The sequence below is a fragment of the Dyella sp. KRB-257 genome (assembly GCF_049445995.1).
Lineage (GTDB): Bacteria > Pseudomonadota > Gammaproteobacteria > Xanthomonadales > Rhodanobacteraceae > Dyella_A.
The window spans coordinates 114213-219681 of sequence record NZ_JBMSDZ010000007.1; the positions used below are offsets into that span (position 1 = coordinate 114213).

Consider the following 105469-nt stretch of genomic DNA (forward strand, 5'->3'; position numbering starts at 1 on the left):
GCGGCTGGGAACAACGGGCCCGGGCGCTGGGCCTGCGCGGCGCCGAGATCGAGCAGATGCGGCAGGTCATCGATGCGCAGCGTTGAGAGGGCGGTGCCCATGCGGCCGAGCCATGTCACGAGGCGCACTCACCGCAGCCCCGATTTCCGGCTCGTTGTCACCGCCCCGGTTTTGCGGGCAGATACACACCAGCTCGGGCGGATACGCACCAGCCCTTGTGCAATACACAGCAGTCCCATCAGGTAATCGTCTTGCACGAGTTGATTCACCTGATCGAGCGCCAGCACAACGATCGTTTCATGGCGCTGCTCGACAGCCGGATGCCACGGTGGCGCGAGCACAGGGATCTGCTGAACGCGACGCCGTCGGGTGACGAGCTATGGAAGTAACGCTCCCGGTGGCGGCTGCCTGCGTTGTCCCGCACAATTGAAGCGCTGACTTCTTCTATTTGGGTCGCCCCATGCTCCTGATGATCGACAACTACGACAGCTTCACCTTCAACCTCGTGCAGTATCTCGGCGAGCTGGGGCAGGAGGTGCGCGTGGTGCGCAACGACGCGCTGGACGTGGCCGGCATCCGCGCGCTCAGGCCCTCGCACATCATGATCTCGCCCGGACCGGGCACGCCGGACGATGCCGGAGTCTCGCTGGAGTTGCTGCGCGGGCTGGCCGGCGAGATTCCGGTGTTCGGTGTGTGCCTCGGTCACCAGGCGATCGGCCAGGCGTTCGGCGGCAGGGTGATCCGCGCCAAGCAGATCATGCACGGCAAGACCTCGCCGGTGCGCCACCGCGGGCAGGGCGTGTTTGCCGGGCTGCCCGACCCGTTCGAGGCGACCCGCTACCACTCGCTGGTGGTCGAGCAGGGTTCGTTGCCCGATTGCCTGGAAGTGACCGCGTGGACCGAGCATGCGGATGGCTCGATCGACGAGATCATGGGCCTGCGCCACAGGACGCTGCCGGTCGAGGGCGTGCAGTTCCATCCGGAGTCGATCCTCACCCAGCACGGCCACGACATGCTGGCGAACTTCCTCGGCCTGCCGGCGCGGAAGCTCGCCGCATGACGCCGCGCGAGCTCCACATCACGCCGCAGGAGGCGCTGCAGCGCACGATCGAGCACCGCGAGATCTTCCACGACGAGATGATCGCGCTGATGCGCCAGATCATGCGCGGCGAGGTGAGCCCGCTGATGACCGCGGCGATCATCACCGGCCTGCGCGTGAAGAAGGAGACCATCGGCGAGATCACCGGCGCGGCGCGCGTGATGCGCGAGCTGTCGGCCCGGGTGGAGGCGCCGCCGCACGAGCACTTCGTGGACATCGTCGGCACCGGCGGCGACGGCGCGTCCAGCTTCAACATCTCCACCGCCTCGATGTTCGTCGCCGCGGCGGCCGGAGCGCGTGTGGCCAAGCACGGCGGGCGCAGCGTGTCGTCCAAGTCCGGCAGCGCCGATGTGCTGGAGGCGCTGGGCGCCTCGATCGACCTGAAGCCCGACCAGGTGGCCCAGTGCATGGCGCAGACCGAGATCGGCTTCATGTTCGCGCCCAACCATCATCCGGCGATGAAGGTGGTGGCGCCGGTGCGCAAGGAGATGGGCGTGCGCACCCTGTTCAACATCCTCGGGCCGCTGACCAACCCGGCCGATGCGCCGAACATCCTGATGGGCGTGTTCCACCCCGACCTGGTCGGCATCCAGATTCGCGTGCTGCAGCAGTTGGGCGCACGCCACGCGATGGTGGTGTGGGGCCGCGACGGCATGGACGAGATTTCGCTGGGCGCGGCCACCCTGGTGGGCGAGCTGCGCCACGGCCAGGTGCGCGAGTACGAGATCGAGCCGGAGGATTTCGGCCTCGCCATGGCCTCCAGCCGCAACCTGCGGGTGGAGAGCGTGGCCGAGTCGCGCGCCATGCTGGAAGAGGCACTCCATGGCAAGCGCGGTGTGGCGCATGACATCGTCTGCCTGAACGCGGGCGCGGCGCTGTATGTCGCCGACGTGGTGGACAGCATCGACGACGGCATCACGCTGGCGCGCGCCAGCATTGCCAGCGGCGCCGCCCATGCGAAACTGCAGCAGTTCGTTTCCACTACCCGACGCCTCGCCGATACCGCCTGACGCCTGCTGCGCGGCGGTACCCGTCTGCACTGTCGCGCTTGCGCGGCGCCATCGACGACATCACGACCATGCCCGACATCCTCAGCCGCATCCTCGTCCGCAAGACGGAAGAAATCGCCGAGCGCAGCACCAAGGTCCCGCTTGACGAGCTGGCCGCGCGCGTGGCCGACATGCCGCCCACGCGCGGTTTCGCCGCGGCGCTGGAGGCGAAGATCGACGCCAGCCTGCCCGCGGTGATCGCCGAGGTGAAGAAGGCCAGCCCGAGCAAGGGCGTGATCCGCGCCGATTTCGACCCGGGCGCGATCGCCCGCAGTTACGAGGCCGCCGGCGCGGCCTGCCTCTCGGTGCTGACCGACAAGGACTTCTTCCAGGGCAGCGAAGAGTTCCTGCGCCAGGCGCGCGAGGCCTGTTCGCTGCCGATCCTGCGCAAGGACTTCGTGATCGACCCGTACCAGGTGTACGAGGCGCGCGCGATCGGCGCCGATTGCATCCTGCTGATCGTCGCCGCGCTGGGCGATGCCGAGCTGATGAACCTCGCCCTGCTCGCCGCCGAGCTGGACCTGGACGTGCTGTGCGAGGTGCACGACGCCGAGGAGCTCGAACGCGCCCTGGCGCTGCCGGTACCGATGATCGGCGTGAACAACCGCAACCTGCGCACCTTCGAGACCACCTTGGAAACCACGCTGGAGCTGCAGCCGCTGGTGGAGTACGACCGCATCCTGGTGGCCGAGTCGGGCATCCACACGCCCGAGCACGTGCGCGAGCTGCGCGAGGCGGGCGTGCACGCGTTCCTGGTCGGCGAGGCGTTCATGCGCGCGGTCGATCCGGGCACCGAGCTCAAGCGCCTGTTCGACGCGGACTGAGCCATGCGCGAGGTGACCATGCCGGTGCCTGATCAGGCGGTGCCGCAACCGGTCGCATCGGCACCGGTGGCCGGGCCGCGCACGGTGCTGTTCGATCTGGACGGCGTGATCACCGTGGACGACACCTTCGCCCGCTTCATGCGCGAGCGCTACGCGGGCGTGGTCCGCAAGCTGCTGTTGCTGCCGGCGCTGCCTTGGCTGGCACTGGTGTGGCCGTTTTCCTGGCGACTGGGCGTACGCACGCTGGTGCACGTGGGGCTGCTCGGCATCGGCGAGCGACGCTACGGTGAGCTGGCCCAGAATTTCGCATCGCGGCTGGTGCGCCGCCCGCGCCAATTCCAGCGCGATGCGCTGCTCGCGCTGCGACGCCATCAGGCCCAGGGCGATCGGGTGATCGTGGTGACCGGCTGTGAGCACACGCTGGCGCAGAGCCTGCTGGTGCAGCTCGGGCTGGTCGGGGTGGAACTGGTCGCTTCCCGGCTCAGGCCCGGTTGGCTCGGCATGCGCCTGGTCCATCACAACGTCGGTGCCGGCAAGACCGTGGCCCTGGCCGCCTACGGCGTGCCCGCCTGGCAGCGGGCCTATGGCGACTCACTGCACGATCTGCCCATGCTCAAGGCCGCCGCCGAACCCGTGCTGGTCAACGGCACGCCGAAGCTGTGCAAGCGGGTCGAGCAGGCCCTGGGGCGGCCGGTGGAGCGCGTGGCCTGGTACTGAGGGGCGCGGTCCCGCGCTTCCCGTCGTCTGATCTGCGGGGGGCGCCTGAACGCCACGAGGCACTTGAGTCGCGGCGATTTCCCGAGATACGTTAGCGCTACCGCGTCGTGCTGAGCGACCCCGAGCGCCACATCCTCGCGCCCGGCGGCGCGATCTTCTTTGCCCGCCTGGGCGAGCAGGTGATCGGTACCTGCGCCCTGCTGCAGGAATCGCCCGGGGTGTTCGAGCTGACCAAGATGGGCGTGGACGAGACCTTCCGCGGGCTCGGCGCCGGCCGGCGCCTGCTCGATGCGTGCATCGCGGAGTTCCACCGCCGCAAGGGGCATACGCTGTTCCTGGAGTCCAACAGCCGCCTCACGACCGCGCTGCGGATGTACGAGAAGGCGGGCTTCGTGATGCAGCCGGGCGTGCGCCCGGGCTCGCACTACGAGCGGGCGGACGTCTACATGGTCTATCAGCGGGGCGCGTGAACGCCGCTCGTGCTTGCGGCGGCTGGCCGGTGCGCCTCCCGTCCTGCGGGAGGCGGCGGAGCATCAGCGCGTGCCGAACACCACGATGGTCTTGCCGGACACCTGGATCATGCCCTGCTCCTCCAGCTGCTTGAGCACGCGGCCGACCATCTCGCGCGAGCAGCCGACGATGCGGCTCACTTCCTGGCGCGAGATGCGGATCTGGGTACCGTCCGGGTGGGTCATCGCGTCCGGTTCCTGGCACAGATCGAGCAGGGTGCGCGAGATGCGGTTGGTGACGTCCATGAACGCCATGCGGCTGACCTGGCGCGAGGTGCGCAGCAGGCGGTTGGTCAGCTGGGCGCCGATCGCGAACAGGATCTTCGGGCACTCCTCGCGCAGCTGGCCTTCCATCAGCTGGAACAGCCGCTCGTAGCTGATCTCGGCCATCTCGCACGGGGTGCGCGTACGCACCAGCGACTCGCGCTGGGACTGCTCGACGAACAGGCCCATCTCGCCGATGAACTGGCCGCGGCTGATGTAGGCGAGGATCAGCTCGCGTCCCTGCTCGTCCTCGGTGCAGACGGCCAGCGAGCCGTCGACCACGTAGTAGAGCGTGTTGGCTGGATCGCCCGGACGGATGATCGCGGTCTTGCCGGGGTAGCGGCGGCGATGGCACAGCGCCAGGAAGCGCTCCATCGAGGCCGGATCGGGGGCGAATCCCAGCGGAGCCTGGGACCGTTCGAAAGCTTGCTGCAGCTGGTATTTGAGTTGCGCCACGATGGTTTTCCGAATGAAGGTGACCCGGTTGGCCGGTCAGGCTCGGCCTTGCGTGAGCGTAAGCGTTTTTCCCCTGTGGCGCCGCATTATGGCAAACCCGCCGCCCTGGGCGCAGTTTCAGTTTTGGTCCTTTTTACCCCATACTTGGCGGTCTTCCAGCACCGATGACGTGTCGCGCGTCGGTCACAAGGGTCGCGGAAGCTCGTCTTTTCGTGCCGTACCATCCCGCGGGGACCCTTGTCGCTAACCCGCCTCTGCTGCTGGCCGCCACACGGCCATGGAGAGTTGCCGTGGTGAAACCACTTCCCCGCCTGCGCCTGCAGGGCTTCAACAACCTGACCAAGGCCCTGAGCTTCAACATCTACGACATCTGCTACGCGGTATCCGAAGAGCAGCGCCAGCGCTACATCGAATACATCGACGAGCAGTACGACGCCGACCGCCTGACCCAGATCCTCACCGACGTGGCCGAGATCATCGGCGCGAACATCCTCAACATCGCGCGCCAGGACTACGATCCGCAGGGCGCCTCGGTCACCATCCTCATCTCCGAGGAGCCGGTGGTGGAGAAGCTCGGCCGCGACACCATTTCCGGTGCCGTGGTGGCGCACATGGACAAGAGCCACATCACCGTCCACACCTACCCGGAAACGCATCCGCATAACGGCATCGCCACCTTCCGCGCGGACATCGACGTGGCCACCTGCGGCGTAATCTCGCCGCTGAAGGCGCTGAACTACCTGATCGACAGCTTCGAGTCGGACATCGTGATCGCCGACTACCGCGTGCGCGGCTTCACCCGCGACGTGAAGGGCAAGAAGCACTTCATCGACCACAAGATCAACTCGGTGCAGGACTACCTGGCGCGCCACATCCGGCAGAAGTACGAGATGTTCGACGTCAACGTGTACCAGGAGAACATGTTCCACACGAAGATGCACATCAAGGACTTCGACCTGGACACCTACCTGTTTGAGGCGCATGCCGACGACCTCTCGTTCAAGGAGCGCCAGCGCATCGAGTCGCTGCTGCGACGCGAGATCGAGGAGCTGTTCCACGGCCGCAACCTGATGTGACGAAAAACCCGCCGAAAGGCGGGTTCCGGGCCTTCCTGTAGGAGCGCACCCTGTGCGCGATGCTCTTGCTCCTGATCGACATCAAAGCCAAGAGCCATCGCGCACAGGGTGCGCTCCTACACGCGATAGGCGACCTTCTTCATCACCAGCGAGCTCAGCTGCATCAGCGGTGGGATGGGGAAGGGCAGCTTGATGCCGCCGCGGGCCGCCGCCTCGTCCGCGTGGCGGACCTCGTCAATCTGCATCTGTGCCAGCACCGCGCGCGAGCGCCGGTCCTGCTCGGGCAGGGTTTCCAGGTGCTCGGCTAGGTGTGCCTCCACCTGCCGTTCGGTTTCGACCACGAAGCCCAGGCTGACCGGATCACCGGCCAGCGCGGCCGCCGCGCCGATCGCGTAGCTGCCGACATACCACAGCGGATTGAGCAGGCTGGGCCGGCTGTCGAGTTCGCGCAGGCGCTCGGCGCACCAGGCCAGGTGGTCGGTCTCCTCGGCGGCGGCGTGCTGCAGGTGGCGACGGGTGTCTTCGTTGCGGGCCAGCGCGGCCTGGCCGTCGTACAGCGCCTGCGCGCAGACCTCGCCGGTGTGGTTGATGCGCATCAGTCCCGCGGCGTGGCGACGTTCGCGTGCATCCATGTCGGCCTCGTCCAGGCCGCTGGCCGGCGAGGGGCGGGCGGCTTCGGGATCGCCCGCCACGGTCTCCAGCGCGCGTTCGAAGCCCGCGATCAGGCGGTCGAGTGGGCTGAGCTGGCGGACGGTCATGGCGGTCTCCGGGGGGAAGGCGTGCTGCGGTCGCTATTGGAAGGCATGCGCGCGCCCACGCCAAGCCGGCAGCACGCCGCAGGCCCGGATTTCCCGGTTTTCAGGGCTGCACCCGGTTGCAGGGCTTTTCAGGCGCCGCGTTGTCCGTGCTAACATTGCCGGCTCACAGCTCGCCCACCCGTGGGCTTGTGCGATGGATGAAAGCTCCGCTATCATCTCGCACCTTTGTTTGACCCGATTTCCGTCACCGCCCTCACGGCGGCCAACAGGTATTCCGAAATGAAAACGTTCAGCGCCAAGCCGGAAAGCGTCAAGCGCGACTGGTTCGTGATCGACGCCACGGACAAGACGCTCGGTCGTCTGTCCACCGAGATTGCGCGCCGCCTGCGCGGCAAGCACAAGCCGGAATTCACCCCGCACGTCGACACCGGCGACTACATCGTCGTGGTCAATGCGCAGAAGGTGGCCGTCACCGGTGCCAAGCTGGACGACAAGAAGTATCACCGTTTCACGGGTTACGTCGGCAACCTCAAGACCACCAACCTGCGCGATCTGCTGGCCACCCACCCCGAGCGCGTGATCGAGATCGCCGTGAAGGGCATGTTGCCGAAGAACCCGCTGGGCCGCGCGATGTATCGCAAGCTCAAGGTCTACGGCGGTGCCGAACATCCGCACACCGCCCAGCAGCCGCAGGCGCTGGAGCTGTAACGCGATTCCCTCGCAAGAGCCCGCACATCCCCGTGCGGACTTTTAAACAAGAGCAAACATCATGGCGATTCAGCAGAATTACGGCACCGGCCGCCGCAAGACCTCCGCCGCCCGCGTGTTCCTGCGCAAGGGTAGCGGTGCGATCGAAGTGAACGGCAAGACCCTCGAGCAGTTCTTCGGCCGCGAGACCTCGCGCATGATCGTGCGCCAGCCGCTCGAACTGACCCAGAGTACCGACAAGTTCGACATCAAGGTCACCGTCGCCGGTGGCGGCATCACCGGCCAGGCCGGCGCGATCCGTCTGGGCATTGCCCGCGCGCTGATCGAGTACGACGAAACGCTGAAGCAGCCGCTGCGCAAGGCCGGCTTCGTGACCCGCGACGCCCGCGAGGTCGAGCGCAAGAAGATCGGTCTGCACAAGGCCCGTCGTGCCACCCAGTTCTCCAAGCGCTAAACTCACGTCTCATAGCCCCGTCGCCAAGTGGTAAGGCACCTGACTCTGACTCAGGCATTCGGTGGTTCGAATCCATCCGGGGCTGCCAAACAAGACGCCGGTCGGCGGTAGCGATCGGCACAGAAAACCCGCCTCTCGGCGGGTTTTTTTGTTGGTTGCAGCAGGACCGCGGTGGCACTCAGATCTGACGATCGCCCACCAGCACGATGTCGGCCGGACGGCGGGCGAACAGGCCCACGCTGACGATGCCGGGCAGCTGGTTGAGATCGGTCTCCAGCGCGACCGGGTCGGTGATCTGCCAGCCGTGCACGTCGATGATCCAGTTGCCGTTGTCGGTGACCACGCCGTCGCGCCACACCGGATGGCCGCCGCGGCGGGCGATCTCGCGGCCGATCAGGCTGCGCGCCATCGGGATCACCTCGATCGGCAGCGGGAACTTGCCGAGCACGTCGACCTGCTTGCTCGAATCGATGATGCAGACGAACTTCGCGCTGGCCTCGGCGATGATCTTCTCGCGCGTCAGCGCGGCGCCGCCGCCCTTGATCAGGCGCTTGTGCGGATCGCATTCGTCGGCGCCGTCCACGTACAGCGCCAGCGGGCCGCTGCTGTTGAGGTCGAGCACCTCGATGCCGTGCTTCTTCAGCTGCGCGGTCGACTGCTCCGAGCTCGACACGGCACCGCGGATGCGCTCGCGCAGATCGGCCAGCGCGTCGATGAAGTAGGCCACCGTCGAGCCGGTGCCGACGCCCACGATGGCGCCGTCCTCGACAAAGCGGATGGCGGCTTCGCCGGCGAGTTTCTTTTCGTTGCTCATGGGAAGGAATTCCGGAACGGGAGAGGAAAGTCGTGCCGCCGGGCCGGCCGGCGTCATTCGAGGTCGAGGATGGTCTTCCACTCGGCCGCGGTCACCGGCATCACCGACAGACGATTGCCCTTGCGCACCAGCGGCATGTCGGCGAGCGCGGGCAGCGCCTGCAGTTCCTTCAGCGTGATGGTGCGCTTGAGCTTGCGCACGAAGGCCACGTCGACCAGCATCCAGCGCGGGTTGCCGCGGCTGGCGCCCGGGTCGAAGTAGTCGCTCTTCGGGTCGAACTGGCTCGGATCGGGATAGGCCTCCGAGGCCACCTTGGCCAGGCCGACGATGCCCGGTTCGGCGCAGTTGGAGTGGTAGAAGAACACGCCGTCGCCCACGCGCATGCCGTCGCGCATGAAGTTGCGCGCCTGGTAGTTGCGCACGCCGTCCCACGGCTCGATGCCGCGCGTGCGCAGGTCGTCGATGGAGAACGTGTCCGGTTCGGACTTCATCAGCCAATGCTTGACAGGGGCGGACCTGATGCGGGCGGGCTTGCTGCGGGCGGCGCTCATGCGGGCGTCTCGTGGCTGCGTTCGGCGTGGCAATCGATCAGTTCGCGGTCGGTGGCGACGAAATCCAGCGGCACGTCCCAGCGCGCGGGCTCGATCGCGTCCACTTCCTGGAAATCGTAGGCGATGCCCACCAGCAATGGTTCGGTGGGGCGCGCCTGTTCGTTGAGGAAGGCGAAGCTGCGGTCGTAGTAGCCGCCGCCGTGCCCCAGCCGCTGGCCGCGACGGTCGAACGCCAGCAGCGGCACCAGCACCAGGTCGAGCTGGAACGGCGCCAGCGGCGCGGTCACATGCACCGGTTCGGGGATGCCGTGGCGATTGGGCTCCACCGCATCGCCGGCGCTCCACGGGGCGAAGCGCAGCTGGCGCTCGGCGCCGAGCAGCGGCAGCAGGAACTGCTGGCCGCGCGCGAGCAGGGGCGGAATCACCAGGTTCAGCGCCAACTCGCCGTTCACCGCCCAGTAGCCGGCCACGCGTGCATCGGTGTGGTATTCGGGCAACTGCTCAAGGCTGCGGCGCAGGCCCTGGGCGGCGGCGATGCGCTGCTGCGGAGTGAGCGCCTTGCGCCGCTCGCTGAGGCGCTGGCGAAGCTCGCGTCGCTGGGCGATGGCATCCACGGTCGCGTGTCTCCCGGTGGGCGCGCCGACGGGCGCTGCCGACAACACACCGGCCGGCGCCTGGGCGTCGGCCGGTGTGGAAAAAGGTGGCGTCAACCGCGATGCCGCTGCCCACCGAACGACCTTGATCCACGAGGATCAGGTGGGAGGGTTGTCCAGGCTTCGAGGCTTTCCGCACGCGGCGGACATGCACAACAGCCTGAATGCAACCGACCCGGGGCCGTATGTAGGAACAAGGCAAATGTAAGAGTGTGCTGGCGCACACCGCAGAAAACGCCGTCCCGGATTTTATCAGCAACGCTATCGTCGTGCCCGCGCCGTGGCACCTTGCGGCAGACGCAGTTCAGGCCCGCGGCGGCGTCGGCTCCAGCGCCGCTTCGAGCTTGCGGCGCAGCGCGGCCAGGCCGTCGGTCAGGCTCTGGTCGGCGCCGGAATGCTGCTTGCGCAGGGCGAGGAACTCGTGGGTGACGCTGATCGCCGCCAGTACCGCGAGGCGGTCGAAGCCGGGCGTCTTGGCGTTGGCGCGCAGCTCGCGCATCTTGCGGTCCAGGTAGCTGGCCGCTTCCAGCAGGCCCTCGCGCTCTTCCGGCGCGCAGGCGATCAGGAACTCGCGGTCGATCAGCCGCAGCGCGACCGGTTCGCTGGCAGGGGTGCTCATATCAGCTGTTGCTCTCGAGGGCCTTGAGGCGCTGGATCATCGCTTCCACCCGGCCGCGCGCCTGTTCGTTGCGCGCCATCAGGCCGGCGCGCTCGTTGGCGAGCTGCTCCTGGCTATGGCGCAGGCTGCGGTTTTCCTCGGACAGGCGGCGCACGGTCTCGATCAGCTGATCGACCTGGCGGTTCAGCGCGGCGAGTTCCTGTTGGAGATCGGGCGGCGTGCTCATGGGCCGAAACTATATCAGCAGGCCGGCGCAAAACTGCGCTCCGGGACGCTCTTCGGGGGGCGAGGCGGTAGACTGCCGCCCTGCCTTTGAAGGAGCCCGCCATGACGGCCGCCGCCCGTGTCGAATACGACGATCTGGACGACCTCACGCACCGCCTGAAACTGGGTGCCACGCCCAGCGAACTGCACGGCTCGCTGAGCGGCTTCCTGGCCGGCGGCGGGCGCATGGGCCGCCATCCGCTGCTGGCGGTGCTGCACCTCGATGGCGAGGCGCCGAATCCCACGGCCGCCGACACCGCCCTGCTGGAACGCCTGTCGCGCCAGGCCGCCGACCAGCTTGCCGACCCGGAACTGGGCTTCGAGCCGATGCTGCCGGAGGACGACCGTCCGCTGGTCGAGCGCGCCGAAGCCACGGTGGAATGGTGCCGTGGTTTTCTCGGCGGCTTCGGGCTGGCCGGCTCGGCATCGCACGCGCGCCTGTCCGAGGAGGCGCAGGAAGTGCTGCGCGACCTGGGCACCATCGCCTCCTCCCGCCTCGACTTCGGCAGCGAGGACGAGGACGAGGACGCGCTGATCGAGGTGCACGAGTTCGTGCGGGTGGGCGCAATGCTGCTGCACGCCGAGTGCGCGCGCGATCCGGCCGCCGGCAACGATACCCTGCATTGACGTGCGTCGCCCTTGATCACGCCGGCCGAATTCGCCCGCCGCCGCCGCCAGCTGATGCATCTGGCAGGCGAGGATGCCGTGGTGCTGGTCGCCGCCGCGCCCGAGCGCATGCGCAACGCCGACGCGGCGTGGCCGTACCGGCAGGATTCGGACTTCCACTATCTGTGCGGCTTCCCGGAGCCCGACGCGGTGCTGGCGCTGCTGCCGGGGCGCCGGCACGGCGAGGCGGTGCTGTTCTGCCGCGAGCACGACGACGAGCGCGCGCGCTGGCACGGCGCGTCCGTCGGCACCGGGCAGGCGGTGACCGCGTTCGGCATGGACGACGCGTTTCCGATCGACGACATCGACGACATCCTGCCCGGCATGATCGAGGGCCGCGCCCGCGTGTACTGCCATTTTGGCAGCGAGCCGCAGTTCGACGCGCAGCTGCTGGGCTGGATGCGGCGCTTGCGCCAGCTGCGCGGCGGTGGCGTGGTGCCGAAGGAATTCGTGGCGCTGGGGCATCTGCTGCACGACCTGCGCCTGTTCAAGTCGCCGGCCGAGCTCAGGCTCATGCGTGCCGCCGCCGCCATCGCGGCCGACGCCCATCTCGCGGCCATGCAGGTGGCGCAGCCGGGACGGCACGAGTACGAGGTGGAGGCCGAGCTGCTGCGCGCGATGCGGCGGCGCGGCGCGGTGGCGGCTTTCCCGCCCATCGTGGCCGGCGGCGCCAATGCCTGCACCATGCACTACACCGCCAACCGCGCACGGCTCAACGAGGGCGAGCTGCTGCTGATCGACGCCGGCGCCGAGGTCGACTGCTACGCCTCGGACATCAGCCGCAGCTTTCCGGTGGGCGGCCGTTATTCGCGCGAGCAGCGCGCGCTGTACGACATCGTGCTCACCGCCCAGCTGGCGGCGATCGACGAGGTGCGCCCGGGGAACCCGTTCAGCGCCGCGCACGCGGCGGCGGTGCGGGTGATCGCCGAGGGCCTGTGCGCGCTCGGCCTGCTCGAGGGCGATGCCGACGCGGCGGTCGCCACCGGCAGCTACCGGCGCTTCTTTCCGGCCAAGACCGGCCACTGGCTCGGTCTGGACGTGCACGACGTGGGCGACTACCGCATCGATGGCGAGCCGCGCGTGCTGGAGCCGGGCATGGTGGTGACGGTGGAGCCGGGCATCTACGTGCCACCGGGCGATCGCAGCGTGCCCGAGCGCTGGCGCGGCATCGGCATCCGCATCGAGGACGACGTGGCGGTGACCCGTCGCGGCCACGAGGTGCTCACCGCGGCGGTGCCGAAGGATCCGGAGGCGATCGAGGCGCTGCTGGCCGCGCGCTGACGCACCACGCGCTGCCGCGCGCTCATCGCGGCTTCTCGTCCACCCAATGCAGGTTTGTACGCGTGGTTGCGCTCGCTTCGCACTCATGTGCCCTGCACGCGCAGGGGTGAAGACTTCCGGCCACGAGGTGGCCTGGTGTGCCGCGGCCGATGGCCGCACGGCGTATCGCCGCGCGTTACCGTGCGGCCAAGGGTTCGCGCTTATTGTCCGCCGGATATGTCTGCGAGGAGGCGATGATGCTGACGGCCGAGTTCCTGTCACGACTGCAGTTTGCCTTCGTGGTGTCCTTCCACATCCTCTTTCCGGCGTTCTCGATCGGCCTGGCTTCGTGGCTGGCGTTCCTGGAAGGCGTGTGGCTGGTCAAGCGCACCGATCTGTGGCGCGACCTGTACTTCTTCTGGCTGAAGATCTTCGCCGTCGCCTTCGGCATGGGCGTGGTCTCGGGCATCGTCATGAGCTTCCAGTTCGGCACCAACTGGTCGGGCTTCTCGGTGGTGGCCGGCAACGTGGTCGGGCCGCTGCTCAACTATGAAGTGCTCACGGCGTTCTTCCTGGAGGCGACGTTCCTCGGCGTGATGCTGTTCGGCTGGCGCAAGGTCGGCGACCGCACGCATTTTCTGGCCACCTGCATGGTGGCGATCGGCACGCTGATCTCCACGTTCTGGATCATGGCGGCCAACAGCTGGATGCAGACGCCGGCCGGCTACGTGATCAAGGACGGCGTGTTCTATCCGGACGACTGGATGAAGGTGATTTTCAACCCCTCCTTCCCGGTGCGTCTGCCGCACATGGTGATGGGCGCCTTCATTTCCACCGCGATGGTGATCGGCGGTGTGTCCGCGTGGTATCTGCTGAAGGGGCGCTTTGCCGAGAAGTCGCGCGCCACGCTCAAGCTGGCGCTGGCGTTTCTTGCCATCGTGATCCCGCTGCAGATCGCGATTGGTGATTTGTCCGGTCTGGAAGTCCACAAGAACCAGCCGGCCAAGCTGGCGGCCATCGAGGCGCGCTGGGAGACTCGCAGCGACGTGCCGCTGACCCTGTTCGCCTGGCCCGACGAGCAGGCGGAGACGAATCACTACGCCGTGGACGTGCCGCGGCTGGGCAGCATCATCCTCACCCACAGCCTGCATGGCGAAGTGAAGGGCCTGAAGGACTTTCCCGCCGACCAGCGCCCGCCGGTAAAGCTGCCGTTCTTCTCCTTCCGCATCATGGTGGGCCTGGGTTTTGCGATGCTCGGCCTGGCGCTGGTCGGCTTGTGGCGCTGGCGTCGCGGTACGCTGGAGAAGCCGTGGTACCTGCGTGCATGGGTGGCGATGATTCCCTCCGGCTTCATCGCGGTGCTCACCGGCTGGTGGGTCGCCGAGGTGGGGCGACAACCGTGGGTGGTGTACGGCATCACGCGCACCTCCGAGGCGGTCAGCGCGCTGCCGGTGGGAAGCGTGCTGGCCTCGCTGATCACCTTCGTGGTGGTCTACCTGGGGATCTTCGGCGCGGGGCTGTACTACCTGGTGAAGCTGTTCCGCACAGGGCCGGAGACGGCCCCGCAGCATGTGCTGGCAACGCCGGTACACGGCAGCGACCGCCGCACGCCGGCGCGCCCGCTGTCCGCCCCCAGCGATTCGGTGGAGGGCTGACCAATGGACATGGCCACCGTATTGCCCGTGGTGTGGTACTTCATCATCGGCTTTGGCGTGATGATGTATGTGCTGCTGGATGGCTTTGTGCTGGGCCTGGGTATCCTCACGCCGTTCGCCGACGACGAGCACCAGCGCGACCACATGATGAACACCGCCGCACCGATCTGGGACGGCAACGAGACTTGGCTGGTGCTGGGCGGTGCGGGTCTCTTGGCCGCGTTTCCCAAAGCCTATGCGCTGGTGCTGTCGACGCTGTACCTGCCGATCCTGCTGATGCTGATCGCATTGATCTTCCGCGGCGTGGCGTTCGAGTTCCGCTTCAAGGCGCATACCTCGCGCTGGCTGTGGGGTGCGGCCTTCCATGTCGGCTCGCTGCTGACCGCTTTCGCGCAGGGTGTGATCCTCGGAGCGCTCGTCGATGGCATCGTGCCGCTGGCACCGGGGCAGACGCACGACGCGTTCGCCTGGTTCAGCCCGTTCGCGATCATGACCGGCGTGGCGGTGGTGTGCGGCTACGCGCTGCTCGGCGCCACCTGGCTGATCCTCAAGACCGAAGGGCAGCTGCAGCGCATCGCCTTCGATCTCACCCGGCCGCTGATGGTGGCGGTGATCGTGTTCATGCTGATCGTCAGCGCTTCATTGCCGACGCTGCATTCGGCGCTGATGCAGCGCTGGTTCACCGGCAACAACTTCCTCTACCTGTCGCCGATCCCGTTGTTGACCGCGTTCGTCGCGGTGATGCTGTGGCGCTCGGTGATCCGGCGGCGTGAGGTACAGCCCTTCGTGTTCGCGCTGTGTTTCTTCCTGCTGGGCTTCATCGGCCTGGTGGTGGGTATCTGGCCGAACATCGTGCCGCCGGCGCTGAGTATCTGGGAGGCCGCCTCACCGCCGAGCTCGCAGGGCTTCGTGCTGGTCGGCGCGGCGTTCCTGATTCCCGCCGTGCTGGCCTACACGGTGTATTCGTACCGGGTATTCCGCGGCAAGGTGGCGGGCGATGCCGGCTACCACTGACCGGCGCCGGCCCTGTCGGGGCCGGCGTGGAAAGGGGCGCCGCGCGATGCCCGCCCGGCCTCAGCCGAGTTGGGCGAACGCGTCGCGGGTGAGGTTTTCCGGCTCGCCGTCGGTGCACACCACGTCGTCCTCGATGCGGATGCCTCCATAAGACCTGAGCGCGTCCACCCTGGCCCAGTCCACGTCCTTCGCGGCGGGCGTCTGGCGCACTTCGTCCAGCAGCATGTCGATGAAGTACAGGCCCGGCTCGATCGTCACCACCATGCCCGGCTCAAGCCGGCGGGTCATGCGCAGGAACGGATGGCCATCGGGGCGGGCGATGGTCTCGCCGCGGTCGTTCTTCGCGAAGCCGGCCACGTCGTGCACCTGCAGGCCGATCGAATGGCCCAGGCCGTGCGGGAAGAACGCGCGCGTCACGCCACTCTCCACCGCGCTCTCCGCGCTCATCCGGATCAGCCCGTGGGCGTGCAGCACCTCGGCCAGCTGGTGATGCGCCTGCACGTGCAGCTGCGCGTAGTCGACGCCGGCCCTCACGCTGGCGGCCTGGCGGCGCTGCACGGCGTCCATCGCGTCGATCAGCGCCTGGAACTGCGCATGGCCGCCGGCGGCGTAGGTACGGGTGATATCGCTGGCGTAACCGCTGGCGCTGGCGCCGGCGTCGATCAGCAGCGAGCGCGGCGGCTGCGGCGGCGTGCGGGTGAAGTCCATGTAGTGCAGCACGGCACCGTGCTCGTTGAGCGCCACGATGCTGGCGTAGGGCAGCTCGGCGTCGGTCTGGCCGGCCGCGGCGAGGTAGGCCTGGTGGATGCCCAGTTCGCTCTCGCCGGCGCGGAACGCGCGCTCGGCGGCGCGGTGCGCGCGCGCGCCGATGCGGCTGGCCTCGCGCATCAGCTCCAGCTCGTACGGCGTCTTGTACGCGCGGTAGTAGTGCAGGTAGTCGAGCACCGTCCTGGGGTTGTTCGCCTGCAGGCCCTCGATCGGCGGACAGACTTCGGCGATCACCGCGGCGTTGGTCCTGGGCAACTGGGCGATCGCCTCTTCGGCGGTGCGCACGGTGACGATCTCGAAGTGCTCCACCCAATAGCCGGCCGGCGCCTCGGGCACCACGTGCCAGTAGTCGCGCGGCTGCAGGAACACCAGCTTCGGTTTCGCAGCCGGCGTGTAGGCGATCCAGCTGCCCGGTGCGCCCGTCAGCGGCAGCCAGTGCTTGAACGGCGGATTGACCGCGTACGGGTAGTGGTTGTCGTCGAGGAACCTGGTGCCGGGCTGGCCGGCGGCGAGCAGCAGGTGATCGAAGCCGCCGCGCGCCAGCGCCCGGTCGGCGCGTTCGCGCAGCGTGGCCAGGTGCTGGGCGTAGAGCGGGGCGAGGCGGTCGTTCATGCGGGGATCCTTTCGGCAGGGGCGCCCGCGTGTGTCGCATGGCGGGCAGTGCGCATCGAGTGCACGGCGGCGTGGCGCCGTGCGGGGAACCGGGATGATCGCAAACCCCCGGCGGAGGATGCCACCCGGGGGCTCAGAGGCTGAGAAAAATTCGACCGCCGTAGCGAGAGCGCCGCCGGCACGGGCGTTTGGCGACGGTCGCAGTAGGCGGGCGATTTTTTCTCAGCCTCTCAGGTCGGCAGGGCCAGCCAGCGGTTGATCACCACGGAGTCGTCCTTGCCGATGGCGATGATGCGAAAGCCCGCCCAGACCTGTCCCGGCGAGGCGGCCCGCTCGTGCCACTGCGCCTGCACGCCGACCTCGATGTGCTGCGGCTGCGGACCCAGGCCATGCAGCGGCAACTGCAGCTGGTAAATGGCTTCCTCGCGCGGGGGCTGCTGGCAGATCAGCAGCATGCCGCTGGCGGAGAGGTTGCCGAGGAAGCCAATCGGCTTGCCGCTGATCACATCGGTGACCACGGCGGTGAAGTTGACGCGCTTGCGCTGGGCGCGGCGCTGCTCGCTGGCGGCGGGATGGATGGTCATGGCGTCCTCAGATACCGGCCTTGCCCGGCGTGGCGCGCGCGGGGCCCGGCCGCAGCAGGGTGCCGGTCAGGCTGCGCCAGGCGCGATCGAGCAGCGACTCCTTCACTTCGCTCAGCTCGCGCACCCGGCCCTTGAGGATTTCGTGCGCCAGCTGCGGCAGGGTCATCTCCTCGGCGCGCACGCCGCGGCGGTTGACGAACAGGGTCTGGCCGGACACCGGCGAGAACCATGCCAGCTTGCGCTGACTGAGCTTGCCGGTCTTCGGGTCGGTGAACTCGAACCAGCGCCCGAACGGCAGCAGGCGCAGCTGCTCCTGCAGTTCCACTTCGCGCGGATCGGGCACCGGCTGGCTGCGCGGTGGCGGCTTGATCGACGGATGTGCCTGCCCGGGCCGGGCCGGCGCGCCTGCCTTGCCCGGTGCGGCCGGAGCCGCGGCCGCAGCGGGAGGCTCGGCTGCGGCCTGCTGGTGCTCGCCCAGACGCTGGTGCTGCTTCAGGCGCATCGCCAGGTCGGTGGTGCTCAGCGCTTCGCCGCCAGCAGTGAGCGGCACGCTCTCACCCGGGTTGGTCAGGCGCTGGGCGACCTGCGCGGCCTCCTCGTGATGCATGCCGATCTGCTGCAGGCCGGTTTCCACGTCAGTCTGCAGTTGCGCGCGATCGGTGACCGGCTTGCGGCCGAGCAACTGGTCGGTGATCAGTAACTGGCTGGCGAAGGCGTCGCTGTCTTCGCCATGGCGCAGCAGGGTGAGTGCCAGCACGTCCGACCAGGCGCGGTCGAGCAGCGCGCGCAGCAGCCCGCGCGGCGGGTTCTGCGCGAAGCGCTCGCCGATCAGCGCGCTGGCGCGCTGGCGCGCCTGGTCGAGCCGTTCGCGGCCCTGCATCGCCTCGATATGCCGGCGCTCGGCGGTCTGCGCCTTGCGCGTGAGCAGGGTCAGGTGCTGCTGGATGTCGGCCAGCAGCGCGGTGTACAGGCCGGCGCTGGGCGGCTCGCGGCTGGCGCGCTCCACCAGCTGTTCGAGCTTGGCGCGCAGGCTGCGGTCGGCCTCGCTGCCGGAATCGTCCAGCCACTCGTGCGCCACTTCGGTGACGGTGCCGAGCAACTGGCGCGCGGGGTGCTCCTTCTGCTCGAAGAAGTTGCGGTCGGTGACCGCCATGCGCAGCACCGGCAGTTGCAGGCCGCCGAGCAGGGCGTGGGTTTCCTCGTCCTGCCGCAGCTGGTGCGAAAGCTGGTCGAACAGCATCGCCACCAGTTCCACGGTGTCGCCCTGCTCGGCGCTCAGGCCGGTGCGCGGGGCGCCGGCCGGCTTGCCGTGGTTGAGCTGGGCGAGCAGTTCCTCGCGCAGCAGTTGCGCGCTGCGCAGTTCGCGGGTGGCCTTGTCGGTGACCTGGGTGAGGTGTTGCTGCAGGGCGGCGAGCGCGGTCTGCAGTTCCTCGGGGGTGGCGACCTCGGCCGCCTCGCCGCCGATGGTGGTCTGCCCGCTGCGCCGGCGCGCGAGCAGTTCACGCAGGCTGTCGAGCACGGCGATCGGTTCGTTCGCCTGCGCACCGCCCCCCGCGGCTTCGGCGCTGGCCGGGGCCGCGGGCATGCCGCCCGGCGCACCACCGCGCACCACCTGCGCGGCCTGGCGCAGCAGCGGGTACGGGCGCAACTGCGGCAGGATGCCCTCGTGCCGCAGGGCGTCGTTGAGGGCGCCGAAGAACTTCGGCAGGTCCGGCAGCAGCGCCTGTTCGAGGCATCTGACCAGCATCAGGTCGTGCTCCGCCGGCAGCTCCACGGCGCCGGCGGCGTGGCGCAGCGCCTTGGCGACGGCCAGCGGCCCCATCGGCAGCTCCGCGCCCTCCAGCGGCGGCGATGCCACCAGCACGGCCAGCCGGTAGCCGAGCTCTAAGACCGCCGCACCGCCGCGCGCTTCGCCGCGCGCGGCGAGCTTGTCCAGCGCCACGGTCATCGCGTGCTCGTCGGTGTCGACCAGACTCAGTGGCTGGTCCAGCGGCTCGGCGGCCATGCTGGCGGGCGGCTCGCCCAACTGGTCGAAGTTCAGCGCGAGCTGCTCGAAGAAGCGCTGCTCCAGCGTCGCACGTTCGCGCATCAGGCGCTGGCGCACGTTGAAGTGCCGCTGCTGGTTGAACAGATCGTGCGCGGTTTCCGACAACGCGAACAGCTCGCGCTCCAGTTCGTCCAGGCAAAGCCGCAGCGGCCGCGACAGCCAGTCGGTGCTCAACGCCTGGCAATGTTCGATGAGCCGGCGCGCCCGCCCGGACCAGCGCTCGCGGCCACTGCCGGTGCCGTCGTTGCGCGCGGACGGGCGGCCTCGCCCCTGCGGTTCTGCTTCCATGGTCGACCTTGGCTTGAGCTCCCCGAAGCGCCGAGTCTATGCCGGATGCCGGAGGCTCGCCATGGTCGTTTGGTCGAGTCGGTCGCGGTTGCATCGGCGCCGCTGGCTACACTGGCGGCACCGCGCGCGGAACGAACCGGCGCACCGACGATGGGAGGATGTCACGGGATGGAACAGGGGATCGACATGGCGCGGGGCGACACGATGGGCCGGTCGTGGCTGGGCGCCGGCCGCGCGCGCGGCGGCCGGCCCAGCCAGCAGGACGATCTGGTCTGTCTCGTCGACGAGGCCACGCAGTCGCGCCTGCTGGTGCTGGCCGACGGCATGGGCGGCGACGGTGCCGGCGAACTGGCCTCGGCGGGCGTGATCGCGGTGGCGCGGCGGCTGTGGCACGAGGGCCGCTGGCGCGAGCTGCCCGGCGCGCTGTTTCTCGAGCAGTTGTGCCAGGACGCCCATCTCGAACTGCGCCGGCGCGGCGAGGGGCTGGTGGACGCCGCGCCGCACGCCACCGTGGTGGCGCTGCTGCTCAAGGGCCGCACGGCGTACTGGGCGCACGTGGGCGACAGCCGGCTGTATCGCTTCGCCCGAGGCCGGCTGCTCGATTGCACCGAAGACCACAGCGCGGTGCAACTGCGCGTGCGGCGCGGCGAACTGACGGCCGACCAGGCCGCCCGCGCCGACGACCAGCATCAACTGCTGCGCGGCCTCGGCGGCCTGGTGCCGCCGCGCGTCGACCACGGCTGCGCGCCACGGCGCGCCGGCCAGTCGTTCGCGCTGTGCAGCGACGGCGTATGGGAGCAGTTGTCCGCGCAGGAGCTGGCTGCCTTCGCCGCGTGCAGCGACCTGCCTGCCGCGGTGGCCGAGGCGCTGGCGCTGGTGCTGACCCGGGCAGGCGAAGCCGGCGACAATGCCGCCCTGATCCTGGTTCGCGCCGCGCGCGTGCGGGCTGCCTGGCTGCTGCGCCTGCTGCGCTGGTGGTCCGCACGGCGCGGCACCGGCCGGCGCAGGCATGCCGTCTGATTTTTCCCGGTTGGACCCTCCAAGGTCGCTGTCATGAACACGATGTCCCGCCCCAAGTCGCCTCTCCCGATGTCCCGCGCCACCGGCCTTCCGACGGTGCTGATGACGCTGCTGCTGCTCGGCGGATGCGCCCAGTTCGACCGCCTGCGCCATCGCGGCGAGCCTGCTCCGAAGGCACCCGCCGCTGCACCGGCGGCAGCCTCCGCCTCGATCGGCGCCGCACCGGCGCCGCCGGTGCGGTCGCTCGGCTCGATCATCAACGACGATCTGCAGCGCGGCCATTACGCCGAAGGCGAGGCCGCGTTGCGGGCCTATCTCGGCGAGCATCCGGGCGATCGTCTCGCGCAGTCGCTGCTGCGCCAGCTCACCGCCGATCCGCAGCGCATGCTGGGGCCGGCGGTATCCAGCCACGTGGTCCAGCCGGGTGAGTCGTACAGCACGCTGGCCCGGCGCTATCTGGGCGATGCGCGGCTGTTCCTGATCCTGGCCCGCTACAACGGATCGACCCAGCCAGCCCTGCTGCGGGTGGGCGAGAAGCTGCGGCTGCCGGCTCCCGGCGGCATGGCCGGCGACCGCACGGCGAGCGACGAGGCGCCCGTGGATGCGCCGCCCACGGCTCGTCCGGTGGCCGAGACACCCGCGGCGCGATCGCAGCGCCTGCAGCGCGAGAGCCTCGCACTGCTCGACGCCGGCCGCGACGCCGAGGCGCTGGCGCGCCTGGACGCCGCGCTGGCCGTGGACCCGGGCCTGGCCTCGGATCGTGGCAGCGCCTCGGCGCTGCGTCAGCGCGTGGTGTCGCGCTGCCACCAGCGCGCCATCGTGCTCTACCGGGACCAGAAACTGGAACCGGCGATCGCGCTGTGGGATCGCGTGCTGGCGGTGGAGCCCAGGTACGAGCCGGCGCTGGCCTATCGGGCGCGGGCGCAGGAGCTGCAGCGCCGGCTCAAGCAGCTCTGACGCGCCTGGGTCCCGGCGGTCCGGTCACTCCCCGGAGGTGGGCTGATCCGAGGCGCGCCGCAGCGGCACCGCCACCAGCCGGGTGGGGTGGCCCGCGGCGCCAGGCTGGCTGGGCCGCGGCGGCGGTGCGGTCGGCCGGCGCTGGCGCGACTGCAGCGCCCCGGCCATCAGGTTGAAGGCCGCGAACAGGCGGCCGAGCTCGTCGCGGCGGGTCAGCCGGATGCGGTAACGCAGATCGCCTCGCGCCACGCGCAGCATGGCGTCGCCGACCATGCCCAGCGACGCCAGCAGCCGGCGGAACAGCGCATAGGCGGCGCCGAGCACCGCCAGCAGGGTCACCAGCAGCACCGCGGAAATCACGCCGAGCGTGGTCTTCTGCGCCGCGCGCAGCGGGGCGCGGCTGATGCCCAGGCGCAGCGTGCCGACGGTGGCGGTCTGGTAGTGGATGGGCGTGTTGAACAGCAGCAGGCCGTCGCTGCCGCCGTCGTCGCCGCGGTAGCTGTCGATCTCGCCGCGCCGCGCCAGCCGGTGCGCCGGCAGCGCCGGCAGCGCGGCGCCTACCTCCTGCGGGCGCGTACTGGCCACCACGTCGCCGCCGCGATCGGCCACCGCCAGGTAGCGGATCTGCTGGTTGCGGGCGATGTCTTCCACCAGCGCACGGGTGGCGGCGCGGTCGCCCAGCAGCAGATCCTCGGCCGATTCGCTGGCCACCATGCGCCCCAGCGAGCTGCCGAAATCCAGCGCCAGGCCGTTGACCGCACGGCCTTGCATGGCGTAAATCGCCGCCATGCCGGCGATCAGCGTCAGGCCCAGCACGCCGGCGAGCACCGCCGACCAGCGCCAGCGCAGCGACACGATGCGGCTGACCAGCGGCTGCTCGTGCAGGCGCTCGTACTCGCGCCGCGCCATGGCCAGGTCCTCGGCCAGTTCGGCGCCGCGCTGGTAACGCGCCGAGGCCTCCGGCGCGAGCAGGGTGTGCACGATGTCGGTGAGGATGGCCGGCGTGGCGGCATCCAGCGGTTCCAGCGGCGGCAGCGGATGCTGCTGGCGTTCTTCCAGCAGGCGCGGCACGTCGGCCGTTTCGTTCCACGGCAGCTTGCCGGCCAGCAGCCAGTACAGCACCACACCCAGCGAGAACAGGTCGCTGCGCGCGTCGGTCGGTTCGCCGCGCAGGTGTTCGGGCGCCATGTAGGCGGGTGTGCCGCCCACTTCGCTGCGCGGGGCGCCATCGGCATGCCGGGCGTCGCGGCGTTCGGCGATGCCGAAGTCGGCGATCTTCGCCTGCCGCCAGCCGTCAGCCAGCATGATGTTTTCCGGCTTGATGTCGTGGTGGACCACGCCGTTGGCGTGCGCGTAGTCGAGCGCGCCGGCCATCTGCAGTGCCAGTTCCAGCACCACCGGCAGCGGCGGCAGCCCCTCGCGCGCGACGCGGCTGGCGAGGGTGTCGCCGGGCAGGCGCTCCATCGCGAGGAACGGCTGACCGTCCGACGTTTCACCCACGTCGTACAGGGTGACGATGTGCGGGTGGGTCAGGCGGCCGGCCGCGCGTGCCTCCACCTGGAAGCGCCGGCGATAGCCGGCATCGGCCGCCACGCCGACGTGCAGGCACTTGATCGCCACCTCGCGCTCGATCTGCGGGTCGTAGCCGGCGTAGACCACCGCCATCGCGCCACGGCCGAGCACGCCCTCGATGCGGTAGCGGTCGATCGCGCGGGGAAGGTTGGGGTCGCGCACGGGCCGGCGGTCAGGGAAGCAGCCACCACACGAGCGCGCCCAGCGCGCCGAGCGCCACCGCGCCGGCGGCGGTCCACGCGGCCCACAGCCACCACGAGGCGCGGATGTCGCGGGTGAGGAAGACGAACTCGGCCTGGCCCAGCCGCACGCGATCGCCGTGGCGCAGGATCGCCTCGTGCACGCGCCGGCCGTTGACGAAGGTGCCGTTGGTCGAGAGCGTGTTCATGATCATCGTGTGGCCGTGCTGGTTGATGATCCAGGCGTGCGAGGCGGACACGCTCAGGTCGTCGACCACGATGTCGTTGTCGGCGCGGCGGCCCACCGTCTGTTTGCCGCTGCGCAGCGCGAAGCGGCGTTTCTCCAGGCCGTGGCTGCGTCCTTCGAGCACGGGTTGGGCGACGCTCGCGCGCTCCTCGATCTGCGGCATCGAATCGGCCGCGTAGCGGTGCAGCTCATCGGCACTGAACAGCCGCGTGCCCTGCGGCCCGGACGAGCGCATGCCGTGGACGACGTGGGGCGATGGAGCGGGGCCGTTCATGCGGTGGTTCGGTCTCGGGTGAAGGCGTGGGCAGGCAAGCGTAACCGGTGCAGAGGCGCAGGGCGCATCTGCGGATACCGTGACCTGTGACGGAATTGTGCCGTGAAACTTGAACAAGTTGGGCGTCGATCCGGCGTGACGGTGCGCACAGTCCCACGGGCGTTTGGCGACGATCGCAGTAGGCGGGCGATTTTTTCTCAGCCTCTCAGTCGAGGAACAGTCCGATCACGTCGTTGAGGAAGCGCTGGCCCTGCGCGGTGGCCTGCAACCGGCGTGTGTCGTCGACCAGCCAGCCACGGCGCCGCGCGTCTGCCAGGGGTGCGGCGAGGCGCGCCGGGGCGAGTCCGGTGCGTGCGGCGAAGTCGTCCATCGGCACGCCGTCGATCAGCCGCAGCGCGTTGAGCATGTACTCGAACGGCAGTTCGGCGGCGTCGACCGCACCGTCGCCGCCGATCCGCCCCGGCCCGCCGGCCGCTTCCAGATAGGCGCGCGGCAACCGCGCCTTCCAGCGCCGGTGCACCTTGCCGGAGGCCGGGTTACTGACTTTGCCGTGCGCGCCGGCACCGATGCCGAGGTAGTCGCCGAACTGCCAGTAGTTGAGGTTGTGCCTGCAGCGCCGGTCCGGCCGGGCGTAGGCGGAAATCTCGTACTGGTCGTAGCCGGCGTCGGCGAGCGCGGCCTCGCAGGCCTCCTGCATCGCCCAGGCGTGGTCGTCGTCGGGCAGCGGCGGCGGGTTGGCGGCGAAGGCGGTGTTCGGCTCCAGCGTGAGCTGGTAGTGCGAGAGGTGGGTGGGTGCCAGCGCCACGGCGCGTGCCACGTCGGCCAGCGCGCCGTCCAGCGTCTGCCGCGGCAGCGCGTACATCAGGTCGAGGTTGATGTTGGCGCAGCCGGCGTCCTGCGCCGACTTCACCGCGGCCTCGGCCTCGGCGGCCGAGTGGATGCGGCCGAGCCGGCGCAGCTTGTCGTCGTCGAAGCTCTGGATGCCGAACGAGAGCCGGTTCACGCCCGCGGCGAGGTAGCCGTCGAAGCGGCCGTGCTCGACCGTGCCCGGATTGGTCTCCAGCGTGATCTCGGCGTCGTCGGCGAACGGCAGCCGCGCGCGGGCGCCGTCGAGGAAGCGGGCGATCAGCTCGGGCGCGAACAGGCTGGGCGTGCCGCCGCCGAAGAACACGCTGACGATAGTGCGACCGCGCAGCGCGGCGGCGAAGTCGGCCCGGTCGGCGTCGAGGTCGGCCAGCAGCGCGTCGATGTAGTCGGCATACGGCGGCGGCGCGTCGCGCAGGCCGTGCGAGTTGAAGTCGCAGTACGGGCACTTCTTCACGCACCACGGCATGTGCACGTAGAGCGACAGCGGCGGGGCGGTGAGCGCCATGTCAGGCCTTCAGGTCGACAAGACGCGCGTGCAGCTGCGCCAGTGCCTGGCCGCGGTGGCTGATGCGGTTCTTCAGCGTCTTGTCCAACTCGGCGGCAGCCAGCGTGTGGCCGTCGGGCAGGAACAGCGGGTCGTAGCCGAAGCCGCCCTCGCCGCGTGGCGCGTGCAGCACGCGGCCGTGCCAGCGCCCCTCGGCGACCAGCGGAGCCGGATCGTCGGCGTGGCGCAGCAGCACCAGCACGCAGATGAAGAACGCGCGGCGCTGCTCGGCCGGCACGCCGTCGAGATCGCGCAGCAGCCTGGCGTTGTTGGCCGCGTTGTCGCCATGCGTGCCGGCGTAGCGCGCCGAATACAGGCCGGGTGCGCCGCGCAGCGCGTCCACGCACAGGCCCGAATCGTCGGCCAGCGCGGGTAGGCCGGTGACGCGCGCCGCGTGGCGCGCCTTGAGCAGGGCGTTCTCGACGAAGGTGAGGCCGGTCTCCTCGATGTCGTTCACGCCCAGCTCGCCCTGCGCGACCACGTCCAGCCCGCTGTCGGCCAGCAGGTGGTTGAACTCGGCGAGCTTGCCGCGGTTGCCGCTGGCCAGGATGATGCGGCCCATCGCTCAGCCTTCCGCCAGCGCGGCGCGCTGCGCGGCGACCAGTTCGGCCACCCCCTTCTCGGCCAACGCCAGCAGCGCGTCCATCTCGTCGCGGCGGAACGCATGGCCCTCGGCGGTGCCCTGCACCTCGATGAAGCCGCCGCCGTCGTTCATCACCACGTTCATGTCGGTGTCGCAGTTGGAATCCTCGGCGTAGTCGAGGTCGAGCACCGGCACGCCCTGATAGATGCCCACCGACACCGCCGCCACCGCACCGATGATCGGATGGCGCTTGAGATGCTCGCGCACCATCAGGTGGTTCACCGCATCGACCAGCGCCACGTAGGCGCCGGTGATCGCCGCGGTGCGGGTGCCGCCGTCGGCCTGGATCACGTCGCAGTCGAGCGTGATCACGCGCTCGCCCAGCGCCTGGCGGTTGACGCAGGCGCGCAGGCTGCGGCCGATCAGCCGCTGGATCTCCATGGTGCGCCCGCCCTGCCCGCCCTTGGCCGCCTCGCGTTGCATGCGCGTGTGGGTGGCGCGCGGCAGCATGCCGTATTCGGCGGTGACCCAGCCCTCGCCCTTGCCGCGCAGCCACGGTGGCACGCGGTCCTCGATGCTGGCGGTGCACAGCACGCGGGTGTCGCCGAAACTCACCAGCACCGAGCCTTCGGCATGGCGGGTGAAGCGGCGTTCGATGGTGATCGGGCGCAGCTGGTCGCTGGCGCGGCCGCTCGGGCGGCTGACGGTTTGCATGGGTCGGGGAGCCTGGTTGGGCAGGGCAGGGCCGGAAAGTTTACCATTGCGCTCTTTTCCGCATGTCCGCAAAGGCTTCCATGATCCGCAGCATGACTGCCTACGCCTCGGCCGAGCTGGCCGGACCCACCGGCACGCTCAGCTGCGAGCTGCGCACGGTCAATCATCGTTATCTGGAAATCAGCCCGCGGCTGCCGGAGGAACTGCGCGGTTTCGAATCGCTGCTGCGCGAGCGTGTGGCGGCGCGGCTGTCGCGCGGCAAACTCGACCTCACGGTGCGCCTGCGCGGCGAGGATCACGGCGAGTCGCTGCAGGTCAATGCCGCCGCGCTGGCGCGACTCGGTGGGCTGGCGCGCGAGCTGCTGCCGCGCTTCCCGACGATGCAGGTGGAGTTCACCGAGCTGCTGCGCTTTCCCGGTGTGCTCGATCGCGCCGAGGTGGACAGCGACACCCTGCAGGCGGCGCTGTTCGACGTGCTCGACCGCGCGCTGGACGCGCTCACCGCCACCCGCGAACGCGAAGGCGAGAAGACCGCGCAGATGCTGCGCGAGCGACTCGACGCGATCGAGCGCGTGGTCGCCGACGTGCGCGGCTGGATGCCGGAGATCCGCGCCGCGCTGCGCACCCGGCTGGAAACCCGCCTCGCCGACATCAGGCAGTCCGCCGACCCGGGCCGGCTGGAGCAGGAGCTGGTGCTGCAGATCACCCGCACCGACGTCGACGAGGAACTGGACCGCCTCACCACCCACATCGCCGAGGCCCGCCGCGTGCTCGGCCTGGCCGAACCGGTGGGCCGGCGGCTGGATTTCCTGATGCAGGAGTTCAACCGCGAGGCCAACACGCTGGGCTCCAAGTCGGTCGATGCGCGCAGCACCAACGCGGCGGTGGAGCTGAAGGTGCTGATCGAGCAGATGCGCGAACAGGTGCAGAACATCGAATGAGCGCGCCGGCGGCAGGGACCCTGTTCGTGGTGGCCGCGCCGTCCGGTGCGGGCAAGTCGACCCTGGTCAACGCGCTGCTAGAGATCGAGCCGTCGATCTCGCTGTCGGTGTCGCACACCACGCGGCCGCCGCGCACGGGCGAACAGTACGGCCGGCATTACTACTTCGTGGAGCGCGCCGAGTTCGAGCGTGAGATCGCCGAAGGCATCTTCCTCGAATACGCCGAGGTGCATGGCAACCTCTACGGCACCTCGCGCACCACCGTCGAGGGCCTGCTGGCGCAGTCGCGCGACGTGCTGCTGGAGATCGACTGGCAGGGCGCGCGGCAGATCCGCGCCAGCAAGCCGGACTGCGTGAGCGTGTTCATCCTGCCGCCCTCGCGGCCGGAGCTGGAGCGGCGCCTGCGCGGGCGCGGTTCGGACGCGCCGGAGGTGATCGAGCGGCGGCTGCACAATTCGCGCGAGGAAATCGCGCACGCGCACGAGTTCGACTACATCGTGGTGAACGATCGCTTCGAGGATGCGCTGGCCGACTTGCGCGCGATCGTGCGCGCGGTGCGCCTGCGCAGCACGCTGCAGTGGGCGCGCCACGAGGCGCTGATCGCCGACCTGCTGGCGCCGTGACGCACCGCGAAAACTTGCGTCGATCGCCGCGAACCTGCGCCAGTGCCGGCGGTCTGCGACACGCCGCCGCGCGATGGCGCCATCCGCGGCGTTGCATTACCTTGTCCATCTTTGGCCGACCCCGCCTCCCATGACCGAACCCGTCCGCATGCCGACCGACGCCGAACCGCTGGTGCGCGTCCGTGGCCTGACCACGGTGCTCAACGGCAAGACCATCTTCGATGCGCTGGACTTGGACATCCCCCGCGGCAGGATCACCGCGATCATGGGGCCCAGCGGCACCGGCAAGACCACCCTGCTCAAGCACATCACCGGCCAGATGCACGGCGACCGCGGCGAGGTGTGGGTGGACGGGCGGAACGTGGCGGGCCTGTCGCGCGAAAAGCTGTTCAAGCTGCGCGAGCAGATCGGCTACCTGTTCCAGAACTCCGCCCTGCTGACCGATTTCGACGTGTTCGAGAACGTCGCCTTCCCGCTGCGCCAGCACACCGACCTGCCGGAAGAACTGATCCGCAACGTGGTGCTGCTGAAGCTGCAGGCAGTGGGGCTACGCGGCGCGGCGGCGCTGATGCCCAGCGAGCTGTCCGGCGGCATGGCGCGGCGCGTGGCGCTGGCGCGGGCGATCGTGTTCGACCCGATGCTGATCCTCTATGACGAGCCGTTCGTCGGGCTCGATCCGATCGCGCTGAACCAGGTGCTGAAACTGATCCGCACGCTCAACGCCACGCTCGGCATCACCAGCGTGCTGGTGGCGCACGAGCTGGACGCGATCAAGCAGGTGGCCGACCACATCTACCTGATCGCCAACGGCAAGGTGGTGGCGCAGGGCGACCCGAAGACCATCGCCGACGACGGCTCGCCGTGGACGCGGCAGTTTTTCGGCGGCGAGGCGGATGGCCCGGTGCCGTTCCAGTATCCGGCGGGCGACTACGCCCGGTCGCTCGGTTTTCCGCGGAGCCAGGCATGAGCGCACAGCCCCAACGCAACGCGGTGACCGAGGCGCTGGCACAGATCGGCGCCTGCGGCCTGTTTCTGCTGACCATCCTGGCCGCCGTGCCACGCAGTTTCCGCCACGGTCGCGAGACTGTGCGCCAACTGTGGTTCACCGGCGCGATGAGCCTCACCATCATCATGACCTGCGGCCTGTTCGTGGGCATGGTGCTGGGCCTGCAGCTGTACTACGTGCTGTCGATCTTCGGCGGCACCGCCGCCAGCGGCACGGTGGTGGCGATCGCGATCTACCGCGAGCTGGGGCCGGTGGTCACCGCGCTGCTGTTCGCCGGCCGCGCCGGCACCTCGATCACCGCCGAGATCGGCCTGATGCGCGCCACCGACCAGATCGCCGCGATGGAGATGATGGCGGTGGACCCGATCGCCTACGTCGTCGCCCCGCGCTTTCTCGCCGGTCTGATCGCGATGCCACTGCTGTGCTGCGTGTTCTGCGCGCTCGGCATCTTCGGCGGTCATCTGGTCGGGGTGACCTGGCTGGGCATCGACAACGGCACGTTCTGGTCGAACATGACTTCCACCGTCGACGTGTGGAAGGACGTGGTCAACGGCGTGATCTACAAGAGCCTGGTGTTCGGCGCGGTGGTCTCGCTGATCGCCGTGTACCAGGGCTACACCACGCCGCCGACCAGCGAAGGCGTGGCCTATGCCACCACCCGTACCGTGGTGGCCTCGTCCATCGCCATCCTGGCGCTGGACTTCGTGCTCACCGCCTTCCTGATGTGACTCCCTTCGTGACCCTTTCCGTTTCTTCCGCCTCGAGGATCGTGCCGTGACCCAGCGAAAATCCTATGCCGTCGGCACCGGCCTGTTCATCGTGCTCGGCTTTGCCGCGCTGGCCTACCTGGCCACGCAGACCACCTCGGTCGCCAACGTGCACCAGGGGGCCAGTTACACGGTGACCACCCATTTCGCCAACGTCGGCCAGCTCAAGGAGCGCGCCCCGGTGAAGATCGCCGGCGTGCGCGTGGGGCAGGTGCAGTCCATCGTCCTGGAGCCCGGCAAGGAGGTGGCCGACGTCACCCTCTCGATCGACAGGAAGTACGACCGGATCCCGCTCGACTCGGTGGCCACCGTGTTCACCAGCGGACTGCTCGGCGACCAGTACGTGGGACTGCAGTTCGGCAGCTCGAAGAAGTTCGTCGCCGACGGCGGTACGCTGGCGTTGAGCAAGTCTGCCGAGCCGCTGGAGACGATGCTGAGCAAGTTCTTTGGTGCCGGCGCGGTGGCCGACAATCTCGGCGGCACCTATGCGGTGAAGGCGCGTTTCAGCAACGTCGGCACGCTGTCGCCGGGCGCCCCGGTGAAGATGGCCGGCGTGGCGATCGGCAGCGTGCAGTCAGTGCAGGCCGATCCGGTCAAGCTCGATGCGCTGGTGACCCTGGCGATCGACAGGAAGTACGACCAGATCCCCGACGACTCCTCGGCGGCGGTGTTCACCAGCGGTTTGATCGGCAGCCAGTACGTTGCGATCCAGCCCGGCGGCTCCCCCGACATGCTCAAGGACGGTGACGAGATGATCCTCACCCAGTCCGCAATGCAGCTGGAGGACCTGATCGGCAAGTTCCTGGTCAACGGCTCGCCCGGCGACAAGGGCGGCAACAAGCCCGCCGCCGGCGCGAAGTGATCGCGCGATTTATGATTCTCTCCCCTAGGAGTTTCCCCATGCTGCGTCCCCTGGCACTCGCTCTCGCCCTGACCTTCGTTACCTCGCTGGCCGCCCCGGCACTCGCGCAGGACACCGCCGCGGCGGCGGCCCCCGCCCGGCAGAAGACCCCCGAGCAGGTGGTGCAGACCATCGCGCACGACCTGGACACCGCCATCGCCGGTCACCGCGACGAGCTGAAGAACAACAAGCAGAAGCTCATCGGCGTCATCGACGACATCTTCCTGCCGCACTTCGACATCGACTACGCCTCGATTTTGGTGCTCGGGCAGCATGCCCGCGAGGCCACGCCGGAACAGCGCGAGCGCTTTGCCAAGGCGTTCTACAACTCCATCACCAACCGCTATGCCGAGGGGCTGCTCAACTACACCAAGGGTGCCGTGGTGGTGCTGCCGTTCAATGGCGACCTCAACGATAAGCGCACCGTGGTGCGCACCCGGGTGGTGCTGGAGGACGGCAAGAAGGTCGCCGTCGACTATGCCTTCCGCAAGACCCGCGGCGGCGACTGGAAGGCCTACGACGTGATCATCGAGGGCATCTCCTACGTCACCAACTATCGCAATCAGGTGGATGCCGAGATTCGCAAGGTCGGCATCGACAAGCTGATCGCCAACCTCGAGTCCCGCGGCGAAGACGCGCTCAAGTCGATGGAAAAGGGCGGCAAGGCATCGTGAGCCCGCCCGCCTCCTTCCAGCTGGAGTCGCGCAGCGACGGCACGCTGGCGGTGAGCGGCGTGCTGACGTTCGACACCGCCCACGCCGCGCTGCGGGCACTGCGCGACAAGCTCGCCGCGGGCGTGTTCACGGCGCTGGATCTGGCCGGTGTGGAGCGCGGCGACAGTGCCGGCCTGGCGTGCGTGCTGGCCGTGCTGGCCGATGTCCGCGCGCATGGCCGGGCGCTGACCGTCCGCCATCTGCCCGACGGACTGCGTGCATTGGCCCAGGTGTGCGAGGTCGAGGATCTGCTCACTGCCTGAGGATGGCCGTCCGACGCCACGAGAAAGGGCCCCGCGGGGCCCTTTTCGCTGTCCGCTGTCCGCGCCCGTCGGCGCGCGCAGTCAGCCCTTGCCGCCGGACGGGTTGGTCTGGTCCGGATGCTTGTTTTCCCACTGGTGCTGCTCTTCGAGCAACTGGTCGGGATCGAAGTTGTCCTGATCCAGGCCCTGCATCCGGTCGATCACGCTCGTCGGCGGGTTGCCGTCGTAGATCTTGTAGAGCCGGCGCTGGCGGTAGGCATCGCGCACAAATACATACGGATCGTAGGCCGATTTGAGAAAGCTCTCGGCATCGAATGCGCGCGAGCGCAGGTTCACCAGGTAGACCAGTTGCGGGATGTACTGTTGGCCGTAATGGTAACTGTGGTTGCGGGCATAGATCGTCAGCGGGTCGAAGAAATACCCGTCCACCGGCACATGCCAGACGTCGCGCACCGTCGATGGCCCCAGGAAGGGCAGCACGATGTAGTCGCCTTCCGGCACGCCCCAGCGGGCCAGGGTGATGCCAAAATCGGTCTGCTGCAGCGGCAACCCCAGCGAACTGGCCGGGTCGAACAGGCCGCCGATACCCAGGGTCAGGTTGACCAGGAAGCGTCCGGTGCTCTGCAGTGCCTGCCTTGGCCGGGCCTGCAGCAGGTCGTTGGCGACCGTGACGGGTTGGCGAAGATTGGTGAAGAAATCGCCGATCGAGCGGCGCACCGGCGGGTTGGTGACCTTGCGATAGCCTACTGCGACCGGGCGGATCACCGCCTGGTCGACTGCGTCGTTGAACGCATAGACCTTGCGGTTGTATTTCTCCAGCGGGTCGTCGGTACGCGGCTTGGCGACGGCGCAGCCGGCGAGCAGCGCGACCGCGCCGAGAACGGCCGCGCGGCGCAGCCAGGGAAGGAGTCTTGGGTGGGGCATCGGTCTCGAATCCGTTGCAGAGCCGGGGGAATGGGTGAAAGTGTACTGCCTGGTTTTATATTATGCACTTATGCACGGTTTCGCCACGCTTTCGCCCATGGCAGGCGAAGCAACCGGGCATCATACGTGCTGGCCGATTGCCAGCAAAGCGTGCGCTCCGATACACTGAACGACCTTCCAAGTTGCTTTACCGCCTGAGGATTTCGCATGGCACGCATTACCGTGGAAGACTGCCTTGAGGTGGTCGACAACCGTTTCGAACTGGTGCTGATGGCGACCAAGCGCGCTCGCCAGTTGTCCAAGGGCGCCGATCCGGCGGTCAATCCCGATCATGACAAGCCGACCGTGCTGGCGCTGCGCGAAATCGCCGATCGCCGTATCGATCAGGCCACCATCGACGAGATCGACCGGGCCGAGCGCGAGCGCGCCGAGCGCGAGGCGCTGGAGTGGGCGGCGGCCGAAGTGGATGACGATCTGTCCAAGGGCGGGGACGACTGAGCATGCTCGACGGTTGCCCGATGCATGGTCGCGCCTCGCGGGCTGCCGCCCGCCGACACGGTCTTGCCGTTCGGACGGCTGGCGCGATGGCTCCCGGGCACGGGGTGCCTGTCTGAGCGGGCAGCGCATTCCCGCGCCCATTGCCGCGGCGGATCCTTCGGAAGCCGCGGTGTTGCCGGACTACGTGCTGGCACTCAAGGATCGACTGACCTACCTTCCCCCCGACCAGGTCGAGCGCGTGACCCGCGCCTTCCGCGTCGGTGCCGTGGCGCATGCCGGACAGGCGCGCAAGAGCGGCGAGCCGTACATCACCCATCCGATCGCCGTCGCCGCCATCCTGGCCGAACTGTGGCTGGACGCCGAGACCATCATCGCGGCGATCCTGCACGACACGCTGGAGGACACCCAGCTCAGCCGCGCCGAACTGGCCGGTGAATTCGGCGAGACCGTGGCCGAGCTGGTCGACGGCGTCACCAAGCTCGACAAGATGCGCTTCAGCAATCGGCAGGAGGCGGATGCGGAGAGTTTCCGCAAGATGCTGCTGGCGATGGCGCGCGACATCCGGGTGATCCTGATCAAGCTGGCCGACCGCCTGCACAACATGCGCACGCTGGGTTCCAAGGATGGGTCGTCGCGTCGGCGCATCGCCCGCGAGACGCTGGAGATCTACGCGCCGATCGCCCAGCGGCTGGGCATGAACAAGTTCAAGGCCGAGCTGCAGGATCTGGGTTTCCGCGGCCTGTATCCGGACCGCTACCGCGTGATCAGCGAGCGCATCCGCGCCGCGCTGGGCAACCGGCGTGAGGCGATGGGCAAGATCGAGACGGCGCTGACCCAGCGGCTGGCGTCCGAGCACGTCGCGGCGCGCGTGGTGGGGCGGATCAAGTCGCCGTGGAGCATCTATTCGAAGATGCGCAACGAGCACAAGACCTTTGCCCAGCTGATGGACGTGTACGGTTTCCGCGTGGTGGTCGACAGCGCGATGCAGTGCTACATGGCGCTGGGCGCGGTGCACACGCTGTACAAGCCGGTGGACCGCCGCTTCAAGGATTTCATCGCGATTCCCAAGGCGAACGGCTACCAGTCGCTGCACACCGTGCTGCTGGGGCCATTCGGCGCGCCGATCGAGGTGCAGATCCGCACCGCCGAGATGGATTCGGTGGCCGAGCGCGGCGTGGCCGCGCACTGGGCCTACAAGACCGACTCCGGTCCGGCCAACAGCGCGCAGGCGCGCGCGCGCGAATGGCTCTCCTCGCTGGCCGACAGCCAGGCCAACACGGCGTCGTCCAGCGAGTTCATCGAGAACGTCAAGATCGACCTGTTTCCGGACGAGGTCTATCTGTTCACCCCGCGCGGCGACATTCTTTCGATGCCGCGCAATGCCACCGCGCTGGACTTCGCCTACGCCGTGCATACCGATGTCGGCCACCACGCGGTGGCCGCGCGCGTGGACAAGAAGCTGGTGCCGCTGCGTACGCGGCTGGAGTCCGGCCAACTGGTGGAGATCATCACCGCGCCGTCGGCGGTGCCCAATCCGGCGTGGCTGGAGTCGGTGGTCACCGGCAAGGCGCGCACGGCGATCCGCCAGTTCCTCAAGCACCTGCAGCACGAGGATGCGGTCGATTTCGGTCATCGCATGCTCGACCGCGCGCTCGACGCGCTGGGCAGCAGCCTGGACGCCATCACGCCGACGCTGCTGGACCGTTTCCTGGCCGAGGCCAAGCTGCATCGGCTGGAGGAGCTGCTGGCCGATATCGCGCTGGGCAACCGCATGCCCGACGTGGTCGCCGCGCAGCTGGTGGCCGCCCGCGGCAAGCGCTCGCGCGCGCTGGTTCCGCCGGCCAGCACCGAGAAGATCCGCATCACCGGCGCCGAGCGCGGCGTGCTCAGCTTCGCCAACTGCTGCCATCCGCTGCCGGGCGACGAGATCGTCGGCTACCTCTCCTCCGGCAAGGGCATCGTGGTGCATCGCGAGGAGTGCCCGAACGTCGCTGAGTTGCGCAAGCAGCCCGAGCGCAAGGTGTCGATCGAATGGGATCGCGACGTGCAGGGCGACTACCGCGCCGAGCTGCGCATCGAGGTCATCAACCGTCCCGGCGTGCTGGCCACCGTCGCCGCGGCGATCGCCGATGCCGACTCCAACATCGAGAACGTGGAATACGTCGAGCGCGATGCCGCCGCCGCCACGCTGCTGTTCACGATGGAAGTGAAGAGCCGCCGCCACCTGGCCGAAGTGATCCGCCGCGTGCGCCGCACCGGCGTGGTCAGCGGGGCGCACCGCTACCCTCTGTAGGAGCGCACCCTGTGCGCGAATGCTTTTGGCTTTGATGGCGCGAATGCTCTTGCTTCGATGGGAGACCAGAGCCAAAAGCCTTCGCGCACAGGGTGCGCTCCTACCATAATCGTGTTTTCTCCACTCGAGGTTGCCCATGTCCTGCAGCATCATCGCCACCGAGCGCGCGCCCGCCGCCATCGGCCCGTATTCGCAGGCCGTCCGCGCTGGCAACACGGTGTATTTTTCCGGCCAGATCCCGCTCGATCCGGCCACCGGCGCGCTGGTCGAGGGCGACATCCGCGTGCAGACGCGGCGCGTGTTCGACAACCTCACCGCGGTGGCCGAGGCGGCCGGCGGTTCGCTGGCGCAGATCGTGCGCGTGGGCATCTACGTCACCGACCTGGGCCACTTCGCCGAGGTCAACGCGGTGATGGCCGAGTACTTCCGGACGCCGTATCCGGCGCGCTCCACCATCGAGGTCTCGGCCCTGCCGAAGGCGGCGCAGGTCGAGGTCGATGCGGTGATGGTGCTCGACTGAGCCCGTCGCGCGGCCGATACCCACGCACGCCGCGGCCGTCACCGCTGCAGCAGGCGCGCCACCTCCGTTAGGCTTGCGCGATGCCTGCCCGAAACGCCGCCGCCCTGTCATCCACGGACACCCCCGGCCTGCGGCCGGTCGCCAGCCTGCCCGGCGTCGGCCCCGCGCTGGTCGAGGCGCTGGCGCGGCTGGGGCTGGAGCGCGTGCAGGACCTGTGGTTCCACCTGCCGCTGCGCTATGAAGACCGCACCCGCCTGACGCCGATCGCCGACCTGCGTCCGGGCGACCGCGCCCAGGTCGAGGGCGTGGTGGATGCGGTGGAGCGTGGATTCCGCTTCCGCCCGCAGCTGAAGGTGGCGATCAGCGACGATTCGCGCGAGACGCTGCAACTGCGGTTCTTCCACTTCCATCGTGCGCAGGCCGAGCTGCTCAAGCCCGGCACGCGCCTGCTCTGCTACGGCGAGGTGCGGCTGGGCAACCAGGGGCTGGAAATGGTCCATCCGCAGTACGAACGGCTGGCCGGCAGCGCGCCGGCGGCGATGAACGAGCTGCTGACGCCGGTCTATCCCACCACCGAGGGACTGGGGATCAAGCGGCTGGCGGGAGTGATCGCCAAAGCCTTGGCGCTGCTGCCGCCCGAGGCGGCGCTGGAGCTGATTCCGCCGCCGTTGTGCGCGGAACACGGGCTCACTTCGCTGCGCGAGGCGCTGCTCTACGTGCACCGGCCACCGGCCGATGCGGATCTTGGCCAGCTCACGCTCGGTGTCCACCCGGCCCAGCAGCGGCTGGCCTTCGAGGAACTGCTGACCCAGCACCTCAGCCTGCGCCGCATGCGTGCGGCCGTGCGCATGCGGCGCGCGCCCGCGTTGGATGGCACGGGTCGGCTGCGTGCACAGCTGATGGCGTCACTGCCGTTCACCCTGACTGCGGCCCAGCGGCGGGTGACGGACGAGGTGGTGCACGACATCGCCCGCAACAAGCCGATGCTGCGCCTGGTGCAGGGCGACGTCGGCTCGGGCAAGACCGTGGTCGCCGCGCTGGCCGCGCTGGCCGCAGTGGAATCCGGCTACCAGGTGGCGCTGATGGCGCCGACCGAACTGCTGGCCGAGCAGCATCTGCGCAACTTTCGCCACTGGCTCGAACCGCTGGGCATCGCCGTCGAATGGCTGGCCGGCAAGGTGCAGGGCAGGGCGCGCCAGCAGGCGCTCAAGCGCATGGCGGAGGGCGCGCCGGTGATGGTCGGCACCCACGCGCTGATGCAGGAGGGCGTCGCGTTCGGCCGACTCGGGCTGGTGATCGTCGACGAGCAGCACCGTTTCGGCGTGCACCAGCGCCTGGCCCTGCGCGACAAGGGGCTGGAAGGCGATCAGGTGCCGCACCAGCTGGTGCTCACCGCCACGCCGATTCCGCGCACGCTGGCGATGAGCGCGTACGCCGATCTCGACGTGTCCTCCATCGACGAGCTGCCGCCCGGCCGCACGCCGGTACAGACCGTGGCGGTGTCCAACGCGCGCCGTGCGGAAGTGATCGAACGCATTGCCGGCGCGTGCGGCGAGGGCCGGCAGGTGTACTGGGTGTGCACGCTGATCGAGGAGTCCGAGCAGTTGCGCGCGCAGGCGGCCGAGGTGGCGCACGCGGAGCTTTCCGCCGCGCTGCCCGACCACGGCGTCGGCCTCATCCATGGCCGCATGAAGCCGAAGGACAAGCAGGCCGTGATGGACGCCTTCAAGGCCGGCAAACTGGCCGTGCTGGTGGCCACCACGGTGATCGAGGTGGGCGTGGACGTGCCCAACGCGAGCCTGATGGTGATCGAGAACAGCGAACGCCTCGGCCTGGCCCAGCTGCACCAGCTGCGGGGACGCGTCGGCCGCGGCGCGATCGCCTCCAACTGCGTGCTGCTGTACCAGCCGCCGATCGGCCAGCTGGCGCGCGAGCGTCTGCAGGTGATGCGCGAAACCAACGACGGCTTCCGCATCGCCGAGAAGGACCTCGAGCTGCGCGGCCCCGGCGAAGTGCTGGGCACACGGCAGACCGGCCAGCTCAGCTTCCGCATCGCCGACCTGGCGCGCGACGCGCACCTGCTGGACGCCGTGCATGAAGTCGGCGAGACGATGCTGCGCGAGCATCCGCGTGCCGCCGAACAGCTCATCGAGCGCTGGATCGGCGGTGCGGCACGCTACGCGCACGCGTGAAGCGCACGTTGTCCCGCCGCCCGCCTTGCGCTTAAGCTGACCGGCTCTGCCGATACGGGACGGTCCATGAGCCAGCCGAAATTCCTGATTGATACCGACCCGGGCGTCGACGACGCGCTGGCCATCCTGATGGCGTACGCCCATGCCGACGTCGTCGGCCTGAGCGTCGCCGCCGGCAACGTCGGCCTCGCCCATACGGTGCGCAACGCACGCACCCTGGTCGACCTGATGGGCGCCGCCACGCCGGTGTTCGCCGGCTGCCCGGGGCCGCTGGTGCGCATGCCCGAGGAGGATGCCTCCTTCGTGCACGGCAGCGACGGCTTCGGCGATGTCGGCTTTCCCGAGCCGACGGCGGCGGCCGCAGACGAGGCCGCCGCGCTGGCGATCCTGCGCCTGACCCGCGAGCACCCCGGTCAGCTCACCCTGGTGGCGCTGGCGCCGCTGACCAACCTGGCGCTGGCGCTGCGGCTGGACCCGGCGCTGCCGCAACGCGTCGCGCGGCTGGTGGTGATGGGCGGCGCGGTGACCGGCCTGGGCAATACCGGCAAGGTGCCGGCCGAGTTCAACGTCGGCTTCGACCCGGAGGCGGCGCACGTGGTGTTCGAGGCGTTCCCGCAATTCGACCTGATCGACTGGGAGGCGACCCTGCGCTACGCCTTCGGCGAGGACACCTTCGATCGCTGGCTCGCCGCCGGCGACGCGCGCGCCGGGTTTTTCGGCAAGGTGTTCGGCACGGCGCGGGCATTCAACCGCAGCCGCGGGCGCCGCGGGGTGATCGCCGCCGATGCGCTGGCGATGGCCGTGGCGATCGATCCGTCGATCGTCACCCGCAGCGAGGCCCGCCACGTGGCCGTGGAACTGGACGGCCGGCTGACCCGCGGCGCCACCGTGGTCGACTGGGCCGGGCGGCTGCAGCGTCCGGCCAACGCCAATATCGTCATGGAGCTCGACGCGGAGCGCTTCGCCGCCATGGTGCGCCGGGCGCTCGGCGCGCCGTAGCGCTTCGGGTTGACCCGTGCTGGGCCGGGTTTGTACAATACCGCTCTTTTCACCCACCGCTTTGAGCCCGTCATGAAGCCCGATATCCATCCGAACTACCGCCAAGTGGTGTTCCAGGACCTCTCGTCCGACTTCGCGTTCCTGACGCGTTCGACGATTGCCGCCAGGGAAACCGTCAAGTGGGAGGACGGCAACGAGTACCCGCTGGTCAAGGTGGATATCTCCAGCCATTCGCACCCGTTCTACACCGGCAAGCAGAAGACCCTGGACGTCGGCGGTCGCGTGGACAAGTTCCGCCGCCGCTACGCGCAGAAGTAAGACTTGCAGTGATTCCGACCGGCGCCGCGGCGCCGGTCGAGCAGGCATCGAGCACGGGGCAGACCGACGTCTGCCCCGTGCTTTTTTGTGCCTGCCACTCGACCATCCGCCAACGCATGTCGGCGATGGCGTTATGCGATAATTCGGGGCCCAGGCGCCACGGCGCCTGCCGCAGCGCCGGCCCCGTTGCCGCTGCCCCGATTCCCTCGCCAGCCGGAGCCGCCCTGCGGCCCCGGCGGCGGTGACATACGTGAAGGAGGTTTCCGTGCCCGATGCAAAGATCGTCAAGCTGACCGACGAGTCGAACAACCGCAGCAGCGAGCTGCCCCTGGTGACCGGCACGCTGGGTCCGTCGTGCATCGATCTGGGCACGCTGTACAGGGACACCGGCCACTTCACCTACGATCCCGGCTACGGCAGCACCGCCAGCACCCGGAGCGCGATCACCTACATCGATGGCGACGAGGGCGTGTTGCTCTACCGCGGCTACCCGATCGAGCAGTTGGCCGAGCACTCGAACTTCCTGGAAGTGTCTTACCTGCTGCTCAACGGCGAGCTGCCGAAGCAGGCCGAGTTCGCCGCCTTCGAGCACCAGATCACGCATCACACGATGATGCACGAGTCGCTGAAGAACTTCTTCCAGGGCTTCCACCACAACGCCCATCCGATGGCCATGCTGGCCGCCTCGGTGGCGTCGCTATCGGCGTTCTACCATGACGATCTCGACGTCGATAACCCGGACGACCGCAGGCTGGCGGCGATCCGCCTGATCGCCAAGATGCCGACCATCGCCGCGGCCGCCTACCGCTATTCGATCGGCTGGCCGATGCGCTATCCGCGCAACAACCTCGAGTACGTCACCCGTTTCCTGCACATGATGTTCGAGGTGCCCAGCGAACCGCTGATGCTCAATCCGGTGGCGGCCAAGGCGCTGGACCTGCTGTTCATCCTGCACGCCGACCACGAGCAGAACGCCTCTACCTCCACCGTGCGTCTGGTCGGTTCGACCGGTGCCAATCCGTACGCATCGATCGCGGCGGGCATCACCGCGCTGTGGGGCCCCGCACATGGCGGCGCCAACGAGGCGGTGCTGAAGATGCTCGAGGAGATCGGCACGCCGGACAAGGTCGAGACGGCGGTCAGGCGCGCGAAGGACAAGAACGACAACTTCCGCCTGATGGGCTTCGGTCACCGCGTCTACAAGAACTTCGACCCGCGCGCCAGGATCATCCGCGAGATGTGCCACAAGGTGCTGGCCGAGCTCGGCGTCAACGATCCGCTGCTGGACGTGGCGATGAAGCTGGAAGAGGCCGCGCTGAAGGACGACTACTTCGTCGAGCGCAAGCTCTACCCGAACGTCGATTTCTACTCGGGCATCATCTACAAGGCGCTGGGCATTCCCACCGAGATGTTCACCGTGATGTTCGCCATCGCCCGCACCGCCGGCTGGATCGCGCACTGGATCGAGCAGCACGAAACCCCGGGCGCGCGTATCGGCCGACCACGGCAGGTCTATACCGGCGCCGTGCCGCGCGATTTCATTCCCGCCGCCAAGCGCTGAGCGCGACGTCCCGGAGCGGCGCACGCCGCCCCCCGGGCGCCTGGGAAAACGCCCCGGCATGCCGGGGCGTTGTTTATTCGGCGGGATGCGCTGTCAGCGCAGTGCGGCAAGCTTGCGTTCCAGCCCGTCGTCGCATCCCTCGCGCAGCATCTGCTCGACGGCGGTCACGCTGGCGCGGCGCATCGGCTTTTCGTCGATGCGGTCCAGCGGCGGCTGGCGCAGGGAATCGGTCGGCAGCACGGTGAGGTCGAACGGCAGGCCGTCGGCGGAAAACAGCAGCACCGGGTATTCGCCCGTCTCCTCGCGGCGCAGGCGCAGGCGCCGGGTCTGGCTTTCGAACGGGACGCCGTGCTCGTCCAGGAAGCGCAGCACGTCGTCCGGATCGTCGGTGAACAGATGCAGGCACACGGCCGAGTGTGCGTCTGCCGTGCCCTCCAGCACTGCGCCGACCAGGCGCGGCTGGTAGGCGACGAGGAAGCGCATCGCCTCGATCGCGGCCTCGCGGCAGCGGCGCACCCGCTGCGGCTGAGTGTCGGCATGGAAGATCCTCTGGTGTTCGCGCAGAGCCTGCGCGATCTCGTCGTTGCGCGGCAGGCTCTGCGTGTCGAGGATGCCCAGTCGCTCGGACGCCTTGAGCTTGGCGTGATGGAAGTCGCGGATGCCGTGCTCGCTCATCAGGCGAGCGGCTTCCTGGGCGACGCGCAGCCGGTTGCGCTGCAGGCGGTCATGGGCGTGGATGCGGTGGTGCTCGCCTCGGGCCATGTCACGCTCCTCCTCATCGGGTAGGTCGCCGCCCGTCGGGGGCGGCGGGCGCGGCACGATCCTACCCGGTACGTCAGAAAATGTCGTAGGCGTGCTGCTTGTCCTGCTCCTGCTGCTGGGCCGCCTGCTTGCGCAGCTTGTCCAGGTCTTCCACCTTGAACATTTCCGGCATGGTGTTGGTGTCGCCCGCCGGCGCGGGCAGGCCGGTGCTGCGGTCGATGATGAGCGTGCTGATGCCCGGCGGCATGGAGAGCATGTTCTCCGGCAATCCCTTCAGCGCGCTGCCCATGTACTCCATCCAGATCGGCAGCGCGGCCTGCGCGCCGAACTCGCCGACGCCGTTGGAGCGGCCGAGCGAGCTGAAATCGTCGAAGCCGACCCACACTGCCGTGGACAGGTCGCCATTGAAGCCGACGAACCATGCATCGCGATGGTCGTTGGTCGAGCCGGTCTTGCCGGCCAGGTCCTCGCGCCCCAGTGCGCGTGCCGCCGCGCCCGTGCCGCGCAGGATCACGTCCTTCATCAGCGAGGTCACCAGGTAGTCATTGCGGATGCCGATCACATGCGGAGCGAGCACCGGCGGCGCCTGGGCGTTGTCGTGGGTGTCGCTGGGCAGTATCGCATCGCCCACGACGGCCGCGCTGCCGCTGGCGGCCGGATCGGCGGCGGTGCTGGCGGCGGTTGCGCTTTCGGCCGGCGGCGGGCCGGGCGGACTGGTCTCGAGCAGGCGCTCCTGGCACGAGCGGCACGCCCGTGCCGGATTCGCCAGGTAAACCGGCTTGCCGTCGCGGTCGTCGATTTCGCGGATGAAATAGGGCTTCACCAGGTAGCCGCCGTTGGCGAACACCGCGTAGCCCCGTGCCATGCCCATGGGCGATACCGAGGCGGTGCCCAATGCCATCGACAGGTTGGGCGGCAGCGCATCGAGCGAGAAGCCGAAGCGGGTGGCGTACTCCCGCGCATAGCGCACGCCGATCGCGTCCAGCAGGCGCACGGACACCAGGTTCTTGGACTGCACCAGCGCCTCGCGCAGGCGGATCGGCCCGTCGAACTTGCCGTCGTCGTTGGACGGCGTCCACAGCCCGCCGGGCTTGGACGGGTCGGGCAGCGCCAGCGGCGCGTCGTTGACGATGGAGGCGGGCGTGAAGCCGCGATCGAACGCCGCCGAATAGATGTAGGGCTTGAAGCTCGATCCGGGCTGGCGGGCGGCCATCACGGCGCGATTGAACTTGCTCTGCGCAAAGCTGAAGCCGCCGACCAGCGCCTGGATGGCGCCGTCCTCGGGGTCCACCGAGGTGAGTGCCCCCTGCACCTTGGGTATCTGCGCCAGTTCCCATGCCCCCTTGTCGTTGCGCGACACGCGGATGATGTCGCCGCGCCTGAGCACGCTGTCCACGCGCCTGGGCGGTGCGCCCACGCGCGAATCGCTGATGAAGGGGCGTGCCCAGCCCACGGCGGCCAGGTCGAGCGTGGCGCTGTCATGGCTGGACAGGTACACCGTGGCCGCGGTCGGCGAGACGGCGGTGACCACGCCCGGCTGCAGGCCGGAGACGCTGCTGTAGCCGGCCAGCAGGTTGTCGAGGGCGGCGGTATCTGCGCCGCCGGGCAGGTCGGAGTGCGCCTCGGGGCCGCGCCAGCCGTGGCGGCGGTCGTAGGCCACCAGGCCATCGCGCAGCGCGTCGACGGCGGCAGTCTGCCGCGCACTCTGCAGCGTGGTCTTCACCACGTAGCCGTCGGTGAGTGCGTTGTTGCCCAGGCGGTCGAGCACCTGCCGGCGCACCATCTCGGCCAGATAGGGCGCATCGACCTCGATCGGCTGCTCGTGCGCGAAGGCGCCGTTGGGTTCCTTGATCGCCTGCGCGTACTCGGCCTTGCTGATGTAGCGGTGCTCGAGCATCTGCCCGAGCACCCAGTTGCGGCGGGCCAGCATGCGGGCCGGGTGATTGATCGGGTTGACCGCGGACGGCAGCTGGAAGGTCGATGCGATCGCGGCGCACTCGGCGATCGTCAGCTGGTCCAGCGTCTTGCCGTAGTAATACTCGGCGGCGGCGGCCACGCCGTAGGAACGGTGGCCCAGGAACATCTTGTTGAGGTAGAGGCCCAGAATCTGGTCCTTGGTCAGCTCGTTCTCCATGCGCACGGCAATGAAGATTTCGGTGAGCTTGCGCGAGTAGAGCTTCTCGGGGCTCAGGAAAAAGTTGCGCGCGACCTGCTGGGTGATGGTGGAACCGCCGGAGCCCTTGTCGCCGCCGGAGATGATCACGTGCCATGCCGCACGCGCGATGCCGTGCCAGTCGAAGCCCGGATGCGAGTAGAAATCGGCGTCCTCGGCCGACAACACCGCGTGCTTGAGGCGGTCGGGCACCTTGCCGATGTCGACCGGGATGCGCCGGGTTTCGCCGAACGTGGCAATCAGCTTGCCGTCCGCGCTCTCCACCCGCAGCGGCACCTGCATGCGGTAGTCCTTCAGCTCGTCGACATTGGGCAGGCGGGGGGCGATCAGCCAGTAGGCGACGCCGATCGCGGCTACGCCGAGCAGCAGTCCCGAGAAGGCCAGGATCAGTGCCCAGCGGAGCAGACGCTTGAAAATTCGCATGATGTGGAGGTAGCGAGACCTGAGTCAAAACGTGCCAGAGTATAGATGTAGCACCATCGCCTGCAGGGTCCGGGGGGGCAGGGCGCAAAAAACAGGCCAGCGAGCCGAATGACCCAAATGTGTGTCCCATCACGCCACCGAGTCGAGAAAGTGGCCGTATACCGTTGCTATTACGTTAATTTTTGGATTTAATGCCAGCGCACATCTGCCGGGAACCGGCTGGAGCGCCAGGGGAAGGGGGACAAACCGTGGGTCTTTTTACACCCAAGAAGCCGCCGCTTATTGGTGTCGACATCAGTTCGACCGCCGTCAAGCTGCTGCAGCTCAGCCAGGTCGGCGGCCGCTACCGCGTCGAGCATTACGCGGTCGAGCCACTGCCCCCCAATGCGGTTGTCGAGAAGAACATCGTCGAGGTCGAGGCGGTCGGTGAAGCGATCCGGCGCGCGCTGGCCCGCTCCGGCTCCAAGCTCAAGCACGCCTGCGCGGCGGTGGCCGGCTCCGCCGTGATCACCCGCGTGGTGCCGATGTCCAGCGAACTGTCCGAGGACGATCTCGAAGGGCAGATCCAGGTCGAGGCCAACCAGTACATTCCCTACCCGATCGACGAGGTCAGCCTCGACTTCGAGGTGATGGGCCCGGTGCGCGACAACCCGGACATGAACAACATCCTGCTCGCCGCCTCGCGCACCGAGAACGTGGACATGCGTGTGGCGGCCCTCGATCTGGGCGGCCTTGCCGCCAGGGTGATCGATGTGGAGGCGTTTGCACTGGAGAACGCCTTCGCCATGCTGGCCGACCAGCTCAACGTCGGCCGCGATGCGCTGGTCGCCGTGGTCGACATCGGCGCGACCATGACCACCCTCTCGGTGCTGCGCAACCAGCGCACCATCTATTCGCGCGAGCAGGTGTTCGGCGGCAAGCAGCTCACCGACGAAATCATGCGCCGCTACGGCCTCTCCTACGAGGAAGCCGGCCGCGCCAAGCGCAAGGGCGGGCTGCCCGAGTCCTACGAGACCGAGGCGCTGGAGCCGTTCAAGGAATCGCTGACCCAGCAGATCAGCCGCCTGCTGCAGTTCTTCTTCGCCGGCAGCGAATACAGCAAGGTGGATCAGGTCGTGCTCGCCGGCGGCTGTGCCTCGATCGAAGGTCTGGCGCCGATGCTCGAGGAGCAACTGGGCATCCCCTGCGTGGTGGCCAATCCGCTGGCGCGCATGTCGCTGTCCTCGCGCGTGCAGGCGCAGGCGCTGGCCCAGGACGCGCCGGCGCTGATGATTGCGGTCGGCCTTGCGCTCAGGAGCTTCGACTGATGGCACATATCAACCTCCTTCCGTGGCGTGCCGAGCGCCGCAAGCAGCGAGAGCGTGAATTCTTCATGCAACTGGGCGCGGCGGCGGCTGCCGCGGTGCTCTGCGTGCTGCTCTGGGGCTGGTGGATGGGCCTGCGCATCGACAACCAGAACGAGCGCAACGCCTACCTGCAGACCGAGATCAAGCAGCTCGACGAGAAGATCGCCAAGATCAAGGATCTGGAAAAGGTGCGCGACCGCCTGCTGGCGCGCAAGCGGATCATCGAACAGTTGCAGGCCAACCGCTCGCAGATGGTCCATCTGTTCGACGAGCTGGTGAAAACCATCCCGGCCAGCGCGCGCCTCACCGGCCTCAAGCAGAGCGGCGACTCGATGTCGCTCGACGGCGTGGCCCAGTCCAACGCAAGCGTCGCCGAATACATGCGCAACATCGAGTCGTCGCCGTGGATGGGGCATGCCGACCTGCGCAAGACGGAGAATCTCCACAAGGACGAGCGCATGCCCTACACCTTCGCGCTCAACGTCTCGCTTAGCCGTCCCAAGGAGGATGCCCAGACCGGCAACGTCATGAGCGCGCCGGGCGCGGGCAAGGCGCCCGCCGCCACTGCGGCGAATCCGGCGAACGGAGGGGCCAAGCCGTGAAATTTCTCGACGACCTGCGCAGCCTCGACCGCAACAACATCGGTGGCTGGCCCCAGTCCATCAAGATCTTCTTCACGGCGCTGCTGTTCGCCGTGATCGGATTCCTCGGCTGGTACCTGCACATCAGCGACCAGCAGGATTCGCTGCAGACGCTCGCCGGCAAGGAAGGACAACTCAAGCAGGAGTTCGCGCAGAAGCAGGCCAAGGCGGTCAACCTCGACGCCCTGCAGCGGCAGCTCGACGAGATGCAGGACATGCTGCGCCAGCTGCTGCGCCAGCTGCCGGGCAAGACCGAAATGCCCGAGCTGCTGGTGGACATTTCGCAGACCGCCCTGTCGGCAGGCCTCGAAGTGGACCTGTTCCAGCCGGGCGCCGAGACGCCCAGGGACTTCTACGCCGAGGAGCCGATCTCGCTGCGCATGACCGGCACCTACCACCAGTTCGGTACCTTCATCAGCGGCGTCGCCTCGCTGCCGCGTGTGGTGATCCTCACGCTGCACGACGTGTCGCTCACGCCGAAGCAGGGCTCCACCAGCGGTCAGCTGGTCCTGCAGGGCACCGTCAAGACCTACCGTTACCTTGACGACGACGAGACGTCCGATGGCAGGGCGGCCGGGGCGAAGGGCAGCAAGAGGGGGCGGAAATGAGCCGGTCTTTCGCCATCAGGCATAACCGTGTGCTGCGCGCGGCAGCGCTGTGTGGCGCGCTGATCGCGCTCGCGGGTTGCACGCGGGGCATGTCCGACCTGCGCGACTGGGTCGCCAGGGAAAAGCTCAAGAAGGGCGCGCCGATCGATCCGCTGCCGGTCATCCGCACCTTCGAGACCTTCGAGTACAGCGACCAGGGCGACCGCGATCCGTTCAGTCCCAGCTCGGCCGAAACCCAGCCGGCCGCCACGTCGGCCACGGCGACGGGGCCGCGTCCGGACGAGAACCGCGTCAAGCAGCCGCTGGAGATGTTTGCCCTGGACAGCCTCAAGATGGTCGGCACGGTGGGCGCCGGTGCGAAAACCGAGGCGCTGATCAAGGATCCGGGCGGCGTCATCCATCGCGTGCACAAGAACGAATACATGGGCCAGAACTACGGCCGTATCACCGCGGTCAGCGACGATCACGTCGATCTCGTGGAACTCATCTCCAACGGTAATGGTGGCTGGATGGAGCGTCCGGCCAGCATCGCGCTCGGCGAGAAATAGGAAACACAGGGGCTGATGCAATGAGCAACCAAACCAAACCTGTTCAGGGCCGAATCATGCGCCACGCAAGCCGTTACCTGGCGATGACCCTGCTGATGGCGGGCGCCTTCTGGGCGCAGTCCGTCGCGGCCGCCGCCGCCACCCTGAAGGACATCAGCTACGACGTGCTGCCCGGTGGCCGCGTCGAACTGCACATGAATTTCGCCCAGGGCCAGGTGCCTCAGCCGAGCATCTTCACGACGCAGACGCCGCCACGCATCGCGGTGGATTTCGCCGACACCGACAATGCGGCGCCCCGCCATCTCGACATCGGCAAGGGTTCGACCTCCGGGGTGTCGGCGGTATCCGCCGGCGGGCGCACCCGCGTCGTGGTCGAGCTGATGCGTCAATCCAGCTACACCACGCGCGTGGCCGGCAACAGCCTCGTGCTGACGGTCAACAACGGCAGTGCCGCCCAGACCACCACCACCGCCGCGACGATCGATCCGTCCAAGCGCCTGCCGTCTGCAAGCAGCGGTCCGGCGGTGTCGAACGTCGATTTCCGCCGCGGTCCGAAGGGCGAGGGTCGGGTGCTGGTCAATTTCAGCGGCCCCGGCGCATCGGCCAACATACGCACGGAAGGCGACAAGGTAATCGTCGATCTGGAGCACGTGAACCTTCCGGCCAGCCAGGCGCAGCGACTGGATGTGGCGGATTTCGCCACGCCGGTGCAGTCCATCGCGACGCGCGCCAGCGGCACGGGTGCGCAGATGGAAATCAGCACCAGCGGCAGCGTCGAGACGTCGTCCTACCAGTCCGGCGACCAGTACGTCGTCGAGATCGCGCCGAAGAAAAAGAATGTCGCCACCGACCAGCTCGCGAAAGGGCAGGAGCCGGTCTACACCGGCAGCCGGGTCACCTTCAATTTCCAGGATATTCCGGTGCGCTCGGCCCTGCAGTTGCTGGCGGACATCTCCGGCCTCAACCTGGTTGCTTCCGACTCGGTGGGCGGCAGCGTCACGCTTCGCCTCGTCAACGTGCCGTGGGATCAGGCGCTCGATGTCGTCCTGCGCGCCAAGGGCCTGGACAAGCGGCGCAGCGGCAACGTGGTGTGGATCGCTCCGCAGGCCGAGCTGGCCAAGTACGAACAGGATCTGGCCGATGCCCGGATCAAGGCCGAGGACAACGCCGAGCTGATCACCGACTACGTGCCGATCAGCTACGGCAAGGCGTCCGACATCGCCAAGTTGCTCACCACCGAGAGCAAGCAGAGCTCCGGCGGCGGAACGGGTGCGAATACGAGCCGCGGGTTCCTCTCTCCTCGCGGCAGCGTGTCCTACGACGAGCGCACCAACACCCTGTTGCTGCACGACAGTCCCGACAACATCCGCGAGCTGCGCAAGCTCATCGCCGTGCTGGACAAGCCGGTGCAGCAGGTGCTGATCGAGTCGCGCATCGTGGTGGCAACGGACCAGTTCACCCGCGAGCTCGGCGCCAAGTTCGGCGTGCAGGGACGTTCCAACAACACCCAGTTCCAGAACGCGGCAACTGCCACGCCCAGCCTGCAGAGTGGCATTGGCGGCGGCAACGTGGTCTCGATCGGCGGCAATGACCAAGGCAACGGCACGGCGAGCGGATTGAACGTCAATCTACCCGCCGGCACGCCGGCCGGCAGCATTGGCCTTGCCATCCTCGGCGCCAACTACGCCCTCGATCTCGAGCTCTCCGCGGCGCAGACCGAGGGGCGGGGCGAGGTCATCTCCAGCCCCCGCGTGATCACCGCCAACCAGCAGGAGGCCGTGATCCGCCAGGGCCAGCAGATCGGCTATGTGACTTACCAGAACAGCGCCACCGGCGCCGCCGGCAGCGGCACGGCCACGGTGCAGTTCAAGGACGCGGTGCTGGAGCTCAAGGTGACTCCGACCATTACCGCGGACAACCGGGTCTACCTCAAGATCAACGTCAAGAAGGATGCCCTGGCCAAGTTCATCGATGCGCCCGGCAGCGGCCAGGTGCCGCAGATCGATACGCGCGAGCTCAATACCTCCGTCCTGGTCGACAACGGTCAGACGGTCGTGCTCGGCGGCATCTACGAGGTCACCAAGCAGAACTCCATCACCAAAGTGCCGGGCCTGGGCGACATTCCCGGCCTGGGCGTGCTGTTCCGCAAGACCTCGCGGCAGAACGACAAGGCCGAGCTGCTGATCTTCGTGACGCCGCGCATCCTCAGCGAAACGCTGCAGTAGCCGTCTGACGGCAAACGGACCGGACTGGAGAAGGGCGGCTGATGCCGCCCTTCTCCAGCTACCTGCCGATCCAGCACAAGAACGGCATCTCGGCGCTGGCGCGGCGGCCATTGGGCATGTCGTACCACACGGCGTGGCTGCTCAAACGCAAATTGGCGCAGGCCATGGTCGAGCGCAGCAGCGAGCAGGTGCTGGGCGGCATCGTGCGGATGGACGATGCGTACGGGACGGCGAACGCCACGGCGCGGACGCCGCCGCGGCGTTGTCGGCTCGCAACCCTGGATGCGTGATGTGGGCCTCGTCCATGACGAGCGGGCCAAGTGCAGCGTCGGACTAAACTTCCATGATGGAGCGTGGTCCCACGCCTGCTTCGAACATGGAAACCCGCATGACCGACACATCGTCAGATACCCTTGCCCATCCCCTGCAGCCGGCCTTCGCGCAGCTGCGCGAGGACCTCCAGCGGGCCATCATCGGCCAGCCGCGCCTGATCGACTGCCTGCTGATCGCCCTGCTGGCCGATGGCCATCTGCTGGTGGAAGGGGCGCCGGGACTGGCCAAGACCACCGCGGTGAAGGCGCTGGCGGCGTGCATCGACGCGGATTTCCACCGCGTGCAGTTCACCCCGGACCTGCTGCCGGCCGACCTCACCGGCACCGACGTGTTCCGTCCGCAGAGCGGCAGCTTCGAATTCGAGCGCGGCCCGCTGTTCCACAACATCGTGCTGGCCGACGAGATCAACCGCGCGCCGGCGAAGGTGCAGTCGGCCCTGCTCGAGGCGATGGCCGAGCGGCAGATCACCGTGGGACGCAGCACCTGGCGACTGCCCGAGCTGTTCCTGGTGATGGCCACGCAGAATCCGATCGAGCAGGAAGGCACCTTCGCCTTGCCGGAGGCCCAGCTCGACCGCTTCGTGATGCACGTCACCATCGGCTATCCGGATGCCGCCTCGGAGCTGGCCATTCTCAGGCTGGCCCGCGCGCAGGCGAGCCGCCACGCCCAGCCGCACGCGGCTCCTCGCGCGCGGCTGACGCCCGCCGACGTGATGCAGGCGCGCGAGGCCGCGCTTCAGGTGTACATGGCGCCGGCACTGGAGGAATACCTCACGCAGCTGGTGCTGGCCACGCGCGACGCCGGTCGCTACGGTCCCGAGCTCAAGCGCTGGATCGCCTGGGGCGGCAGTCCGCGCGCCACCATCGCGCTGGACCGCTGCGCGCGCGCGCATGCCTGGCTGAGTGGACGCGACTACGCGCTGCCGGAGGACGTCCACGCGGTGGTGCACGAAGTGCTTCGCCACCGCGTGCTGCTGAGCTACGAGGCGGAAGCCGAGGGCGTGCGCCCGGATCAGGTCATCGATCGCCTGCTGGACCTCGTGCCATTGCCGTGAACGCGTCGTTGCGATCTTCCGACGGCGATGGCGCCGTGCATGTTTCGCTGGCCGAACTGCTCGCGCTGCGCGCACGCGTCGGCAAGGTATCGCTGCCCCCACAGGCCAGTCGCGCCAACCGCGCGGGCCTGCAGTCCAGCCGTCTATACGGCCGCGGCATGGATTACGCCGAGTCGCGCATCTATCAGAACGGCGACGACGTGCGCCGGCTCGACTGGCGGCTCACCGCGCGCAGCGGCAAGCTGCACACCAAGCTGTTCCAGGAGGAGCGCGAAGGACGCCTGCTGATCGTGCTCGACGGGCACGCCTCGATGCGCTTCGGCACGCGCGTGCGCTTCAAGTCGGTGCAGGCCGCGCGCGCCGCGGCGTGGGCCGCCTGGCATGCGGTGAAGGCCGGTGAGCGCGTCGGCCTGATGGGGTTCGGTGCGCATGACGGGCTGCTCGTCCCGCGCGCCGGCCCGCGCGGCGCACTGGCGGTGTGCGGCGCGCTGGCCGACTGGGATGCGCAGACCGCCGCGCCGCGCGCCGAACCCCTCTCGCAGGTACTGCGGAACGTGGGGCGCGTGCTGCACGGCGCCAGCCGGGTGCTGCTGATCACCGACGGCGCCTGCAGCGACGAGGCGTCGCGTCGCCATCTGGTGCCGCTGGCGCGCCAGGCCCGGCTCGGCGTGCTCGCCGTGGTCGATCCGCTGGAAGCCGCACCCACGCCGATCGGTCGATATCCGCTGGAACACGACGGCGAGCGGGTCGAATGGATCGTCGGCAGCGCACGCCAGCAGCAGGTGCTGCCACAGCTGCTCGGCGCCGGCCACGCGCGTCTGCTTGCCTTGACGAAGGCCGCCGGTGCCGTCTGCCGCACGGTGGACACCACGGAAGATCCCTTCGACGCCGTGGCGGCGCTGCTCGGCCGGCGGGGGCGCGCGTGATGTGGATGCCCGACGCACCGGTGTCGGCGGCCGCGCCCACCGGACCCACGCTGCGCGACATCCACCTGCCGCCCGCACCGGGCTGGTGGCCGCCGGCGCCCGGCTGGTGGGTGCTGGCCGCCCTGCTGGTACTGGCGCTGTGGACGATCGCGCGCCACGGGCGCCGCGCGCACGCACGGTCGCGCCGTCGCGATGCGTTGCTGGCGATGCTGGAGTCCGTGCTGGCGCGGTACGCGCAGTCGCCGCAGACGCTCGCCGCCGGACTGCACCAGCTTCTGCGTCGCGCCGCGCGTTCGCTTGACCCGGCGGCGGGCACCCAGCGCGGCGCGGCGTGGCGCGCCACGCTGACGCGCGTCGGCGTCTCCGGTGAGAACATCGATCAATTGATGCAGCTCGATGCGGCGATGTATCGGCCGCAGTCTGCGATCGATATCGACGCGATCACGGCCGCCGTGCGCGCATGGCTGACGGCGCTGCCCGAGGTAGCAGAGGAGACGCGGGCACCGCGCCCGCGCCGCCGGTGGAGGCGTTCCCGTGGCGCTGCCTGAGCTGGCCTGGCCGTGGCTGCTGCTGGCGTTGCCGCTGCCGTGGCTGGCACGCCGCTGGCTGCGCCCGGCGCCGCCCGGTCGCGCCTTGCACCTGCCGCATCCGGGGCTGCCGGCGATGACGACGGTATCGATGCGCAAGGCCGGTTCGCGCGCCGGGCTGCTTGCCCTGGCGTGGCTGTGCCTGGTGGCCGCGGCGGTGCGCCCGCAGTGGGTGGGGCCGCCGCAGGCGCAGCAGCGCAGCGGGCGTTCGATGATGCTGGCGGTGGATCTTTCCGGCAGCATGCGCACCGACGACATGCGCCTGGCCGGACGCCCGGTGAGCCGCTTCGGTGCGGTGGAGGCGATCGCCGGCGACTTCATCGCGCGCCGCAGCGGCGACGAGCTGGGGCTGGTGCTGTTCGGCAGCCGGGCGTTCCTGGTGACGCCGCTGACCTACGACCTGTCCGCCGTCACCGCCCAGCTGCAGGGCGCCGCGGTGGGCCTGGCCGGTACCGAGACCGCCATCGGCGATGCCGTGGCGGTGGCGGTGAAGCGGCTCGCCGCGCTGCCGCAGGCGGCGCGGGTACTGGTGCTGCTCACCGACGGCGTCAACAACGCCGGCAGCATCGCGCCGCTGGAGGCGGCCAAGGCGGCCAGGGCGGCCGGCGTGCGCATCTACACCATCGGCATCGGCGCGGACCGCATGCGCGTGCCGGACTTCTTCGGCAGCCGCACCATCAACCCCTCGGCCGATCTCGATGTGGGCATGCTCACGGCGATGGCCGAGCAGACCGGCGGCCGGTTCTTCCGCGCCACCGACAGCGCGCAGCTGGCCGATGCCTACCGCACCATCGACGCGCTGGAGCCGCTGCCGCAGCGTGCGCCCACCCTGCGTCCGCGTCACGAGCTGTTCCGCTGGCCGCTGGGCGCCGCGGTGCTGCTGTTCGCGCTCGCCGCGCTGCCGTCGCGGGTCGGGCGCGCGCGTCGGGAGCAGCCGGCATGATAGCGGCGCTGCATGCCTTCCACTTCCTGCGGCCGCTGTGGCTGCTGGGCCTGCTCGTGCTGCCGCTGCTGGTGTGGCGCGGTGTCCGTGCCGATGCGGGCGTGCGCGAGCTGTCGCGGCTGGTCGACGCCGCACTGCTGCCGCACCTGCTCAGCGGCCGTCCGGCCGCTCGCCGCGTTTCCACCGCGCTGCTGGCGCTGGGCTGGACGCTCGCCACGCTGGCCTTCGCCGGCCCCACCTGGAGCCGGCAGCCGCAGCCGCTGTACGCCGAACGCGCCGCGCAGGTGGTGGCGATCTCGCTGTCGCCGCGCATGCTGGCGAAGGACGTGGCGCCGAGTCGGCTCGATCGCGCCAAGTACAAGGCGCGCGACCTGTTCGCCAGCAACCGCGCCGGCCAGAACGCGCTGATCGCCTACGCCGGCGAAGCCTTCTTGGTGGCGCCGCTCACCTCCGATGCGGGCAGCCTCGATGAACTGCTCGACGCGCTGGCGCCGGACATCATGCCCGTCGAAGGCGACAATGCGGCGCAGGCGATCGAGCAGGGCGTGAAGCTGGTGGCCCAGGCCAAGGCCGGTGGCGGTTCGCTGGTGCTGATCACCGATCGCGCCGATGCCGATGCGCAGGCCGCGGCGCGCCGTGCGCAGGCGCAGGGCGTGCGGGTGTCCGTGCTCGGCATCGGCACCACCGCCGGTGGTCCGGTACCGCTGGCCGGCGGCGGCTTCCTGCGCGACGCGCAGGGCAACCTGGAACTGGCGCGGCGTGACGATGCGGCGCTGGCCGCGCTCGCGGCGGCGGGGGGCGGTCGCTTCGTGCCGGCCAGTGACGATCACGGCGACATCGAGGCGCTGCACGCGCAGCTGCATGGCGGCGCGGCGGTGGCCAGCGGCGGCGCGCGCAGCGAGCAGTGGGTCGATCGCGGCCCGTGGCTGCTGCTGCCGCTGCTGCTGGTCGCCGCAGCGGGTTTTCGTCGCGGCTGGCTGCTGCTGCTGCCGCTGGTGCTGGTGCCGTTGCTCGTGCCCGGCGCCGCGCATGCGGACGGCTGGCGCGACCTGTGGCTGCGCCCGGACCAGCAGGCCGCGCGCGCGCTGCGGCAGGGCGACGTCGCCACCGCGCGCAAGCTGGCGCGCGATCCGGCGCTGCGCGGCGCGGCGGCCTACCGCTCGGGCGATTACGCCAGCGCCGCGCAGGCGCTGGCGCCGCTGCCCGGCAGCGATGCGCAGTACAACCTCGGCAACGCGCTGGCGAAGGAGCAGCGCTACAAAGAGGCGATCGCCGCCTACGACCGCGCGCTCGCCCGCGACCCGGCCAACGCCGATGCCAAGGCGAACAAGCAGGCCGTGGAGGACTGGCTGCGCCGCCAGCAGCAGAAGCCGCAGAACGGCGACAGCAACGACCGCAAGGATCACCAGGGCAAGGACGGCCAGCCCAACGGCCGGGGCGGCCAGTCCTCGTCCGGGGACAAGCCCTCCGACCAGGGCAAGTCGAAGGCGGGCGACAGCGGCCAGGGGTCGTCCGGCAAGCCCGGCGGTCCGTCGGACGAGCGCGCGCAGCAGCAGGCGCAGAAACCGGGCGATGCCTCTTCGCAGGATGCCGGCAAGCCGCAGACGGCCGAGCAGCGCGCCGCCGAGCAGGCGCGCGCGCAGGCGGCACGCCAGGCGCTGCAGCAGCAGATGGATCAGGCGCTCGCGAAACAAGGCAAGCCGGCCAGGGCCGATCCCGACCAGCCGTACCAGCTCGGCCTGCCCGACGACAGCGACCCGTCCTCGCACCTGCCGGCCGAGGTGCGCCAGGCGCTGCAGCGGGTGCCGGACGATCCGGGCGCGCTGCTGCGGCGCAAGTTCGAACTCGAATACCGGCAGCGCCTCGGCGGTGCGCCGACGGAGGATGAGCAGCCGTGACCCGTCCACTTCGCTTTCTCGCCATCGCGCTGTGCGGCTGGCTGCTGCCGTGGCTGGCACATGCCCAGGTGCAGGCCTCGCTCGACCGCAGCACGGCGCAGCTGGGCGACACCGTCACCCTCAACCTGCATTCGCGGACGGCGCCGCTGGCCACGCCGGATCTCTCGCCGCTCGCCGGCGACTTCCAGGTGCTCGGCCAGTCCAGCGGCAGTACCAGCAGCTTCGTCAACGGCCAGCGCAGCGTGGAGTATTCCTACGGCGTGGCGCTGCGCCCGCTGCACCAGGGTACGCTGCACATTCCGCCGCTGACGGTCGGCAGCGAAACCACCCAGCCGCTCACGCTGCAGGTGACCGCGCCGAGCGCGGCCAGCCAGGCCGCCACCGGGCCGGTGTTCGTCGAGGCGACGGTCGATCCCACCCGAGCCTACGTCGGCCAGCAGCTGTCGCTGAGCGTCAAGCTCTACTACACCGCCAACCTCGCCAACGCGTCGCTGGGCGATCCGCGCATCGACGGCGTCGACGTCAGCCGCATCGGCGGCGACACCGACTACCAGGCCGAGCGCAACGGCCGCACCTACAACGTGATCGAGCGCCGCTACGTGCTGGTGCCGCAGCGGCCGGGCGAGCTGACGATTCCGCCGATTCCGTTCCAGGGCGACCTGCTCGATCCCAGCGATCCGGACAGCTTCCTCGGCATGGGCGCACCGGTCTCCGCGCAAAGCCGCCCGCTCACCGTGACGATCCGGCCGGCGCCGGCCGACTGGGGCAGCGCCGCCTGGCTGCCCGCGCGCAAGCTCAGCCTCACCCTCGACGGCCTGCCCGACGCGGCCACGCCGCTGCGCGTGGGCCAGCCGTTCAACCTCACGCTGACCATGGAAGCCACTGGCCTGCCGTTCGAGGCGCTGCCCGCGCTCAGCCTGCCGGCGCTCGACGGCGCCACCGCGTATCCGGACAAGCCGGTCACCGGCAACCGCGAGGACGGTCCATGGGTGGTGGGACGGCGCCAGCAGGCGTTCGCCATCGTGCCGGGCAAGGCCGGCACGCTGACCGTGCCGGCGATCGCCGTGAAGTGGTGGGACGTGCTTACCGATCGCGCCGAGACCGCGACGATTCCCGCGCATCGGTTCACCGTGCTGTCCGCGGCAGGGACGCCGGCGCCTGCGGTGACGCCGCCGGCCGCCGCCGGGTCCAGCGTCCCCGCCGCGGCGTCGTCGACGGGCGCGGCTGCCGAAGGCCATCGCGCGCCGTCGCGCGGCCTGCCGTGGAGCTGGATCGCGCTGGGCAGCCTCGGGCTGTGGCTGGTCACCGTGCCGGTCGGCATCGTGTGGTGGCGCCGGCGGCGGTCGGCTGCGATGGCACCATCGCCGCCGGCAGCGGCGGTGGCGCCCTCCGCCCGCGAGGCGCGGCAGGCTTTCCTGCGTGCGGCGCGCGAGGCGGACGCGGCGGAGCAGGCGCAGCGGCTGCTGGCGTGGGCGCAAGCCGAACGCCCCGGCCTGCGCCATCTCGATGCGGTCGCCGCGGCGCTGGCGTCGCCGGAGCAGATCGCGGCCATCGACGCGCTGCAGCGCGCGCGCTACGCCTCCTCGGCGCCCGCGCCGGATCGCGAGGCGCTGGCCAGGGCGTTCGCGCAGGGCTTCGCCTGGCGCCGGGACGCGGCGACGTCGACCGGGCCCGATCCGCTGCCGCCGCTGTATCCGTTCACGCTGTGCTGAGCGCGCTGTCGAGAATCGCCGCCATCGCGGCGTCGCGCGCGCACAGCGTCACCTGCATCGACGGCCACTGCGCCAGCGCCTCGCGCACGCCGCGCACGGCCACGGCGGCAGCCGCCTCGGGCGGGTAGCCGTAGACGCCGCAGCTGATCGCCGGGAACGCCACGCGGTGCAGCGCATGCTCGGCGGCCAGCGCCAGCGCGTTCCGGTAGCAGCGCGCCAGCAGCAGCGCTTCGTCGTGATCGCCGCCGCGCCACACCGGCCCCACCGTGTGGATGACGTAGCGTGCGGGCAGATGGAAGCCCGGCGTGATCACCGCTTCGCCGGTGCGGCAGCGCACGCCGGGCATGTGCTCGGGCAGCGCGCGGCAGGCGGCCAGCAGCGCCGGTCCGGCGGCGCGGTGGATCGCGCCGTCCACCCCGCCGCCGCCGAGCAGGCTCGGGTTGGCGGCATTGACGATGGCGTCTTCGGCCAGCGTGGTGAGGTCGGCGACGATCACGCGCAAGGTCATGGTCTGTCCATGGGCGGGCACGTATGCTTGCCTGCGTTGGTCGATCCGGAGTACATGGCAACCATGGCGAAAACCGAAGATCTCCCGTTCGGCTACCTGCTCAACGATGTCACGCTGCTGTTCCGCAAGCACTTCGACCGCCGCGCAGTGAAGTTCGGGCTGACCCGCGCGCAGTGGCGGGCCACCAAGATGCTCCACCATCGCGAAGGGCTGCGCCAGACCGAGCTGGCCGAGTATCTGGAGATGGAGCCGATCGCGGTCGGCCGCGTGATCGACCGGCTGCAGGCGGCCGGCTTCGTCGAGCGTCGTCCGGACCCGCGCGACCGGCGTGCCTGGCGCCTGTATCCCACCGAGCAGGCACGGGCGGTGATCGGCGATATGGAGCAGATCGGCCGCGGCCTGCGCAAGGACGCCACCCAGGGCATCGACTACGACGAGCTGGCGCGGGCGCTAGCCGTACTCACCCGCATCAAGAACAACCTGCAGGCGCTCGACCAGCCGGCAGAGGAGGCGACTGCCCGCACCGACAGCCAGGGCGACGGCGCGTAGACCTCGCCGGCTCGATCGGAAGCCGGGCGGCACCGGATCATCGGCAGCAGCATGGCGGCGCGTCGGTACTGCGGGTGCACCCGCGACACGTTCACGCCCGCGTGGGCTACGCTGCCGCTTTCCGGCAAGGGAGACGGCGGCGATGCGCAACCACCACGCGAAACGGATCGGCACCACGGCGCTGCTGGCGCTGGCACTCGGCGCCTGCACCAGCCGGGCGGCGACGCCCGGCATGCTCGATGACGCGGCGCTGCTGGCGTATGCGAAGCAGCCGTGGGACAAGGCCGCGTTGATGCACACCACGGTGGAACTGGGCCGCCATCACGGCCAGCGTGTGGTGGCCGAGTACCCGTGCGGCGACGTCTGTCCGCAGTACACCGCGCGCGTCATCCACTACGAGCTGGCCGATGGCGTGAGCTGCGACAGCGTGGGCGGTGTCGAGCAGGAGGTGCTGATGCCGGTGGCGATTACCGTACGTCCCAAGACCTTCTGCTTTCCGAAGGTGCTGGTGGACGCCAGGCTGCACTACACGCGCTGAGGCCCATGGCATGATGCAAGACCTCTGACGGCTATTCGCGGTGCTCGCCGGGGAAGGCGCCCGGCGCGGAGCCGAAGTCGCCGTTGGCCTGCGCCGCCATGTACGCATACGCCGCGTACACCGCCACGTTCTGCGCCAGGTCCTGCGGGTCGATCTTGTCCAGCGTGTCCTCCGACGTGTGGTGCCAATCGAAGTAGTAGGTGCCGTCCTGGGTCAGCGACAGCGCGGCCATGCCCTTGGCGTGCATCTGCGACAGATCCGAGCCGCCGCCGCCGGGCGCCTTCGCGTCGTAGGCCACGCCGATCGGTGCCAGCACCCGGGCGATCTGCCCGATCGCGCCGCGCGCCTCGGGCTTCACGCTGGCGCTCATGCGCCAGATGCGGTCGGCGCCGAAATCCGACTCGGTGCCGAGCTGGTGCCTGGCGACCTCGGCGCCGTGCCTGTCGGCATACGCGCGGCCGCCGAACAGGCCCATTTCCTCGTTGGCGAAGGCGATCACGCGGATGGTGCGGTCCGGGCGCTGCGGCAGCTCGTGGATCAGCCTGGCCGCGGCCATCGCGATGGCCACGCCGGCGCCGTCGTCGATCGCACCGGTGCCCGGGTCCCAGGAATCGAGGTGGCCGCCGATGTCGACAATCTGCTCCGGATACCTGCGCCCGGTGATCTCGCCGATCACGTTGGCGCCGGTGTACTGGCCGGTGATGCCGCAATCCAGATCCAGCTTCACCTGCACCGGCCGGCCATGGGCGAGCACGCGTTCGAGCTGGTCGGCGTCCGGTCCGGCCAGCGCCGCGGCGGGAATCGCCTTGGCTGGATCGGTGAAGCCGGTGACGCCGGTGTGCGGCGCGCGGCTGTGCGGGTCGGTGCCGGCCGAGCGCAGCAAAAAGCCGGCGGCACCCTTGGACTGCGCGATCACCGGACCCTGCGTGCGCACCGACGAACCGATCGCGTAGTCGCGGCCGTCCTTCTGCCGGGTCATGCGCGCGCCGACGTAGACGATGCGACCCTTGATGCTGGCCGGATCGGCGGCCTTGAGCGCGTCGAGCGTGGGGAAGGCCACCACCTGCGCGGTGAGTCCGCCCTTCGGCGTGGCCGGCGAATAGCCCAGCGCAGTGAGCACCAGTTTCTGCGGGAACGGCGCGACGATGGCGCCGCTCTCGCTGCGGCGTTCCCACAGCGGAAAGCTCACCGGCTCGGTGTACACCTTGTCGAAGCCCAGCGCCTTCATCTTCGCCATCACCCAGTCGCGGGCGCGCTGGTCGTTGGGGCCGCCGGCCAGGCGCGGGCCAATTTCGGTGGTGAGGCCTTCGACGATGCGGTAGGCGGTGTCGTCGTGCATCGCCCTGTCGCGCAGCTGCCCGGCGATCTTCACCGCCTGCGCGGGGATCACGGTGGGCGCATCGGTCGCGGCGGCGGAGCAGGCCAGCAGGAGGCTGGCGGCGAGCAGGGACAGATCAGGGCGGCGCATCGGGAACTCCGTGGGCAAACTCTGATTATGGCGGGGCGTCCACCGGCCGCTTGGGCCACAAGTCATGCCTGCGGCCGGAGCCGGCCTCAAGCCGGCGGACGGTTCTTCAGCAGGTCGCGAATCTCGGTCAGCAGCGCCACGTCGGCCGGTGGCGCCACCGGCGGCGCGGCCTCTTCCAGCTTGCGGCTGAGACGGTTGATCGCCTTGACCACCAGGAAGATCGCGAACGCGATGATCAGGAACTGGATCAGCGTGTTGATGAACACGCCGTAGTTCACCGCCACCTCGGCCACCTTGTGCGCCGGATCGGTGTGGTCGGCGGCCTTGAGCACCCACTTCTTGTCGGCGAAATCCACGCCGCCGGCGAGCAGGCCGATCGGCGGCATGATCACGTCGTTGACCAGCGAGGTGACGATCTTGCCGAACGCGCCGCCGATCACCACGCCCACGGCGAGGTCGATCACGTTGCCGCGCATGGCGAATGCCTTGAACTCCTTGAGCATGCTCATGGCTACCCCTCCCAGGGTGAGTGGGTGACCGGGCGACTCTAGCAGCCTGTCAGGCTTGGATTGGCCGGGCTGCGAATCCGGCGGTGCGGTCCATGTTCCTGCCGCTTCCTGGCCCATGGAACCGCCATGGGCCGACGAATCGTCGGCCATCTGCCCTCGCACCGCCGAATGCTCGCCTCGACCAGCAAAGCCCGACAGGCTGCCAGCGCAGTGGTCCCGGGGCAGCAGGCGAGCCGAGCTCAGACGACGCGGCCGTCCAGTGTCGCCACGCCCACCAGTTCGGCATGGAAGCGGTCGCCGCGCCGCAGCGCCGCGACGCCGGCCGGGGTGCCGGTGAACAGCAGGTCGCCGGCCTTCAGCTCGAACAGCCGCGACAGCGCGGCGAGGATCTCCGGCACGCCGTGCACCATCTCGCCCAGCGTGGTGTGCTGGCGCAGCTCGCCGTTCACCGTGAGGCGCAGCACCGTACCCGCGTCCACCGTGGCGTTCGCGGCCGGCACCAGGGCTGACACCGGCGCGGAATGGTCGAACGCCTTGGCCACGTCCCACGGATGGCTGCTGGCCTTGGCCTCGGCCTGCAGGTCGCGGCGGGTGAGGTCCAGCCCCACGCCGTAGCCCCACACCAGCGCCGCGGCGGCGTCCGGCGACAGGTCGCGACCGCCGGCGCCCAGTGCCACCACCATTTCCACTTCGTGGTGCAGGTCGGCGGTGGCCTGCGGATAGGGCACGTCGGCGCCGTCGGTGACCAGGGCATCGGCGGGCTTGCAGAAGAACAGCGGCGCGTCCTTCTCCACCACCGCGCCCATCTCGCGGGCATGCTCGGCGTAGTTGCGGCCGATGCAGAAGATGCGGCGCACCGGGAAGCGCTGGTCGCTGCCGGCGATTGGCAGGCTCGAAACGGGTGGCGGCGTGATGGCGTAGGTCATGCCCGAAAGCGTAGCAGGGCCGCACGCCGCGGCGATGGCGCCAGCGACGAGTGACAGCTGTCACGGGCGATGCCTGATGGCCGCCGCTGCCTTCCGACGGGTGCACACTTCATCCTTTTCGTCAGGATGCGCCGGGGCGGGCCGGCCGGGGAGTGCATGTGGACAACGCGGAACTGTTGAAGCAGCTGCGCATCGATCGCAACCAGCGTGAAGAGAGCGGTGGCAGCGGCCATCGTGGTCGCTGGATCGCGCTCGGCGTGGTGCTCGTGCTGGTGCTGGTGCTGGGTGCCGGCGGCTGGTGGTGGATGGCGCATCGTCCGGTGCTCGTGCAGACGGCCGTCGCCGCCAGCCCGGGCAAACAGGGCGAGGCCGGCGCGGTGCTGGAAGCCACCGGTTACGTCACCGCGCGGCGTCAGGCCACCGTCTCGGCGCAGATCACCGGCACCCTGACCGAGGTGCTGATCGAGGAGGGCGACCACGTGAGCAAAGGCCAGATCCTGGCGCGGCTGGAGGACAGCGGCTACCGCGCCAGCCTCGACGCGGCGCTCGCCGGAGCCCAGGCCGCGCAGGCGCAGGTGGCACAGCTGCAGGCACAGCTGGTGCAGGCGCGCGCCGACGCGGCGCGGCTCGATGCGCTGGTGGGTCGCGGGCTGGTGTCGAAGCAGGCCGCCGAGCAGGCGCGCACGGCCGTGGCCAGCTATCGGGCGCAGCTCGACGCGCAGCGCCGGCAGGTGGCCGCCGCACGGGCGCAGGCGCGGGTGGCACAGGTCAACTACGACTACACCGTGGTGCGTGCGCCGTTCGCCGGCGTGGTCACCGACAAGGCCGCGCAGGTCGGCGAGATCGTCTCGCCGCTCTCGGCCGGCGGTGGCTTCACCCGCACCGGCGTGGGCACCATCGTGGACATGGATTCGCTGGAGATCGACGTCGACGTCAACGAGGCCTACATCGGCCGCGTGCGGCCGGACATGCCGGCCGAGGCCGTGCTTGACGCCTATCCCGACTGGCGCATCCCCGCCCACGTCATCGCCATCGTGCCGGCCGCCGACCGCGGCAAGGCGACGATCAAGGTGCGCGTGGCGCTGGAAGCGAAGGACGCGCGCATCGTGCCGGACATGGGCGTGCGCGTGGCCTTCCTGGAGCACAAGGAGCCGGCGGCCGCCGCATCGCCCAAGGGCGTGCTGGTGCCGGCCAAGGCACTCACGCAGCGCGACGGCAAGAGCGTGGTGTTCGTGGTGCAGGGCGATGTGGCGCGGCAACGTGCGGTGGCGCCCGCAGCGCAGACCTACGGCGACCTGCGCCTGCTGCCCGAGGCGGTGAACCCCGGCGACAGCGTGGTGGTGTCGCCGCCGGCCGACCTGCACGACGGTTCGGCCGTCCAGACGCCCACCTCGCCCTGAAATTTCCTGCAGTGGCCCGCATGGCGGGCCCTGCAGCGATCCCTCACCCACGCAGGAGAATGCACCATGGAAACGCTGATCGAGATCCACGACCTGGCCAAGGTCTACGAGCGCGGCAAGCAGCAGGTGGAAGTGCTGCATCACGTCGACCTGGCCATCGCGCGGGGCGACTTCCTGGCGCTGATGGGGCCGTCCGGCTCCGGCAAGACCACGCTGCTCAACCTGATCGGCGGCCTGGACACGCCCAGCGCAGGCAGCATCACCGTCGGCGGCCAGCGCATCGACCGGCTCGGCGCGGGCGCGCTGGCGAAATGGCGCGCGGCCAACGTCGGCTTCGTCTTCCAGTTCTACAACCTGATGCCGATGCTCAGCGCGCAGCGCAACGTCGAGCTGCCGCTGCTGCTGACCAGACTGTCGGCCGCGCAGCGCAGGAAGAACGCGGCCATCGCGCTGCAGCTGGTGGGCCTGGCCGACCGCGCCTCGCACAAGCCCGGCGAGCTCTCCGGCGGGCAGCAGCAGCGCGTGGCGATCGCCCGCGCCATCGTCTCCGATCCCACCCTGCTGGTGTGCGACGAGCCCACCGGCGATCTCGATCGCCAGTCCGCCGAGGAGGTGCTGGGTCTGCTGCGCACGCTCAACCGCGAGCACGGCAAGACCATCGTGATGGTCACCCACGATCCCAAGGCCGCCGAGTACGCCGACCATGTGCTGCACCTGGACAAGGGCTCGCTGGTCGGCGAGGCGGTGGCGTGATGCGCGCCTGCTTTGCTCCCTCTCCCCGGCGGGGAGAGGGTTGGGGTGAGGGGCCGGTCTGGCCTCGTGGCCGAGGCAGTACCCGCTTCGAGCTGGACGCCCCACAAGGTCCAGCCCCTCATCCGACCCTTCGGGCCACCTTCTCCCCGGCGGGGAGAAGGGACCTCGCGCATGGAGCCTGAGCCATGAAATACCTTCATCTCATCTGGGCGGCGCTGTTCCGCCGCAAGACACGCACCGTGCTCACCCTGGTGTCGATCGTCACCGCGTTCCTGCTGTTCGGCATGCTCGACGCGGTGCGCACCGCCTTCGACAGCGGCAGCAAGAGCGTGGTGGGCGTGGATCGGCTGATCACCGCCTCGCGCTACTCGATCATCCAGTCGCTGCCGCAGGCGCTGCAGTCGCGCATCGCCGGCGTGCCGGGCGTGCGCGATGTAGCCTACGCGAACTGGTTCGGCGGCATCTACCAGAATCCGAAGAACTTCGTCTTCAGCTATGCGGTGAGCCCGAACTACCTGGACGTCTATCCGGAGATCCAGCTGACGCCCGAGCAGCGCAAGGCGTTCGACAGCACCCGCACCGGCGTGGTGATCGGCCCGGTGCTGGCGAAGAAATACGGCTGGAAGGTGGGCGACAGGATCCCGCTGCAGTCGACCATCTTTCCGCAGAAGAACGGCGACAAGACCTGGCAGTTCGACATCGTCGGCATCTACAGCGTCGGCGAAGGCGCGGCCAACGGCATGGACCAGCTGTTCCTGCTGCACTGGAAGTACTTCGACGAGGCCAACCTGTATTCGAGTCACGAGATGGGCTGGTACGTCGACCGGCTGGCCGACCCGGACGCCGCCGACAGCGTGGCCAAGGCCATCGACGCGATCTCGGCCAACTCCGACCACGAGACCAAGACGCAGACCGAGCAGGCCTTCAGCGCCTCGTTCGCCAAACAGCTGGGCGACATCGGCCTGATCGTCACGGCGATCATGGGCGCGGTGTTCTTCACCCTGATCCTGCTCACCGGCAACACCATGGCGCAGGCGGTGCGCGAACGCACGTCCGAATTGGCGGTGTTCAAGACGATCGGCTTCCCCGGCCCCGCCGTGCTCGGCATGGTGCTGGCCGAGTCGGTGCTGCTGCTGGTGCTGGGCGGGGTGATCGGACTGGGCATCGCCGCCGTGCTGGCGCCCGCCGTGAGCAAGGGCAGCGGCGGCATGGTGAGCCTGCCGCCGGTCGGCGCCAGCAGCTGGGCGATCGGCGTGGGGCTGATGGTGCTGATCGGCCTGGTGGTCGGCGCGCTGCCGGCGCTGCGCGCGATGCGCCTGAACATTGTCGACGCCCTCGCGGGCCGCTGAGGAGATCCATCATGAAGAAATTTCTCGGCTTTCTGGGCAACCTCGGCCTGCTGGTGCTGTTGGCGGTGGTGCTGGTGATCTGGACCCGGCTGCCGCTGGCCGCGGTCGGCGGGCTGGCGCTGCTGCTGGTGCTCTGGCTGGTGCTGTCCCGACGCGGCCGGCAGACGCTCTCGGTGACCCGTGTGGGCATCAGCACGCTGGGCCAGCGCATCGGCGCCTCGTCGGTGATCGTGATCGGCATCGCCGGCGTGGTCGGCGTGCTGGTGGCGATGCTGGCGATGGGCGACGGCTTCGCCGCCACGCTGCAGCAGACCGGCAGCGACGACACCGCCATCGTGCTGCGTGGCGGCTCGGCGGCCGAGCTCAACTCGGTGCTGGAACGCGACAGCCTCAACGTGATCGAGCAGGTGCCCGGCGTGGCGCGCGACGCCGACGGCAAGCCGATCGCCTCGGCCGAAATCTCGGTGGTGGCGAACCTGGCCAAGAAGAACGATCCCGGCGTGGAAGCCAACGTGCAGATCCGCGGCGTCGGCGATGCGGCGTGGGCGCTGCGCCCGAACGTGCACATCATCGAGGGGCGCCGCTTCAGGCCCGGCCTGCGCGAGCTGGTGGTGGGGCAGGGCGCGCAGCGCCAGTTCGTCGGGCTGGAGGTGGGGCGGCAGATCCGCCTCGCCGGCCAGCCGTGGACGGTGGTCGGTGCATTCGCTTCCAACGACTCGCACGATTCGGAACTGTGGGGCGACATGCAGACCGTCGCCTCGGCCTACCGGCGTGGCTCCAGCGCGCAGTCGGTCACCGTGCGCCTCACCTCGCCCAAGGCCTTCGACACGTTCAAGGCGGCCCTGCTCAGCGATCCGCGCATCAAGGTGGATGTCACTACCACCGGCGAGTACTTCGCCAGGCAGTCCGAGGGACTGACCAAGCTGATCCGCATCGTCGGCCTCACCGTGGGCATCATCATGGCCATCGGCGCCGTGTTCGGCGCGCTCAACACCATGTTCGCCGCGGTCGCTTCGCGGGCCCGGGAGATCGCCACGCTGCGCGCGATCGGCTTCCGCGGCGTGCCAGTGGTGGTGTCGGTGTTGCTGGAGACGATGCTGCTGGCCCTGCTCGGCGGCCTGCTCGGCGGCTTCGTCACCTGGCTGATCTTCAACGGCTACACCGCCTCCACCCTGGGCTCGAACTTCAGCCAGGTGGTGTTCCAGTTCAAGGTGTCGCCGCAGCTGCTGTGGACCGGCATCAAGTGGGCGATGGCGATCGGCTTCATCGGCGGGCTGTTTCCCGCCGTGCGCGCCGCGCGCCTGCCGGTGAGCACCGCCCTGCGTGAACTCTGATCGATGCAGGAGCGCACCCTGTGCGCGAATGGCCTCAGGCTCCGTTGCTGCATCTATCGCCCACAGGGTGAGCTCCTACCATCATCGGCGTTGTAGGAGCGCACCCTGTGCGCGAATGCTTTTGGCTCTGATGTCGATCAGGAGCAAGAGCATTCGCGCACAGGGTGCGCTCCTACGCGGGTTACGGCATGACCGGCGGCACGTAGGTCAGCGTCATCCCCAGCAGCCACAGCAGGCCCAGCACCAGCGGCACGTGCACCAGCAGCTGCATGAAGGTGTAGCCGACCACGTCGCGCGCCTTGAGCCCGAGCACGCCCAGCAGCGGCAGCATCCAGAACGGGTTGATCAGGTTGGGCAGCGCCTCGGCGGCGTTGTACACCTGCACCGCCCAGCCCAGGTGCACGTGCAGGTCGTTCGCCGCCTGCATCACGTAGGGCGCCTCCACCAGCCACTTGCCGCCACCCGAAGGCACGAAGAAGCCGAGCACCGCCGAGTACGCGCCCATCACCGCCGGGAAGCTGTCGGTGGAGGCCACGCGTACGAACAGGCCGGACAGATGGTGCGCCAGCGTCTGGCCGTCCGCGCCGGTGGCCCGGGTCAGCAACGCGGCGATGCCGCCGTACAGCGGGAACTGGATCAGCACGCCGGCCGTGCCCGGCACCGCGCGCGCCACCGCGTCGAGAAAGCTGCGTGGGCGCCAGTGCAGCAGCAGGCCCAGCGTGAGGAACAGGAAGTTGTAGGTGTTGAGGTCGGCCACCACGGTGATCGCCGGCCGGGTGGCGAACTGCCAGCCGAGCCAGCCCAGGCCGAGGGCGCCGATCAGCACGGCCAGCAGCGGGCTGTATTCCAGCCATTCGCCGGGGCGCGTGCGTGGCGGCAGCGCGGGCGGCGGTGCCTCGCTCACGCCGAAGTCCTGCGCCACGCGGGCGTTGGCGTCCGATGGCGCGGTGAACCAGCAGATCAGCAGCGACACGGCGATCAGCGCGGCGGTGAACACGATCGACTGCCACAGGAAAATCGTCTGCGTGAAGGGCAGCACGCCGGTGATGTCGAGCAGCCCCGGCGGCATGCTCTTCGGATTGGCCTGCAGCTGCGCGGCCGAGGACGACAGTCCCATCGCCCACACCGCGCCCAATCCGAGGTACGCCGCCGCGCCGGCCGCCCGATAGTCCATCCGCAAATCATTGCGCCGCGCCAGCGCGCGCACCAGCAGGCCGCCGAACACCAGCGAGAAACCCCAGCTGAGCAGCGAGGCCAGCATGCTGATCAGGCCCACGTAGACCACGGCGCCGCGTCCCGATCGTGGCACCCGCGCCAGCGCGTCGATCAGGCGCGCCACCGCCGGAGCGGTCGCCAGCACGTAGCCGCCGATCACCACGAACGCCATCTGCATGGTGAACGGGATCAGGCTCCAGAAGCCGTCGCCGAACGCCTGCACCGTCGCCACCGGCGTGCTGCCCATGCCCAGCACCGCCAGCGCCACGATCACCACGCCCAGCGCCGCGAACACCCACGCATCGGGAAACCATTTCTCCGACCACGCGGCACTGCGCAGGGCCGCGCGCGCCAGCAGACCTTCACCAAGTTTGTTCATGACGATGCTCGTGTGGCGGGAGTGACCTCAATCGTCCTCCGGCATGCCGCTCCCAGGCAACACGACCTACGTCCACCGTCACGTCGACGGTGGACAAAAAAAGAGCCGCCGTGGTTGCGGCGGCCGATCTGGGGAGAGTCTCGCTCTCGTGCACCTCCTTGTGCACGGATCGATGTCGTTATGCGAACAAGCAACGCCGCTGGATCAGAAGTCGTAGCTGACCTGGAAGCGCACGTAGCGGGCCGGTTCGATGGACAGCGGCACGTTCCACGTCGAGCTGAGTGCACCCGCACCGGACTCGGAGAAGGCGTTGTACTGGGTGGTTCGCTGCTGGTTGAGCAGGTTGAACACGTCGACGTCGAAGGCGAGCTTCTTGTCGGCCCACTCCGGGCGATATTCCGCGTTCACGCTGAGGATTTCCTGCCACGGTGTGCGGCCGGTCGAACCCGGAGGTGCCGGCGTGCCGGACGGTCCGCAGAAGTGGTAGGAACCGCGGTAGCCGAACGGATCGGCCTGCGCCGTGCCGAAGTAGCCGTAGCAGGCCTTGGGTGTGCCGCTGAGCACCTGCAGGTTGCCGCCGACCAGCCACTCTGGGGTGATCTGGTAGTAGGCGATCAACTTCAGCTGATGGCGGCGGTCGTTGGCCTGGCTGCCGCCGGAGTAGGTCATCACGCCCGCGTTGTCCCAGGCCTCGGTCTGCGACACGTCCTGCTGGCCGATGTTGGAGAGCACCGAGCCCTCATAGTTGCCGAAGCTGCGCGACCACACGTAGTCGATCTTGCCGTACCACTTGCCGTCGAACGGATGCTCCAGGTAGGCCTCCAGCGCACCGTACTTGCGGTTGAGCTTGGGCATGCCCCAGGCCGACCACGGGATGTTCAGCACGCTGTAGCCGCCGGCGCCGTTGGGCACGTTGATCAGCGAGTCACGACCGGGGTTGAGGATGTAGCAGCCGGTGGAGCCCAGCGCGGCGACCGGGTCGAGGCCCTGTGCCGTCGCGTAGGCCTGGATCACGTTGTCGTCGCAGACGTCGTCCAGCGCGTTGCGCAACACACGGTAATTGGCACGGGCACCGTATACCCAATGCTGGCCGAAGGCGTCGAGCGTCTTGTCGAAGCCGGCGATGTACTCGTCCTGGTATTCGGCCTTGGCGTTCTTGCTGGTGACCGTCTTCGGGTCCGGCGGGATGCCGAACTCGTTGTTGGCCGACACGCCCGGATACCGCGACTGGGTGATCTGTGCCAGGCCGGTGGGTGCGCCGGTGGTCGGGTCGATGCCGGTGTAGGTGAAGTACTGGTCAGTGTAGGTGCTGCCGGCGGCGCCGCGGATCGCCACGTTGGCCGGCTCGGCCAGGTAGTAGCGGCCGACGTTGCCGTAGACCTTGAAACTGGAGTCGCCGTACACGTCCCAGGTGGCGCCCAGGCGCGGGGCCCACTGCGGCTTGGTCAGACGCAGGTAGGGCACGCCGACCGGGTTGTAGTTGGTGAACTGGTCGTTGCGCAGGCCCAGGCTGAGCAGCAGGCGATCGTTCACCTGCCACTGGTCCTCGATGTACTGCGCGGTCTGCTTGACGCGCGCGCTGGCGGAATTGGAGTAGATCTCCTGAGAGACGTAGTAGCCCTGGCCGCCCGGCGCGCCGACGCTCTCGCCCGGCAGCGTGGAGATCGGCAGGCTCGGATTACCCTTGCCGTACACCCAGTAGTAGCCGGGGCCGCTCGGGGTCGCGCCGATGTCGATCGAGCGCGTGGTGAGGTTGTCGATACCGGCGGTGATCGAGTGGCTGCCGATCTTGTAGTTGACGTCCAGTCGCAGGTTGGTGGTCTTGTCGTGCGAGCGCGGATCGTTGATCAGCCGATTGATCTGTGAGCCGACGATCGGACCATTCGTCGCGTAGGCCGGATTCTGGTACTGCGAATTGATGATGAATGCGTCGGGGCCGCCGGCGGCCTGGCTGTAGTCGGTCTGCTTCATCGTGCCGTACAGGGCTTCCACCGTCAGATTGTCGGTGAGGTAGCCGGTGTATTTGGCAATCCAGACATCGGCGCCGTCCTTGGTGTGCGTGGCCGGGCCGAGGAAGCCGCCGCGGGTGCCCGAGTCCTGGCCCGGTGCATAGTTGTACTGGTACACGTTGCCCCAGTACTCGCGCTTGTTCGAGGCGCCGGTCAGCTCGAGGATGTTGTTGTCGGTGATGTTCCAGTCGACCTTGGCATACCACTTCGGCGAGCTGGTGTGATACGTGGTGTCGGTCTGCGTATTGACATTGGCGATGTTCTCGCCGCCGACCTGGTGGTCGGCCTCCACCGAGGCGAAGAAGAACAGTTTGTCCTTGATCAGTGGACCACTGACGTAGGCGTCCTCGATGTGTTCCCACGCGGTGTTGTTGTTGCGGAACTGGTAGATCTGGCCCTGCTTGCCGCTCGGACCGGTGAGGTACTGCGGGCCAGTCGGATAGTAGGCGTTGGCGGGCGAGGCCTGCAGGCCGCTGGGGATCCACGTCACCGAGGCGCCGAAGTGCCATTCGTTGCTGCCGCGCTTGCCCACCATCGACAGCACGCCGCCGTCGGAGCGGCCATAGGCGGCGCCGTAGCCACCGGTGAGCACCTGCTCCTGGTCGATCGAGCCGTAGGGCAGCGTGATGCCGCCGAAGTTGTGCAGCGGATCGGTCGTGTTGAAGCCGTTGATGTAGTAAGCGTTCTCGGCCACTGACGAGCCGCCGAAGGAGATCAGCGTCTGGCCGGTGGGGCTGGTGTAGTAGCCGCTGCCGGTATTTACGCCCGGTGCCAGCGTGGCGATCGCCTCGGCGGTGCGCGGGATCGGCAGCTTCTTGAGCTGTTCGGCGGTGATCACCGTGCGCGAGTCGACCTGGCTGACGTCGATTGGCGGCAGGGCATTCGCCGTCACCGTCAGGCCGCCGAGATTGGTCGTACCTGCCGGCGCGCTGTTGAAGGACACCTGCGTACCTGCACCCACGGTGAGGGTGACGTCGTTTTTCGTGTCCACGGCCGTGCCATCACGCATCAGGGTAACGGTGTAGGTGCTGAGCGGAAGCGCTCCGGCCGAATAGCGTCCACTCGCATCGACCGGCACCTCGCGGGTCACGCCGTTGGCGCTCTTGATGACAACCGATTCACCGCTGGCCACAGGAGCGGTGCCGAAAATGGTGCCGGTGGTCGACTGGCCGTAGGCCACCCCGCTCAGTCCGAGCGCCAATCCCAGCGCGACAAACAAAATCTTGCGATTGGGTGCGCAATTAATTGCGCATTGAGGCGAGAGATTATTATTCATGGGTTCCCCAAGTGGCGTAAGTGATTGACGCATCGCTATTTATCGGGCGTCTTTATGGGTGCTGGCTAGACAGGAAGTTACATTTGTTACACAAGCCGATGTCAATCGTGGCCTTCTTGTTAGATCGCCGTAAATAACCACTTGGCCATTCGATGGAGATACCAGATGAATCCACTCAAGGTGGCTGAAAGGTAGCCACGATAAAATTGCCTCACGACCGGTAACCCAACCCGGGCTTCTCCGTTGTCGTTCGATCTTCCTGAATGGTTTCCCTTCCCATGTTGTTGAAGCTGGATGGCGGTGAGCCGCTCTACGTGCAGGTCTATCGAGCGCTGTCGCGTGCCATCGAAGATGGGCGCTTTCCGCCATCCACCCGGTTGCCGGGAACAAGAACCCTGGCACGCGAGCTTGGCGTGTCGCGCACAGTAGTGCTCCAGGCCTATGAGCAGCTGGAAAGTGAAGGAGTGATCGCAGGAAGTCCTGGCAGTGGCACCTTCGTACAGGGTCGAGCGGAACCGGCGCCGACAACTCTCGTTCCTGCAGGAGCGGTGGAGGTGGACGCCCTCACCGGGGCGCTGCAGAAGGATTTATTGTCTCCCTCTCCCTGGGCCGTACGAGCAAGAGACGGCATGCCTGTCCCAGCGATGGGCTCTGGTCAGGCGGCCGGAGATCTGCTGGATTTAGCTCAGGCGCGTACGTTTCAGGATGACCAGGGCGCACGTCGCTGGCGCCAGGCTCTGCTCGCGGCGCTCAATGAGCCCCACGATGATCTGCGGGACATCCGAGGGCTGGCAGAGTTGCGGCGCGCGCTCGCGCTGGAGCTCCACCAGTCGCGTGCCATCAACGTCGATCCCGACGAAATCCTGGTGGTAGCCGGCATCCAGCAGGCGCGCGATCTGGTGGCCCGCGTATTGGTACAGCCGGGCATGTCGATTGCACTGGAGGAACCGTGTGATCCAGCGGTTCGGGCCACGTTCGCTGCCATGGGCGCGCGACTGATGCTTTGCGCAGTCGGTACCTCAGGCTTCGACATCGAGTACTACGCCGCCCAGCTGGCCAGCGCATCACTCGCATATGTGATGCCGTCCCAGCAGTTTCCGACCGGTGCGGTGATGGGAGTGCGGCAGCGGCTCAGCCTGCTGCGCTGGGCGTACGCGCGGGGCGCCTATGTGATCGAGGACGATTTCGAACCGGAGCACAGGTTGGTATCGAATGCCGCCCCGCCCCTTTTTGCCATCGACCAGCGTGCCCAGGTCATCTACATCGGCGCACTCGCGCGCGAGTTCTTTCCTGGACTGCACATGGGTTATGTGATCGCCCCGCGTGCTTTGAGGCCGTTTTTCGAGGCGGCAAAATGGGTGGCTGATCGTGGTGCCCGGTTCCTGATGCAGCGCGTGCTGGCGCGCTACCTTTCCACGGGTGAATACCAGAGTAACTTGCGCCGGTTGTTCGTGCTGCTGGTGGAGAAGCGCGCCGCTCTGGTTGCTGCGCTCAGTCGCTATTTTGGCGAGCGTGCCATCGTGACTGGAGACACTGTCAGCGGTGCGCTCCTCGTTCAATTCCCCGACGCGGCAACTTCGGTTACCGATGCATGGCTGGCTCGTGCCGAGGCGATCGGCGTGCGGGCCGTTTCGGCAGCAGCCTGGTATGCCCGTCCGCCTGCGCACGCCGTATTGTTGCTCCGCTATGCACATGTGCAGGGCGAACGACTGGATGCTGCGGTTCGGCTGCTGGCGTTGGCCTACGACGAGATCAAGCCGCACGCATCGCTGCAGGCGATCGCCTGCTGACCGACGCGAATTGCCCGAGCTGGGCTCAGCTGCGTCGTCAGCCGCGCCGCTGCCGCTGCCGCTGCCGCGCCAGCGTGATCACGCCCACGCCGAGCAGGATCACCGCCATGCCAGCCATGTCGAACGGGCCCACGTGTTCGCCGGCGAACAGCACGCCGAACAGCACGGCGACGGGCGGATTGACGTAGGCGTAGCTGGTGGCCACGGCGGGGCGCGCGTGCCTGAGCACGTAGAGGTAGGCGCTGAAGGCGACGATGGAGCCGAACAGGGCGAGGTAGACCACCGCCGCGGTGGCGCGCACGGTGGGATGTGCGGGCAGGTGTTCGCCGCTGCCGTAACCCGCCGCGAGCAGCGCAACGCTGGCGCAGAGCATCTGCGCGGCGGTGTTCATCGGGCCGGCCGGCATGTCCTGGCGGCGGCTCCACGCCGAGCCGAAGGCCCAGCACATCGCCGCGGTAATCAGCGCCAGCGCGCCGAGGCGCGAGCCGGACAGGCCGCTGCCAAGGTTCAGCACGATGACGCCGGCGAAGCCGGTCAGCAGGCCGATCGTCTCGCGCCGCGTCGCCCACTGGCCGTACAGGCCGGCGAACAGCGCGGCGAACAGCGGCATGCTGGCCACCGCCACGGCGGCTATCCCTGAGCTCACATGCTGCTCGGCAAAGCACACCAGGCCGTTGCCGAAACCCAGCAGCAGCACGCCGGTGAACGCCGCATTGCGCCACTGCCGCGCGGTCGGAGCGGCCAGTCCACGCAGGCGCAGGAAGCCGTAGAGCAGCACGCCCGCGCCGAGAAAGCGCACGCCGGCGAGCAGGAACGGCGGGTAGCTTTCCAGCGCGTAGTGGATGCCCAGGTAGGTCGATCCCCAGATCACGTAGAGCGCGAGCAGGGCGAGCGGAATCAGCACGCGCTCGTCGACGGGGCCGCGTACGGCGGACGCGGAAGCTGGCAGGGACATGCGGGGGGAGTCGCGCAGGGAGGGCGCGCCATTATCCGCGAGCGCGACGCGCCGCACGAGGGGCGGGCCTGGCATCGCGCGGGAGCGTCGCGTCGCGTTCGCGGGCGAGCAGCTGCACCTTGCGATCCACGCCCCAGCGCCAGCCGCCGGGCGAGCCGTCCTCGCGGATCACGCGGTGGCACGGCACGATCAGCGCCAGGCGATTGCTGGCGCAGGCGCGGCCGATCGCGCGCGCGGCCTTCGGCACGCCCAGTTCCGCGGCCAGTTCCCCATAGCTGCGCGTGCTGCCCTCGGGAATGCGCGTCAGCGCCTGCCACACCCGCCACTGGAAGGCGGTGGCGGCGACGTCGATCGGCGGCAGCGCCGGCGCCTGGGCATCGCTCCAGCCCAGGTCGTGGGCGATGCGGCCGACCACGGCGTCCAGCCATGCCTCCCGACCGGCGTCGACGCGTTCGCGTTCGGCGTGGGGAAACTCCCGAGCCAGCCGGGTTTCGAGGGTGGCGTCGTCCTCGCCCAGCGATACGGCGCATAGCCCGCGCGTGGTGGCGGCAACCAGCAGCCGGCCCAGTGGCGTGGCGGTGATGGTGTAGCGGATGCTGGCGCCGGCGCCGCCGGCACGGTAGCTGGCCGGCGTCATGCCGAGCAGGCGGTCGCTGTGCTCGTAGACGCGGCTGGCCGAGCCGAAGCCCGCGTCATAGACCGCCGCGGTCACCGCGCTGCCGCCGCGCAGCGACTGGCGCAACTGGTCGAAGCGCCGGGCGCGGTGGTATTCGGACGGGCTCACACCGTAGCGGCGGCGGAACGCGCGCTGCAGATGGGTGGCGCTCAGGCCCGCGCTGGCGGCCAGCTCGGCCAGCGTCGGCAGCGCATCGCACTGCTCGATCCGGGCACGGACGCGCTCGAGGGCGGTATCGGTGGTGGGCTTGGTCATGGCGGCATCCGCGGGAGGATGCGCCCAAGGCTACGCGGCGGGTGCGGCGCGAGCCATCCGGATCTTGCGCGTCACCGCGGCCCGGATGTGCTCAATGCGCGGTACGGCGGCCTTCGTGCAGCACCACGAACTCGCCTTCCAGCGTCTGGGTACGATGTGACGTACGGGCGGCGCCGTGCACGGGCGCGTCGGCGCGCAGCTTCCACTGGCGAACTGCCAGCAGCACGAGGCCGCCAACCAGCAGCACGCCGGCGACCATCAGGCCGAACACCATCAACACGCCCACCACGGCGAGGCCGATCAGCACCGACAGGGCGCGGACGAGCGGGTGGCGGGCACGACGCGGGGCAGGCAGGACAAAACGCATGTGTTAAAAATCCGTGTGGTAAAATCAACGACTTACGCGTGCAACGATGAGGCCTGGCGGCCTTCGGGACAAGTGCCGATGGATAGAAACGAGACCGCCCGCCCGCTCTGCCGGCTGGACGATATTCCCGACGGCGAGGCGATGGCGGTCGATGCGGTGCTGCCCGACGGCCCGGAGAGCCTGATCGTGCTGCGACAAGGTGCCGCCGTGCATGCCTACCGCAACATCTGCCCGCACGCGGGGCGGCGGCTGGATTGGGCGCCGGGCAAATTCCTGATCAGCAAGGGCGCGCTGATCTGCGCCGCCCACGGCGCGAGTTTCGCCGCGGCCACCGGCTGGTGCATCGGCGGGCCGTGCCGCGGCCAGGAGTTGCGCCGGGTCGCCGTCGCGGTGGTCGACGGCGAGGTGCGCCTTGCCTAGCAGCCTGTCGGACTTTGGTCGGCCGGGCTGCGAATCCGGCTGTGCGGTCCCTATTTCCGCCGCTTCTTGGCCCATAGCACCTGACTATGGGCCGGCGAATCGTCGAAAATCTGTCCTCGCACAGCCGACTTCTCGCCTCGACCACCAAAGCCCGACAGGCTGCTAGGCGACGGTCCGACAACCTGTGTCTCGCCCGTCATTCCTGTGCAGGCCTCTTCAGTGGCCTGAAGGCGCTCGATCCCGGCTTGCGCCGGGATGACGAGCAGGATCAGAGCCGCGCGTCGGCCACGCCCGGCGGCAGCACGCTCTTGATGTCGAAGATGGCGCAGGTCCCGCGCCCCCAGCGGCGGATCGCCGCCGCGTCCATCGCAATGAACTGTGCGTGCGCCACGGCCAGCACGATGGCGTCGTAGCTGCCCACGGTGGGCGCATCGACCGGCCGCAGGCCGAGCTTGCGTTCGGCTTCGTCGGCGTCGACCCAGGGGTCGTGGACCTCTACTGTGGCGTGCGCCGCTTCAAGCTCGCGCACGATCTCCACCACGCGGGTGTTGCGCAGGTCCGGGCAGTTTTCCTTGAAGGTGAGGCCCAGCACCAGGATGCGCGAGCCCACCACATGGATGCGCTTGTTCGCCATCAGCCGCATCACCTGGTGCGCCACGTACAGGCCCATGCGGCTGTTGATGCGCCGCGCGGCCAGGATCAGCTCCGGGTGGTAGCCCAGCACCGTCGCCTTGTGCGTGAGGTAGTACGGGTCCACGCCGATGCAGTGGCCGCCGACCAGGCCGGGCCGGAACGGCAGGAAGTTCCACTTGGTGCCGGCGGCGTCGAGCACGTCCTGCGTGTCGATGCCCATGGTGTTGAAGATCATCGCCAGCTCGTTGATCAGCGCGATGTTGACGTCGCGCTGGGTGTTCTCGATCACCTTGGCCGCCTCGGCCACCTTGATGCTGGGTGCCTTGTGCGTGCCGGCGGTGATGATGCGCCGGTACAGCGCGTCGACCGCGTCGGCTGCCTCGGGGGTCGAGCCGGAGGTGATCTTGGTGATCGTGGCGAGGCGGTGCTGGCGGTCGCCGGGGTTGATCCGTTCCGGGCTGTAGCCGCAGAAGAAATCCTCGTTGAAGCGCAGCCCCGAGACGCGCTCCAGCACCGGCACGCACACTTCCTCGGTGGTGCCCGGGTACACGGTCGACTCGTAGATCACGATGTCGCCGGGCTTGAGCACGCCGCCGATAGTGGCGCTGGCCTGTTCCAGCGGCGAGAGGTCGGGCCGGTTGGCCTCGTCCACCGGCGTGGGCACGGTGACGATGAACACGTTGCAGTCGGCCAGCGCGCAAGCGTCGTCGCTGAGCTGCAGCTGGACGGCTGCGCGCAGTTCCGCCGGCGAAGTCTCGCGGGTGTGGTCGATGCCCTGGCGCAACGCGGCGATGCGCTCGGCGCTGGTGTCGAAGCCGACCGTCGGCAGCAGCCGACCGAACTCCACCGCCAGCGGCAGGCCGACGTAGCCCAGGCCCACGATGCCCAGCCGAGAAGGATTCACCATGCGATTCGGTTCCGCGGATGCTGGAGCGGCAAGGGTAGCCGATGACTCAGCGGAACATCAGGTTGATCGCCAGCATGGTGACCAGCAGCACGGCCAGCGTGAGCGGCACGCCGACACGCAGGAAATCCTTGCCGCGGTAGCCGCCCGGGCCGGCCACCATCATCAGCGCGGGGTGGCCGGAACTGAGCAGGAAAGTGTTGGACGAGGACACCGCCACGATCAGCGCATAGGCGGACGGATTGCCGCCGGTGGCCACCGCCACGCTGATCGCGATGGGGACCATCATCACCGTCGCGCCCACGTTGGACATCACCTGCGAGAACAGCAGCGTGAGGATCGCCAGCGACAGTTGCAGCACCCACGGCGTGGCGTGGCCAAGGTAGGCCAGTACTTCCTGCGCCAGCCACGCGGCGGTGCCGGTGGCATCCATCGACCAGCCCAGCGGGATGAGGCAGGCGGTGACGAAGATTGTCTTCCAGTTGATCGCCTTGTACGCCTCGTCCATGTTCAGCACGCCGGTGAGCAGCATGCCGATGGCGCCGGTCATCATCGCCACCGACAGGTCGAGGTTGGTGAACAGCGCCAGGCCCTTGGCGAGCAGGAAGAAGCCCACCGCGTGCCAGATCTTGCCGGGGCGCTGCTCCTCCTTGGGGATGTCGGTGACCACCACCAGATCCTTGTCCTCGGCGGTCTGCGCCAGCTCGCGCCAGCTCGAGTGCAGCACCAGGGTGTCGCCGGGGCGCAGGCTGATGCTGCGCACGTCGTCGCGCAGCACCCGGTCGCCGCGGTGCACCGCCAGCACCGAAATGCCGTGGCGCTTGCGCAGGCGCAGCTCACCGATGGTCTGCTTGATGAAACGCGAGCTGGGCGGAACCACCGCCTCGGAAATGCCCGCGCGCGTCGGGTTGAACAGCTCCGCCAGCTGGCGCATGCGCGGCGACAGCTTGCACAGCTGGTTGTTGGCGAACTGCGCGAGCTGCTCGCGCGGCCCGAGCACGCCGAGCACCGAGCCGACCCAGACCACCTGGTCCACTGGCGGCGCCATGCGCGCGTCGTTGCCGCTCTTGATGGCGAGGATCAGCGGAGCCTCGCGCAGTTGCTCGATCTCGCCGATGCTCATGCCGACCAGCGGACTCTCCGCCGTGACGGTGAGCTCGGCGGTCTCGCCGACGATGCCGTAGGTATCGGCGAAGTAGCTCTCGGTGCGGCCGGGCGTCACCTTCAGGCGCTCGTCCTCGCGCTCGGGCAGCAGCCTGCGGGTGAAAAAATAGAAGAAAACCACGCCGAGCACGGCCAGCGTCAGGCCCACCGGGGTCACGCTGAACAGGCCGAACTTGGGGATGGTGTGCGCACCGGGCGGCAGGTTGTTGTTGGCGCTGGCGATCAGGTCGTTGAGGATGATCAGCGGCGAGTTGGCGATCAGCGTGGTGTTGGTCGCCGTGAGGATGCAGAACGCCATCGGCAGCAGCAGACGCGAGATTGGCACGCCGGTGCGCGCGGAGAGGCGGCTGATCACCGGGATCATCAGCGCGGCGAGCGCCTGGCTGGGAATCACCGCGCTGAACAGGCTGGTGACCGCGTTGATCACCATGCCCAGGCGCGATTCCATGCCGCGCGCCATGCGCATCACGAAGTTGGCGGTGAGCGCGAGCACGCCGGCGCGATCCAGCCCGGCGCCCATGATCATGATCGCGATGATCGCGATCACCGCGTTGCCGGCGAAGCCGTTGAACACGCGGTCGGACGGGATCAGGCCGGTCAGGCCGATCACCACCACCACCAGCAGCGCCACCATGTCGGCGCGGATCCACTCCAGCACCAGCATGAGCATGGTGAAGCCGACCAGGGCCAGCACCAGGATCATTTCGGGAGTGAGGGTCAGGCCCAAGGGGGGAGGTCTCGCCGGGGTGGGGTTCGCACGTCGTCAACACGCCGGGCCAGGCCACACGTTGGCATGCGGTGGTGCGAAACAAGCCTCACGCGGCGCCCCGTCCCTCTCGTGCCGTGCAGTATATGCGGGCGCGCATGACCGCTGGTGAATCCATTCGTCGAAAGCGTCCTCAGCGTCGGCGGTAGAGCAGATCCCACACGCCGTGGCCGAGCTTGAGTCCGCGGCGCTCGAAGTGGGTCTCGATGCGCCAGTCGGGCTTCTCGGCATAGGCCCCCGGCGCCACGGCGTTGTGCCAGTCCGGTGCCGCCTCCATCACCGCGAGCATGTGCTCGGCGTAGGGCTGCCAGTCGGTGGCCAGGTGCAGCAGGCCATCCGGCGCCATGCGCGAGGCGAGCAGGGCGACGAAGCCCGGCTGCACGATGCGGCGCTTGTTGTGGCGTTTCTTGGGCCAGGGGTCGGGAAACCAGATGCGCGCCTCGACCAGCGTGCCCGGCGCGATCTCGTGCTCCAGCACCTCCACCGCGTCGTGCCTGTAGATGCGCACGTTGCCGGCGTCGCGCGCGGCCAGCGCGTTCATCAGCCGACCCACGCCGGGGCCGTGCACTTCCACGCCGATGAAGTCGCGCGCGGCGTCGTGCTCGCTGGCCCACGCCAGCGCCTCGCCGTTGCCGAAGCCGATCTCCAGCACGCGCGGCGCTCGGCGGCCGAACGCGGTGTCGAAGTCGCGCGGCGCGCCGCGGTAGTCCAGCCCGTAGCGCGACCAGTGCGCGTCGAACGCGCGCTGCTGCGCCGGCGTCATGCGTCCCTCGCGCAGCACGAAGCTGCGGATGCGGCGCAGGTAGGTCGGGCTGTCGGCCTCCGCGGCGGGGGCGTCGTCGTGGTCGGGGAGGTCGGTCATCGGGGAGTCCGGGGGCATGGGCGGCGCAGCGAGGCGGCGGGCCCCGAAAAAGTCGGCCGGCAGGTCTCGCGACATGCCGGCCGCATGGCAAGGCTGCCGATTGTATCGCCGGGGCTCAGCGCTGTTGGAACCGCGCGGCGCCCGGATGGCTGTGGTCGTCGTTCTTGCGTGGTGCCACGCGGCGCGGTTCGCTTTGCGCCGGCGGGGCCGCCCGCGGGGCGGGCGCCTCGAAGCGGCGGGGCATCGGCTGGGGCGCCGGCATCGCCTCGCGCGGCGCCTGCACCATCGGGCGCGGCGCCGGTGGCATCGGCGCCTGACGCGGTTCGAAGCGCGGTTCGAAGCGCCGTGGCATCGCCGGTTCGCGCGGTTGCGGGCCGGGGACGCGCACGACCTGCGGCTCGCCCTGCGGCGCCCGCCAGGCGGGCGCGGCCCGGTTCCCGGCCGGGGCGAAGCGCAGCGGGGCCGGCAGGGTGCCCCGCTGCTGCGCCTCGCGCGGTTCGGCGTAGCGGTAGTTCGGCGTCGGTGCCGGCGTCGCGGGCGGCAGCTGGGTGGCGCGGACGAAGCGCTGTACCGCCGGCAGCGTGCCGCCGCGTGCCGGCGGCACATTCGACTCGTCCGGACCGGATCGGCCGCGCACGAAGCGCGACGATGGCATCGCCATCGTGCGCTCTGCCGTCGCCGCGTCCGGGCGGCCGCGCGCCTGCGGAAACCGGCGGGCGTTGACCGTGGCGGGTCCGGCCTCGATGCGTCGGGCCGGCATGGCACCGGCTTCGTCCGGCACCTGCCGGCCGCGCACGAAGCGCGAGGAAGGCATCGCCATCGTGCGCTCCGCCGTCGCCGCGTCCGGATGGCCGCGAACCATGGGGAAGCGGCTGGCCAGATCGCCGGCCGGCGTGGCGTGCTCCCCGCGCGCATCGTTCGCGCGATTCGCCATGGCCGGCGGTGCGCGATGGCTCACCACCGGTCGATCGAAGCGGCCTTCCGGCGCCGCCCGTCCACGCTCCGTGCGCATGCCGGCATAGCTGGCGCGCACCGGAGCCACCTGCACGCCGCGGCCGAGCACGGGCGCGGTGCGCAGGTGCTGCGGATCGATGCGCAGCCGATGGCCCTCCACCCGCCGCGCCTGCACGAAGGCATCGCGCGACATCGCGGTGATGCCGTGCGGCGCGAGCCGGTTGGCATAGTGCTCGTGCGGATCGCGCCCCTCGCGATAGCGGCGATAGCGCTCGTGGAAGTAGCGCTCGAAGCCGTCGCGGTCGCCGTGGTGGCGATCCCAGCGCAGGTTGTGGCGATTGATGCGGCGGTAGTAGTCGGCGCTCACGCGGTACCAGGGGTTGTAGAAGTCGCCCGGGCCCAGCGGGAACCAGCCGATCGGCACGCCCGTGCCGATCGACACGCGCCAGCCGCTGCCGCCGACGAAGGCCACCAGCGCCGGCGCGTACACCGCGCGCAGCTCGCGCGGCCCCGGAATCCAGCCCCAGCGATCGCGCACGTAGACCCAGCGGCCGTAGTGGTAGGGCGCGAAGCCCCACGGTGCATCGTCGATCCAGGTCCAGCCCCACGGCGCCACGTAGGCCCAGTGGCCGTCGCGGTAGGGCGCCCAGTCGCTGGCGACATAGGCCGGGTACCAGACCTGGCCGTAGGCGTCGTCGCTCTGCCAGCGGCCGTAGTGGTCGAGGTCCTCGTAGCCGATGACGTCCTCGGAGACGTAGCGGCGGCTGCCGGCGCGTGCGTAGCGCGCGTCGCGATCGGCGCACCACCGGTCGAACGCATCCTGCGAGCCCGCGTACGACTCGGCGACCTGCGCCAGCGAGCTGTCGTCGAAGCGGTAGCGGTGTCCGCCGATCACCCGCCGGCTGGCGTCGCCCTCGCCGTAGACGGTGGCCTGGCCTTCCAGCGCGGTGATCTTGGTGGTGCCGGCGCGGTCGTCCACATCGATGCGGAACACGCCGGGCGAGCTCACCACCAGCGCCACGTTGGGCGTGTCGATCTCGTAGCTCTCGTCCGGGTCGAGCGAGCGCACCGACAGGTTGAGCGTGCCGCGGGTGAGTTCGAGTTGGGCCAGCCGGTCGTCCAGCTGCAGCACGCCCACGTCGGTATCGCGATCCAGCCGCAGGCTGGCGTGGTCCAGCTCCAGTTCGGCGCGCGCATTGCCCGCCGCGGCGAGGCGGTCGCCGCGGGTGAGCGGGCGGTTCAGCGAGGCATCGCTCCAGTCGCTGGCGCCCGCCGGCAGGAAGCCCACGTCGCCGGCCAGATAGGCCAGCCGCGCCACGCGGTCGGGCGGGTCGCCGGCATCCGCGGACGTGGACTGCGCATGGCCGACGCCGGCGGCCAGGGTCAGCGCCAGCAACGCGCCGAAGCGCGGCCAGCGCCGCATGCGGGTGAAGCGGGACATCCGGGACTGGCGCATGACTTCCTCCATGGAAGCGGCGGCCCGGGCGATGGGCCCGGTACGGGAAACGTTTCGCGGCGGGTCGGGATGACCGCAGCCGCATTATGGGCATGCGACCGGCGCATGCCCCTTTCCCGCACGGCACGACGGCGCGCGGGATTCAGCCGCCCGCCATCTGCGGTTTATCCGCCGTTGGGCGCCGCACCGCCGCTTCCCTCGCGCGCGACGGGCGGGTTACCATCTGCCGCCGACGCGGGTGTAGCTCAATGGTAGAGCTGTAGCTTCCCAAGCTACTGACGAGGGTTCGATTCCCTTCACCCGCTCACCCCCCTCCTCGATCGCCGAGCCCCACCTCCCGACGCGTGCGCTGACCATGGCGGATGTCATCACCCTCGGCTGGCGGGAGCGCGTGGCGCTGCCGGATCTGGGCATCGCCGGCCTGAAGGCCAAGCTCGACACGGGCGCGCGATCCAGTGCGCTGCACATCGATTCCCTCGAAACGTTTCGCCGCGACGGTGCGACCTGGCTGCGCTTCAGCGTGAGTGCGGGCCGTCGCTGCGTCAGCACCTGGCACGGCGAGGCGCCGGCGCTGGACCGGCGCGTGGTCACCGACACCGGCGGGCGGCGCAGCGAGCGCTGGTTCATCCGCAGCGCGGTGAGCCTGGCGGGGCAGGCGTTCCCGATTGACATCAGCTTGACCGATCGTCGCCACATGCTGTTTCCCCTGCTGCTCGGCCGCACCGCCCTGGTCGGGCGCTTTGCGGTCGATCCGATGCTTTCCTACACCCTGCCGCGCGCGCAGCGCGCGGCGCCGGACATCCGATGAAGATAGCCATCCTCTCGCGCAACACGCGGTTGTATTCCACCCAGCGCCTGGTCGAGGCGGCGCGCGAGCGCAACCACGTGGTGCGCGTGCTCGATCCGCTGCGCTGCTATGTGCGCATCGCGCCGGGCAACATGGAGATCCGCTACAAGGGCAAGGCGCTGCGCGACATCGACGCGGTGATTCCGCGCATCGGCACGCAGAGCACCTTCTACGGCACCGCCGTGCTGCGCCAGCTGGAAATGATGGGCGTGTACACGCCCAATCCTTCGGACGCCGTGCTGCGCGCGCGCGACAAGCTGCGCTGCCTGCAGATTCTCGCCTCGCACGGGCTGCAGATGCCGGTGACGGTGTTCGGCGACAACCCGGACGACACCACCGACGTGCTGGCGATGCTGGGCGACCCGCCGCACGTGATCAAGCTCAACGAGGGCAGCCAGGGCACCGGCGTGGTGCTGGCGGAAAAGCGCAGTGCCTCGCAGAGCGTGATCGAGGCGTTCCGCGGCCTGTACGCCAACTTCCTGGTGCAGGAGTTCATCGCCGAGGCCAAGGGCAGCGACCTGCGCTGCTTCGTGGTGGGCGCCAAGGTGGTGGCGGCAATGCAGCGCGACGCCAGTCCGGGCGAGTTCCGCGCCAACCTGCATCGCGGTGGCACCGCGGTGAAGGCCACGCTCAGCGCGCAGGAGAAGCGCATCGCGACCAAGGCCGCCGGCGCACTGGGGCTGGGCATCGCCGGCGTCGACCTGCTGCGCTCCGATCGCGGCCCGCTGCTGCTGGAGGTGAACGCCTCGCCCGGACTGGAAGGCATCGAGGCGGCCACCGGCGTGGATGTGTCCGGCTGCATCATCAAGCATCTGGAGCAGAACGTGGCCGGCTGAACGCCCGGCGCCCGCCCAGCGGAGCATTAACTGCTTCCTAACCACCCCCCGCCTATAAAGACCCCACTGCATTTGCCTGGCACTTCAACCTGTAGATCTGGTGGCAGCAGATTCGGTATCGGGGCAGTAGCTTGGGCCCGGGTGCGCTGATCCCGCGTGGACAGTCATCCGGGCCTTTTCTTTGCCCGCGCGCTGCGTTCAGCTTTGCGCCCGGGCGGCTCCGCTTTCCCGCAACAGGCTTGTTAAGCTTGCAACCCATAAGGCCGGCCCGTGCGCCGGCCGCTCGGAGTGGCGCATGCGCGTACTGGTGATCGAAGACAACAGCGATATCGCGACCAACATCGGCGACTATCTGGAAGACCGCGGCCACGTGGTCGACTTTGCCGGCGACGGCGTGACCGGCCTGCACCTGGCGGTGGTGCACGATTTCGACGTGATCGTGCTCGACCTCACGCTGCCCGGCATGGACGGGCTGGAAGTGGCGCGCAAGCTGCGTCACGAGGCGCACAAGCAGACGCCGATCCTCATGCTCACCGCGCGCGATGCGCTGGAGCAGAAGCTCACCGGCTTCGAGTCCGGCGCCGACGACTATATGACCAAGCCGTTCGCACTGCAGGAACTGGCCGCCCGGCTGGAAGTGCTGGCGCGCCGCGGCAAGGGTCCGCAGAGCCGCGTGCTCAAGGTGGCCGACCTCACCTTCAACCTCGACACGCTCACCGTGAACCGCGAGGGCAAGTCGATCCAGTTGAACCCGATCGGGCTCAAGCTGCTGCAGGCACTGATGGAGGCCAGCCCGTCGGTAGTGACCCGGCAGGATCTGGAGCAGAAGGTGTGGGGCGAGGAACTGCCGGACAGCGATTCGCTGCGGGTGCACATCCATGGATTGCGTGCGGCGATCGACAAGCCGTTCGAGAAGCCGCTGATTCACACGCGGCACGGCATCGGTTACCGCATGGTCGATCCGGATGCAGTCCAGGCGTAAGCTGCGGTTCCGCCTCGTCGTCTCCTTCGCGCTGTTCGGCTTCGGCCTCAGCGCGTTGTTTGCATTTGCGGCGCTGAATATCCGCACGCGGGTGGAGGATCAGCTGGTCAATGCCAGCCTGCTCGATGACGCCAGGTACTCCAACCACTTCGCGCAGGAACATCCGAACGCGCCGGGACCCGGATCCCGCCTGATCACCGGCATGGTCAAGAGTGACCGCACGCTCTACAAGGCGCCGCTGGCGTGGCAGAACCTCGGTACGGGCGTCCACGACATCCACGAGCCCGACCCGGACGATGGCGGCCGGGTGCACCACTACAAGCTGGCGGTGTACCGCGAGAACGGCATCATCAGCTTCGTGCGGTACGACGTGTCGCGCGAAGAGCTGGGCAAGCAGCAACTGCTCTTCAGCGTCATCGGCGCGGTGTTCCTGTTCGGTCTGCTCTCGTTGGCGATCGGCCTGTGGCTGTCGCGCAAGGTGCTCAAGCCAGTCAGTCAGCTGGCGCAGCGGCTGCGCGAGTTCCGGCGGGTCGGCAAGGCCGAGCCGCTGGCGCCGGAGTTTGCCGACGACGAGGTGGGTGAGCTGGCGCAGGCGCTGGACGACTACGCGGCGCGACTCACCTGGATGGTCGAGCGCGATCGCGAATTCAATTCCGACGTCAGCCATGAGCTGCGCACGCCGCTGGCGGTGATCGCCAGCTCCACCGAACTGCTGCAGGGCTCGCCCGATCTCACGCCCAAGCTGGCCGAGCGCCTCAAGCGCATCGAGCGCGCCTCGCGCCAGGCCACCGAGCTGATCGAGGCGCTGCTGCTGCTGTCGCGCGCCGAGCGCCGCGGGCCAACCCGCGGCGAAACGACCGACGTGGCCAAGGTGGCCGCCGACGTGATCGAAAGCCAGCGCCCACAGATCCGTGACAAGCCGATCGCCGTGCACCTGGACGTGCGCGCGCCGGTCAGCGTGAACGCGCCGGCCTCGGTGCTGGCCGTGGCGCTCACCAACCTGATCGGCAACGCGATCAAGTACACGCTGGAAGGCGAGGTGCGGGTCGAGGTCGACGCCAACGGCATCGAGGTGATCGACACCGGCCCCGGCATCAAGCCGGAGGATGCCGAGCGGTTGTTTCAGCGCGGTGTGCGTGGCGAAGGCGCCGGCGGCAACGGCGCCGGCCTGGGCCTGGCGATCGTGCGACGGCTGTGCGATCTGTACGGCTGGCACGTATCAATGCGCCCGCGCACCGATACCAACGGCGCCATCGCCAGCCTCGTCTTCGACTGACGCCGGACCCCCGACCGTAGGAACGCACCCTGTGCGCGAACGGCCTCGCGCTTCGTGGCCGCATCGATCGCCCACAGGGTGGGCTCCTACCGGAGGCGCGTAGGAGCGCACCCTGTGCGCGAATGCCTCACGCTTCGTGGCCGCATCGATCGCCCACAGGGTGGGCTCCTACCGGAGGCGCGTAGGAGCGCACCCTGTGCGCGAATGCCTCACGCTTCGTGGCCGCATCGATCGCCCACAGGGTGCGCTCCTGCCCGTTCTTGCGTCAGACCGCTTCCAGCCAGCCCCACTTGTCGCTGGTGCTGCCGTCGAACAGGCCGAAGTACAGCTCCTGCAGGCGGCGGGTGACGCGGCCGGCGGTGCCGTTGCCGATCTGCTTGCCGTCGACCGAATTGATCGGCGTGATCTCCGCGGCGGTGCCGCACATCAGCAGCTCGTCGCACAGGTACAGGTACTCGCGCGGGATGTCGCGCTCGACCACGTCGATGCCTTCCTCGCGGGCCAGCATCTTGATCGTGTCGCGGGTGATGCCGGTGAGGATCGAGGCGCTGGCCGGGGTGGTGTGCAGCACGCCGTCGAACACCAGGAACAGGTTCTCGCCGGCGCCCTCGCTGAGCAGGCCGGTGGAGGCCATCGCGATGCCTTCGCCGAAGCCCAGGCGCCGCGCTTCACGCGCGATCAGCTGGCCGGAGAGGTAGTTGCCGCCGGCCTTGGCGCCGGCCGGAATGGTGTTGGGTGCGAAGCGCTGCCAGCTCGACACGCAGGCGGTGATGCCTTTTTCCAGCGCCTCCGGCCCGAGGTACGGACCCATCGGCCAGGTCGCCACCGCGACGTCGATCGGCGTCTCGGCGGACAGGCCGAACCCCCCCAGGCCCCGGTAGGCCACCGGGCGCAGATACGCGGCGGAGAAACCGTTCTTCCTGATCACGTCGCGGCAGGCGGCGGCCAGCTCTTCGAGCGAATACGGCAGCACCATGTCGTAAATGCGCGCGGACTGGTACAGCCGCTTGAGGTGGTCGGTGAGGCGGAAAATCGCCGCGCCGTCCGGCGTGGCGTAGCTACGGATGCCCTCGAACACCGACGAGCCGTAATGCAGCGCATGCGACATCACGTGGGCGGTGGCGTCCTTCCACGCCTTGATCTCGCCGTTCTGCCAGATCCATTCGGGGTATTGCTGCGCCATGACGGTTCTCCGTTGGGGACCACTCATGATAACGGGTCGCCCGCTCCGGCGTCCCGCCATCGGACAAGGCTCCACTCGGTCCGTCATCCCGGCTTTCGCCGGGTCGACGGACGAAAAGCCGCTTCCTCAGGCCGGCGGCCGCAGCCACAGGCAACCGGCGCGGCGCTCGATCGGGAAGCGGGTGGCCTCGCTGGCGCCATCGCTGGCGGCGGTGATCGCGGTGAGCGACTGCGGTTCGGGATCGTCATTCCGGGCGGCGGACCCGGACGCGGCCGGCGCGAGGATCTCGGCGAGCGGCCGGCTGGCGTCGTGGATCGCGCGGTTCGGGAATGGCGTCGTGCCGACGGCGTAGGCACCAGGATCGCCATCGCGCAGGTCCAGCAATGGTCGCGGTCGCGCCACCAGCGCGGCCAGCTCGCGGATGCGCTCCACCGCGCCACGCTCGCCGTAGTCGTCCCAGAGCATCAGTCCGGCCAAGCGATTGGCCTGATGCGAGGCGAACGCGTCGGTCACCTGCTGGCGCAGCGCACCGAGGTCGGCGGTGCACAGCGTCGGGGCGACATCGGGGAACACGTTGCCGTCATTCGCCGCCGTGGTGGTTGGCGCAGTCGCCGGCAAGGCCGGCGTGGCGTCGAGATCCGCACAGCGACGATCGGTGAAGACCGGCCGCCCGGCCGCGTCCACACACCGGCGGATGCCGCCCTGTGCATGCGCCGATGCACTGGCCAGGCCGGCCAGCACGAACAGGAACACGAGCAGCAGTGGACGCATCGCCGCAGCATAGCGGCGCGGCGGCAGTCGATCAGTGCAGCAGGTCCAGTACGGCCAGCGTGGGGCGGGCGCGGTTCAGCGTGTAGAAATGCAGGCCCGGGGCGCCACCGGCGAGCAACCGACGGCACAGACCGGCCACCACCTCCGCGCCGAGCTGGCGGATCGCCCCGGCGTCGTCGCCGTGCGCCTGCATGCGCTTGGCGATCCAGCGCGGAATTTCCGCGCCGCACATGTCGGAAAAGCGCTTGAGCTGGCTGAAATTGCCGATCGGCATGATGCCCGGAACGATCGGTACCGTGACGCCGAGCGCACGCGCGTCGTCGACGAAGCGGAAGTAGGCATCCGGGTTGAAGAAGTACTGCGTGATCGCGCCGTTCGCGCCCGCTTCCACCTTGGCCTGGAAGTGGCGCAGGTCGGCCAGCGCGTCCTCGGCCTGCGGGTGGGTTTCCGGGTAGGCTGCCACCTCGATGTGGAAGTGCTCGCCCGAGTGCTCGCGGATGAAGCGCACCAGCTCGGCGGCGTAGCGGAAGTCGCCGGGCGAGGCCATGCCCGAGGGCAGGTCGCCGCGCAGCGCCACGATGCGGCGGTAGCCGGCCGCGCGATAGCCGTCCAGCAGCGCGGCGATCTCCGCGCGGGTGCCGCCCATGCACGACAAATGCGGCGCCACGTCCAGCCCGTGCTCGCGGTGCAGCCGCGCCACCGTGTCGCCGGTGTAGCTCAGCGTGGAGCCGCCTGCGCCGAAGGTCACCGAGGCGTACTCGGGGTTCAGCGCCTTCAGCTGCTGCGCGGCGCGGTCCAGCTGCGCGCGCTGCTCGTCGGTCTTGGGCGGGAAGAATTCGAAGCTGATCGACGGCATCGCCGCGGTCTCCAGGAAGGCATCTTCGACAGAGTTTATATCCTTATGTCGCGATGAAGCGATATAAGTTCACCTTCGGGTCGTGCGCCCAGCAGGTCGATCGAGCCCTCCCGGCGCGCCATGGCATCTCCCGCGGGAGGCGGGTGGGCAGAGCGATCTCTTGGTGCGCGGTCGGTACACGCTTGCTGGACGGGCGCTTGGGCACAAAGTCGCGCCGTGTTCGCCCGGCGGTCCATTGGCGCCGCATCGGCGCGGTGGCTACGCGGCATGGGCCGGTGATCAGGTGACCGCGCCGAATCAGGAGGCGGGGCGGGAGAATCGTCGTGCGCGGCATCACTGGGCTGCCGCCCGTGATGACGATGCGCGACGCGGCATCGGGCACCATCGCGTGGTTGTCCCCACACGCCGTGACGGCGTGTGGGGCGAGCTCATTCAGAACTTCCAGCCGTAGCTGATGCCGACCGAGTTCTGGTGCATCGATATGCGCTCGTTGCCGCCCGGCGCGCCACCCATGAACACCGGCAGGATCGACGCACCCTGCACGGTCTTGCTGAAGGCGTGCATGTACGCCATGGTCAACTCCGCCCCCGATCGCATCGTGTGGGTGAAACCAAGGGTGACATGATTGGTGATGACGCCCGGCGCCAGGATGTTGAAGGTGACGTCGGTGCCCTGGATCGGATTGCTGCCGTGGTTGAAGCCGGCACGCCAGGTCCAGCGCTCGGAACTGGCATATTCGACGCCCAGCTTCCATACCTTCACGTCGTGCCAGCCAAAGCCGGGGCCTTGGTTCGTTCCCAACTGGTACGGAACCAGACTGCGGTTGCTGACCGACTGCACGCCGCTGTAGTTGATGCGCTCGTAATCGAGCGCAACGGTCAGGCGATCGACCGGTTTCCAGGCCACGCCCAGCGAATAGTTCTCCGGGATGTCGAACTTGCCGCCTCGGGCGAACAGGCCGTCGTATCGGGAAAATCTGCTCATGCTGATCTTGCCGGCATAGGCGGCGCCGACCGAGAAGTTCGGGGTGAGGCGAGCGAAATAACCTACGCGTACACCGTAGCCGTGTGATGTCTCCGGTCCACGGTTGGTCACGTTGGCGGGATCCGAGGAGAGCCCCGGCGTGTACGCGAACGCCTGCAACCCCTTGGCCGAGAATCGCTGCACGGCGAACTGGGGAGCGATGCCGATCGACTGGTTCGCGGTGATGGCATACGAGGCCGTCGGTGCAATGATCAGTTGGGTCAGGTCGACGCCGAGTGAGCCCGAGCCGCACAGCATGTTTGCCGGACCCTGGCCGCAATTGAACTGGCCACCGGGATAATCGGTATTCATCCCGCCGTTGCCGAACACGCTGACGCCAAATGCCAGATTGTTCCGCACCATTCGGTTGTAGCCGAATTCGGGAATGGCAAACAGCGTTCGACCGCTGTGGATGGAGCCGTCGAGGCCCGGCCCGAATCCGCTGCGCGACGCGCTGCGCTCGGGATCGAACAGATCAAGTCCGAAATCGAGTCGGTTACCCGACATCACCATGGTGGCCGGATTGTTGGCACCGCCGAAACTGTCGCCGGTCAGGGCCATGGATGTGCCGCCACGGCCCTTGGCCTTCATGCCGTAGCCGTGTGTGAAGTAGCCGTTGGTTGCCGCTGCCGTGCCGCAGCACAGCAGCGCGGTGGACGTGACCAGAATTCGAAGTCGCATGTGGATTTCCCCCTCCGCTGCATTGTTTTGCCGGGCCGGGAACGGAAGCGTGTTCCGAAGCCTTGCGGATATACCCATGCAGGTATAGGTATACAGTTCGAGATTAGCACGAAGTATTTGGTTTTTCGGCAATTCGAAAACAAAAAAATCCGAATGAAAAAACCAGGCTGGATAATGCATTGCAGCATTTTCAGGCACTCCCTTTCCTGCGCGGATTGTGGCTAGGCTGGGGCGGATGCACACACGCAAAATGGCTTCACCGTGCTAATCTCCCGAGCGTTTGGCGCATGGTTTTTTCCGGGCGCACATGACCACTGCCCCGGCCGTATCGAAGAATCCTGCGCCGCAGCATCAGCCACACTGATCGATGGACTCGCCGAGATGACCAAAAAGATCCCCCTGGAGATTCCGCTGGAGACTGAAGAGGCGCAGCGGCGCAAGATCGTCTCCCGCTTGGCGCGCATCGAGGGCCAGATTCGGGCCATCCAGGGCATGATCCTGGACAACTGCAGCTGCGAGCAGGTGGCGCTGCAGCTCACCGCCGCGCGCCGTGCGCTGGACAAGGCTTTCTACGAGATGATCATCTGCAGCCTGAACAACCACATCGAGTCGTCCGACGACATCGAGGATGTGCGGGCGGCGACCAAGGAACTGGCGCGCCTGCTCGCCAAGTTCGGCTGAGCCGGCCTATCGCGAGAGCGATTCCTGCTCCATCTGCAGGTAGACGTTGTAGGCATTGCGCCGATTGGCGACTTCAAACGTCGGCTCGGCGTTGAACCCGCTCCAGTCCACCTGCTTGTAGGCCTCGTCGAACGGCACGAGATTGCTGGCCGCGGCGCCCATCTGCTGGCGCAGGAACACCAGGTAGTTGCGGGTCATCCGGGCATCGGCGCGCGGATGCAATGACGCGGGCCCGTGTCCCGGAACCATCACGCGGGCCGGTATGGCGAGCAGCCGGTCGATCGCCTTCAGCCATTGGCGGGTGTCGGCATCGCCGATGAAGGGCACGCGACCGGCGTATACGACATCGCCCGAGTACAACACGCCGTCGGGCTCCACCAGCATCGCCAGATCCTCGGGCGAGTGCGCGGGCCCGACATGGCGCAGGGAGAAGGTCACCTCACCCATCTTGAAACCCGTGGGGGCATCCAGCCAACGGTCCGGCAGTGGAAGGGTGAAATCCGGCCCGAGCCATGGCCCGATCAGCTGCTTGCGCTGCGCCAGGCGCTCCGCGGCCGCCTGCGAATTGAGGTAGCGATGCGCGCGGGTGTCGGCCCAGATCTGCGCCCCGATCCGGCGAAAGGCCGGAATGCCGTAGAAATGGTCGGCGTGGTAATGACTGATCACCACGCGCCGGATCGGCTGCTTGGTGAGCTTGCGGATCTCTTCGATCAGCCGATCACCCAGCGCGGGCGACCCCAGAGTGTCGAACACCACCACGCCATCGCCGGTGATCACGAATCCCGCGTTGGCAATGAAGCCCTCGTTGGCGCGGGTCGCCTCTTCAAGCCGGCCCTCCACGTAGTAACTGTGGGGGCCGACCTGATGCACGGGCAGGTCGATCTTGCTGGGCGCCCACGGGGGCTTTGCCGCCGGTGCCGCCGCCAGTGCCGGCGCCAGCCACGCCCATGCCAGCAGTGCCGCGAGCGTGCGCCGAAGCATCATGCACCGATGCCCGGATCGTTCTGCTCGCCTACCAGCCTGGGCAGGTTCAATGTCGGTGCCGCCACCGTCTGGTGCGCCTTCAGGTATTCGGCCACCACATCCCACACCGGTTCGCCGGTGACACCCTCGGCCATCGGCGCCCAGCCGGCGACCTTGTAGGACTTGCCGGCCTCGATCGGCTTGCCGTCCAGCCGCATGTCGTTGATGCGTTTGCCGGCGACCGCATTCGGGTCGCAGGTATAGGTGAGCCCGCCGACGCGCACCATGTCGCCGCCCTGCTGGTAATAGGGATCGGGATTGAACAGGTTGTCGCCGACGTCCTCGAGGATCGCCTTGATCCGCTCCCCGGTGAACTCGTTGACGGTCACGGTCGGATAGGTGATCGCCGTCTGGTCCATCAGCCGCTCGTGGGTGATGGCCTCGCCCGGCAGCAGCGTGGTGCCCCAGCGGAAGCCGGGCGAGAACGCGATCTGCGCGTCCTTCACCGCCATCAGGCCATCGAGGATGAGCTGATCGAAGCTGCCGTTGAAGTTGCCGCGGCGATACAGCAGGCCCTCGCTGACGGCATGCTGTTTGGCCAGCTGGCTCTCGTACGGCTGGCGGTGCCTGGCGATCAGCGCCTGCATCGCCGGATCCGGCGGGAGCAGGTCGGAGAACACCGGCAGCAGGCGATAGCGGGCTTCGCGCAGCTTGCCGTTCTTCACATCCAGATCGAGCACGCCGACGAATTTGCCGTTGCTGCCCGCGTTGGTGACCAGGGTCTCGCCGCCGGCATTCTTGACCTTCACCGGGTGCGGCACGCCGTCGTGGGTATGTCCACCCATGATCGCGTCGAGCCCGCTGACCTGCGAGGCCAGCTTGAGGTCGCAGTCCATGCCGTTGTGCGACAGCAGCACCACCACGGCCGCGCCGGCCTTGCGCACGGTGTCGATCACCTGCTGCAGGCGCTCCTGCTGGATGCCGAACGACAGCTCGGCGACGAAGCGCGCCGGATGCGCGATCGGCGTGTACGGAAACGCCTGGCCGATCACCGCCACGTCCACGCCATTGACCTGGCGCAGGGCGTAGTCGGGAAACACCGGATCGCCGAAGTCGGCGGTGCGGATGTTCTGCGCCACGAAATCGATCTTGCCCTTGAACGGACCGTTGACGACTTCCTTCACGCGGTCGGTGCCGTAGGTGAATTCCCAGTGCCCGGTCATCACGTCCACGCCCAGTTCGAGCTGGGCATCGACCATGTCCTGGCCCTTGGTCCACAGCGACGTTGCCGAACCTTGCCAGGTGTCGCCGCCATCCAGCAGCAGGGCGCCGGGACGACTGGCGCGCAGGCGCTTGATCAGCGTGGCCAGGTGCGCGTAGCCGCCGACCTTGCCGTAGCGCCTGGACGCCTCGACGAAATCAAGGTAGGTCAGCGCATGCGCCTCGCGCGTTCCCGGCTTGATACCGTAGAACTTCAGCAGGTGCTCGCCCACCAGGTGCGGCGGGCGGCCGCGCGCGGCGCCGACGCCAAGGTTGGACGACGGTTCGCGAAAGCGGATCGGCAGCAGCTGGGCGTGACTGTCGGTCATGTGCAGCAGGCTGACGTTGCCGAATGCCGGAGCGTCGTACAACGCCTCGCCGCCGGCGCTGGCGGTGAATGCGCGGCTGGACGCCAGCGGCAGGCCGGCCGCCGCGGCGGCGGCCATCAGCTGGATGAACTCGCGGCGATTCATGCTCATGGCAAGGGCGCTCCCGGCACGCTTACTGGTTGACCGGCGAGGCGGGATCGAACAGCAAGGCCATGACGTCCTTGATCTGCTGTTCGGTGAGCACGCCCTTGGCGCCGAAACGCGGCATCGCCGAACACAACGAGTATCCCTTCATGTCGCTGATCATGCTCCAGGCCAGCTTCAGCACCGGCTCGGATCGGCCGCGGTTCTTGCCGTAGTGGTAGAGCGACGGGCCGATGGTGCCGTAGGCGATCTGCTGCTTGTCGAGCTGGTGGCAGGCGTAGCAGTTGCCACCGGACGGCTTGGCCGGATCGTCGGAATACTGGAAGCCGGTGCCTTCCTCGGCGATCGCCTGGCCACGCTTCCAGTCGCCGAGGAACTTGCCGTCGGCGGGAAACTTGACCGAGGCCTGGTTGGCCGCCAAGGCCTTGGCGGCCGCCTCGCCGGTGGGCATCGCTGGCGCGTGCAGCGAGCACAGGGCCTGGGTGGCGTCCTGCTTCAGGCGATCCATGCCGGCCTGGCCGTGAGGCTTGAACGACGCCTTCATGACGGCCAGCGCCCGGGCATTGCGGTCGCCCTGGTGTACCGCCTCGGCAGCACTGGAAATCACCGGCAGGGCCGCAAGCAGGATGAGTAGGCGAATCGGGGTACGCATGGTCGACTCCTTAACGTTTCAGACCGGGGGCCGCCATCTTTCCGCCTTCGGCGTTCTTGGCGAGGAACATGGTCAGGTCGATCGCGGCTTCCGATCCGTACTTCAGTTCCGGCAATCGCTGTTGGCGGAAGCAGTCGCCGATGCGCCACTCCATCGTGCGCACCTCGCCTTGCGATACGCGATAGGCCGGCCATGTGGTGTAGGTGGCACGCGCGTCCGGGCCGGCCTGGGCGAGGTCGGGCAGTTGCTGCAGGCGGATGCGCTTGCCGACCTGTCCGTGACAGGTGGCGCAGGAGAAGTCGTGGGTGGCCGCGCGATAGAAAAAGATCGCCTTGCCCGTTTCGTAGGCCTGCTTCTCCTGCGGATGATCCAGCGGCAGGCTGATGGCCACGCCCTTGGAGGCGTCGACGATGTAGGACGCCAGCGCTTCGAGGTCCGACTTGCGGTCGCCGTCGCCAAAGCGGTTTTTCAGGATCGTCGCTTCGTCCAGCCCTTGCCCCTGCACCATGCAGGTGAGCAGTCGGCTATCGAGGTCCTGCACCTTCCGGGTGTCGGCAAAGTAGCGTGGCATGTGCGCGTAGGCGCCCTTGACCACGCCGGCGCCCAGGCCGAGGTCGCAGCTCTTGGCCAGCGACAGGCCCTTGGGGCCGCGCACCTGGTTCCACAGGTCCTGTCCGCGGGCGATCCACAGTTCGGCCGGGTTGTCGTCGCCGAACATCGCGCGGTATTCGGCCACCGGGTCGCTCGCGGTTTCCGATTGCGCCCATGCCAGCGACATCGCCAGGCTTCCGGCGGCTCCTCCCACGAGCATCAGCCCGAGCATCAGCTGCCTGGATTTCGATTTCATGTGTCGTCTCCTCAGATGCCCGTCGACGCTCAGGGTTTGATGTAGGCATAGCCTTCGCGCGACTGCAGCCGCGCGATTTCGGCCAGGCCGGAGGGGACGACGTCGATGTCGTCGTCCAGTTGATTCTTGGTGATCTTCAGCGTCGTCATGGTGTTGTTGCAGGCTTCGAAACGAACGCCGCTCTGCTGCAGGTCTTCGATCATCAGCGCAAACGGATAACCGCCCTCGGTCTTGCTGCCCTTGACCAGGAAACGCACGCTTTCGCCGAGCGCCACGACGACGATCTTCGCCGTCGGGTCGGCCGTGAGCAGGTTCCTGGCCTGATGCAGCGCGGTGACGGTGCCCTTGCTGCCGGTGTCCAGATGAAACACCACCCGCATCGGCGCGCCCTGCGTGGCTGATGCCGGTGCAGCGCGCGACGGCGCGGGCGCTGCGCCGATCGCACACAGCGCGAGCAGCAGGGACAGCGTGATCTTGTGCATGGATATCACCTCGCCGGCGCGCTGAACGGTGCGGAAGCTGCGGCAGCCCTGGGGCTCCTCCGCCGGGGCGTCAGCTGATCACCGCTTCGTCGGTGCGGGTTTCGCCGGCGGTGTCGCGCCAGGTGATCGAGACCTTGTCGCCCTTGGCGCCGCCCTTGAACTTGAAGGCCAGGAACGGGTTCTTGGATACCGCCGGGCCCCATTCGGCGGTCAGCACGTCCTTGCCCTTGCAACTGGCCTTGACGGTTTCGATGTAGTGGGCGGGCACCGGCTTGCCGCTGGCGTCCTTGCGCAGGCCGGTTTCCATCGGGTGGGACATCAGCACCTTCACCTCGACGGTGTCGCCCGTCAGGCTGGCGCGAATTCGCATCGGATCTGCCATCTCGTTCTCCTGGAGTCGGTTCAGCCGCCGCAGCCGCCAAGGGTGACCTTGACCAGCTGCTCGGTATAGAAAAAGCCCTTGTCGGTCTGCACCAGGGCGTAGAGGTTGGACGTCTCGGCGACCTTCACGCGCGTCATCACGTACGGCTCGGTGCCGTCGGGGAAGCTGAACGAGGCCGACAGCGCGTGCGGGTTTTTCTCCGACACGATCGCGATCATCCGCGTGTTGGGCAGCTTGCTCTCGATCACCACCGGCACCACTGCGCCGTTCTCGGCGATCGGCGGCGCCTGCAGCGCGATGTCGGTCGACTTCGTCGCCGTGGTGCCGCCCAGCGACTTGACCACTTCGTCGAGCGTCATCGCCTGGAACGGCTTGCGGTGATCGGTGGGCGCCAGCGGGTTGGTGGCTGCTGCGGCCGCCAAGCGCGGCAACAGGCCGGTCGCCGACACCAACAGCAGGGCGGTACCGCTGGCGCTGACCTGCAGGAATGCCCTTCTCGACATGTTCATGGATGACTCCTCGACTTGACTGTGTTGCTGCATGGTGGGTGCCTTGGGGTGACGGGTGCGGGGTGTCGCGGCATGCTCGGTTCCTCGGTCATTTCTTGGCGGGCTGGCTCAGGACCCAGTGGATGATGGCCGCCAGTTCCGCGTCGGACGGCCCGGACTGCGGCGGCATCGGGATCGGGCCCCACACGCCGGAGCCACCCTTGCGGATCTTGTCGGTCAGGTGCTGCACCGCGTTGGCGTTGCCCCGGTATTTGGCGGCGACGTCCTGGAAGGCCGGGCCGATCACCTTGTGGTCTGCGGCGTGGCACGCGGTGCAGGCGTAGGTGCCGAGCAGCTTGGGGACGTCCGGGGCTGCCTTGGCGTCGGCATGGCCCGGCAACTCGGACGCGGGCGGCGCCTGCTCGTTCATGGTCTGCAGGCCGCGGAAGTTGTCGCGGATGTCGCCGTACAGGTTCTCGACGAAGCCGGCCGGAAGGCTTGCGCTGACCTTCACGTCCTTCGCGCAGTCCTTCATGCAGGCGACGTTGTGGACGTCGGGCGTGCCCTTCACGCTCATCAAGCCGGGGAACGGCTTGACCTTGTCGTGCGCGGGCATCTTGACCTTGGGCAAGGTGTCCTTGTTGGCGACGAAGTCGGCCGGGACGATGTCGTTGAGGTTCAGCACGTAGGCGGTGGCGGCATACACCTGGTTGGCCGTCAGCGACTTCGAATGCGGGAACGGCATCGCGCGGTTGATGTAGTCGAACAGCGTGGTGGCGTAGTTGAGGCGGGTGGCCACGCCGGTCAGCGCGATATACGAGTTGCTCTCGCCGAACGTGCCGTGGCAACTGGCGCAGTTGGCGTCGTACACCTCGTTGCCCTCGGACACCGAGCCCTGTCCGTCGGGCAGGCCGGCGCCGTCGGGGCGCACGTCGATGTTCCAGCCGGCGATCTGCTCCGGGGTGGCTTTCTGCCCGAGTCCGTACTTGCCCTGGGCCTGCACCGGCAGGGCGCCGATCAGCAGCAGGACGGCCGCCAGTGCAGCGGCCATCCGATCAGACTTCGACATTGTGCACCTTCCCCTCGGCATCGACGAGCCAGGTCTGAATGGCGTTGTTGTGATAGATCGAGCTGGTGCCGCGCACTTCGCGCAACTGGCGCATTTTCGGCTGCACGTAGCCGGTCGAGTCGATGCAGCGGCTCTGCAGCAGGGCAGGGCTGCCGTCCCAGGTCCAGTCCAGCCGGAAGCGGGTGAGCGCCTTGTCCAGCACCGGCGTCTGCAGTCTGGCGGTGCGCCAGTTCCTGCCGCCGTCGGTGGAGACGTCCACCCGCCTGATGCGGCCGCGGCCGGACCACGCCAGGCCGCCGATCTCGTAGTAGCCGCCCTTGTCCAGCAGATGCTGCCCGCCGGACGGCGAGGTGATCACCGACTTGGCCTCCTGGATCCAGGTGTACTGGCGGATGCTGCCGTCCGGCATCAGGTCGCTGTACTGCAGCGATTCCTCGCGGGTGTTCCACGGCTTGTCGCCGACCTTGATCCGGCGCAGCCACTTCACGTTCGACACGCCCTGCACGCCGGGCACGATCAGGCGCAGCGGGTAGCCGTTCTCGGGGCGAACCATCTCGCCGTTCTGGCCGTATGCCACCAGCACGTCGTCCAGCGCGAAGGCGATCGGGATGGTGCGCGTGAGGCCGGCGGCATCGGCGCCCTCGGCCAGGATGTACTTGGCCTGCTTCGCATCGAAGCCGACATCTTCCAGCAGCGTGGACAGCGGTACGCCGGTCCATTCGGCGCAGCTGAGCATGCCGTGGGTGTACTGCACCGTGGGCACCGACGGGTTGGCCCACTCCATCGCCGAGTTGGCGCCGCATTCCACAAAGTAGATGCGCGACACCGACGGGAACCGCAGCAGGTCCTCCATCGTGTAGATCTTCGGCTCGCGCACCAGGCCGTGGATCATCAGCCGGTGCTCGTACGGATTGATGTCCGGACGGCCGTTGTGATCGCGCTCGAAGTGCAGGCCGTTCGGCGTGATGATGCCGAACAGGTTCTGCAGCGGCGTGAACGCCACCGACGATTGGGTGGTCGTGGTCAGCCCCGGACTGCTGCGGCGGATGATGTTCTTCTCGAAGCCCGAGGGAACGCCGTACGGATCGGCTCCGACCGGCTTGCCGAGGTTCTGCGACCACGGCGGCAGGTTCGGCGGCAGGTGTTTCGGATCCACCACGGCGCCGGCCTGCTCGGCGGCGCGCACCGACCCGGCCGCGAGCAATGCGGCGCCGCCGGCCAGCAGCCCGCCCAGCGCACGCCGGCGCGAGCGACCTTCGATGCTCAGGAAATTCTCCGGTGCCTGCAGTAGGCGGCCCCGTTTGGGATCCTGCTGGTCCATCGCATGCTCCGTCGAGGTAAGGCGGCGCGACACTTTTTCATCGCGGCCGGAAAAGAAAGAACGTCGTCTGCGTGCATGCGTGCAGACGACGTGTGTCAGGTCAGGGCAGGCCGACCACCGGACGCTGCTCCGCGGTCCACTCCAGCATCGAGCCGTCGTACAGGCGGGTGTTCGGGTTCTTCATCACTTCGCTGAGCACGAACCACGCGCCGGAGGCGAGGTGGCCGGTGTTGCAGTAGGTGATGCTGGGCTTGCCGGCCTTGATGTCCAGGTGCTTGAAGATGGCCTGGTATTGCGCCGGCGAGAGGTAGTGCTCGGCGCCGCCGGTGGAGGCGGTGCGCAGCTCCGGCGGCAGGTTGACCGCGCCCCTGATGTGCCCGGCCTGGCCGATGTCCGGCTTCTTGGTCAAGCCCACGTAGAACGGCATCGGGCGGGCGTCGACGATCTGCACGCCGCTGCCGATCGCCTTGGCGACGTCCTGGCTGTCGGCGACGTACTTCATGCGGGGGGCGGTCGCCGCCCAGGTGCCGTCGCCGGTCGCCGCGGGCGTGGTGTCGAACGCCAGGCCCTGCTGCAGCCAGCCTGTGGTGCCGCCGTCGAGCAGTGCCAGGTGGTCGTCACCGTAGACCTTCATCGACCAGTACACGCGCGCCGCCATGTCCAGGTCCGCGCCGGAGGCGCCCTCGGGCACGATCACGGTCGGCTTGCCGGCCTTGACGCCAATGCCCCGCATCAGGGCCTGGAAGGTCGCCTGGTCGGGCAGCATCCACTTGATCTGGCGACCGTCGATCATCCGCGCAACGCGCACTTTCCCGAAGTCGAGCAGCAGCGCGCCGGGAATGTGACCGCCGAGCGTGGACAGCGTCTTGGCACCCTTGCCGGTGCTGAAGACCGGTGCCTTGACGAAGGAGGCGGGATCGCTGCGGACGTCGACGATGTTGACCTCGTGCTGGTGCTGCGCCAGCCACTGCGCGCTGACCACCGGCCCGGGCAGCGTCACTGCCTGGGCAGCGGCCGACCCGAGCAGGGCCAGTGCGGCGACCAAGATGCTTCTGATGCGTGTGTTCATGTTCATTCCCTCCACCCCATCCTTTCGGACAATTCAGTGAATGACGTGGTCGAGCGCCGAGAGCTGGCGTTCGACCGAAATGCGGCACTGGCTGAGCACGTGCATGCGACGGTCCTCGAAAAGACCGGGTCGATGCCCGCCTTGCTGGCGTATCGCCATGCGCCGATCGCGATGCCGCAGCACGGCGGCAATCTGCGGCGCGAACACCCCCAGTTGCGCGCGCAGCCAGGCTTCCACCGGATCGTTCCCGGCAGCCGGCGTGCCGGCGATCTTCTCGGCCAGGGCGATCAGGCGATCGGCCGGCAACCAGGTTTCGTCGGTGACCCAGCGATTGGTGGTGAACAGCCGCTGCGGCATGCCGCGTGCATCGACGCCGATGGCCACCAGGTGCGTGTAGCGGGGGGGGCCGTCGACGGCCGCCCCGAGCTGGGCGAACACGTGGAAGTGTCCATGCTCGGCGGGGGATGCCCCCGCCGTGCGATGGGCGTGGTAGTAGAAGTGCAAGGTGCCCGCGCGGCCGTCCATCGCCGTGGCGCCGTCCGGCTGGTACTGACGCCAGACCTGCGGTGTGGCGGTGTCGCCAAGCGCGGCTGCCAGCGGCACCCGGCCGGAGGAGACGAATCGGTCGAGACAGTCGACCAGCGCGTCCGCCGCGGCGCGCGCGCGCGCGCGGCGGGCGCGACCAAGCGCACGCAGGCTCGCGGCGATCCGTGCCTGCGGGAACGGCAGGCGCGGATGGTCGGCAGCGGTGGCCTGGGCGCGATTCATCGGCCCTGGCCGCCCTCGTCGCACTTCGGCGCCGGTGCGCAGGGGTTCTTCGGTGCGTCGCAGTTCTTCTTGCCTTTGCCGGCCTTCGGCGCGCACGGGTTGGCCGGACGGGCTGCCCGGGGTGCGCAGGGATTGGCCGCACCGGCCTTCTGCGGTGCGCAGGGGTTGGCGGGCGCGGACTTGGCCGGCGTGGGGGCGCATGGATTGTTCTGGGCGTGGACCGCGGATACACCGCCAAACGGCGCCAGCGCGGCGGGCAGTGGTGCCATCGCCGCGATGGCCAGCGTGGCAGTCGACAGCCGGACGCCCAGTGAGGCGCTGCGCTTGCGGTGGATCTTGCTCATGGTGTGTGTCCTCGAAGGTGGAATGGCGCGTCAGTCGGCGCAGGTGATGGTCTGGTCGTCACCGTTGCGGCGGGTGAACCACCACACGCCGACGGCGACGCCGATCAGGATGGCCAGCACCGCCCATGCCGGCAGGCCGAGCAGGTCGCCAAGGGTTTGCGACTGCGGGCCGGCCGCCGCGCCCAGCAGCGGAGCGATCGGGGTGTAGACGCCGGCAAAGGCGATTACCCCGATGATCAGGCCGATGAAGAACACGATGCCGTCGATCCGACCGGCCGCCGCGCCGACCACGGAGGTGCCCGGGCAATAACCGCCCAGCCCCATGCCGATGCCGATCAGCGCGCCGCCGAGCAGGGTGGCCCACAGGTAGGTGGTCGGCACGAAGATGTCCGAGGCATGCATCACCCCGGCCAGTTCGAGTACGTACAGGCCGCCAGCGGACACCAGGATGGCGGTGAACATCACGTTGAATACGGTCCAGTCCTGCAACCGCAGCTGGGCGGTCAGCCGGCAGCCGTTGCCCAGGCCGCCGCGCTGCAGGATGAAACCGAACAATGCGCCGCAGACCAGTCCCGAGAGCGGGCCGGTCATTCCGAGTGGGAAGGTCATTTCCACATCCTCCGCGTGAGCAGGCCGGTGGCCAGGCCTGCGCCGAAAAAGCCGATCAGGAAGACGAAGCCGGCCGTGGCCAGCGTGGCCGAACCGGACAGGCCCAGCCCGCTGGTGCAGCCGGCCGAGACGCGCGCACCGAAACCGGACAGGATGCCGCCCGCCAATGCCAGCGCCAGTCGCCCGGGCGTGCGTGCCTTCGGCGGCCCTTCGACCCGCAGACGCATCTGGCCGGACCACCAGGCAGCCAGCAAGGCGCCGAACAGTACGCCCAGCACTTCCCAGTTGATCCAGGAATTGAGCGGATTGTTGCCATCCTGCACCATGGCGCCGAGATAGCCGTTGGCCTGCGTGGTCGCTGGCGCCACCGCGTTGGACGCGACGGCCGCGATCGTGGTCGGTGTGCCGGAGGCGCCAAGCCCATGACCGGTCAGCACGAAGGTGAGCAGCAGCGCCAGGCCGAGCGCGGCCCCGGCGACATGAGCGTTCCAGATGGGTCGTTGTTTCATGGTGACTCCCGATCACCCGCCGTGTCGGCCGGCCAGCGTGGAAAGAGAAATACTCATACCCCCTCGGGTATGTTGATTGATACCCCCTTTCCCGACGACATGTCATGCCGCGATGCGGCAAACCCACTTGGTGGCCGGCACAGGCTCGGCCTGCTGCACTCGGCCTGCTGTACATGCCAGGGGCGTGCTGCCGTGGACGGCGGCACTCGGTGTGTCGGTCGTCATGCGGACAGGCGGATGGCGCGTGGCAGGCATCGCCGGGCACGCGGCAGTTCGCGGGATACGAGGCGCTGCCCGCACTGCGGGCAAGGGCGCTCGCCGCGCGCAGTCCATTGTTCGCCTGGGGGGGTGGCGCTGTCACGGGGCGTGAAAGGGGTATGGGGTATCGCCACGGCGGCGTTTCCTGTGGGTCGCACCGGCCCGCCTGATTTCAGCAGCGGTACCCGGAAACGACGAAGGGCGCATCGCTGCGCCCTTCGTCCGTCGCTTTCGCGGTGCGAACACCGATCAGTAGCGGTAGTGCTCCGGCTTGTACGGGCCTTCCTTCGGCACGCCGAGGTAGGCGGCCTGGGCGTCGGTCAGCGTGGTCAGCTTCACGCCGATCTTCTCCAGGTGCAGGCGGGCGACTTCCTCGTCCAGCTTCTTGGGCAGGATGTAGACCTTCTTCTCGTAGGTCTCCCTGTTCGCCCACAGGTCGATCTGCGCCAGGGTCTGGTTGGAGAACGAGTTGGACATCACGAAGCTCGGGTGTCCGGTGGCGCAGCCGAGGTTGACCAGGCGGCCTTCGGCCAGCAGGAAGATCGCGCGGCCGTCCTTGAACGTGTACTTGTCCACCTGCGGCTTGATGTTGAGCCTGGTCACGCCGGGGCACTTGTTCAGCGCGTCGACCTGGATCTCGTTGTCGAAGTGGCCGATGTTGCAGACGATGGCCTGGTCCTTCATCCGGCTCAGGTGCTCGATGGTCAGCACGTCCTTGTTGCCGGTGGTGGTGACATAGATGTCGCCGCGGCCGAGCGTGCTCTCCACCGTGTTCACCTCGAAGCCTTCCATCGCCGCCTGCAGGGCGTTGATCGGATCGATCTCGGTCACCACCACGCGCGCACCGTAGGCACGCAGGCTGTGCGCCGAGCCCTTGCCGACGTCGCCGTAGCCGCACACCACGGCGACCTTGCCGGCCAGCATCACGTCCATCGCGCGCTTCAGGCCGTCGGCCAGCGACTCGCGGCAGCCGTAGAGGTTGTCGAACTTCGACTTGGTCACCGAGTCGTTCACGTTGATCGCCGGCACCAGCAGCTTGCCTGCCTCCAGCATCTGGTACAGGCGGTGCACGCCGGTGGTGGTCTCCTCCGAGACGCCCTTCCAGTCGCGCACGACGGTGTGCCAGAAGCCCGGGCGCTCGCTGGCCACGCGCTTGAGCAAATTCTTGATCACCTGCTCCTCGTGGCTCTCCGAGGCGGTGTCGACCCAGTCCGAGCCGTTCTCCAGCTCGTAGCCCTTGTGGATCAGCAGCGTCACGTCGCCGCCGTCGTCGACCACCAGCTGCGGACCGAGGTGGCCGCCCTTGCCGTCGGGGAAGGAGAGCGCGTCCAGTGTGCAGTCCCAGTATTCCTCCAGCGTCTCGCCCTTCCAGGCGAACACCGGGGTGCCGGTGGCGGCGATCGCCGCGGCGGCGTGGTCCTGGGTGGAGAAGATGTTGCACGAGGCCCAGCGCACGTCGGCGCCGATGTCCTTGAGCGTCTCGATCAGCACCGCGGTCTGGATCGTCATGTGCAGCGAGCCGGTCACGCGCACGCCCTTCAGCGGCGCGCTCGGGGCGTACTTCTTGCGGATCGACATCAGGCCCGGCATCTCGTGCTCGGCGATGTCCAGCTCCTTGCGGCCGAACTCGGCCAGGCCGATGTCGGCGATCCTGTAATCGTGCTTGGGGATGTCACGGGTGGCAGCGTTCATGCAAATCTCCGGTTCGGTGCGAAAAGGTTCGCGCCCACGCTCCTGGGCAACCGGGCGCCGTTGTGAAACGTGCCGCGCCGAGCCTGGCCGGATGGCGTGCCGGCCTCGGGGGCGGGCACGGCGGACAAGGCCGCCGTCGCAAACGGTCGCAGCGCCCCTCGGCGGGCAACGGGACATTCTAACCGCAAGCGCGGTTCGATGCCCGGAGACAGGCGCCGCTGCCGGCAACGCCGGCCGGATTTGTCAACGCCATTTAGAAATGTCCCCACCCTGTGCCAGTTAAACATGTCCCCTTTGGCGTCACCGGGAAGGCCGGTCAAGTTGGAGCATGGCGCCAGGGATGGTTGCCGGCGGGTTTTCTGACGTTG

General features: G+C 68.7%; 105 protein-coding genes, 2 tRNA genes and 1 other RNA gene (1 of these 108 running past the window's edge). 57 read left to right on the plus strand and 51 right to left on the minus strand.

Annotation, left to right across the window (positions count from 1 at the left end):
• From ACO2Q2_RS07680 to ACO2Q2_RS07710, 7 genes are all read left to right on the plus strand, one after another.
• Nucleotides 1-86, plus strand: partial view of a type II toxin-antitoxin system HipA family toxin gene (locus tag ACO2Q2_RS07680; RefSeq protein ID WP_423255175.1) — the final stretch only. 1162 nt of this gene lie to the left of the window's left edge; only the last 86 of its 1248 coding nucleotides appear in the window; its start codon lies off the left edge, out of view; it ends in the stop codon at nt 84-86.
• A gap of 165 nt (nt 87-251) precedes the next feature.
• Nucleotides 252-389, plus strand: a complete 138-nt coding sequence (locus ACO2Q2_RS07685; RefSeq protein WP_423255176.1) for a YgjP-like metallopeptidase domain-containing protein — start codon at nt 252-254, stop codon at nt 387-389.
• Nucleotides 390-460: 71 nt separating this feature from the next.
• Nucleotides 461-1060 carry an anthranilate synthase component II gene (locus ACO2Q2_RS07690; protein ID WP_423255177.1) on the plus strand — a complete coding sequence of 200 codons (600 nt, stop codon included), beginning with the start codon at nt 461-463 and terminating at the stop codon, nt 1058-1060.
• Nucleotides 1057-2109 (plus strand): anthranilate phosphoribosyltransferase, encoded by a 1053-nt coding sequence (gene trpD / locus ACO2Q2_RS07695; RefSeq protein ID WP_423255178.1) that lies wholly within the window; start codon nt 1057-1059, stop codon nt 2107-2109. The genes ACO2Q2_RS07690 and trpD overlap by 4 nt, the downstream gene beginning before the upstream one ends.
• 68 nt (nt 2110-2177) lie before the next feature.
• A complete protein-coding gene (gene trpC, locus ACO2Q2_RS07700) occupies nt 2178-2972 on the plus strand; it encodes an indole-3-glycerol phosphate synthase TrpC (RefSeq protein WP_423255179.1) in 795 nt (264 codons plus the stop codon).
• A gap of 3 nt (nt 2973-2975) precedes the next feature.
• Nucleotides 2976-3689, plus strand: a complete 714-nt coding sequence (locus tag ACO2Q2_RS07705; protein WP_423255180.1) for a haloacid dehalogenase-like hydrolase — start codon at nt 2976-2978, stop codon at nt 3687-3689.
• A gap of 107 nt (nt 3690-3796) precedes the next feature.
• Entirely contained in the window at nt 3797-4159 is a 363-nt protein-coding gene (locus ACO2Q2_RS07710; RefSeq protein ID WP_423255181.1) for a GNAT family N-acetyltransferase, read from the plus strand.
• A gap of 63 nt (nt 4160-4222) precedes the next feature.
• On the opposite strand, the gene crp is transcribed toward ACO2Q2_RS07710, so the two are convergent.
• Nucleotides 4223-4918 (minus strand): cAMP-activated global transcriptional regulator CRP, encoded by a 696-nt coding sequence (gene crp, locus ACO2Q2_RS07715; RefSeq protein ID WP_423255182.1) that lies wholly within the window; start codon nt 4916-4918, stop codon nt 4223-4225.
• Nucleotides 4919-5208: 290 nt separating this feature from the next.
• On the opposite strand from crp, the gene speD reads away from it, so the two are divergent.
• Nucleotides 5209-5994 (plus strand): adenosylmethionine decarboxylase, encoded by a 786-nt coding sequence (speD, locus tag ACO2Q2_RS07720; RefSeq protein WP_049622792.1) that lies wholly within the window; start codon nt 5209-5211, stop codon nt 5992-5994.
• A gap of 116 nt (nt 5995-6110) precedes the next feature.
• Here the strand turns inward: speD and coq7 are convergent, their stop codons facing one another.
• Nucleotides 6111-6752 (minus strand): 2-polyprenyl-3-methyl-6-methoxy-1,4-benzoquinone monooxygenase, encoded by a 642-nt coding sequence (coq7, locus tag ACO2Q2_RS07725; protein ID WP_423255183.1) that lies wholly within the window; start codon nt 6750-6752, stop codon nt 6111-6113.
• 279 nt (nt 6753-7031) lie between these two features.
• Here coq7 and rplM point away from each other — a divergent pair, with 279 nt between their 5' ends.
• From rplM to ACO2Q2_RS07740, 3 genes are all read left to right on the plus strand, one after another.
• Nucleotides 7032-7460, plus strand: coding sequence for a 50S ribosomal protein L13 (gene rplM, locus ACO2Q2_RS07730; protein WP_324894724.1), 429 nt, complete (start codon nt 7032-7034; stop codon nt 7458-7460).
• Nucleotides 7461-7521: 61 nt separating this feature from the next.
• A complete protein-coding gene (rpsI, locus tag ACO2Q2_RS07735; RefSeq protein ID WP_423255184.1) occupies nt 7522-7914 on the plus strand; it encodes a 30S ribosomal protein S9 in 393 nt (130 codons plus the stop codon).
• 13 nt (nt 7915-7927) lie between these two features.
• Nucleotides 7928-8002, plus strand: a tRNA-Gln gene (locus ACO2Q2_RS07740).
• A gap of 90 nt (nt 8003-8092) precedes the next feature.
• Here ACO2Q2_RS07740 and rpiA read toward each other — a convergent pair.
• From rpiA to ACO2Q2_RS07770, 6 genes are all read right to left on the minus strand, one after another.
• Nucleotides 8093-8728 carry a ribose-5-phosphate isomerase RpiA gene (gene rpiA, locus ACO2Q2_RS07745; RefSeq protein WP_423255185.1) on the minus strand — a complete coding sequence of 212 codons (636 nt, stop codon included), beginning with the start codon at nt 8726-8728 and terminating at the stop codon, nt 8093-8095.
• Between the two features lie 53 nt (nt 8729-8781).
• Nucleotides 8782-9279, minus strand: a complete 498-nt coding sequence (locus ACO2Q2_RS07750) for an EVE domain-containing protein (RefSeq protein WP_423255186.1) — start codon at nt 9277-9279, stop codon at nt 8782-8784.
• The gene (locus ACO2Q2_RS07755; RefSeq protein WP_423255187.1) at nt 9276-9893 is read right to left on the minus strand and encodes a 5-formyltetrahydrofolate cyclo-ligase; all 618 of its coding nucleotides are present in this window, start codon (nt 9891-9893) and stop codon (nt 9276-9278) included. The genes ACO2Q2_RS07750 and ACO2Q2_RS07755 overlap by 4 nt, the downstream gene beginning before the upstream one ends.
• An 89-nt stretch (nt 9894-9982) precedes the next feature.
• Nucleotides 9983-10169: non-coding RNA, 6S RNA (ssrS, locus tag ACO2Q2_RS07760), on the minus strand.
• A gap of 67 nt (nt 10170-10236) precedes the next feature.
• On the minus strand, nt 10237-10551 hold the full coding sequence (locus tag ACO2Q2_RS07765; RefSeq protein ID WP_423255188.1) for a cell division protein ZapA: 315 nt from the start codon (nt 10549-10551) through the stop codon (nt 10237-10239).
• Nucleotide 10552: 1 nt separating this feature from the next.
• A complete protein-coding gene (locus tag ACO2Q2_RS07770; protein ID WP_423255189.1) occupies nt 10553-10777 on the minus strand; it encodes a TIGR02449 family protein in 225 nt (74 codons plus the stop codon).
• Nucleotides 10778-10878: 101 nt separating this feature from the next.
• Between ACO2Q2_RS07770 and ACO2Q2_RS07775 the strand changes: the two genes are divergently transcribed.
• From ACO2Q2_RS07775 to cydB, 4 genes are all read left to right on the plus strand, one after another.
• Nucleotides 10879-11442: a UPF0149 family protein gene (locus ACO2Q2_RS07775; RefSeq protein WP_423255190.1), complete on the plus strand. Its 564-nt coding sequence runs from the start codon at nt 10879-10881 to the stop codon at nt 11440-11442.
• Nucleotides 11443-11496: 54 nt separating this feature from the next.
• A complete protein-coding gene (locus tag ACO2Q2_RS07780; RefSeq protein ID WP_423255279.1) occupies nt 11497-12762 on the plus strand; it encodes an aminopeptidase P N-terminal domain-containing protein in 1266 nt (421 codons plus the stop codon).
• 239 nt (nt 12763-13001) lie between these two features.
• On the plus strand, nt 13002-14396 hold the full coding sequence (locus tag ACO2Q2_RS07785; RefSeq protein ID WP_423255280.1) for a cytochrome ubiquinol oxidase subunit I: 1395 nt from the start codon (nt 13002-13004) through the stop codon (nt 14394-14396).
• A gap of 3 nt (nt 14397-14399) precedes the next feature.
• The gene (gene cydB / locus ACO2Q2_RS07790; protein WP_423255191.1) at nt 14400-15410 is read left to right on the plus strand and encodes a cytochrome d ubiquinol oxidase subunit II; all 1011 of its coding nucleotides are present in this window, start codon (nt 14400-14402) and stop codon (nt 15408-15410) included.
• Nucleotides 15411-15470: 60 nt separating this feature from the next.
• On the opposite strand, the gene pepQ is transcribed toward cydB, so the two are convergent.
• The 3 genes from pepQ to ACO2Q2_RS07805 form a co-directional block, all read right to left on the minus strand.
• On the minus strand, nt 15471-16790 hold the full coding sequence (pepQ, locus tag ACO2Q2_RS07795; protein WP_423255192.1) for a Xaa-Pro dipeptidase: 1320 nt from the start codon (nt 16788-16790) through the stop codon (nt 15471-15473).
• 230 nt (nt 16791-17020) lie between these two features.
• A complete protein-coding gene (locus tag ACO2Q2_RS07800) occupies nt 17021-17374 on the minus strand; it encodes a PilZ domain-containing protein (RefSeq protein WP_423255193.1) in 354 nt (117 codons plus the stop codon).
• Nucleotides 17375-17381: 7 nt separating this feature from the next.
• Nucleotides 17382-19709, minus strand: a complete 2328-nt coding sequence (locus ACO2Q2_RS07805; RefSeq protein ID WP_423255194.1) for a DUF1631 family protein — start codon at nt 19707-19709, stop codon at nt 17382-17384.
• 168 nt (nt 19710-19877) lie between these two features.
• On the opposite strand from ACO2Q2_RS07805, the gene ACO2Q2_RS07810 reads away from it, so the two are divergent.
• Nucleotides 19878-20729 carry a PP2C family protein-serine/threonine phosphatase gene (locus ACO2Q2_RS07810; RefSeq protein ID WP_423255195.1) on the plus strand — a complete coding sequence of 284 codons (852 nt, stop codon included), beginning with the start codon at nt 19878-19880 and terminating at the stop codon, nt 20727-20729.
• Between the two features lie 33 nt (nt 20730-20762).
• Nucleotides 20763-21686: a LysM peptidoglycan-binding domain-containing protein gene (locus ACO2Q2_RS07815; protein WP_423255196.1), complete on the plus strand. Its 924-nt coding sequence runs from the start codon at nt 20763-20765 to the stop codon at nt 21684-21686.
• Between the two features lie 24 nt (nt 21687-21710).
• Here the strand turns inward: ACO2Q2_RS07815 and ACO2Q2_RS07820 are convergent, their stop codons facing one another.
• The 5 genes from ACO2Q2_RS07820 to rph form a co-directional block, all read right to left on the minus strand.
• A complete protein-coding gene (locus ACO2Q2_RS07820) occupies nt 21711-23420 on the minus strand; it encodes a protein kinase domain-containing protein (RefSeq protein ID WP_423255197.1) in 1710 nt (569 codons plus the stop codon).
• Between the two features lie 10 nt (nt 23421-23430).
• Entirely contained in the window at nt 23431-23958 is a 528-nt protein-coding gene (locus ACO2Q2_RS07825) for an FHA domain-containing protein (RefSeq protein WP_423255198.1), read from the minus strand.
• 205 nt (nt 23959-24163) lie between these two features.
• Nucleotides 24164-25330: a radical SAM family heme chaperone HemW gene (gene hemW / locus ACO2Q2_RS07830; RefSeq protein WP_423255199.1), complete on the minus strand. Its 1167-nt coding sequence runs from the start codon at nt 25328-25330 to the stop codon at nt 24164-24166.
• Nucleotide 25331: 1 nt separating this feature from the next.
• Nucleotides 25332-25931, minus strand: coding sequence for an RdgB/HAM1 family non-canonical purine NTP pyrophosphatase (rdgB, locus tag ACO2Q2_RS07835; RefSeq protein ID WP_423255200.1), 600 nt, complete (start codon nt 25929-25931; stop codon nt 25332-25334).
• A gap of 3 nt (nt 25932-25934) precedes the next feature.
• Nucleotides 25935-26666 carry a ribonuclease PH gene (gene rph / locus ACO2Q2_RS07840; protein WP_423255201.1) on the minus strand — a complete coding sequence of 244 codons (732 nt, stop codon included), beginning with the start codon at nt 26664-26666 and terminating at the stop codon, nt 25935-25937.
• A gap of 80 nt (nt 26667-26746) precedes the next feature.
• On the opposite strand from rph, the gene ACO2Q2_RS07845 reads away from it, so the two are divergent.
• The 7 genes from ACO2Q2_RS07845 (at nt 26747) to ACO2Q2_RS07875 (ending at nt 31880) form a co-directional block, all read left to right on the plus strand.
• Nucleotides 26747-27607 carry a YicC/YloC family endoribonuclease gene (locus tag ACO2Q2_RS07845; RefSeq protein ID WP_423255202.1) on the plus strand — a complete coding sequence of 287 codons (861 nt, stop codon included), beginning with the start codon at nt 26747-26749 and terminating at the stop codon, nt 27605-27607.
• Nucleotides 27604-28230, plus strand: coding sequence for a guanylate kinase (gene gmk, locus ACO2Q2_RS07850; RefSeq protein ID WP_423255203.1), 627 nt, complete (start codon nt 27604-27606; stop codon nt 28228-28230). The genes ACO2Q2_RS07845 and gmk overlap by 4 nt, the downstream gene beginning before the upstream one ends.
• Before the next feature lie 130 nt (nt 28231-28360).
• Nucleotides 28361-29197, plus strand: a complete 837-nt coding sequence (locus ACO2Q2_RS07855) for an ABC transporter ATP-binding protein (protein ID WP_423255204.1) — start codon at nt 28361-28363, stop codon at nt 29195-29197.
• Nucleotides 29194-29964 carry a lipid asymmetry maintenance ABC transporter permease subunit MlaE gene (mlaE, locus tag ACO2Q2_RS07860; protein ID WP_423255205.1) on the plus strand — a complete coding sequence of 257 codons (771 nt, stop codon included), beginning with the start codon at nt 29194-29196 and terminating at the stop codon, nt 29962-29964. The genes ACO2Q2_RS07855 and mlaE overlap by 4 nt, the downstream gene beginning before the upstream one ends.
• A gap of 46 nt (nt 29965-30010) precedes the next feature.
• Nucleotides 30011-30865, plus strand: coding sequence for an outer membrane lipid asymmetry maintenance protein MlaD (gene mlaD / locus ACO2Q2_RS07865; RefSeq protein ID WP_423255206.1), 855 nt, complete (start codon nt 30011-30013; stop codon nt 30863-30865).
• Between the two features lie 38 nt (nt 30866-30903).
• Nucleotides 30904-31578 (plus strand): MlaC/ttg2D family ABC transporter substrate-binding protein, encoded by a 675-nt coding sequence (locus ACO2Q2_RS07870; protein ID WP_423255207.1) that lies wholly within the window; start codon nt 30904-30906, stop codon nt 31576-31578.
• Nucleotides 31575-31880 (plus strand): STAS domain-containing protein, encoded by a 306-nt coding sequence (locus ACO2Q2_RS07875; protein WP_423255208.1) that lies wholly within the window; start codon nt 31575-31577, stop codon nt 31878-31880. Before ACO2Q2_RS07870 ends, ACO2Q2_RS07875 begins: the two co-directional genes overlap by 4 nt.
• A gap of 81 nt (nt 31881-31961) precedes the next feature.
• Here the strand turns inward: ACO2Q2_RS07875 and ACO2Q2_RS07880 are convergent, their stop codons facing one another.
• The gene (locus tag ACO2Q2_RS07880; RefSeq protein WP_423255209.1) at nt 31962-32804 is read right to left on the minus strand and encodes an MlaA family lipoprotein; all 843 of its coding nucleotides are present in this window, start codon (nt 32802-32804) and stop codon (nt 31962-31964) included.
• Between the two features lie 207 nt (nt 32805-33011).
• Here ACO2Q2_RS07880 and rpoZ point away from each other — a divergent pair, with 207 nt between their 5' ends.
• From rpoZ to ACO2Q2_RS07915, 7 genes are all read left to right on the plus strand, one after another.
• On the plus strand, nt 33012-33302 hold the full coding sequence (rpoZ, locus tag ACO2Q2_RS07885; protein ID WP_423255210.1) for a DNA-directed RNA polymerase subunit omega: 291 nt from the start codon (nt 33012-33014) through the stop codon (nt 33300-33302).
• 139 nt (nt 33303-33441) lie between these two features.
• On the plus strand, nt 33442-35595 hold the full coding sequence (locus tag ACO2Q2_RS07890) for a RelA/SpoT family protein (protein ID WP_423255281.1): 2154 nt from the start codon (nt 33442-33444) through the stop codon (nt 35593-35595).
• A 136-nt stretch (nt 35596-35731) separates the two neighbouring features.
• A complete protein-coding gene (locus ACO2Q2_RS07895; protein ID WP_423255211.1) occupies nt 35732-36115 on the plus strand; it encodes a RidA family protein in 384 nt (127 codons plus the stop codon).
• 80 nt (nt 36116-36195) lie between these two features.
• Complete coding sequence (gene recG / locus ACO2Q2_RS07900) at nt 36196-38307, plus strand: ATP-dependent DNA helicase RecG (protein ID WP_423255212.1); 2112 nt, start codon at nt 36196-36198, stop codon at nt 38305-38307.
• Nucleotides 38308-38373: 66 nt separating this feature from the next.
• Nucleotides 38374-39306: a nucleoside hydrolase gene (locus tag ACO2Q2_RS07905; RefSeq protein ID WP_423255213.1), complete on the plus strand. Its 933-nt coding sequence runs from the start codon at nt 38374-38376 to the stop codon at nt 39304-39306.
• Between the two features lie 72 nt (nt 39307-39378).
• Nucleotides 39379-39624: a type B 50S ribosomal protein L31 gene (locus ACO2Q2_RS07910; RefSeq protein ID WP_423255214.1), complete on the plus strand. Its 246-nt coding sequence runs from the start codon at nt 39379-39381 to the stop codon at nt 39622-39624.
• Nucleotides 39625-39889: 265 nt separating this feature from the next.
• Nucleotides 39890-41185, plus strand: coding sequence for a citrate synthase (locus ACO2Q2_RS07915; RefSeq protein ID WP_423255215.1), 1296 nt, complete (start codon nt 39890-39892; stop codon nt 41183-41185).
• A 93-nt stretch (nt 41186-41278) separates the two neighbouring features.
• Here the strand turns inward: ACO2Q2_RS07915 and ACO2Q2_RS07920 are convergent, their stop codons facing one another.
• Nucleotides 41279-41947, minus strand: coding sequence for a hypothetical protein (locus ACO2Q2_RS07920; RefSeq protein ID WP_423255216.1), 669 nt, complete (start codon nt 41945-41947; stop codon nt 41279-41281).
• A gap of 73 nt (nt 41948-42020) precedes the next feature.
• Entirely contained in the window at nt 42021-44543 is a 2523-nt protein-coding gene (locus ACO2Q2_RS07925) for a penicillin-binding protein 1A (RefSeq protein WP_423255217.1), read from the minus strand.
• Nucleotides 44544-44791: 248 nt separating this feature from the next.
• Here ACO2Q2_RS07925 and ACO2Q2_RS07930 point away from each other — a divergent pair, with 248 nt between their 5' ends.
• From ACO2Q2_RS07930 to ACO2Q2_RS07985, 12 genes are all read left to right on the plus strand, one after another.
• Nucleotides 44792-45850, plus strand: a complete 1059-nt coding sequence (locus ACO2Q2_RS07930) for a pilus assembly protein PilM (RefSeq protein ID WP_423255218.1) — start codon at nt 44792-44794, stop codon at nt 45848-45850.
• The gene (locus ACO2Q2_RS07935; protein ID WP_423255219.1) at nt 45850-46491 is read left to right on the plus strand and encodes a PilN domain-containing protein; all 642 of its coding nucleotides are present in this window, start codon (nt 45850-45852) and stop codon (nt 46489-46491) included. The genes ACO2Q2_RS07930 and ACO2Q2_RS07935 overlap by 1 nt, the downstream gene beginning before the upstream one ends.
• The gene (locus ACO2Q2_RS07940) at nt 46488-47138 is read left to right on the plus strand and encodes a type 4a pilus biogenesis protein PilO (protein ID WP_423255220.1); all 651 of its coding nucleotides are present in this window, start codon (nt 46488-46490) and stop codon (nt 47136-47138) included. The genes ACO2Q2_RS07935 and ACO2Q2_RS07940 overlap by 4 nt, the downstream gene beginning before the upstream one ends.
• The gene (locus tag ACO2Q2_RS07945) at nt 47135-47686 is read left to right on the plus strand and encodes a pilus assembly protein PilP (RefSeq protein WP_423255222.1); all 552 of its coding nucleotides are present in this window, start codon (nt 47135-47137) and stop codon (nt 47684-47686) included. Before ACO2Q2_RS07940 ends, ACO2Q2_RS07945 begins: the two co-directional genes overlap by 4 nt.
• Before the next feature lie 56 nt (nt 47687-47742).
• Nucleotides 47743-49911 (plus strand): type IV pilus secretin PilQ, encoded by a 2169-nt coding sequence (gene pilQ / locus ACO2Q2_RS07950; protein ID WP_423255224.1) that lies wholly within the window; start codon nt 47743-47745, stop codon nt 49909-49911.
• Between the two features lie 41 nt (nt 49912-49952).
• Complete coding sequence (locus tag ACO2Q2_RS07955) at nt 49953-50201, plus strand: hypothetical protein (protein ID WP_423255225.1); 249 nt, start codon at nt 49953-49955, stop codon at nt 50199-50201.
• A 98-nt stretch (nt 50202-50299) separates the two neighbouring features.
• The gene (locus ACO2Q2_RS07960; protein WP_423255227.1) at nt 50300-51298 is read left to right on the plus strand and encodes an AAA family ATPase; all 999 of its coding nucleotides are present in this window, start codon (nt 50300-50302) and stop codon (nt 51296-51298) included.
• Complete coding sequence (locus ACO2Q2_RS07965) at nt 51295-52224, plus strand: DUF58 domain-containing protein (RefSeq protein ID WP_423255228.1); 930 nt, start codon at nt 51295-51297, stop codon at nt 52222-52224. The genes ACO2Q2_RS07960 and ACO2Q2_RS07965 overlap by 4 nt, the downstream gene beginning before the upstream one ends.
• Before the next feature lie 5 nt (nt 52225-52229).
• Nucleotides 52230-52772: a DUF4381 family protein gene (locus ACO2Q2_RS07970; RefSeq protein WP_423255229.1), complete on the plus strand. Its 543-nt coding sequence runs from the start codon at nt 52230-52232 to the stop codon at nt 52770-52772.
• The gene (locus ACO2Q2_RS07975) at nt 52765-53754 is read left to right on the plus strand and encodes a VWA domain-containing protein (RefSeq protein WP_423255282.1); all 990 of its coding nucleotides are present in this window, start codon (nt 52765-52767) and stop codon (nt 53752-53754) included. The genes ACO2Q2_RS07970 and ACO2Q2_RS07975 overlap by 8 nt, the downstream gene beginning before the upstream one ends.
• Nucleotides 53751-55652: a VWA domain-containing protein gene (locus ACO2Q2_RS07980; RefSeq protein ID WP_423255231.1), complete on the plus strand. Its 1902-nt coding sequence runs from the start codon at nt 53751-53753 to the stop codon at nt 55650-55652. Before ACO2Q2_RS07975 ends, ACO2Q2_RS07980 begins: the two co-directional genes overlap by 4 nt.
• Nucleotides 55649-57364, plus strand: a complete 1716-nt coding sequence (locus tag ACO2Q2_RS07985) for a BatD family protein (protein WP_423255232.1) — start codon at nt 55649-55651, stop codon at nt 57362-57364. The genes ACO2Q2_RS07980 and ACO2Q2_RS07985 overlap by 4 nt, the downstream gene beginning before the upstream one ends.
• Here the strand turns inward: ACO2Q2_RS07985 and ACO2Q2_RS07990 are convergent.
• On the minus strand, nt 57351-57872 hold the full coding sequence (locus ACO2Q2_RS07990) for an O-acetyl-ADP-ribose deacetylase (RefSeq protein ID WP_423255233.1): 522 nt from the start codon (nt 57870-57872) through the stop codon (nt 57351-57353). The two genes, ACO2Q2_RS07985 and ACO2Q2_RS07990, sit on opposite strands and share 14 nt — an antisense overlap.
• Nucleotides 57873-57935: 63 nt before the next feature.
• Here ACO2Q2_RS07990 and ACO2Q2_RS07995 point away from each other — a divergent pair, with 63 nt between their 5' ends.
• Together ACO2Q2_RS07995 and ACO2Q2_RS08000 are read left to right on the plus strand one after the other, a co-directional pair.
• Entirely contained in the window at nt 57936-58421 is a 486-nt protein-coding gene (locus tag ACO2Q2_RS07995) for a MarR family winged helix-turn-helix transcriptional regulator (RefSeq protein ID WP_423255234.1), read from the plus strand.
• A 142-nt stretch (nt 58422-58563) separates the two neighbouring features.
• Entirely contained in the window at nt 58564-58959 is a 396-nt protein-coding gene (locus ACO2Q2_RS08000; RefSeq protein ID WP_423255235.1) for a hypothetical protein, read from the plus strand.
• Between the two features lie 31 nt (nt 58960-58990).
• On the opposite strand, the gene ACO2Q2_RS08005 is transcribed toward ACO2Q2_RS08000, so the two are convergent.
• From ACO2Q2_RS08005 to ACO2Q2_RS08015, 3 genes are all read right to left on the minus strand, one after another.
• Nucleotides 58991-60427, minus strand: a complete 1437-nt coding sequence (locus ACO2Q2_RS08005; protein ID WP_423255237.1) for a M20/M25/M40 family metallo-hydrolase — start codon at nt 60425-60427, stop codon at nt 58991-58993.
• 86 nt (nt 60428-60513) lie between these two features.
• Nucleotides 60514-60936, minus strand: a complete 423-nt coding sequence (gene mscL, locus ACO2Q2_RS08010; protein ID WP_423255238.1) for a large-conductance mechanosensitive channel protein MscL — start codon at nt 60934-60936, stop codon at nt 60514-60516.
• Between the two features lie 239 nt (nt 60937-61175).
• Nucleotides 61176-61862, minus strand: a complete 687-nt coding sequence (locus ACO2Q2_RS08015; protein WP_423255239.1) for a fumarylacetoacetate hydrolase family protein — start codon at nt 61860-61862, stop codon at nt 61176-61178.
• Nucleotides 61863-62020: 158 nt separating this feature from the next.
• On the opposite strand from ACO2Q2_RS08015, the gene ACO2Q2_RS08020 reads away from it, so the two are divergent.
• From ACO2Q2_RS08020 to ACO2Q2_RS08035, 4 genes are all read left to right on the plus strand, one after another.
• Nucleotides 62021-63262 (plus strand): efflux RND transporter periplasmic adaptor subunit, encoded by a 1242-nt coding sequence (locus tag ACO2Q2_RS08020; RefSeq protein WP_423255240.1) that lies wholly within the window; start codon nt 62021-62023, stop codon nt 63260-63262.
• 66 nt (nt 63263-63328) lie between these two features.
• On the plus strand, nt 63329-64015 hold the full coding sequence (locus ACO2Q2_RS08025; protein ID WP_423255241.1) for an ABC transporter ATP-binding protein: 687 nt from the start codon (nt 63329-63331) through the stop codon (nt 64013-64015).
• A 185-nt stretch (nt 64016-64200) separates the two neighbouring features.
• Nucleotides 64201-65364 (plus strand): ABC transporter permease, encoded by a 1164-nt coding sequence (locus tag ACO2Q2_RS08030; RefSeq protein WP_423255242.1) that lies wholly within the window; start codon nt 64201-64203, stop codon nt 65362-65364.
• An 11-nt stretch (nt 65365-65375) separates the two neighbouring features.
• A complete protein-coding gene (locus ACO2Q2_RS08035) occupies nt 65376-66698 on the plus strand; it encodes an ABC transporter permease (protein ID WP_423255243.1) in 1323 nt (440 codons plus the stop codon).
• Nucleotides 66699-66879: 181 nt separating this feature from the next.
• On the opposite strand, the gene ACO2Q2_RS08040 is transcribed toward ACO2Q2_RS08035, so the two are convergent.
• Entirely contained in the window at nt 66880-68292 is a 1413-nt protein-coding gene (locus tag ACO2Q2_RS08040; protein WP_423255244.1) for a short-chain fatty acid transporter, read from the minus strand.
• Nucleotides 68293-68496: 204 nt separating this feature from the next.
• The gene (locus ACO2Q2_RS08045; RefSeq protein WP_423255245.1) at nt 68497-71577 is read right to left on the minus strand and encodes a TonB-dependent receptor; all 3081 of its coding nucleotides are present in this window, start codon (nt 71575-71577) and stop codon (nt 68497-68499) included.
• 278 nt (nt 71578-71855) lie between these two features.
• Here ACO2Q2_RS08045 and ACO2Q2_RS08050 point away from each other — a divergent pair, with 278 nt between their 5' ends.
• Nucleotides 71856-73367, plus strand: coding sequence for a PLP-dependent aminotransferase family protein (locus tag ACO2Q2_RS08050; protein ID WP_423255246.1), 1512 nt, complete (start codon nt 71856-71858; stop codon nt 73365-73367).
• Between the two features lie 37 nt (nt 73368-73404).
• On the opposite strand, the gene yedA is transcribed toward ACO2Q2_RS08050, so the two are convergent.
• From yedA to ACO2Q2_RS08065, 3 genes are all read right to left on the minus strand, one after another.
• A complete protein-coding gene (yedA, locus tag ACO2Q2_RS08055) occupies nt 73405-74322 on the minus strand; it encodes a drug/metabolite exporter YedA (RefSeq protein WP_423255247.1) in 918 nt (305 codons plus the stop codon).
• Nucleotides 74323-74353: 31 nt separating this feature from the next.
• The gene (locus ACO2Q2_RS08060) at nt 74354-75253 is read right to left on the minus strand and encodes a methylated-DNA--[protein]-cysteine S-methyltransferase (RefSeq protein WP_423255248.1); all 900 of its coding nucleotides are present in this window, start codon (nt 75251-75253) and stop codon (nt 74354-74356) included.
• 91 nt (nt 75254-75344) lie between these two features.
• Nucleotides 75345-75620, minus strand: a complete 276-nt coding sequence (locus tag ACO2Q2_RS08065) for a hypothetical protein (protein ID WP_423255249.1) — start codon at nt 75618-75620, stop codon at nt 75345-75347.
• 78 nt (nt 75621-75698) lie between these two features.
• Here ACO2Q2_RS08065 and ACO2Q2_RS08070 point away from each other — a divergent pair, with 78 nt between their 5' ends.
• Complete coding sequence (locus ACO2Q2_RS08070) at nt 75699-76040, plus strand: Rieske (2Fe-2S) protein (RefSeq protein ID WP_423255250.1); 342 nt, start codon at nt 75699-75701, stop codon at nt 76038-76040.
• Nucleotides 76041-76308: 268 nt separating this feature from the next.
• Here ACO2Q2_RS08070 and ACO2Q2_RS08075 read toward each other — a convergent pair whose 3' ends face one another.
• From ACO2Q2_RS08075 to ACO2Q2_RS08090, 4 genes are all read right to left on the minus strand, one after another.
• Nucleotides 76309-77577 (minus strand): nucleotide sugar dehydrogenase, encoded by a 1269-nt coding sequence (locus ACO2Q2_RS08075; RefSeq protein WP_423255283.1) that lies wholly within the window; start codon nt 77575-77577, stop codon nt 76309-76311.
• 49 nt (nt 77578-77626) lie between these two features.
• Nucleotides 77627-79444, minus strand: coding sequence for an SLC13 family permease (locus tag ACO2Q2_RS08080; RefSeq protein ID WP_423255284.1), 1818 nt, complete (start codon nt 79442-79444; stop codon nt 77627-77629).
• Between the two features lie 196 nt (nt 79445-79640).
• Entirely contained in the window at nt 79641-80369 is a 729-nt protein-coding gene (gene trmB / locus ACO2Q2_RS08085; protein ID WP_423255251.1) for a tRNA (guanosine(46)-N7)-methyltransferase TrmB, read from the minus strand.
• 115 nt (nt 80370-80484) lie between these two features.
• A complete protein-coding gene (locus ACO2Q2_RS08090; RefSeq protein WP_423255252.1) occupies nt 80485-82779 on the minus strand; it encodes a DUF6600 domain-containing protein in 2295 nt (764 codons plus the stop codon).
• 234 nt (nt 82780-83013) lie between these two features.
• Between ACO2Q2_RS08090 and ACO2Q2_RS08095 the strand changes: the two genes are divergently transcribed.
• The 5 genes from ACO2Q2_RS08095 to ACO2Q2_RS08115 all read left to right on the plus strand — a co-directional run bounded on the left by ACO2Q2_RS08095 (nt 83014) and on the right by ACO2Q2_RS08115 (nt 86720).
• Nucleotides 83014-83084 (plus strand) — tRNA-Gly (locus tag ACO2Q2_RS08095).
• Nucleotides 83085-83134: 50 nt separating this feature from the next.
• On the plus strand, nt 83135-83587 hold the full coding sequence (locus tag ACO2Q2_RS08100) for an ATP-dependent zinc protease (RefSeq protein WP_423255253.1): 453 nt from the start codon (nt 83135-83137) through the stop codon (nt 83585-83587).
• On the plus strand, nt 83584-84462 hold the full coding sequence (gene rimK, locus ACO2Q2_RS08105; RefSeq protein WP_423255254.1) for a 30S ribosomal protein S6--L-glutamate ligase: 879 nt from the start codon (nt 83584-83586) through the stop codon (nt 84460-84462). Before ACO2Q2_RS08100 ends, rimK begins: the two co-directional genes overlap by 4 nt.
• A 295-nt stretch (nt 84463-84757) precedes the next feature.
• Complete coding sequence (locus ACO2Q2_RS08110) at nt 84758-85444, plus strand: response regulator transcription factor (RefSeq protein ID WP_423255255.1); 687 nt, start codon at nt 84758-84760, stop codon at nt 85442-85444.
• Complete coding sequence (locus ACO2Q2_RS08115) at nt 85428-86720, plus strand: sensor histidine kinase (protein ID WP_423255256.1); 1293 nt, start codon at nt 85428-85430, stop codon at nt 86718-86720. Before ACO2Q2_RS08110 ends, ACO2Q2_RS08115 begins: the two co-directional genes overlap by 17 nt.
• Nucleotides 86721-86985: 265 nt before the next feature.
• Here the strand turns inward: ACO2Q2_RS08115 and ACO2Q2_RS08120 are convergent, their stop codons facing one another.
• The 4 genes from ACO2Q2_RS08120 to ACO2Q2_RS08135 form a co-directional block, all read right to left on the minus strand.
• Nucleotides 86986-87903, minus strand: a complete 918-nt coding sequence (locus ACO2Q2_RS08120; protein ID WP_423255257.1) for a branched-chain amino acid transaminase — start codon at nt 87901-87903, stop codon at nt 86986-86988.
• A gap of 126 nt (nt 87904-88029) precedes the next feature.
• The gene (locus tag ACO2Q2_RS08125) at nt 88030-88674 is read right to left on the minus strand and encodes a DUF4124 domain-containing protein (protein ID WP_423255258.1); all 645 of its coding nucleotides are present in this window, start codon (nt 88672-88674) and stop codon (nt 88030-88032) included.
• Between the two features lie 31 nt (nt 88675-88705).
• Nucleotides 88706-89530: a methylenetetrahydrofolate reductase [NAD(P)H] gene (gene metF / locus ACO2Q2_RS08130; RefSeq protein ID WP_423255259.1), complete on the minus strand. Its 825-nt coding sequence runs from the start codon at nt 89528-89530 to the stop codon at nt 88706-88708.
• Between the two features lie 432 nt (nt 89531-89962).
• Nucleotides 89963-91432: an OmpP1/FadL family transporter gene (locus tag ACO2Q2_RS08135; protein ID WP_423255260.1), complete on the minus strand. Its 1470-nt coding sequence runs from the start codon at nt 91430-91432 to the stop codon at nt 89963-89965.
• 183 nt (nt 91433-91615) lie between these two features.
• Here ACO2Q2_RS08135 and ACO2Q2_RS08140 point away from each other — a divergent pair, with 183 nt between their 5' ends.
• Nucleotides 91616-91915, plus strand: coding sequence for a metal-sensitive transcriptional regulator (locus tag ACO2Q2_RS08140; protein WP_423255261.1), 300 nt, complete (start codon nt 91616-91618; stop codon nt 91913-91915).
• Between the two features lie 6 nt (nt 91916-91921).
• Here ACO2Q2_RS08140 and ACO2Q2_RS08145 read toward each other — a convergent pair whose 3' ends face one another.
• The 15 genes from ACO2Q2_RS08145 to ahcY form a co-directional block, all read right to left on the minus strand.
• On the minus strand, nt 91922-92899 hold the full coding sequence (locus tag ACO2Q2_RS08145) for an MBL fold metallo-hydrolase (protein ID WP_423255262.1): 978 nt from the start codon (nt 92897-92899) through the stop codon (nt 91922-91924).
• Nucleotides 92896-94617 (minus strand): thiosulfohydrolase SoxB, encoded by a 1722-nt coding sequence (soxB, locus tag ACO2Q2_RS08150; RefSeq protein ID WP_423255263.1) that lies wholly within the window; start codon nt 94615-94617, stop codon nt 92896-92898. Before soxB ends, ACO2Q2_RS08145 begins: the two co-directional genes overlap by 4 nt.
• A gap of 22 nt (nt 94618-94639) precedes the next feature.
• On the minus strand, nt 94640-95263 hold the full coding sequence (gene soxX, locus ACO2Q2_RS08155) for a sulfur oxidation c-type cytochrome SoxX (RefSeq protein ID WP_423255264.1): 624 nt from the start codon (nt 95261-95263) through the stop codon (nt 94640-94642).
• A gap of 10 nt (nt 95264-95273) precedes the next feature.
• Nucleotides 95274-96110, minus strand: a complete 837-nt coding sequence (soxA, locus tag ACO2Q2_RS08160; protein WP_423255265.1) for a sulfur oxidation c-type cytochrome SoxA — start codon at nt 96108-96110, stop codon at nt 95274-95276.
• 29 nt (nt 96111-96139) lie between these two features.
• Nucleotides 96140-96592 (minus strand): DsrE family protein, encoded by a 453-nt coding sequence (locus ACO2Q2_RS08165; protein WP_423255266.1) that lies wholly within the window; start codon nt 96590-96592, stop codon nt 96140-96142.
• 70 nt (nt 96593-96662) lie between these two features.
• Entirely contained in the window at nt 96663-96974 is a 312-nt protein-coding gene (soxZ, locus tag ACO2Q2_RS08170; protein WP_423255267.1) for a thiosulfate oxidation carrier complex protein SoxZ, read from the minus strand.
• A 20-nt stretch (nt 96975-96994) separates the two neighbouring features.
• On the minus strand, nt 96995-97483 hold the full coding sequence (gene soxY, locus ACO2Q2_RS08175) for a thiosulfate oxidation carrier protein SoxY (RefSeq protein ID WP_423255268.1): 489 nt from the start codon (nt 97481-97483) through the stop codon (nt 96995-96997).
• An 88-nt stretch (nt 97484-97571) separates the two neighbouring features.
• Nucleotides 97572-98531, minus strand: a complete 960-nt coding sequence (locus tag ACO2Q2_RS08180) for a c-type cytochrome (protein ID WP_423255269.1) — start codon at nt 98529-98531, stop codon at nt 97572-97574.
• Nucleotides 98518-99852 (minus strand): sulfite dehydrogenase, encoded by a 1335-nt coding sequence (gene soxC / locus ACO2Q2_RS08185; RefSeq protein WP_423255270.1) that lies wholly within the window; start codon nt 99850-99852, stop codon nt 98518-98520. The genes ACO2Q2_RS08180 and soxC overlap by 14 nt, the downstream gene beginning before the upstream one ends.
• A 100-nt stretch (nt 99853-99952) precedes the next feature.
• Entirely contained in the window at nt 99953-100921 is a 969-nt protein-coding gene (locus ACO2Q2_RS08190; RefSeq protein WP_423255271.1) for a sulfurtransferase, read from the minus strand.
• Nucleotides 100922-100954: 33 nt separating this feature from the next.
• Entirely contained in the window at nt 100955-101689 is a 735-nt protein-coding gene (locus tag ACO2Q2_RS08195; RefSeq protein WP_423255272.1) for a DUF6969 family protein, read from the minus strand.
• The gene (locus ACO2Q2_RS08200; RefSeq protein WP_423255273.1) at nt 101686-102033 is read right to left on the minus strand and encodes a hypothetical protein; all 348 of its coding nucleotides are present in this window, start codon (nt 102031-102033) and stop codon (nt 101686-101688) included. The genes ACO2Q2_RS08195 and ACO2Q2_RS08200 overlap by 4 nt, the downstream gene beginning before the upstream one ends.
• 30 nt (nt 102034-102063) lie before the next feature.
• Nucleotides 102064-102642: a YeeE/YedE thiosulfate transporter family protein gene (locus ACO2Q2_RS08205; protein WP_423255274.1), complete on the minus strand. Its 579-nt coding sequence runs from the start codon at nt 102640-102642 to the stop codon at nt 102064-102066.
• Nucleotides 102639-103151, minus strand: coding sequence for a YeeE/YedE thiosulfate transporter family protein (locus ACO2Q2_RS08210; protein WP_423255275.1), 513 nt, complete (start codon nt 103149-103151; stop codon nt 102639-102641). The genes ACO2Q2_RS08205 and ACO2Q2_RS08210 overlap by 4 nt, the downstream gene beginning before the upstream one ends.
• A 507-nt stretch (nt 103152-103658) precedes the next feature.
• Nucleotides 103659-105101, minus strand: a complete 1443-nt coding sequence (gene ahcY, locus ACO2Q2_RS08215) for an adenosylhomocysteinase (RefSeq protein WP_423255276.1) — start codon at nt 105099-105101, stop codon at nt 103659-103661.
• Nucleotides 105102-105469 lie beyond the last annotated feature (368 nt).

Coding starts and splice junctions, on each gene's coding strand:
- ACO2Q2_RS07690 (WP_423255177.1), top strand. CDS start 461: ATGCTCCTGATGATCGACAACTACGACAGCTTCACCTTCAACCTCGTG.
- trpD (WP_423255178.1), top strand. CDS start 1,057: ATGACGCCGCGCGAGCTCCACATCACGCCGCAGGAGGCGCTGCAGCGC.
- trpC (WP_423255179.1), top strand. CDS start 2,178: ATGCCCGACATCCTCAGCCGCATCCTCGTCCGCAAGACGGAAGAAATC.
- ACO2Q2_RS07705 (WP_423255180.1), top strand. CDS start 2,976: ATGCGCGAGGTGACCATGCCGGTGCCTGATCAGGCGGTGCCGCAACCG.
- coq7 (WP_423255183.1), bottom strand. CDS start 6,752: ATGACCGTCCGCCAGCTCAGCCCACTCGACCGCCTGATCGCGGGCTTC.
- rplM (WP_324894724.1), top strand. CDS start 7,032: ATGAAAACGTTCAGCGCCAAGCCGGAAAGCGTCAAGCGCGACTGGTTC.
- rpsI (WP_423255184.1), top strand. CDS start 7,522: ATGGCGATTCAGCAGAATTACGGCACCGGCCGCCGCAAGACCTCCGCC.
- rpiA (WP_423255185.1), bottom strand. CDS start 8,728: ATGAGCAACGAAAAGAAACTCGCCGGCGAAGCCGCCATCCGCTTTGTC.
- ACO2Q2_RS07750 (WP_423255186.1), bottom strand. CDS start 9,279: ATGAGCGCCGCCCGCAGCAAGCCCGCCCGCATCAGGTCCGCCCCTGTC.
- ACO2Q2_RS07765 (WP_423255188.1), bottom strand. CDS start 10,551: ATGAGCACCCCTGCCAGCGAACCGGTCGCGCTGCGGCTGATCGACCGC.
- ACO2Q2_RS07770 (WP_423255189.1), bottom strand. CDS start 10,777: ATGAGCACGCCGCCCGATCTCCAACAGGAACTCGCCGCGCTGAACCGC.
- ACO2Q2_RS07775 (WP_423255190.1), top strand. CDS start 10,879: ATGACGGCCGCCGCCCGTGTCGAATACGACGATCTGGACGACCTCACG.
- ACO2Q2_RS07780 (WP_423255279.1), top strand. CDS start 11,497: ATGCATCTGGCAGGCGAGGATGCCGTGGTGCTGGTCGCCGCCGCGCCC.
- cydB (WP_423255191.1), top strand. CDS start 14,400: ATGGACATGGCCACCGTATTGCCCGTGGTGTGGTACTTCATCATCGGC.
- pepQ (WP_423255192.1), bottom strand. CDS start 16,790: ATGAACGACCGCCTCGCCCCGCTCTACGCCCAGCACCTGGCCACGCTG.
- ACO2Q2_RS07800 (WP_423255193.1), bottom strand. CDS start 17,374: ATGACCATCCATCCCGCCGCCAGCGAGCAGCGCCGCGCCCAGCGCAAG.
- ACO2Q2_RS07805 (WP_423255194.1), bottom strand. CDS start 19,709: ATGGAAGCAGAACCGCAGGGGCGAGGCCGCCCGTCCGCGCGCAACGAC.
- ACO2Q2_RS07810 (WP_423255195.1), top strand. CDS start 19,878: ATGGAACAGGGGATCGACATGGCGCGGGGCGACACGATGGGCCGGTCG.
- ACO2Q2_RS07815 (WP_423255196.1), top strand. CDS start 20,763: ATGAACACGATGTCCCGCCCCAAGTCGCCTCTCCCGATGTCCCGCGCC.
- ACO2Q2_RS07825 (WP_423255198.1), bottom strand. CDS start 23,958: ATGAACGGCCCCGCTCCATCGCCCCACGTCGTCCACGGCATGCGCTCG.
- hemW (WP_423255199.1), bottom strand. CDS start 25,330: ATGGCGCTCACCGCCCCGCCGCTGTCGCTCTACGTGCACATGCCGTGG.
- rdgB (WP_423255200.1), bottom strand. CDS start 25,931: ATGGGCCGCATCATCCTGGCCAGCGGCAACCGCGGCAAGCTCGCCGAG.
- rph (WP_423255201.1), bottom strand. CDS start 26,666: ATGCAAACCGTCAGCCGCCCGAGCGGCCGCGCCAGCGACCAGCTGCGC.
- ACO2Q2_RS07845 (WP_423255202.1), top strand. CDS start 26,747: ATGATCCGCAGCATGACTGCCTACGCCTCGGCCGAGCTGGCCGGACCC.
- gmk (WP_423255203.1), top strand. CDS start 27,604: ATGAGCGCGCCGGCGGCAGGGACCCTGTTCGTGGTGGCCGCGCCGTCC.
- ACO2Q2_RS07855 (WP_423255204.1), top strand. CDS start 28,361: ATGACCGAACCCGTCCGCATGCCGACCGACGCCGAACCGCTGGTGCGC.
- mlaE (WP_423255205.1), top strand. CDS start 29,194: ATGAGCGCACAGCCCCAACGCAACGCGGTGACCGAGGCGCTGGCACAG.
- ACO2Q2_RS07870 (WP_423255207.1), top strand. CDS start 30,904: ATGCTGCGTCCCCTGGCACTCGCTCTCGCCCTGACCTTCGTTACCTCG.
- ACO2Q2_RS07880 (WP_423255209.1), bottom strand. CDS start 32,804: ATGCCCCACCCAAGACTCCTTCCCTGGCTGCGCCGCGCGGCCGTTCTC.
- rpoZ (WP_423255210.1), top strand. CDS start 33,012: ATGGCACGCATTACCGTGGAAGACTGCCTTGAGGTGGTCGACAACCGT.
- ACO2Q2_RS07895 (WP_423255211.1), top strand. CDS start 35,732: ATGTCCTGCAGCATCATCGCCACCGAGCGCGCGCCCGCCGCCATCGGC.
- recG (WP_423255212.1), top strand. CDS start 36,196: ATGCCTGCCCGAAACGCCGCCGCCCTGTCATCCACGGACACCCCCGGC.
- ACO2Q2_RS07905 (WP_423255213.1), top strand. CDS start 38,374: ATGAGCCAGCCGAAATTCCTGATTGATACCGACCCGGGCGTCGACGAC.
- ACO2Q2_RS07910 (WP_423255214.1), top strand. CDS start 39,379: ATGAAGCCCGATATCCATCCGAACTACCGCCAAGTGGTGTTCCAGGAC.
- ACO2Q2_RS07920 (WP_423255216.1), bottom strand. CDS start 41,947: ATGGCCCGAGGCGAGCACCACCGCATCCACGCCCATGACCGCCTGCAG.
- ACO2Q2_RS07925 (WP_423255217.1), bottom strand. CDS start 44,543: ATGCGAATTTTCAAGCGTCTGCTCCGCTGGGCACTGATCCTGGCCTTC.
- ACO2Q2_RS07935 (WP_423255219.1), top strand. CDS start 45,850: ATGGCACATATCAACCTCCTTCCGTGGCGTGCCGAGCGCCGCAAGCAG.
- ACO2Q2_RS07945 (WP_423255222.1), top strand. CDS start 47,135: ATGAGCCGGTCTTTCGCCATCAGGCATAACCGTGTGCTGCGCGCGGCA.
- pilQ (WP_423255224.1), top strand. CDS start 47,743: ATGCGCCACGCAAGCCGTTACCTGGCGATGACCCTGCTGATGGCGGGC.
- ACO2Q2_RS07955 (WP_423255225.1), top strand. CDS start 49,953: ATGCCGCCCTTCTCCAGCTACCTGCCGATCCAGCACAAGAACGGCATC.
- ACO2Q2_RS07960 (WP_423255227.1), top strand. CDS start 50,300: ATGACCGACACATCGTCAGATACCCTTGCCCATCCCCTGCAGCCGGCC.
- ACO2Q2_RS07970 (WP_423255229.1), top strand. CDS start 52,230: ATGCCCGACGCACCGGTGTCGGCGGCCGCGCCCACCGGACCCACGCTG.
- ACO2Q2_RS07980 (WP_423255231.1), top strand. CDS start 53,751: ATGATAGCGGCGCTGCATGCCTTCCACTTCCTGCGGCCGCTGTGGCTG.
- ACO2Q2_RS07990 (WP_423255233.1), bottom strand. CDS start 57,872: ATGACCTTGCGCGTGATCGTCGCCGACCTCACCACGCTGGCCGAAGAC.
- ACO2Q2_RS07995 (WP_423255234.1), top strand. CDS start 57,936: ATGGCGAAAACCGAAGATCTCCCGTTCGGCTACCTGCTCAACGATGTC.
- ACO2Q2_RS08000 (WP_423255235.1), top strand. CDS start 58,564: ATGCGCAACCACCACGCGAAACGGATCGGCACCACGGCGCTGCTGGCG.
- ACO2Q2_RS08005 (WP_423255237.1), bottom strand. CDS start 60,427: ATGCGCCGCCCTGATCTGTCCCTGCTCGCCGCCAGCCTCCTGCTGGCC.
- mscL (WP_423255238.1), bottom strand. CDS start 60,936: ATGAGCATGCTCAAGGAGTTCAAGGCATTCGCCATGCGCGGCAACGTG.
- ACO2Q2_RS08015 (WP_423255239.1), bottom strand. CDS start 61,862: ATGACCTACGCCATCACGCCGCCACCCGTTTCGAGCCTGCCAATCGCC.
- ACO2Q2_RS08025 (WP_423255241.1), top strand. CDS start 63,329: ATGGAAACGCTGATCGAGATCCACGACCTGGCCAAGGTCTACGAGCGC.
- ACO2Q2_RS08030 (WP_423255242.1), top strand. CDS start 64,201: ATGAAATACCTTCATCTCATCTGGGCGGCGCTGTTCCGCCGCAAGACA.
- ACO2Q2_RS08035 (WP_423255243.1), top strand. CDS start 65,376: ATGAAGAAATTTCTCGGCTTTCTGGGCAACCTCGGCCTGCTGGTGCTG.
- ACO2Q2_RS08040 (WP_423255244.1), bottom strand. CDS start 68,292: ATGAACAAACTTGGTGAAGGTCTGCTGGCGCGCGCGGCCCTGCGCAGT.
- ACO2Q2_RS08045 (WP_423255245.1), bottom strand. CDS start 71,577: ATGAATAATAATCTCTCGCCTCAATGCGCAATTAATTGCGCACCCAAT.
- ACO2Q2_RS08050 (WP_423255246.1), top strand. CDS start 71,856: ATGTTGTTGAAGCTGGATGGCGGTGAGCCGCTCTACGTGCAGGTCTAT.
- yedA (WP_423255247.1), bottom strand. CDS start 74,322: ATGTCCCTGCCAGCTTCCGCGTCCGCCGTACGCGGCCCCGTCGACGAG.
- ACO2Q2_RS08060 (WP_423255248.1), bottom strand. CDS start 75,253: ATGACCAAGCCCACCACCGATACCGCCCTCGAGCGCGTCCGTGCCCGG.
- ACO2Q2_RS08065 (WP_423255249.1), bottom strand. CDS start 75,620: ATGCGTTTTGTCCTGCCTGCCCCGCGTCGTGCCCGCCACCCGCTCGTC.
- ACO2Q2_RS08070 (WP_423255250.1), top strand. CDS start 75,699: ATGGATAGAAACGAGACCGCCCGCCCGCTCTGCCGGCTGGACGATATT.
- ACO2Q2_RS08080 (WP_423255284.1), bottom strand. CDS start 79,444: ATGATCCTGGTGCTGGCCCTGGTCGGCTTCACCATGCTCATGCTGGTG.
- trmB (WP_423255251.1), bottom strand. CDS start 80,369: ATGACCGACCTCCCCGACCACGACGACGCCCCCGCCGCGGAGGCCGAC.
- ACO2Q2_RS08090 (WP_423255252.1), bottom strand. CDS start 82,779: ATGCGCCAGTCCCGGATGTCCCGCTTCACCCGCATGCGGCGCTGGCCG.
- ACO2Q2_RS08100 (WP_423255253.1), top strand. CDS start 83,135: ATGGCGGATGTCATCACCCTCGGCTGGCGGGAGCGCGTGGCGCTGCCG.
- rimK (WP_423255254.1), top strand. CDS start 83,584: ATGAAGATAGCCATCCTCTCGCGCAACACGCGGTTGTATTCCACCCAG.
- ACO2Q2_RS08110 (WP_423255255.1), top strand. CDS start 84,758: ATGCGCGTACTGGTGATCGAAGACAACAGCGATATCGCGACCAACATC.
- ACO2Q2_RS08115 (WP_423255256.1), top strand. CDS start 85,428: ATGCAGTCCAGGCGTAAGCTGCGGTTCCGCCTCGTCGTCTCCTTCGCG.
- ACO2Q2_RS08120 (WP_423255257.1), bottom strand. CDS start 87,903: ATGGCGCAGCAATACCCCGAATGGATCTGGCAGAACGGCGAGATCAAG.
- ACO2Q2_RS08125 (WP_423255258.1), bottom strand. CDS start 88,674: ATGCGTCCACTGCTGCTCGTGTTCCTGTTCGTGCTGGCCGGCCTGGCC.
- metF (WP_423255259.1), bottom strand. CDS start 89,530: ATGCCGTCGATCAGCTTCGAATTCTTCCCGCCCAAGACCGACGAGCAG.
- ACO2Q2_RS08140 (WP_423255261.1), top strand. CDS start 91,616: ATGACCAAAAAGATCCCCCTGGAGATTCCGCTGGAGACTGAAGAGGCG.
- ACO2Q2_RS08145 (WP_423255262.1), bottom strand. CDS start 92,899: ATGATGCTTCGGCGCACGCTCGCGGCACTGCTGGCATGGGCGTGGCTG.
- soxB (WP_423255263.1), bottom strand. CDS start 94,617: ATGAGCATGAATCGCCGCGAGTTCATCCAGCTGATGGCCGCCGCCGCG.
- soxX (WP_423255264.1), bottom strand. CDS start 95,263: ATGCGTACCCCGATTCGCCTACTCATCCTGCTTGCGGCCCTGCCGGTG.
- soxA (WP_423255265.1), bottom strand. CDS start 96,110: ATGAAATCGAAATCCAGGCAGCTGATGCTCGGGCTGATGCTCGTGGGA.
- ACO2Q2_RS08165 (WP_423255266.1), bottom strand. CDS start 96,592: ATGCACAAGATCACGCTGTCCCTGCTGCTCGCGCTGTGTGCGATCGGC.
- soxZ (WP_423255267.1), bottom strand. CDS start 96,974: ATGGCAGATCCGATGCGAATTCGCGCCAGCCTGACGGGCGACACCGTC.
- soxY (WP_423255268.1), bottom strand. CDS start 97,483: ATGAACATGTCGAGAAGGGCATTCCTGCAGGTCAGCGCCAGCGGTACC.
- ACO2Q2_RS08180 (WP_423255269.1), bottom strand. CDS start 98,531: ATGTCGAAGTCTGATCGGATGGCCGCTGCACTGGCGGCCGTCCTGCTG.
- soxC (WP_423255270.1), bottom strand. CDS start 99,852: ATGGACCAGCAGGATCCCAAACGGGGCCGCCTACTGCAGGCACCGGAG.
- ACO2Q2_RS08190 (WP_423255271.1), bottom strand. CDS start 100,921: ATGAACACACGCATCAGAAGCATCTTGGTCGCCGCACTGGCCCTGCTC.
- ACO2Q2_RS08195 (WP_423255272.1), bottom strand. CDS start 101,689: ATGAATCGCGCCCAGGCCACCGCTGCCGACCATCCGCGCCTGCCGTTC.
- ACO2Q2_RS08200 (WP_423255273.1), bottom strand. CDS start 102,033: ATGAGCAAGATCCACCGCAAGCGCAGCGCCTCACTGGGCGTCCGGCTG.
- ACO2Q2_RS08205 (WP_423255274.1), bottom strand. CDS start 102,642: ATGACCTTCCCACTCGGAATGACCGGCCCGCTCTCGGGACTGGTCTGC.
- ACO2Q2_RS08210 (WP_423255275.1), bottom strand. CDS start 103,151: ATGAAACAACGACCCATCTGGAACGCTCATGTCGCCGGGGCCGCGCTC.
- ahcY (WP_423255276.1), bottom strand. CDS start 105,101: ATGAACGCTGCCACCCGTGACATCCCCAAGCACGATTACAGGATCGCC.